Origin of the sequence: Pseudomonas sp. R11F, from assembly GCF_050312575.1 — a bacterium.
Taxonomy (GTDB): domain Bacteria; phylum Pseudomonadota; class Gammaproteobacteria; order Pseudomonadales; family Pseudomonadaceae; genus Aquipseudomonas; species Aquipseudomonas palleroniana.
In genome coordinates, this window is record NZ_JBNPJU010000057.1 from 1 (window position 1) to 113,791 (window position 113,791).

105 protein-coding genes and 1 riboswitch (1 of these 106 cut by a window edge) are annotated in these 113,791 nt (G+C 60.6%); of the genes, 66 read left to right on the top strand and 39 right to left on the bottom strand.

Translation table 11 applies throughout. The features are described 5' to 3' along the window. Positions 1–90: 90 nt before the first annotated feature. Both ACQRBV_RS15595 and ACQRBV_RS15600 read right to left on the bottom strand, forming a co-directional pair. Positions 91–975, bottom strand: coding sequence for a DMT family transporter (locus tag ACQRBV_RS15595; protein ID WP_411985185.1), 885 nt, complete (start codon positions 973–975; stop codon positions 91–93). A 52-nt stretch (positions 976–1,027) separates the two neighbouring features. Continuing rightward, the gene (locus ACQRBV_RS15600; RefSeq protein WP_427877924.1) at positions 1,028–2,653 is read right to left on the bottom strand and encodes a methyl-accepting chemotaxis protein; all 1,626 of its coding nucleotides are present in this window, start codon (positions 2,651–2,653) and stop codon (positions 1,028–1,030) included. Between the two features lie 391 nt (positions 2,654–3,044). On the opposite strand from ACQRBV_RS15600, the gene aceK reads away from it, so the two are divergent. The 5 genes from aceK to ACQRBV_RS15625 all read left to right on the top strand — a co-directional run bounded on the left by aceK (position 3,045) and on the right by ACQRBV_RS15625 (position 10,970). After that, positions 3,045–4,760 (top strand): bifunctional isocitrate dehydrogenase kinase/phosphatase, encoded by a 1,716-nt coding sequence (gene aceK / locus ACQRBV_RS15605; protein ID WP_411985184.1) that lies wholly within the window; start codon positions 3,045–3,047, stop codon positions 4,758–4,760. Positions 4,761–4,830: 70 nt separating this feature from the next. Next, the gene (gene hrpA, locus ACQRBV_RS15610; RefSeq protein ID WP_411985183.1) at positions 4,831–8,742 is read left to right on the top strand and encodes an ATP-dependent RNA helicase HrpA; all 3,912 of its coding nucleotides are present in this window, start codon (positions 4,831–4,833) and stop codon (positions 8,740–8,742) included. A gap of 240 nt (positions 8,743–8,982) precedes the next feature. Continuing rightward, entirely contained in the window at positions 8,983–10,104 is a 1,122-nt protein-coding gene (locus tag ACQRBV_RS15615) for a beta-ketoacyl-ACP synthase III (RefSeq protein ID WP_060756140.1), read from the top strand. Between the two features lie 15 nt (positions 10,105–10,119). Then, a complete protein-coding gene (locus ACQRBV_RS15620) occupies positions 10,120–10,734 on the top strand; it encodes an RNA polymerase sigma factor (RefSeq protein WP_060756139.1) in 615 nt (204 codons plus the stop codon). Then, complete coding sequence (locus ACQRBV_RS15625; RefSeq protein WP_060756138.1) at positions 10,728–10,970, top strand: anti-sigma factor family protein; 243 nt, start codon at positions 10,728–10,730, stop codon at positions 10,968–10,970. The genes ACQRBV_RS15620 and ACQRBV_RS15625 overlap by 7 nt, the downstream gene beginning before the upstream one ends. A gap of 146 nt (positions 10,971–11,116) precedes the next feature. Here ACQRBV_RS15625 and ACQRBV_RS15630 read toward each other — a convergent pair whose 3' ends face one another. Beyond that, entirely contained in the window at positions 11,117–12,439 is a 1,323-nt protein-coding gene (locus ACQRBV_RS15630) for a putative porin (RefSeq protein WP_060756137.1), read from the bottom strand. Positions 12,440–12,723: 284 nt separating this feature from the next. Here ACQRBV_RS15630 and ACQRBV_RS15635 point away from each other — a divergent pair, with 284 nt between their 5' ends. Next, positions 12,724–13,848 carry a GNAT family N-acetyltransferase gene (locus tag ACQRBV_RS15635; protein ID WP_411985182.1) on the top strand — a complete coding sequence of 375 codons (1,125 nt, stop codon included), beginning with the start codon at positions 12,724–12,726 and terminating at the stop codon, positions 13,846–13,848. Between the two features lie 236 nt (positions 13,849–14,084). On the opposite strand, the gene aqpZ is transcribed toward ACQRBV_RS15635, so the two are convergent. From aqpZ to ACQRBV_RS15660, 5 genes are all read right to left on the bottom strand, one after another. After that, positions 14,085–14,789 (bottom strand): aquaporin Z, encoded by a 705-nt coding sequence (gene aqpZ, locus ACQRBV_RS15640; protein ID WP_411985181.1) that lies wholly within the window; start codon positions 14,787–14,789, stop codon positions 14,085–14,087. A 182-nt stretch (positions 14,790–14,971) separates the two neighbouring features. Next, a complete protein-coding gene (locus tag ACQRBV_RS15645; protein ID WP_060756132.1) occupies positions 14,972–16,804 on the bottom strand; it encodes an ABC transporter ATP-binding protein in 1,833 nt (610 codons plus the stop codon). Positions 16,805–16,886: 82 nt separating this feature from the next. Beyond that, positions 16,887–17,450, bottom strand: a complete 564-nt coding sequence (locus ACQRBV_RS15650; protein ID WP_411985180.1) for a peptidylprolyl isomerase — start codon at positions 17,448–17,450, stop codon at positions 16,887–16,889. Positions 17,451–17,453: 3 nt separating this feature from the next. Next, the gene (locus ACQRBV_RS15655) at positions 17,454–18,257 is read right to left on the bottom strand and encodes an alpha/beta fold hydrolase (RefSeq protein ID WP_244385324.1); all 804 of its coding nucleotides are present in this window, start codon (positions 18,255–18,257) and stop codon (positions 17,454–17,456) included. 14 nt (positions 18,258–18,271) lie between these two features. Continuing rightward, positions 18,272–19,195 (bottom strand): LysR family transcriptional regulator, encoded by a 924-nt coding sequence (locus ACQRBV_RS15660; RefSeq protein WP_060756129.1) that lies wholly within the window; start codon positions 19,193–19,195, stop codon positions 18,272–18,274. A 48-nt stretch (positions 19,196–19,243) separates the two neighbouring features. On the opposite strand from ACQRBV_RS15660, the gene ACQRBV_RS15665 reads away from it, so the two are divergent. The 3 genes from ACQRBV_RS15665 to ACQRBV_RS15675 all read left to right on the top strand — a co-directional run bounded on the left by ACQRBV_RS15665 (position 19,244) and on the right by ACQRBV_RS15675 (position 21,383). After that, positions 19,244–19,558 carry a hypothetical protein gene (locus ACQRBV_RS15665; RefSeq protein ID WP_060756128.1) on the top strand — a complete coding sequence of 105 codons (315 nt, stop codon included), beginning with the start codon at positions 19,244–19,246 and terminating at the stop codon, positions 19,556–19,558. Positions 19,559–19,709: 151 nt separating this feature from the next. Continuing rightward, on the top strand, positions 19,710–20,309 hold the full coding sequence (locus tag ACQRBV_RS15670; RefSeq protein ID WP_060756127.1) for an FMN-dependent NADH-azoreductase: 600 nt from the start codon (positions 19,710–19,712) through the stop codon (positions 20,307–20,309). Between the two features lie 204 nt (positions 20,310–20,513). Beyond that, positions 20,514–21,383 carry a carboxylate/amino acid/amine transporter gene (locus ACQRBV_RS15675; RefSeq protein ID WP_090369408.1) on the top strand — a complete coding sequence of 290 codons (870 nt, stop codon included), beginning with the start codon at positions 20,514–20,516 and terminating at the stop codon, positions 21,381–21,383. Here ACQRBV_RS15675 and ACQRBV_RS15680 read toward each other — a convergent pair. Next, positions 21,380–22,678 (bottom strand): mechanosensitive ion channel family protein, encoded by a 1,299-nt coding sequence (locus tag ACQRBV_RS15680; protein WP_411985179.1) that lies wholly within the window; start codon positions 22,676–22,678, stop codon positions 21,380–21,382. The genes ACQRBV_RS15675 and ACQRBV_RS15680 overlap by 4 nt on opposite strands. A gap of 193 nt (positions 22,679–22,871) precedes the next feature. Between ACQRBV_RS15680 and ACQRBV_RS15685 the strand changes: the two genes are divergently transcribed. Further along, positions 22,872–24,218, top strand: a complete 1,347-nt coding sequence (locus ACQRBV_RS15685; RefSeq protein WP_411985178.1) for a DEAD/DEAH box helicase — start codon at positions 22,872–22,874, stop codon at positions 24,216–24,218. Between the two features lie 49 nt (positions 24,219–24,267). Here the strand turns inward: ACQRBV_RS15685 and ACQRBV_RS15690 are convergent, their stop codons facing one another. After that, entirely contained in the window at positions 24,268–24,543 is a 276-nt protein-coding gene (locus tag ACQRBV_RS15690; RefSeq protein ID WP_060756123.1) for a hypothetical protein, read from the bottom strand. A gap of 154 nt (positions 24,544–24,697) precedes the next feature. On the opposite strand from ACQRBV_RS15690, the gene ACQRBV_RS15695 reads away from it, so the two are divergent. The 5 genes from ACQRBV_RS15695 (at position 24,698) to copD (ending at position 29,030) form a co-directional block, all read left to right on the top strand. After that, entirely contained in the window at positions 24,698–25,087 is a 390-nt protein-coding gene (locus ACQRBV_RS15695) for a transcriptional regulator (protein WP_411985177.1), read from the top strand. A 123-nt stretch (positions 25,088–25,210) separates the two neighbouring features. Further along, complete coding sequence (locus tag ACQRBV_RS15700; RefSeq protein ID WP_104994470.1) at positions 25,211–26,917, top strand: copper resistance system multicopper oxidase; 1,707 nt, start codon at positions 25,211–25,213, stop codon at positions 26,915–26,917. Between the two features lie 85 nt (positions 26,918–27,002). Then, positions 27,003–27,743 carry a copper resistance protein B gene (locus ACQRBV_RS15705; RefSeq protein WP_411985206.1) on the top strand — a complete coding sequence of 247 codons (741 nt, stop codon included), beginning with the start codon at positions 27,003–27,005 and terminating at the stop codon, positions 27,741–27,743. Between the two features lie 49 nt (positions 27,744–27,792). Next, positions 27,793–28,179: a copper homeostasis periplasmic binding protein CopC gene (copC, locus tag ACQRBV_RS15710; protein ID WP_411985176.1), complete on the top strand. Its 387-nt coding sequence runs from the start codon at positions 27,793–27,795 to the stop codon at positions 28,177–28,179. After that, entirely contained in the window at positions 28,176–29,030 is an 855-nt protein-coding gene (gene copD, locus ACQRBV_RS15715) for a copper homeostasis membrane protein CopD (RefSeq protein ID WP_411985175.1), read from the top strand. Before copC ends, copD begins: the two co-directional genes overlap by 4 nt. On the opposite strand, the gene ACQRBV_RS15720 is transcribed toward copD, so the two are convergent. The 3 genes from ACQRBV_RS15720 to ACQRBV_RS15730 form a co-directional block, all read right to left on the bottom strand. Next, the gene (locus ACQRBV_RS15720) at positions 29,027–29,893 is read right to left on the bottom strand and encodes a DUF6279 family lipoprotein (protein WP_411985174.1); all 867 of its coding nucleotides are present in this window, start codon (positions 29,891–29,893) and stop codon (positions 29,027–29,029) included. The two genes, copD and ACQRBV_RS15720, sit on opposite strands and share 4 nt — an antisense overlap. A 65-nt stretch (positions 29,894–29,958) precedes the next feature. After that, positions 29,959–30,681: a TorF family putative porin gene (locus tag ACQRBV_RS15725; protein ID WP_126870729.1), complete on the bottom strand. Its 723-nt coding sequence runs from the start codon at positions 30,679–30,681 to the stop codon at positions 29,959–29,961. Between the two features lie 197 nt (positions 30,682–30,878). Continuing rightward, entirely contained in the window at positions 30,879–31,058 is a 180-nt protein-coding gene (locus ACQRBV_RS15730) for a hypothetical protein (RefSeq protein WP_003193095.1), read from the bottom strand. Between the two features lie 323 nt (positions 31,059–31,381). Between ACQRBV_RS15730 and ACQRBV_RS15735 the strand changes: the two genes are divergently transcribed. The 3 genes from ACQRBV_RS15735 to ACQRBV_RS15745 all read left to right on the top strand — a co-directional run bounded on the left by ACQRBV_RS15735 (position 31,382) and on the right by ACQRBV_RS15745 (position 34,310). Next, the gene (locus tag ACQRBV_RS15735) at positions 31,382–32,218 is read left to right on the top strand and encodes a CvfB family protein (protein WP_060756116.1); all 837 of its coding nucleotides are present in this window, start codon (positions 31,382–31,384) and stop codon (positions 32,216–32,218) included. A 52-nt stretch (positions 32,219–32,270) separates the two neighbouring features. Then, the gene (locus ACQRBV_RS15740) at positions 32,271–32,669 is read left to right on the top strand and encodes a DUF2177 family protein (protein WP_060756115.1); all 399 of its coding nucleotides are present in this window, start codon (positions 32,271–32,273) and stop codon (positions 32,667–32,669) included. Positions 32,670–32,867: 198 nt separating this feature from the next. Next, on the top strand, positions 32,868–34,310 hold the full coding sequence (locus ACQRBV_RS15745) for an NCS1 family nucleobase:cation symporter-1 (RefSeq protein WP_104994464.1): 1,443 nt from the start codon (positions 32,868–32,870) through the stop codon (positions 34,308–34,310). Here ACQRBV_RS15745 and ACQRBV_RS15750 read toward each other — a convergent pair. Beyond that, on the bottom strand, positions 34,222–35,421 hold the full coding sequence (locus tag ACQRBV_RS15750) for an MFS transporter (protein WP_411985173.1): 1,200 nt from the start codon (positions 35,419–35,421) through the stop codon (positions 34,222–34,224). The two genes, ACQRBV_RS15745 and ACQRBV_RS15750, sit on opposite strands and share 89 nt — an antisense overlap. Positions 35,422–35,525: 104 nt before the next feature. Between ACQRBV_RS15750 and ptrR the strand changes: the two genes are divergently transcribed. Then, the gene (ptrR, locus tag ACQRBV_RS15755) at positions 35,526–36,419 is read left to right on the top strand and encodes a putrescine utilization regulator PtrR (RefSeq protein ID WP_411985172.1); all 894 of its coding nucleotides are present in this window, start codon (positions 35,526–35,528) and stop codon (positions 36,417–36,419) included. A gap of 143 nt (positions 36,420–36,562) precedes the next feature. Beyond that, entirely contained in the window at positions 36,563–36,685 is a 123-nt protein-coding gene (locus tag ACQRBV_RS15760; protein WP_003193089.1) for a PA1414 family protein, read from the top strand. Between the two features lie 237 nt (positions 36,686–36,922). Here ACQRBV_RS15760 and ACQRBV_RS15765 read toward each other — a convergent pair whose 3' ends face one another. Genes ACQRBV_RS15765 through speB form a run of 4 tightly spaced genes read right to left on the bottom strand, consistent with a single transcriptional unit; the run spans position 36,923 to position 41,246 of the window. Continuing rightward, on the bottom strand, positions 36,923–38,305 hold the full coding sequence (locus ACQRBV_RS15765; RefSeq protein ID WP_060756111.1) for a sodium:solute symporter: 1,383 nt from the start codon (positions 38,303–38,305) through the stop codon (positions 36,923–36,925). A 23-nt stretch (positions 38,306–38,328) separates the two neighbouring features. Continuing rightward, positions 38,329–39,852 carry a purine-cytosine permease family protein gene (locus tag ACQRBV_RS15770; protein ID WP_411985171.1) on the bottom strand — a complete coding sequence of 508 codons (1,524 nt, stop codon included), beginning with the start codon at positions 39,850–39,852 and terminating at the stop codon, positions 38,329–38,331. A gap of 21 nt (positions 39,853–39,873) precedes the next feature. Next, positions 39,874–40,296, bottom strand: a complete 423-nt coding sequence (locus ACQRBV_RS15775; RefSeq protein WP_411985170.1) for a YybH family protein — start codon at positions 40,294–40,296, stop codon at positions 39,874–39,876. Beyond that, positions 40,296–41,246: an agmatinase gene (gene speB, locus ACQRBV_RS15780; protein WP_104994461.1), complete on the bottom strand. Its 951-nt coding sequence runs from the start codon at positions 41,244–41,246 to the stop codon at positions 40,296–40,298. The genes ACQRBV_RS15775 and speB overlap by 1 nt, the downstream gene beginning before the upstream one ends. A 187-nt stretch (positions 41,247–41,433) precedes the next feature. On the opposite strand from speB, the gene ACQRBV_RS15785 reads away from it, so the two are divergent. The 7 genes from ACQRBV_RS15785 (at position 41,434) to ACQRBV_RS15815 (ending at position 49,335) form a co-directional block, all read left to right on the top strand. Continuing rightward, on the top strand, positions 41,434–42,327 hold the full coding sequence (locus ACQRBV_RS15785; protein WP_017134867.1) for a LysR family transcriptional regulator: 894 nt from the start codon (positions 41,434–41,436) through the stop codon (positions 42,325–42,327). A 6-nt stretch (positions 42,328–42,333) separates the two neighbouring features. Beyond that, entirely contained in the window at positions 42,334–42,939 is a 606-nt protein-coding gene (locus tag ACQRBV_RS15790) for a tRNA-uridine aminocarboxypropyltransferase (protein WP_198762162.1), read from the top strand. 232 nt (positions 42,940–43,171) lie between these two features. After that, complete coding sequence (cysM, locus tag ACQRBV_RS15795) at positions 43,172–44,074, top strand: cysteine synthase CysM (RefSeq protein ID WP_411985205.1); 903 nt, start codon at positions 43,172–43,174, stop codon at positions 44,072–44,074. Next, on the top strand, positions 44,074–45,426 hold the full coding sequence (rlmD, locus tag ACQRBV_RS15800) for a 23S rRNA (uracil(1939)-C(5))-methyltransferase RlmD (protein ID WP_090369441.1): 1,353 nt from the start codon (positions 44,074–44,076) through the stop codon (positions 45,424–45,426). Before cysM ends, rlmD begins: the two co-directional genes overlap by 1 nt. A 124-nt stretch (positions 45,427–45,550) precedes the next feature. Further along, positions 45,551–47,794, top strand: a complete 2,244-nt coding sequence (gene relA, locus ACQRBV_RS15805) for a GTP diphosphokinase (protein WP_161549104.1) — start codon at positions 45,551–45,553, stop codon at positions 47,792–47,794. Positions 47,795–47,930: 136 nt separating this feature from the next. Then, positions 47,931–48,764: a nucleoside triphosphate pyrophosphohydrolase gene (mazG, locus tag ACQRBV_RS15810; protein WP_411985169.1), complete on the top strand. Its 834-nt coding sequence runs from the start codon at positions 47,931–47,933 to the stop codon at positions 48,762–48,764. 25 nt (positions 48,765–48,789) lie between these two features. Continuing rightward, complete coding sequence (locus ACQRBV_RS15815) at positions 48,790–49,335, top strand: DUF2058 domain-containing protein (RefSeq protein WP_060756101.1); 546 nt, start codon at positions 48,790–48,792, stop codon at positions 49,333–49,335. 59 nt (positions 49,336–49,394) lie between these two features. Here the strand turns inward: ACQRBV_RS15815 and ACQRBV_RS15820 are convergent, their stop codons facing one another. The 7 genes from ACQRBV_RS15820 to purM all read right to left on the bottom strand — a co-directional run bounded on the left by ACQRBV_RS15820 (position 49,395) and on the right by purM (position 57,738). Beyond that, positions 49,395–51,506 (bottom strand): TonB-dependent receptor, encoded by a 2,112-nt coding sequence (locus tag ACQRBV_RS15820; protein ID WP_411985168.1) that lies wholly within the window; start codon positions 51,504–51,506, stop codon positions 49,395–49,397. 11 nt (positions 51,507–51,517) lie between these two features. Next, a complete protein-coding gene (locus tag ACQRBV_RS15825) occupies positions 51,518–52,729 on the bottom strand; it encodes an MFS transporter (protein WP_411985167.1) in 1,212 nt (403 codons plus the stop codon). Further along, entirely contained in the window at positions 52,719–54,647 is a 1,929-nt protein-coding gene (locus tag ACQRBV_RS15830; RefSeq protein ID WP_411985166.1) for an IucA/IucC family protein, read from the bottom strand. The genes ACQRBV_RS15825 and ACQRBV_RS15830 overlap by 11 nt, the downstream gene beginning before the upstream one ends. 207 nt (positions 54,648–54,854) lie before the next feature. Further along, positions 54,855–55,043 carry a hypothetical protein gene (locus ACQRBV_RS15835; RefSeq protein WP_060756097.1) on the bottom strand — a complete coding sequence of 63 codons (189 nt, stop codon included), beginning with the start codon at positions 55,041–55,043 and terminating at the stop codon, positions 54,855–54,857. Positions 55,044–55,307: 264 nt separating this feature from the next. Continuing rightward, positions 55,308–56,021 (bottom strand): DUF3108 domain-containing protein, encoded by a 714-nt coding sequence (locus ACQRBV_RS15840; RefSeq protein WP_060756096.1) that lies wholly within the window; start codon positions 56,019–56,021, stop codon positions 55,308–55,310. 8 nt (positions 56,022–56,029) lie between these two features. Then, positions 56,030–56,680, bottom strand: a complete 651-nt coding sequence (purN, locus tag ACQRBV_RS15845; protein ID WP_060756095.1) for a phosphoribosylglycinamide formyltransferase — start codon at positions 56,678–56,680, stop codon at positions 56,030–56,032. Further along, on the bottom strand, positions 56,680–57,738 hold the full coding sequence (gene purM, locus ACQRBV_RS15850; RefSeq protein ID WP_060756094.1) for a phosphoribosylformylglycinamidine cyclo-ligase: 1,059 nt from the start codon (positions 57,736–57,738) through the stop codon (positions 56,680–56,682). Before purM ends, purN begins: the two co-directional genes overlap by 1 nt. Before the next feature lie 353 nt (positions 57,739–58,091). Here purM and ACQRBV_RS15855 point away from each other — a divergent pair, with 353 nt between their 5' ends. The 18 genes from ACQRBV_RS15855 to ACQRBV_RS15940 all read left to right on the top strand — a co-directional run bounded on the left by ACQRBV_RS15855 (position 58,092) and on the right by ACQRBV_RS15940 (position 74,304). Further along, positions 58,092–59,132 (top strand): DUF2066 domain-containing protein, encoded by a 1,041-nt coding sequence (locus ACQRBV_RS15855; RefSeq protein WP_060756093.1) that lies wholly within the window; start codon positions 58,092–58,094, stop codon positions 59,130–59,132. Between the two features lie 55 nt (positions 59,133–59,187). Continuing rightward, positions 59,188–60,261, top strand: a complete 1,074-nt coding sequence (locus ACQRBV_RS15860; protein ID WP_060756092.1) for an AI-2E family transporter — start codon at positions 59,188–59,190, stop codon at positions 60,259–60,261. Positions 60,262–60,466: 205 nt separating this feature from the next. Further along, positions 60,467–61,171, top strand: coding sequence for a DnaA regulatory inactivator Hda (gene hda / locus ACQRBV_RS15865; RefSeq protein WP_017134884.1), 705 nt, complete (start codon positions 60,467–60,469; stop codon positions 61,169–61,171). Positions 61,172–61,384: 213 nt separating this feature from the next. After that, positions 61,385–62,014: a C40 family peptidase gene (locus tag ACQRBV_RS15870; protein ID WP_090369459.1), complete on the top strand. Its 630-nt coding sequence runs from the start codon at positions 61,385–61,387 to the stop codon at positions 62,012–62,014. 145 nt (positions 62,015–62,159) lie between these two features. Next, positions 62,160–62,696 carry a C40 family peptidase gene (locus tag ACQRBV_RS15875; RefSeq protein WP_060756090.1) on the top strand — a complete coding sequence of 179 codons (537 nt, stop codon included), beginning with the start codon at positions 62,160–62,162 and terminating at the stop codon, positions 62,694–62,696. 96 nt (positions 62,697–62,792) lie between these two features. Beyond that, a riboswitch (cobalamin riboswitch) is annotated at positions 62,793–63,040 on the top strand. Positions 63,041–63,119: 79 nt separating this feature from the next. Then, positions 63,120–63,731, top strand: a complete 612-nt coding sequence (cobO, locus tag ACQRBV_RS15880) for a cob(I)yrinic acid a,c-diamide adenosyltransferase (protein ID WP_060756089.1) — start codon at positions 63,120–63,122, stop codon at positions 63,729–63,731. After that, the gene (locus tag ACQRBV_RS15885; RefSeq protein ID WP_060756088.1) at positions 63,728–65,047 is read left to right on the top strand and encodes a cobyrinate a,c-diamide synthase; all 1,320 of its coding nucleotides are present in this window, start codon (positions 63,728–63,730) and stop codon (positions 65,045–65,047) included. The genes cobO and ACQRBV_RS15885 overlap by 4 nt, the downstream gene beginning before the upstream one ends. Continuing rightward, the gene (gene bluB, locus ACQRBV_RS15890) at positions 65,044–65,694 is read left to right on the top strand and encodes a 5,6-dimethylbenzimidazole synthase (RefSeq protein ID WP_411985165.1); all 651 of its coding nucleotides are present in this window, start codon (positions 65,044–65,046) and stop codon (positions 65,692–65,694) included. The genes ACQRBV_RS15885 and bluB overlap by 4 nt, the downstream gene beginning before the upstream one ends. After that, positions 65,691–66,599 carry an adenosylcobinamide-phosphate synthase CbiB gene (gene cbiB, locus ACQRBV_RS15895; RefSeq protein ID WP_411985164.1) on the top strand — a complete coding sequence of 303 codons (909 nt, stop codon included), beginning with the start codon at positions 65,691–65,693 and terminating at the stop codon, positions 66,597–66,599. The genes bluB and cbiB overlap by 4 nt, the downstream gene beginning before the upstream one ends. Continuing rightward, positions 66,592–67,581, top strand: coding sequence for a threonine-phosphate decarboxylase CobD (gene cobD / locus ACQRBV_RS15900; protein ID WP_104994453.1), 990 nt, complete (start codon positions 66,592–66,594; stop codon positions 67,579–67,581). Before cbiB ends, cobD begins: the two co-directional genes overlap by 8 nt. Continuing rightward, on the top strand, positions 67,578–69,044 hold the full coding sequence (locus ACQRBV_RS15905; protein WP_411985163.1) for a cobyric acid synthase: 1,467 nt from the start codon (positions 67,578–67,580) through the stop codon (positions 69,042–69,044). Before cobD ends, ACQRBV_RS15905 begins: the two co-directional genes overlap by 4 nt. Beyond that, on the top strand, positions 69,032–69,553 hold the full coding sequence (gene cobU, locus ACQRBV_RS15910; RefSeq protein WP_411985162.1) for a bifunctional adenosylcobinamide kinase/adenosylcobinamide-phosphate guanylyltransferase: 522 nt from the start codon (positions 69,032–69,034) through the stop codon (positions 69,551–69,553). Before ACQRBV_RS15905 ends, cobU begins: the two co-directional genes overlap by 13 nt. Next, positions 69,550–70,605 carry a nicotinate-nucleotide--dimethylbenzimidazole phosphoribosyltransferase gene (gene cobT, locus ACQRBV_RS15915; RefSeq protein WP_411985161.1) on the top strand — a complete coding sequence of 352 codons (1,056 nt, stop codon included), beginning with the start codon at positions 69,550–69,552 and terminating at the stop codon, positions 70,603–70,605. Before cobU ends, cobT begins: the two co-directional genes overlap by 4 nt. Further along, positions 70,602–71,177 carry an alpha-ribazole phosphatase family protein gene (cobC, locus tag ACQRBV_RS15920; protein WP_244385347.1) on the top strand — a complete coding sequence of 192 codons (576 nt, stop codon included), beginning with the start codon at positions 70,602–70,604 and terminating at the stop codon, positions 71,175–71,177. Before cobT ends, cobC begins: the two co-directional genes overlap by 4 nt. A 2-nt stretch (positions 71,178–71,179) precedes the next feature. After that, positions 71,180–71,908, top strand: a complete 729-nt coding sequence (locus ACQRBV_RS15925) for an adenosylcobinamide-GDP ribazoletransferase (protein ID WP_411985160.1) — start codon at positions 71,180–71,182, stop codon at positions 71,906–71,908. Positions 71,909–71,950: 42 nt separating this feature from the next. Next, on the top strand, positions 71,951–72,355 hold the full coding sequence (locus tag ACQRBV_RS15930; protein ID WP_060756079.1) for a MarR family winged helix-turn-helix transcriptional regulator: 405 nt from the start codon (positions 71,951–71,953) through the stop codon (positions 72,353–72,355). 54 nt (positions 72,356–72,409) lie between these two features. Further along, positions 72,410–73,618 (top strand): MFS transporter, encoded by a 1,209-nt coding sequence (locus ACQRBV_RS15935; protein ID WP_060756078.1) that lies wholly within the window; start codon positions 72,410–72,412, stop codon positions 73,616–73,618. Between the two features lie 137 nt (positions 73,619–73,755). Further along, a complete protein-coding gene (locus ACQRBV_RS15940) occupies positions 73,756–74,304 on the top strand; it encodes a glutathione peroxidase (protein ID WP_411985159.1) in 549 nt (182 codons plus the stop codon). 87 nt (positions 74,305–74,391) lie between these two features. On the opposite strand, the gene ACQRBV_RS15945 is transcribed toward ACQRBV_RS15940, so the two are convergent. The 4 genes from ACQRBV_RS15945 to ACQRBV_RS15960 form a co-directional block, all read right to left on the bottom strand. After that, positions 74,392–75,666: an OmpP1/FadL family transporter gene (locus ACQRBV_RS15945; RefSeq protein WP_411985158.1), complete on the bottom strand. Its 1,275-nt coding sequence runs from the start codon at positions 75,664–75,666 to the stop codon at positions 74,392–74,394. A 146-nt stretch (positions 75,667–75,812) separates the two neighbouring features. Next, positions 75,813–76,295: a hypothetical protein gene (locus ACQRBV_RS15950; protein WP_060756075.1), complete on the bottom strand. Its 483-nt coding sequence runs from the start codon at positions 76,293–76,295 to the stop codon at positions 75,813–75,815. 278 nt (positions 76,296–76,573) lie between these two features. Further along, positions 76,574–76,798, bottom strand: a complete 225-nt coding sequence (locus ACQRBV_RS15955) for a hypothetical protein (RefSeq protein WP_003193022.1) — start codon at positions 76,796–76,798, stop codon at positions 76,574–76,576. Between the two features lie 442 nt (positions 76,799–77,240). Then, positions 77,241–77,546 carry a hypothetical protein gene (locus ACQRBV_RS15960; protein WP_104994444.1) on the bottom strand — a complete coding sequence of 102 codons (306 nt, stop codon included), beginning with the start codon at positions 77,544–77,546 and terminating at the stop codon, positions 77,241–77,243. A gap of 457 nt (positions 77,547–78,003) precedes the next feature. On the opposite strand from ACQRBV_RS15960, the gene ACQRBV_RS15965 reads away from it, so the two are divergent. Continuing rightward, a complete protein-coding gene (locus ACQRBV_RS15965) occupies positions 78,004–78,327 on the top strand; it encodes a hypothetical protein (RefSeq protein ID WP_060756072.1) in 324 nt (107 codons plus the stop codon). A gap of 61 nt (positions 78,328–78,388) precedes the next feature. Continuing rightward, complete coding sequence (rmuC, locus tag ACQRBV_RS15970; protein ID WP_411985204.1) at positions 78,389–79,867, top strand: DNA recombination protein RmuC; 1,479 nt, start codon at positions 78,389–78,391, stop codon at positions 79,865–79,867. Between the two features lie 22 nt (positions 79,868–79,889). On the opposite strand, the gene ACQRBV_RS15975 is transcribed toward rmuC, so the two are convergent. From ACQRBV_RS15975 to ACQRBV_RS15985, 3 genes are all read right to left on the bottom strand, one after another. After that, a complete protein-coding gene (locus tag ACQRBV_RS15975) occupies positions 79,890–83,360 on the bottom strand; it encodes a hybrid sensor histidine kinase/response regulator (protein WP_411985157.1) in 3,471 nt (1,156 codons plus the stop codon). 73 nt (positions 83,361–83,433) lie between these two features. Then, a complete protein-coding gene (locus ACQRBV_RS15980) occupies positions 83,434–83,859 on the bottom strand; it encodes a YbaN family protein (RefSeq protein WP_174554033.1) in 426 nt (141 codons plus the stop codon). Positions 83,860–83,870: 11 nt separating this feature from the next. Then, the gene (locus tag ACQRBV_RS15985; RefSeq protein ID WP_090369491.1) at positions 83,871–84,458 is read right to left on the bottom strand and encodes a YecA family protein; all 588 of its coding nucleotides are present in this window, start codon (positions 84,456–84,458) and stop codon (positions 83,871–83,873) included. A 287-nt stretch (positions 84,459–84,745) separates the two neighbouring features. On the opposite strand from ACQRBV_RS15985, the gene recQ reads away from it, so the two are divergent. Both recQ and ACQRBV_RS15995 read left to right on the top strand, forming a co-directional pair. After that, positions 84,746–86,872, top strand: a complete 2,127-nt coding sequence (gene recQ / locus ACQRBV_RS15990) for a DNA helicase RecQ (RefSeq protein WP_090369493.1) — start codon at positions 84,746–84,748, stop codon at positions 86,870–86,872. A 121-nt stretch (positions 86,873–86,993) separates the two neighbouring features. Beyond that, complete coding sequence (locus ACQRBV_RS15995) at positions 86,994–87,428, top strand: MarR family transcriptional regulator (protein ID WP_060756066.1); 435 nt, start codon at positions 86,994–86,996, stop codon at positions 87,426–87,428. A 316-nt stretch (positions 87,429–87,744) separates the two neighbouring features. Here ACQRBV_RS15995 and ACQRBV_RS16000 read toward each other — a convergent pair whose 3' ends face one another. Further along, positions 87,745–89,934 carry a patatin-like phospholipase family protein gene (locus tag ACQRBV_RS16000; protein WP_090369495.1) on the bottom strand — a complete coding sequence of 730 codons (2,190 nt, stop codon included), beginning with the start codon at positions 89,932–89,934 and terminating at the stop codon, positions 87,745–87,747. 84 nt (positions 89,935–90,018) lie between these two features. Between ACQRBV_RS16000 and ACQRBV_RS16005 the strand changes: the two genes are divergently transcribed. Beyond that, positions 90,019–90,306, top strand: a complete 288-nt coding sequence (locus ACQRBV_RS16005) for a SelT/SelW/SelH family protein (RefSeq protein WP_060756064.1) — start codon at positions 90,019–90,021, stop codon at positions 90,304–90,306. Between the two features lie 47 nt (positions 90,307–90,353). Here the strand turns inward: ACQRBV_RS16005 and ACQRBV_RS16010 are convergent, their stop codons facing one another. From ACQRBV_RS16010 to ACQRBV_RS16020, 3 genes are all read right to left on the bottom strand, one after another. Continuing rightward, the gene (locus ACQRBV_RS16010) at positions 90,354–90,638 is read right to left on the bottom strand and encodes a hypothetical protein (RefSeq protein WP_060756063.1); all 285 of its coding nucleotides are present in this window, start codon (positions 90,636–90,638) and stop codon (positions 90,354–90,356) included. A gap of 132 nt (positions 90,639–90,770) precedes the next feature. Then, positions 90,771–91,655, bottom strand: a complete 885-nt coding sequence (locus ACQRBV_RS16015) for a DMT family transporter (protein ID WP_411985156.1) — start codon at positions 91,653–91,655, stop codon at positions 90,771–90,773. Positions 91,656–91,755: 100 nt separating this feature from the next. Beyond that, positions 91,756–92,505, bottom strand: coding sequence for a helix-turn-helix transcriptional regulator (locus tag ACQRBV_RS16020; RefSeq protein WP_104994440.1), 750 nt, complete (start codon positions 92,503–92,505; stop codon positions 91,756–91,758). Positions 92,506–92,642: 137 nt separating this feature from the next. On the opposite strand from ACQRBV_RS16020, the gene ACQRBV_RS16025 reads away from it, so the two are divergent. Continuing rightward, positions 92,643–93,452 carry a UDP-2,3-diacylglucosamine diphosphatase gene (locus ACQRBV_RS16025; RefSeq protein WP_060756060.1) on the top strand — a complete coding sequence of 270 codons (810 nt, stop codon included), beginning with the start codon at positions 92,643–92,645 and terminating at the stop codon, positions 93,450–93,452. Between the two features lie 125 nt (positions 93,453–93,577). Here ACQRBV_RS16025 and ACQRBV_RS16030 read toward each other — a convergent pair whose 3' ends face one another. From ACQRBV_RS16030 to phhA, 3 genes are all read right to left on the bottom strand, one after another. Further along, entirely contained in the window at positions 93,578–94,771 is a 1,194-nt protein-coding gene (locus ACQRBV_RS16030; protein ID WP_411985155.1) for an amino acid aminotransferase, read from the bottom strand. Beyond that, complete coding sequence (locus tag ACQRBV_RS16035) at positions 94,771–95,127, bottom strand: 4a-hydroxytetrahydrobiopterin dehydratase (RefSeq protein ID WP_060756058.1); 357 nt, start codon at positions 95,125–95,127, stop codon at positions 94,771–94,773. Before ACQRBV_RS16035 ends, ACQRBV_RS16030 begins: the two co-directional genes overlap by 1 nt. 97 nt (positions 95,128–95,224) lie before the next feature. After that, positions 95,225–96,016, bottom strand: coding sequence for a phenylalanine 4-monooxygenase (phhA, locus tag ACQRBV_RS16040; protein ID WP_060756057.1), 792 nt, complete (start codon positions 96,014–96,016; stop codon positions 95,225–95,227). Between the two features lie 256 nt (positions 96,017–96,272). Here phhA and ACQRBV_RS16045 point away from each other — a divergent pair, with 256 nt between their 5' ends. The 15 genes from ACQRBV_RS16045 to ACQRBV_RS16115 all read left to right on the top strand — a co-directional run. Beyond that, the gene (locus tag ACQRBV_RS16045) at positions 96,273–97,835 is read left to right on the top strand and encodes a sigma-54-dependent transcriptional regulator (protein ID WP_244385352.1); all 1,563 of its coding nucleotides are present in this window, start codon (positions 96,273–96,275) and stop codon (positions 97,833–97,835) included. Positions 97,836–98,163: 328 nt separating this feature from the next. Further along, the gene (locus ACQRBV_RS16050; RefSeq protein WP_060756055.1) at positions 98,164–98,904 is read left to right on the top strand and encodes a flagellar basal body rod protein FlgF; all 741 of its coding nucleotides are present in this window, start codon (positions 98,164–98,166) and stop codon (positions 98,902–98,904) included. A 68-nt stretch (positions 98,905–98,972) separates the two neighbouring features. Then, on the top strand, positions 98,973–99,758 hold the full coding sequence (gene flgG / locus ACQRBV_RS16055; protein ID WP_060756054.1) for a flagellar basal-body rod protein FlgG: 786 nt from the start codon (positions 98,973–98,975) through the stop codon (positions 99,756–99,758). A gap of 53 nt (positions 99,759–99,811) precedes the next feature. Next, positions 99,812–100,507, top strand: a complete 696-nt coding sequence (flgH, locus tag ACQRBV_RS16060) for a flagellar basal body L-ring protein FlgH (RefSeq protein WP_060756053.1) — start codon at positions 99,812–99,814, stop codon at positions 100,505–100,507. Between the two features lie 6 nt (positions 100,508–100,513). Next, positions 100,514–101,623: a flagellar basal body P-ring protein FlgI gene (locus tag ACQRBV_RS16065; protein ID WP_161549168.1), complete on the top strand. Its 1,110-nt coding sequence runs from the start codon at positions 100,514–100,516 to the stop codon at positions 101,621–101,623. Between the two features lie 4 nt (positions 101,624–101,627). Beyond that, positions 101,628–102,890 carry a flagellar assembly peptidoglycan hydrolase FlgJ gene (gene flgJ, locus ACQRBV_RS16070; RefSeq protein WP_060756052.1) on the top strand — a complete coding sequence of 421 codons (1,263 nt, stop codon included), beginning with the start codon at positions 101,628–101,630 and terminating at the stop codon, positions 102,888–102,890. 10 nt (positions 102,891–102,900) lie between these two features. Continuing rightward, positions 102,901–104,937, top strand: a complete 2,037-nt coding sequence (gene flgK / locus ACQRBV_RS16075) for a flagellar hook-associated protein FlgK (RefSeq protein ID WP_090369507.1) — start codon at positions 102,901–102,903, stop codon at positions 104,935–104,937. 14 nt (positions 104,938–104,951) lie between these two features. After that, a complete protein-coding gene (locus tag ACQRBV_RS16080) occupies positions 104,952–106,535 on the top strand; it encodes a flagellar hook-associated protein 3 (RefSeq protein ID WP_090369509.1) in 1,584 nt (527 codons plus the stop codon). Between the two features lie 277 nt (positions 106,536–106,812). After that, entirely contained in the window at positions 106,813–107,742 is a 930-nt protein-coding gene (locus ACQRBV_RS16085) for a ketoacyl-ACP synthase III (protein ID WP_161549122.1), read from the top strand. Between the two features lie 267 nt (positions 107,743–108,009). Continuing rightward, positions 108,010–109,452, top strand: a complete 1,443-nt coding sequence (locus ACQRBV_RS16090) for a flagellin (RefSeq protein ID WP_161549123.1) — start codon at positions 108,010–108,012, stop codon at positions 109,450–109,452. 75 nt (positions 109,453–109,527) lie between these two features. Continuing rightward, positions 109,528–109,887 (top strand): flagellar protein FlaG, encoded by a 360-nt coding sequence (locus tag ACQRBV_RS16095; RefSeq protein ID WP_060756047.1) that lies wholly within the window; start codon positions 109,528–109,530, stop codon positions 109,885–109,887. An 81-nt stretch (positions 109,888–109,968) separates the two neighbouring features. After that, positions 109,969–111,369 (top strand): flagellar filament capping protein FliD, encoded by a 1,401-nt coding sequence (gene fliD, locus ACQRBV_RS16100; protein WP_198762716.1) that lies wholly within the window; start codon positions 109,969–109,971, stop codon positions 111,367–111,369. Between the two features lie 143 nt (positions 111,370–111,512). Next, on the top strand, positions 111,513–111,902 hold the full coding sequence (fliS, locus tag ACQRBV_RS16105) for a flagellar export chaperone FliS (protein WP_205343408.1): 390 nt from the start codon (positions 111,513–111,515) through the stop codon (positions 111,900–111,902). Positions 111,903–111,926: 24 nt separating this feature from the next. Then, positions 111,927–112,223 (top strand): hypothetical protein, encoded by a 297-nt coding sequence (locus ACQRBV_RS16110; RefSeq protein ID WP_060756044.1) that lies wholly within the window; start codon positions 111,927–111,929, stop codon positions 112,221–112,223. A gap of 169 nt (positions 112,224–112,392) precedes the next feature. Continuing rightward, a protein-coding gene (locus tag ACQRBV_RS16115) for a sigma-54 dependent transcriptional regulator (RefSeq protein WP_060756043.1) crosses the window boundary here: on the top strand, positions 112,393–113,791 show its 5' portion. It continues 77 nt past the right edge of the window; the window shows 1,399 of its 1,476 coding nt (coding positions 1–1,399); the start codon lies at positions 112,393–112,395; its stop codon lies beyond the right edge, outside the window.

The window sequence follows — 113,791 nt, forward strand, 5'->3', positions numbered from 1 at the left end:
CACCGCGTTCTTCCAGGAAGAGCTCAGGCGCCTGGTTTTGGGGCGGCTGCGCCACCCAGCGCGGGGCAAGCCCGCTCACTACAGAGGTGTTCAAGGTTTTTTCGGGCGCAGTACCAGCCACAACGCCCCGGCGATCAATATTCCACCATACAGATGCGCCATCGACAGCGGCTCATCCAGCAACAATGCGCCCCACAAAACCCCGAACGGCGGAATCATGAAGGTCACGGTCATCGACTTCACCGGCCCGATGGACGACAGCAGGCGGAAGTACAGGATGTAGGCGAACGCCGTACACACCAACCCCAACCCGAGTAGCGACAACCACACCTGCCAACCACCCCAACTGGCCGGGGGATGGCTGATTGCGCTGTAGGCGAATAGGGGCAGCAGAAACAGCGTAGCCCCCAGCATGCTGCCCAATGCGGCGAGCCGGCTGTCCAACCCGCCACGCTGATCCAGCCAGCGCCGCGCCAGGAAACCGGCAAAACCATAGCAAGTCGTCGCCAGCAGGCAGGCCAGCGCGCCCATCAACAATTGCAGGTCAAACGCCACCGGCCCGGCGCGTGTCAGCACGCCCACGCCCAGCAGACCCAGGCTGACACCGGCGATTTTTGCCGACGTCAGCCGTTCGCTGAAGAACAGCCCGCCGATCAGCACGCCCATCAGCGGCGTGGTGGCATTGAAGATCGCCGAGTAGCCCGCCGGTAAGACCTGGGCCGCCACCGAGTACATCGTCGCGGGAATCCCCGAGTTGATCACACCCAGCAGCAGCACGGTTTTGAACTTGCCCTGGAAGTCCCAGTTGACGCGCATGATCATCAGGATCACCAGCAAGCCGGCGGCGGCGATCGACACGCGAAAGAACGCGGTCGGCACGGTGCCGATTTCCGGCGCGATGATGCGCATGAACAGGAAGCTGGCCCCCCAGATGGCAGCCAGCCCCAATAGGTACAAGGTGTCGAGGGGTCTCACGGAACACTCCTACATCAATAAGGCGGCGAGTGTTGCATGACCCGGTGACGGATTACACGACAAACCGCGTGACCAGACCATTGAGGTCCACAGCCAGGCGAGACAGCTCATGGCTGGCCGCCGAGGTCTGGGTGGCACCGGCGGCGGTCTGGGTGGACAGGTCGCGAATGTTGACCAGGCTGCGGTCCACATCGCGGGCAACCAGCGCCTGCTGCTCGGCGGCACTGGCGATCACCAGGTTGCGCTGGCTGATCTGTGAAATGGCGGCGGTGATTTTCTCCAGCGCGCTGCCGGCACTGTTGGCCCGCTGCAAGGTCTGGCCCGCATGTTCGGCGCTGCTGTTGAGGGCGTCGACGGTGTTCTGGGTGCCTTGCTGGATGCCGTTGATCATCTGTTCGATTTCTTCGGTGGAGTCCTGGGTGCGCTGCGCCAGGGAGCGTACTTCATCGGCCACCACGGCGAACCCGCGCCCGGCCTCACCGGCACGCGCCGCTTCGATGGCGGCATTGAGCGCCAGCAGGTTGGTCTGCGCGGCGATACCGCGGATGACTTCCAGCACCTTGCTGATGTCTTGCGCCTGTACCGCGAGGCCCTCGGCTTTGGTCGAGGCCCCGAGCACTTCGTCGACCAGGTTCTGGATCGAGCTGATGGTTTCGCTGATCTGGTAATGACCGTGCTTGCTGTCTTCGTCCGACGCCTTGGAGGCCTCGGCGCTGGATACCGCATTGCCGGCCACTTCGTCCACGGCAGTGCTCATTTCAGTGACGGCGGTGGCGGCCTGTTCGATCTCGTCGTTCTGCGCCTGCAGGCCACGCGTGCTCTGTTCCATCACCGAGCTCATTTCTTCGGCCGCGGAGGCCAGTTGTTGCGCCGATTCACTGATGCCACGGATAGTGCCCTGCAACTGCGCCTGCATGGTGGCCAGGGCCGCCAGCAGTTGGGCGGGCTCGTCCTTGCCGCTGACGCTGATCGGTTGGCTCAAGTTGCCGCCGGCGATTCTGCGTGCCACGGTCAGCGCCTGGGCGAGCGGGGCGGTGATGCTGCGGGTCAGCAGCCACGCCAGCAGCAAGGTGGCGATCAATGCGCACAGGATGATCAGGCCGACAATCCACTGCGCGCTGAAATAGGTCTGCGCGGAGGCGTTCACTGCGGCTTCCACGCCGTTCTGGTTGAAGGTAATCATGTCCTCCAGGCTCTTGCCGAGGATCAGGCCCTGTGGTGCGAGACGACTGTTGAGCAGGTCAATGGCATCCTGTTGCTGATCCTTGTCGACCAGGGCGACGATCTGTGCGACGAGCGTCAGATAAGTATTTACGTTGTCTTCGAGCTGCTTGAGCATGCCGCGCTCTTCGTCGTCGCTGAGCAGGGCCTTGTGATGGTCCAGCAGGGTTTGCAGCTCGGCGCGCTGGCGCGTGATCAGGGCTTTGCTGTTGTCACGGATGCGTGATTCGTCGGTGGTCGCCAGGCGCAGGGCCTCCAGGCGAATACTGGCCACCAGGGCCGCGCTGTCGTGAATGTTCTCGATGCTGGGCATCCACGACGCTTCGATGACCTGCGCGCTTTGTCGCAACTTGGCCATCTGGCCCAGGCCGAACATCCCGACAATCACCAGCAAGCCGGCCAGCACCCCAAAACTCAGACTGGCACGTAGACCGATCCGCATATTCCTCAATGACATCTCAACGCTCCTTGGGTGATTAGTACCTGTTCCCGGATCGGTCTTCTGACCTTGTTAGGGTGGGAGAAGGGGGCGCTATATATCAAAGTGCCATCAATGTAGTAATCAGGGTTTCCCTTACGCTGTATCACCACCCTTGCCGAGACTTTCATCTGCGAAGCCGGGTTGTTTTTGCAGCGCACAAACCTCAGGCACCGCCGTTGCTGGCTCACAGCGCGGAGGGCACGGCTGCGCCAAGTGCATTTATTGACTGCTTGGTCGAGTTATAAAAATTGAAAATAAATGTACAAAACCACTAAGGCTGTACAGCGAGGCTGGAAAAATCATCCTTCTCCTGCCACGGTTCACTGGCTAAGCTCAGGTTTCCCTGACGCCGCTTGAGGTTTTCCGCATGTCGCAGCACGCCCTCGCAATTGCCCGGATGATCCTGGATGGCTTCGACGATTACCGTGAGCACTTCCGCCGTATCACCGATGGTGCCCGCGAGCGTTTCGAAAAGGCTCAATGGCAGCAAGGCCAGGCGGCGTCGGCGGCGCGTATCAACCTGTATGAAGAGAAAGTCGGCGAAGTCACGGCGCGCCTGCGGGCCGGTTTCCCGGCGGCGGTGCTGCTGGAGGTCGATCAGTGGCCCTTGGTCAAGAGCGCGTATATCGGCCTGATCGACCTGCGCTTCGATGATGAGCTGTCGGAGACCTGGTACAACTCGATCTTCTGCGGCCTGTTCAGTCATGACCTGATCAGCGACGGCTGTATGTTCATTCACACCACGCGGCCGAGCCTGCGCCGGGCGCGTGCGGCGCAAACGCGGTTGTACACGCCGGATGGCAAGGTGGCCGAGATGCTGGCGCAGATCTTTGCCGACTACAGCTTCAGCGAACCTTACGCCGACCTGCCCGCCGACCTGCGCCGCCTGGAAGCCCAACTGCGGGAAAACCTGCCGGACTGGGTGTGCAAAGACCCGGGCCTGAGCGTCGAGCTGTTTTCCTCGGTGCTCTACCGCAATAAAGGCGCTTATCTGGTCGGCCGTCTCTACACGCACGACGAGCAGTGGCCGCTGGTGATTCCATTGCTGCACCGCGAAGGGCGCGGTATTCAGATCGATGCGCTGATCACCGACGAGGCCGAAGTCTCGATCATCTTCTCGTTCACCCGTTCCTACTTCATGGTTGATGTGCCGGTGCCCGCCGAGTTCATCGGCTTTCTCAAGCGCATCCTGCCCGGCAAACATATCGCCGAGCTGTACACGTCGATCGGCTTCTACAAACACGGCAAGTCGGAGTTCTATCGTGCGCTGATCAACCATCTGGCCAGCACCGATGACCGCTTCATCATGGCTCCCGGCGTGCGCGGCATGGTCATGAGTGTGTTTACCCTGCCGGGCTTCAACACCGTGTTCAAGATTATCAAGGACCGTTTTTCGCCCTCGAAAAACGTCAACCGCGCCACGGTGATCGAGAAGTACCGCCTGGTCAAAAGCGTCGACCGGGTCGGGCGCATGGCCGATACCCAGGAGTTTGCCGACTTCCGGTTCCCCCTGAGCAAGTTCGAGCCCGACTGCCTGGCCGAGCTGCTGGAAGTCGCGGCCGGCACTGTCGAAGTGGAAGGCGACACGGTGCTCATCCGCCACTGCTGGACCGAGCGACGCATGACCCCGCTCAACCTCTACCTTGACAATGCCAACCCGGCGCAGGTGCGTGAAGCCCTGGAAGACTACGGCCTGGCGATCAAACAACTGGCGGCGGCGAATATCTTTCCCGGCGACATGCTGCTGAAGAACTTCGGCGTCACCCGCCACGGTCGCGTGGTGTTCTACGACTACGATGAAATCTGTTTTCTCACCGAAGCCAACTTCCGCCACATCCCGCCGCCGCGTACCCCCGAGGATGAAATGGCCTCGGAGCCCTGGTATTCGATCGGCCCGCTGGATGTCTTCCCCGAAGAGTTTCCGCCGTTCCTGTTTGCCGACACCGCCCAGCGCAAGCTGTTCGATGAGTTGCACGGCGAGCTGTACAACGCCGATTACTGGAAGGGGCTGCAGGAAGCGATTCGAGCCGGCAAGGTCATTGATGTATTCCCGTATCGCCGCAAAGAGCGCGAGAACGAATGAGGGGCGCGCGCGTGGGTGGTTTTCTGCGACAATCCGCCCCCTGCATAAATAGATGACCCAAACGCACCTGATGACTGACCAAGCACCCACGATCGATCAACTGCTCAAGACCCTCGACCACGCCATGCTCGCCGACCGCCACCGCTTGCGGCGGCAGTTGCTTGAATTGCGCAAGAAGCCTGACGAGGAAAAGCTGGCGCAGTGGGTGGCGCGGATGCAGGCGTCCTGTGCCCAGGTCACGGCGCGGCGGGCCAGCCTGCCGGTGATTCGCTATGACGACAGCCTGCCGATTGCCGCCAAGCGCGATGAGATCAAAGCTGCACTGAACAAGCATCAGGTGCTGATCATTGCCGGTGAAACCGGCTCGGGTAAAACCACCCAGCTACCGAAGATCTGCCTGGAAATCGGTCGTGGCCAATTCGGCCTGATCGGTCATACCCAGCCGCGTCGCATCGCCGCGCGCAGCGTGGCCACCCGCGTCGCCGAAGAGTTGGGCACGCCATTGGGGGCATTGGTCGGCTATCAAGTACGCTTTGAAGACCAGAGCGATTCCAACACCCTGATCAAACTGATGACCGACGGCATCCTGCTGGCGGAAACCCAGAACGACCGCTACCTCGAACGCTACGACACGATCATCGTCGATGAAGCCCACGAGCGCAGCCTGAACATCGACTTCCTGCTCGGCTACCTGAAAACCCTGCTGCCGCGCCGCCCCGACCTCAAGGTGATCATCACCTCGGCGACCATCGACCTGGAGCGCTTTTCCAAGCACTTCGACGATGCGCCGATTGTCGAGGTTTCGGGCCGTACCTTCCCGGTGGAAACCTGGTATCGCCCGCTGACCCTGGAACAGGACGAGGAGGGCAACCGCGTCGAGGACGACCTGACCGTCGACCAGGCGATCCTCGCCACCCTCGATGAAATCGCCGCCTATGAACGCAGCGAGCGGCGCAGCCCAGGCGACGTCCTGGTGTTCCTGCCGGGTGAACGCGAGATTCGCGATGCCGCCGAGATGCTGCGCAAGGCCCAGCTCAAGCACACCGAAATCCTGCCGTTGTATGCGCGCCTGTCACCGGCCGAGCAGCAGCGGATTTTCCAGTCGCACCCAGGGCGGCGCGTGGTGCTGGCGACCAACGTTGCGGAAACCTCGCTGACGGTGCCGGGCATTCGTTATGTGATCGACAGCGGCACTGCGCGCATCAGCCGTTACAGCTACCGCGCCAAGGTACAGCGCCTGCCGATCGAAGCGATTTCCCAAGCCAGCGCTAACCAGCGTAAAGGCCGTTGCGGCCGGGTCGAGCCGGGCATTTGCGTACGCTTGTACAGCGAAGAAGACTTTATGGGGCGTCCGGAATTTACCGACCCGGAAATCCTGCGCACGAACCTCGCCGCCGTGATCCTGCAGATGCTGCACCTGCGCCTGGGCGAGATCACCGACTTCCCGTTTATCGAACCGCCGGACGGCAAGGCCATCAGCGACGGTTTCAATCTGCTGCAAGAGCTTTCGGCGGTAGACCGCAATAGCCAGCTCACGCCGTTGGGCCGCCAGTTGGCGCGTTTGCCGGTGGACCCACGCATGGGGCGCATGCTGCTTGAAGCCGCCAAGCTTGGCAGCTTGCAGGAAGTGCTGATCGTCGCCAGCGCAATGTCGATCCAGGACCCGCGCGAACGCCCACCGGAGCGCCAACAGGCGGCCGACCAGGCGCACGCACAGTGGAAGGATGCCGATTCCGACTTCGCCGGGTTGGTCAATCTGTGGCGCGGCTTCGAAGAGCAGCGCCAGGCGCTGACCGCCAGCCCGCTGCGCAACTGGTGTCGCAAGAACTTCCTCAATTACCTGCGCCTGCGTGAATGGCGCGATTCCCATCGCCAGTTGAGCCTGATCTGCCGCGACATGCAGCTGGCCATCAACCAGGCCCCGGCGGACTACCCGAAGCTGCACAAGGCGGTGCTGTCCGGCCTGCTCAGCCAGATTGGCCAGAAGACCGAAGACGGCGACTACCTCGGTGCGCGTCAGCGGCGTTTCTGGATTCACCCGTCCTCGGGCATCGGCAAAAAGCGCCCGCAATGGTTGATGACCGCCGAACTGGTGGAAACCACCAAGCTGTATGCACGCATGGTGGCGAAGATCGACGCCGACTGGATCGAGCCGCTGGCCGGGCATTTGATCAAGAAAAACCACTTTGAGCCGCATTGGGAGAAGAAGCGTGGCCAGGTAGTGGCATTTGAGCAGATCACCCTGTTCGGGTTGATCGTGGTCGGACGCCGGCCGGTGCATTACGGGCCGATCGACCCCGTGGTGTCGCGCGAGCTGTTTATCCGCGAAGGCCTGGTGCGTGGGGAAATCCAGTCCCGTGCCAAGTGCCTGGCGGCCAACCAGCAGTTGCTGGAGCAGCTCGACGAACTGGAAGCCAAGGCCCGCCGCCGCGATATCCTGGCCGATGAAGAAACCCTCTACGCCTTCTATGACGCACGCCTGCCGGCGGAGATCCACCAGACCGCGACCTTCGACAGCTGGTACAAGGTCAACAGCCAGAAAAACCCGCAACTGCTGATCATGCGCGAAGAAGACGTGCTGGCACGCGAAGCCAGTGAAGTCACCGCCGCGCATTACCCGGATACCCTGCACCTGGGCGACCTGGCCCTGACGTTGAGTTACCACTTCGAGCCCAACCATCCGCGTGACGGCGTGACCCTACGCGTGCCAGCACCGCTGCTGCCGGCCCTGCCGCCGGAGCGTCTGGAGTGGCTGGTGCCGGGGCTGATCGAAGCCAAATGCGTTGCCCTGGTGCGTAATTTGCCCAAGGCACTGCGCAAGAACTTCGTGCCGGTGCCGGATTTCGTCAAGGCGGCGCTGCAGCGCATCGAATTTGGTCAGGGTTCATTGCCCCAGGCGCTGGGGCACGAATTGCTGCGCATGACCGGCGCACGGGTCAGCGATGAGGCTTGGGCGCAGGCGGCTCAGCAGGTGGAAAACCACTTGAAGATGAACCTCGAAGTGGTCGATGGCCAGGGCAAGTTCCTGGGTGAAGGCCGCGATCTGGCGGAGTTGACCGCACGCTTTGCACAAGCCAGCCAAGCCGCCTTGGCCGTGCCGCAAACTGCAAAAAGCCAGCAACCGGTGCAGGCCAAGGTGTTTGCGGCGGTGGCCGAGAAAACCCAGCAAAACATCGCCGGCCTGTCGATGACCGTTTACCCGGCGCTGGTGGAGGACAATGGCACCGTCAAGGAAGGGCGTTTCTCCACCGCTGCCGAGGCCGAGTTCCAGCACCGCCGTGCTTTGCAGCGCCTGCTGATGCAGCAATTGGCGGAGCCGGCGAAATTCCTGCGCGCAAAATTACCCGGGCTGACCGAGCTGGGTTTGATGTACCGCGAATTGGGGCGCGTTGACGCGTTGGTGGAAGACATTCTGCTGGCCAGCCTCGATGCCTGCGTGCTGGAAGGTGAAGCCAGCCTGCCCCGTGATGGCGCGGGTTTGGCCGCCTTGGCCGAGCGCAAGCGCGGCCATTGGACCGAACACGCCGAACGCCTAGCGCGCCTGACCCTGGAAGTGCTCAAGCTCTGGCACGGTTTGCAGAAGCGCTTCAAAGGCAAGATCGACCTGGCCCAGGCCGTGGCGTTGAACGATATCAAGCAGCAACTGAGCCAATTGGTGTATCCCGGTTTTGTGCGGGAAACCCCGGCGCAGTGGTTCAAGGAATTGCCGCGTTTTCTCAAGGCCATCGAGTTGCGCCTGGAGAAATTGCCGAGCCAGGTACAAAAGGACCGGGTGTGGAGCGGCGAGTTGGCAGGCTTGTGGACCCAGTACGAAAACCGCCTGAAAAAACACGCCCAGGAAGGTAAGCGCGACCCGCAACTGGAGCTTTATCGTTGGTGGTTGGAAGAGTACAGGGTGTCGTTGTTTGCCCAGCAGTTGGGCACTAAAGTGCCAATTTCCGACAAGCGCCTGAGCAAGCAGTGGAGCCAGGTGGAGCCCTGATTCTGACGTGGGTCGGGCTGGCTCACTTGCACATTAAAACGGTGCTTGTCTGGGACGTGGCGCCAAATCCCGGCATTTGTGGCAAACTTCGCCGCTATAAATGCCGGGATCGTCGCACAGAGCTGCGGCGCGATGGAATAAAGCGTTGCCAGTCTGATGTCCGCCGCGCGGAATCGGACTACTTACAGTTTGGTACGACGGTACCAATATCTTCTGCCTGACAGATTTAGAGGAACGACCGTGCATAACGTCGTCATCAGCGGCACTGGCCTTTACACCCCGGCCAACAGCATCTCCAACGAAGAGCTGGTGCAGTCTTTCAATGCCTACGTGCAACAGTTCAACAGCGACAATGCCGCTGCTATCGAGCGCGGTGAAGTGCAGGCGTTGACCGAGTCCAGCGCGGCGTTCATTGAAAAGGCGTCGGGCATCAAGAGCCGCTTCGTGATGGACAAGGAGGGCATCCTTGATCCGCAGCGCATGGCCCCGCGCCTGCCCGAGCGCAGCAATGACGAGTGGTCGGTGCTCTGCCAGATGGCGGTCGGCGCCGCCGAGCAGGCCCTCAAGCGTGCAGGCAAGACTGCCGCCGACATCGACGGTGTGATCGTTGCCTGTTCCAATCTGCAGCGTGCCTACCCGGCCATCGCCATCGAAGTCCAGAGCGCACTGGGCATCGAAGGTTTTGGTTTCGACATGAACGTGGCGTGTTCCTCGGCCACCTTCGGCATCCAGAACGCCGCCAACAGCATCCAATTGGGCCAGGCGCGGGCGATCCTGATGGTCAACCCGGAAGTGTGCACCGGCCACCTGAACTTCCGTGACCGTGACAGCCACTTCATTTTTGGTGATGCGGCCACTGCCGTCGTGCTTGAGCGCGCTGACCTTGCGACCTCCGAGCATCAGTTCGAGGTGGTGAGCACCAAGCTGTTGACCCAGTTCTCCAATAATATTCGCAACAACTTCGGCTTTCTCAACCGCGCGGCGGAAGAGGGCATCGGCGCGCCCGACAAGCTTTTCGTGCAGGAAGGTCGCAAGGTGTTCCGCGATGTCTGCCCGATGGTTGCCGAATTGATCAGCACCCACCTGGCGCAGAACCAGTTGAATGTCACCGACGTGAAGCGCTTCTGGCTGCATCAGGCCAACCTGAGCATGAACCACCTGATCGTGAAGAAACTGTTGGGCCGCGAAGCCACGGTGGAAGAGGCCCCGGTCATTCTCGATACCTACGCCAACACCAGTTCGGCGGGTTCGGTGATTGCGTTCCATACTTACCAGGACGACCTGCCCAAGGGCTCCGTGGCGGTGCTCAGCTCGTTTGGCGCTGGGTATTCCATCGGCAGCGTGATCCTGCGCAAGCGATAAACATCGAGGTCTTGAATGGCGGCAGCGGACGACGCGCACCTGCTTGAACGACTGCTCAAGGGCGAGCAGCGGGCCTACAAGGACATGGTCACCACCTACCAGAGCGCGATGCGGGCGGTGGCCTATGCCATCGTCGGCCAGCGCCACGCCGACGAGGTGGTGCAGGACGCCTGGTTGTCGGTGGTGCGCAACCTGGCCAAGTTCGAAGGGCGCTCCAGCCTCAAGACCTGGTTGCTGACCATCACCGCCAACGCCGCCAAAGGCCGCTACAAACAGAACCGTCGTGAAGTCTTGCTCGACGATTTGCCTTCGCCCCACGGCACCATCGGTGATGATCGCTTCGTACCCGACGACGGCCATTGGGCTGTCGCCCCCTACGCCTGGCACCAGGACACCCCGGAAGCCTTGCTGACCGAGGATGAGCTGCGTGAATGCCTGGAACATACGATTCTGAGTTTATCGGAGTTACAAAGTAGCGTGCTGGTGCTGCGTGAACGCCAGGGCCTGGAGCTGGAAGAAATCTGTAATCTTCTGACGCTCTCGCTCTCCAATGTCCGTGTGCTGTTGCATCGAGCGCGGCTTAAAGTCTTCGCCACGGTGGAGCATTTTGAGGAAACGGGCGAATGTTGACGTGTAAAGAACAAGTGGCGCGGTCCAGTGACTACCTCGATGGGCAATTGACCTTTCGCGAGCGTTTGCTGGTGCGTCATCACCTGATGTTCTGCCCCAACTGCCGGCGATTTATCCGTCAGATGCGTTTGTTGCAGGCGACGTTGAAGATCATGCCGCAAGCCCCGGTCAAGGATGCCGATGCGTTGGCTGAGCGACTGGCTGCCGAGCGGCGCCAGATCATTAAAGGCGGGTAAAGACAGGCTTGCGTGGGGCGTCGAACGGATGAGGGGCGACCCACCCACGCAAGGCTGTTGTAGAAGCAGCTTCAAGCGGCAGACTTGAAGCGGCAGATGAAGCGCTCTTCCTTGAAGCTTGTAGCTTGAAACTTACCGCTGCTTTTCTAGAACTTGGCTTCAGCATCCAACTGCAGGGTGTTGGTGTTGGCATCACGCTGGGTGCGGCTGGCGTAGTCGGCCTTGGTCAGGAAATACGTAGCGCCGAGGGCGAAGTTCTTGTCGATGTCGTAGCTGACCTTGAACTTGTGACCGCGTGAACCGGTGGTACCGTTGGCGAAGTCCGAGTCGGTGAAAGCGCCAACGACCGCGTCACGTTGGGTATCGCGGTAGTTGTAGTCCAGGTTGAAACCGAACACTTTGGACTTGGCACCCAGCAACCAGGCGGTGTCCTGATCGGTTACGGCATCGTTGTTTTTCACGTACTGACCATAAAACGCCAGAGGCACGGCCAGGCCGCCGATATCGGCTTGGGCAAAGCCTTCATACAGGCGGAACTGGTTGTCGGGCGAGTTGCCGTTGACCGCCAGTGCGCAAGGCGTGGTGGTTGTGGTGCAGCGGCTGTCTTTATCGTTCTGGTAGGCGTAAACGCTGCCGCCCAGGGTCATTTTCAGGTTGTCGGTGACCGAGAAGCGCGTGCCCAGCTGGCCGGATGTCAGGCGCAGGTCGTGGCGGAACTGCACGCCGTCGCCGTCGACGTTGTCCTTGAGGTTGTAGTTGCCAATGCTGCCGAACAGTTCGGCGCTGCTACCCAGTGGGTATTTGTAGGTCAGGGCCAGACCTTCCGGGTTGATGTCGCTATCCCAGATCACGTCGCCCATGTTCACCCAGGGTTGGAGCATCTTGCCGCCGATCACGTGCAGGTTCTTGATCTGGTCCGGGTGGTAGTCGATGTAGCCGAGGTCCAGCCAGATCGACTTCTTGTCGAAGTAGTTGTCCTGGTCCTGGTTGGTGGAGCGGGCATCGTCGTTGCTGCCGGTGGCGATTCGGATGCCGGTGTCCACTTGCGAGTTGATTTCGGTGTAGGCGCCCAGGCGTGCGCGGATACGTTGGCGGTCTTTGTCACGGCCGCCGTTGTTGGATTCGCCTTGGATCTTCACGGTTTCCTGACGGAAACGCACGTCACCCTTGAGTTGGGTGCGCGCGGCCCAGGCCAGCTTCTGGTCGAAAACGCTGAGGTCGTTGGTTTTTTTCGCGGTGGCCGCGATCTGCTCGTTGGTCTCTTGTTGAGCTTGCTGTGCGATCTGCTTTTCTTTCTGGTCTTTGGCCAATTCCGCTTGCAGTTCAGTGTACTGCGCTGCAGTGATCTGGCCGTTGGCCTTGAGCATGTCGAGCAATTTAGCGTCGACTGCAGCGCTGGCTGGAATGCTCAGGGCCATCAGCAGGCCGCCGCACAGGACCGCCGCAGTTTTAGTGGAAGCAAGACGCATATCAATCTCCGAAAGTGAGGAGGGATGGCAAACCATCCAGGACACAACCGACCGATGACGGACGGAAAATAGCCGCCTTATAGAACCAGGCGCTCTAAAAAACAGGCGTCAGTATTGCGATCGTTTATGACGAGGTAGTGGCGAAGTGATTTCATCTGCATGACAAATTATTTAAGAATGGAACTAATTGTTTCGAGGTTTGTCCTTGCGGTTTCGAGGTGTGCCCCGCGCTGTGATAGGCGATACTCGCCAGGCTTTTACGCCCAACACCCGCGAGGACGCCGATGCCGCTGCAACGTCTGGACAGCTTGTCCGAAATTGCCCCAAATGCCTGGGACGCCTTGGTGCCGCATGCTCAGCCCTTCGTGCGGCATGCATTTCTAAGTGCGTTGGAGGACAGCGCCAGCCTGGGCGCGCAGTCGGGTTGGCAGCCTGAGCACTTGCTGCATTGGGAAGGTGATCGCTTGGTGGCGGCCTTGCCCAGTTACCGCAAATGGCACTCCTACGGCGAGTACGTATTCGATCATGGCTGGGCGGACGCCTGTGAGCGTGCCGGTATCGACTATTACCCCAAGCTGTTGACGGCGGTGCCGTTCAGCCCGGTGAGCGGGCCAAGGTTGTTGGCAGCGAATGCCGACGACGGTTTTGAATTGCTCAAAAGCCTGCCGGGCTACCTGGAAGTTGAAGGGCTTTCCAGTGCGCATATCAACTTCACCGACCCACTGGCCGACAGCGCACTGGCCCGGCAAGAGGGCTGGTTGCAGCGTCTGGGCTGTCAGTTCCATTGGCAGAACCGGGGTTATCGCGACTTTCAGGACTTCCTCGATGCCCTCAGTTCGCGCAAGCGCAAACAGATGCGAAAAGAGCGTGAGCAAGTGGCGGGGCAGGGGATCGATTTCGAATGGCTGCAAGGCCACGAACTGAGCGAAGCCCAGTGGGACTTTGTCTACGCCTGTTACGCCAATACCTACGCGGTGCGCCGTCAATCCCCCTATTTGACCCGCGCCTTTTTCAGCCTGCTGGCCGAGCGCATGCCCGAGGCGATCCGCGTGGTGTTGGCCAGGCAAGGGGCGCGTCCGGTGGCCATGGCTTTCAGCTTGATCGGTGGCGATAGCTTCTATGGTCGCTATTGGGGTTGCCTGGCGGAGTTCGATCGTCTGCATTTCGAGACATGTTTCTACCAGGGCATGGACTACGCGATCGCCAACGGCTTGCAGCGTTTCGACGCCGGTGCCCAGGGCGAGCACAAGTTGATACGCGGGTTCGAACCGGTGATAACCCGTTCATGGCACTACCTGCGCCATCCGGGTTTGAAGCACGCCGTGGAGGATTTCCTGGCGCGTGAGCGGGTGGGAGTGCTGGCGTATGCCGAAGAGGCGAGGGCAGCTTTGCCTTATCGGCAGGTATAAGGTGCCTCATGTCTCACAAGCTGAACAGGAGCGCTGAAGTCTGTAGTGAGCGGGCTTGTCCCGCGCTGGGCGGCGAAGCCGCCCCAATACGACCGTCGCGTTGTGTCAGGCAGAACACGGTGGCAGGTTTCAGGGCGGCTGCGCCACCCAGCGCGGGGCAAGCCCGCTCACTACAAGTAACCTGATCATCCTTGACGAAAAACCCTGCCTTAACGGCAGGGTTGAACTCGTTTAGGTTAGACCGTCTCTTCTTTGCCCAGCCAGCGATAAACCACACCGCCGACGATTGCACCGAGGATCGGCGCGAGCCAGAACATCCACAGCTGCTGGATCGCCCACCCGCCGACAATCAATGCCGGGCCGGTACTGCGGGCCGGGTTGACCGAGGTGTTGGTGACGGGGATCGAGATCAGGTGGATCACGGTCAAGGCCAGGCCAATGGCTATGGGGGCCAGGCCCGCAGGGGCACGGCGGTCGGTGGCGCCGAGGATGATCAGCACAAACATCGCCGTCATCACCAGTTCGGTGACAAAGCCTGCCGCCATCGAGTATCCACCGGGTGAATGCTCGCCATAACCATTGGAAGCCAGGCCGCCGGCCAGTTCAAAACCCGGTTTGCCACTGGCAATGAAGTACAGCAGTGCCGCGGCGACGATGCCGCCGATGACTTGGGCCACGATGTACGCCGGTAATTCCCTGGCCGGAAACCTTCCGCCCACGACCAGCCCCACCGATACTGCCGGGTTGAGGTGACAACCGCTGATATGACCGATAGCAAAGGCCATGGTCAGCACCGTGAGCCCGAATGCCAGGGCCACACCGAGCAGACCGATCCCGACGTTGGGGAACGCTGCGGCCAACACCGCACTCCCGCAGCCACCCAGTACCAGCCAAAACGTGCCCAATCCTTCCGTAACGGAACGTTTTAACAAAGTAGACATGAACACTTCCTTAGTAGATTGCTCTATCTAGTTAACGGGTAGGTGATGCTTCCTTGCCGTGTTACGTCAGGGCCATCCTGGTTCCTGCTTGTAGTACAGCAGGATTGTGGCCCATCGCCCGTTCGATAGAGAAAACTGTCAGAATTGTTCGGATTTGGTGGCGCAGTCATGACCCTCCGAGGTCAGTCGATGCCTACAAAACCCCCTGTCTGGTGCTGCCACAAACGTGCATACAATCCGCCATGGGCCAGCAATTGGGCATGGCTGCCACTTTCGGCAATCCGGCCTTTCTCCAGCACCACCAACCTGTCCATTCGCGCAATAGTCGACAGCCGGTGCGCAATCGCAATCACCGTCTTGCCCTGCATCAGGGTTTCCAGGCTTTCCTGAATCGCCGCCTCGACTTCCGAGTCCAGTGCCGAAGTCGCTTCATCCATGATCAGAATCGGCGCGTCTTTAAGCAGCACGCGGGCAATCGCAATGCGTTGACGCTGCCCGCCGGACAGCTTCACGCCGCGTTCCCCCACATGCGCGTCCAGCCCGGTGCGGCCTTCGGCATCCGACAGCAATGGGATGAACTCATCGGCGCGGGCCTTGTGCACGGCGGCCCAGAGCTCTTCATCGGTAGCATCCGGCTTGCCATACAGCAGGTTGTCGCGGATCGAGCGGTGCAGCAGCGAGGTGTCCTGGGTGATCATGCCGATCTGTTCGCGCAGGGTCTCCTGGGCCACCTCGGCTATGTTCTGGCCATCGATCAGGATGCGCCCGCCTTGCAGGTCGTAAAGGCGCAGCAGCAAGTTGACCAGGGTCGACTTGCCGGCGCCCGAGGGGCCGATCAAGCCGATTTTTTCCCCGGCCTGGATGTTCAGGTCCAGGCCGCCAATGATCCCGCTCTTTTTGCCGTAGTGAAAATCCACCTGCTCAAAGCGCACTTCACCACGGGGCACGCTCAGGCGTGGAGCGTTGTCGCGGTCGGTCACCGCCAGCGGTTGGGCGATGGTTTTCAGGCCGTCCTGCACCATGCCGATGTTTTCGAAAATGCCATTGACCACCCACATGATCCAGCCGGACATGTTGACGATGCGAATCACCAGGCCGGTCGCCAACGCAATTGCGCCCACGGAAATCAGCGACTGGGTCCACAACCACAGGGCCAGGCCGGTGGTGGTGACGATCAACAGGCCGTTCATGGTGGTGATCACCACGTCCATGCTGGTCACCACACGGCTGGCCAGCTGGGTCTTTTCGGTCTGCTCGATGATCGCTTCCTTGGCATATTCCTGTTCGAAATGGGTGTGCGCAAACAGCTTCAAGGTGGTGATGTTGGTGTAGCCGTCGACGATACGGCCCATCAGTTTGGAGCGCGCCTCGGAGGAAATCACCGAACGTTCCTTCACCCGTGGCACGAAATAGCGCAGTGCCAGGCTGTAGCAGACGATCCAGGTCACAAGCGGAATCATCAGGCGCCAATCAGCCTCGGCAAACAGCACCAGGGAGCTGATGGCGTAGATCGCTACGTGCCAGATCGCATCCACCGCCGCCACGGCGGAGTCGCGCAGGGAGTTGCCGGTTTGCATGATGCGCTGGGCGATGCGCCCCGCGAAGTCGTTCTGAAAGAAGTTCAAGCTCTGCTTGAGCACGTAGCTGTGGTTCTGCCAACGGATCAGGCTGGTCATGCCCGGGCTGATGGTCTGGTGTACCAGCAGGTCATGCAAGGCGCCGAAAATCGGGCGCAGCAGCAGCGCGACCACGGCCATCCAGATCAGCTCGGCGCTGTGAATCTGGAAGAAGTCGGCGGGCGGGGTGCCTTGGGCCAGGTCGATGATGCGGCTCAGGTAGCTGAACAGCGCGACTTCAATCAGCGCACCGATCAGGCCCACCACCAGCAAGGCGACGAAATGCGGCCACACCTGGCGCAGGTAGTAGAGGTAGAAGGGCAGGACTTTATCGGGAGGGGCCGCGCTGGGTGCGTCGCGGAAGATATCGATCAGTTGTTCAAAGCGACGATAGAGCATTAAGTTTGACGCCCGCCGTGCGGGCTCTCCTTTCAAAGGTGCGCGCGGCCTTGTGGGCCGCGCGCGAAGCGGCCTGCCGGCCTCAGTCGATGCGCTTGGCCGACTTGATCACGACAGGATCGATTGGCACGTTCTGCATGCCTTGCTTGGTGGTGGTCTGGGAGTTGACGATGATGTCGACGACGTCCATGCCCTTGACGACTTTGGCGAACACGGCATAACCGGCGTCACGACCCGGGTCGAGGAAGGCATTGTCGGCCACGTTGATGAAGAATTGGCTGGTGGCCGAGTTCGGGTCATTGGTACGCGCCATGGACAAGGTGCCGCGTACGTTATGCAGGCCATTGCTGGCTTCGTTCTTGATCGGTGCGTCGGTGGGCTTCTGCGACATCTGCGCGGTGAACCCGCCGCCCTGGACCATGAAGCCCGGGATCACACGGTGGAAAATCGTGTTGGTGTAGAAACCTTTATCGACGTAGGCCAGGAAATTCTTGGTGCTGATCGGCGCCTTGACCGGGTCCAGTTCGATCTCGATCTGGCCGTTGGTGGTATCGATCAGCACGTGAGGCGCCTTGGCGGGTTCGGCGGCCATCAGGTTGGCTGCGAACAGAACGGAGCCGCTAAAGAAGGCGATTTTTTTCAACATGGGTCAGTGATCCTGGGTAGTGGTTTCGACAGTCTTCAGAAAATCGAGCAAGGTCGCGTTAAAGACTTCGGGTTGGTCCAACGGCGTGGCATGGCGGGAATCCTCGATCACCACCAGACGCGCATCGGGCAGCAGTTTTACATAGTTTTCTTTATGCGCCACGGGGGTGTAGTCGTGGTCGGCGCTGATGACCAAGGTTGGACAGGTAATCCTGGAAAGTTGTTCCTGTACGCCCCAGCCCACAATCGCGTCGAAGCTGGCGAGATAAGCACGTTTGTCATTTTTTGCCCAGCGCTCGGCCATCTTGCGGCGCAGGTCGGCCTGGTGCGGTTTGGGAAACAGCCGGTCGCCGAGCGCCTTGCCGATGGTCGCGAGGCTGAGCAGGCGCGCCAGGCTCCAGCGCTTGGCCCATTGCCAATAATCATCGACACTGCGCACCTTGACCTCCGGTGCGCTGTTGACGATGCACAGGCTCCTGACCCGGCCGGGTTCGTCCACTGCCAGCTGGAAGGCAATCATACCGCCCATGGACAAGCCGACCACATGAGCGGGTGGCAGGTCCAGGTGTTCGATCAGGGCGATCAGGTCGAAGGTGAAGCCTGCGATGCTATAGCGCCCACGGGGTTTGTCGGAACGCCCGTGACCGCGTACATCCACCACGATCAGGCGGTAATGCCTGGCCAGCACCGGGACTTGCAATTCCCAGTCCTGGCTGCTGGAGCCCAGGCCGTGGATCAGGATCAGCGGTGCGCCGTGACCATATTCCTCGTAGTGCAGGCTGCAGCCTTCGTGGTCGAACCAGGGCATGCATAAACTCCGTTTCAGGCTTGTCGTGGGGCGGCGAAAGGCGCATCCAGAGGGGCCGTGTCAAAGGTGCGCAGCAGTTCCACGAGGATCTGCGTGGCCGGCCCCAGGGGTTTGTCCTTGTTTGAGTAAAGGTAGAACGTGGGGTTGCGGCTGCCGCCTTTTTCCAAGGGAAGCTGCTTGAGCAGGCCGTCCCTGAGTTCACGTTCGATCAGGTGTCGGGGCAGCCAGGCGAAGCCCAGGCCGCTGCTGACGAACGTGGCGGCAGTGGACAGGCTGCCGACGGTCCAGCGCTGTTCGGCACCGAGCCAGCCGACATCCCGCGGCTGCTGCCGTCCGGAATCGCGGATCACCACCTGCATCTGGCTTTCCAGGTCCTGGAAGCTCAGTTCGCGGTTCATGCGGTGCAGCGTGTGCTCGGGATGGGCCACGGCTACAAACTCCACATCGCTCATTTCCGTGCCCAGGTAACCGGGGATGCTGAAGCCGCAAATCGCCAGGTCGGCCACGCCTTCAATCAGCAGTTCTTCAACACCCGACAGCACCTCCTCGCGCAGGCGCACGCGGCAGCCGCGGCTTTGCGGCATAAAGGCGGAGAGGGCGCGCACCAGACGCGCATTGGGGTAAGCCGCATCGACCACCAAGCGCACTTCCGCTTCCCAGCCTTGTTCCATATGGTGGGCGAGGTCTTCCAGCTGGCTGGCGTTTTTCACCAGTTGCCGCGAGCGGCGCAACAGCACCTCACCGGCGTCGGTGAGCACTGCCTTGCGCCCGTCGATGCGCAGCAATGGCACCCCGAGTTGATCTTGCATACGCGCCACGGTGTAGCTCACCGAGGACTGCGAACGGTGCAGCGCTTCAGCCGCCTGGGCGAAGCCACCATGGTCGACCACGGCTTGCAGCGTGCGCCATTGATCGAGGGTAACGCGGGGCGCTTTCAAGATGAGCTCCTCTTGTCCTAAGCTGGCAGCCTTTATGGAGACTGCCGAATGAGAAAATTCTGTTGTGTGTGGCTGGCGCTGTTGCCGATGAGCGCGTTTGCCTACCCGATCGACGTGACTAAGAAGATCGACGGTGTGAGCGTGGATTACACCGCGTCCGACGTGGACGGCGACATCAGTTCGATCCAGTTGAATAACTACGGCACGAATGACGCCGTCTGTTCGGTAACCTTTACCAATGGCCCGGAATCTCCACGTCGTCGTACGGTTACGGTGCCGGCGGGTAAAAGCACCAACACGACGGTCAAGTTCAACCGCGCCATTATCAAAATGCGTATCGCCCTGGCCTGCGCTCCCAAATGAGGCGACAGCGGAGCCTGCGCTTAGCAATACTCCGCTTATTAACAAATTTCTAGATGGGTTATAGCAGTTTTTTGCGCTTTTTTATCGAATGGGCGTTGTTTAATCTTTTCTCCATCGACTTACAGCAAGTACAGATGGAGCCTACATAGCCATGTCCAATGTTCTGATCATCGAAAGCAGTGCCCGCCAGCAGGATTCGATTTCCCGCCAACTGACTCAGCAATTCATCAGCCAATGGCAAGCCGCGCATCCGGCGGATCAGATCAGCGTGCGAGACGTGGCGCTCAACCCGGTTCCGCACCTGGACGCCAATCTGCTGGGCGGCTGGATGAAACCGGTCGAGCAACGCAGCGCCATTGAACAGGCGTCCCTGGACCGTTCCAACGAATTGACCGACGAATTGCTCGCCGCCGATGTGCTGGTGATGGCCGCGCCGATGTACAACTTCGCTATCCCCAGTACGCTCAAAGCCTGGCTGGACCACGTGTTGCGCGCCGGTGTGACCTTCAAGTACACCGCCACCGGACCCCAGGGCTTGCTGACGGGAAAACGTGCCATCGTGCTCACTGCGCGGGGCGGCATTCATACCGGCGCGACGTCTGATCACCAGGAACCGTATTTGCGCCAGGTCATGGCTTTCATCGGGATTCACGACGTGACGTTCATTCACGCTGAAGGGGTGAACCTGAGCGGTGACTTCCAGGAAAAAGGCATCAACCACGCCAAGGCGTTGCTGGCCCAGGTCGCTTGATCCGTTAATCGTCAGATAATCGCGCGGTGTTTATCTAGCTCCACGCCAACCCTTCAAGTACGCGTATCGAACCTCCCTTTGCACTTTTTGCTCCTGAGTGCTCCTGCCCGACTGCCGCTATAGCGAGGTCGGGCTTTTTTTTGCCGTGAGTTTCGTGCCGCGCCGAAAACCTTTAATGTCCCGCCCATTCGAAACGAGGCGCGCATGGGTTATCTACTGGTTGTCACTCTGATTCAGGCATTTTCCTTCAGCTTGATCGGCGAATACCTCGCCGGCCACGTCGACAGTTACTTCGCCGTGCTGGTGCGCGTGCTGTTGGCCGGGCTGGTCTTCATCCCGCTGACCCGCTGGCGCTCGGTGGAACCCGCGTTCATGCGCGGCATGCTGGTCATCGGCGCATTGCAGTTCGGCGTCACGTACGTGTGCCTGTACCTGAGCTTTCGCGTGCTTACGGTGCCTGAGGTGCTGCTGTTCACCATCCTCACGCCGTTGCACGTGACCCTGATCGAAGACGCCCTCAACCGGCGCTTCAATCCCTGGGCGCTGATTGCCGCATTGGTGGCGGTGGGCGGCGCAGCGGTGATCCGTTTCGATCAGATCACACCGAACTTCTTCATGGGTTTCTTGCTGCTCCAGCTGGCCAACTTCACCTATGCCGCCGGGCAGGTGATGTACAAGCATCTGGTGGCGCGCTACCCGAGTGATCAGCCGCATTATCGGCGCTTCGGTTATTTCTACCTGGGTGCGCTGCTGGTGGTGCTGCCGGCGTTCTTGCTGTTCGGCAAGGCCAACTTCCTGCCTGAAGCGCCACTGCAGTGGGGTGTGCTGTTATTTCTCGGGTTGGTCAGCACCGCATTGGGCATGTACTGGTGGAACAAGGGCGCCTGCCTGGTCAATGGCGGCACCCTGGCGGTGGTGAATAACCTGCATGTGCCGGTGGGCCTGCTGCTCAACCTGCTGATCTGGAACCAGCACGAACCGCTGGGCCGTCTGGCCCTGGGCGGCTTGGTGATTCTGGGGGCGGTGTGGATCAGCCGGTTGGGCGCCAAGGCCCCCCATCGTCGCGTGGCTTAGCCGGCGCGACTCTCAGGGGCTGGTAAATGGCTGGCCCCCAACACCGCCGGCAACACCCCCGCCCGTAGATCATTACCACTCGGCTGCTGATACAGGCTCAGGCCGAACTCCGGCAATACCGCCAGCAAGTAATCGAAGATATCGCCCTGGATGCGCTCGTAATCCGCCCACGCCGTGGTGCGCGTGAAGCAGTAGATCTCCAGCGGCACGCCCTGGGCGGTGGTTTGCATCTGGCGCACCATGCAGGTCATGTTCGGCTGGATGTCGGGGTGGCTTTTCAGGTACGCCAGGGCGTAGGCACGGAAGGTGCCGAGGTTGGTCATGCGGCGGCGGTTGGCCGACAGCTGCGCACTGTGCCCCTGGGCTTCGTTCCAGGCTTTGAGTTCGGCCTGCTTGCGGCTGATGTAGTCGGTGAGCAGATGCACCTGGGTCATGCGCACTTCTTCATCGTCACGCAGGAAGCGCACACCGCTGGCGTCGATGTACAGGCTGCGCTTGATGCGACGCCCACCGGAGGCCTGCATGCCACGCCAGTTCTTGAACGACTCGGACATCAATCGCCAGGTGGGGATGGAGACGATGGTCTTGTCGAAATTCTGTACCTTGACCGTGTGCAGGGTGATATCCACCACATCACCATCGGCGCCTACTTGAGGCATTTCGATCCAGTCGCCGACCCTCAGCATGTCGTTGCTGGTCAGTTGCACGCTGGCGACGAACGACAGCAGGGTGTCCTTGTACACCAACAGAATCACCGCCGACATGGCGCCAAGCCCGGACAGCAGCAACAGCGGTGAACGGTCGATCAGTGTGGCGACGATGATGATCGCGGCAAATACGAACAGCACCATCTTCGCCAATTGCACATAACCCTTGATCGAGCGGGTGCGCGCATGTTCGGTACGGGCGTAGATGTCCAGCAGGGCGTTGAGCAGGGCGCTCACGGCCAGCGTCATGAACAGGATGGTGAACGCCAGCGCCACGTTGCCGATAAACAGGGCGGCGGTCTTGCTCAGGTCCGGCACCAGGTACAGGCCGAACTGGACCACCAGTGACGGCGTCATCTGTGCCAGGCGGTGGAAGACTTTGTTATGGCGAAAGTCGTTGAGCCAATGCAGTGCCGGCTGGCGCCCGAGCATTTTGACCGCATGCAGGATGAGGTAGCGCGCGACCCGCCCGACCAGCAAGGCTGCTACCAGCAGCACCAGCAGACCGAGGCCGGCGTGCAGCATCGGATGTTCGTCGAGGGTGCCCCAGAGGCCTTGGACGTTGAGCCAGAGCTGTTTGATATCCATGGGTAAAACCGATTCCTCTAAATGCAAGACGGGGCCGATTAGAGCATTTAACGGCGACAATGTTGGCTTTATGGACAAAAGCTCTAACAAAAAAGCAGCTGATTAGCACCGTTCGCGTAAAGAAACTCGGTTTGGGCGTCCGAAACCGTTACCCTATGCAGCTGATATTTTGTATTTCTTCGAGGTAGCACCCGTGTTTTCCCAATTCGCCCTGCACGAACGCCTGCTCAAAGCCGTGGCCGAGCTTAAATTTGTCGAGCCTACGCCGGTGCAAGCAGCGGCCATCCCGCTCGCGCTCGAAGGGCGTGACCTGCGGGTGACGGCTCAAACCGGCAGCGGCAAGACCGCCGCTTTCGTCCTGCCGGTACTGAACCGCCTGATCGGCCCGGCCAAAGTTCGCGTCAGTATCAAGACCCTGATCCTGCTGCCGACCCGTGAGCTGGCCCAGCAGACCTTGAAGGAAGTGGAACGTTTCTCGCAATTCACCTTCATCAAGTCCGGCATCATTACCGGCGGCGAAGACTTCAAGGTCCAGGCCGCCATGCTGCGCAAGGTGCCGGACATCCTGATCGGCACCCCAGGCCGCATGATCGAACAACTCAACGCCGGCAACCTCGACCTCAAGGAAGTCGAAGTGCTGGTGCTCGACGAAGCCGACCGCATGCTCGACATGGGCTTTGCCGATGATGTGCAGCGCCTGGTGGGCGAGTGCGTCAATCGCCAGCAGACCATGCTGTTCTCCGCCACCACCGGTGGCTCGACCCTGCGCGACATGGTCGCCCAGGTGTTGAAAAACCCTGAGCACCTGCAGGTCAACAACGTCAGCGACCTGAACGCGACCACGCGTCAGCAGATCGTCACCGCCGACCACAATGTGCACAAAGAGCAGATCCTCAACTGGCTGCTGGCCAACGAGACCTATCAGAAGGCCATCGTGTTCACCAACACCCGTGCTGCCGCCGACCGTATCTATGGCCGCCTGGTGGCCCAGGAATACAAGGCGTTCGTGCTGCACGGCGAGAAAGACCAGAAGGACCGCAAACTGGCCATCGACCGTCTCAAGGCCGGCGGCGTGAAAATCCTCGTGGCCACCGACGTTGCCGCCCGTGGCCTGGATGTCGACGGCCTGGACCTGGTGATCAACTTCGACATGCCCCGCAGCGGCGACGAATACGTGCACCGTATCGGCCGTACCGGGCGTGCCGGTAACGATGGCTTGGCGATCTCGCTGATCTGCCACGGCGACTGGAACCTGATGTCGAGCATTGAACGCTACCTGAAGCAGTCGTTCGAGCGTCGTACCATCAAGGAATTCAAAGGCACCTACACCGGTCCGAAGAAGGTCAAGGCGTCGGGCAAGGCTGTCGGTGTGAAGAAGAAAAAAACCGACGCCAAGGGCGACAAGAAGAAGACTGGCGCCAAGTCGCCGACCAAACGCAGGATCGCCAACCGGCCGAAGACCGACAACCTGTCGCTCGTCAGCAAGGACGGCATGGCTCCGCTCAAGCGCCGCAAGCCAGAAGCGCCAGCTGCCGAGTAAGGCAGGGGTGAAATGAAAAAACCGGACATTGTCCGGTTTTTTTTTGGCCTCAGTTTTTGCTCTTGGCGGCGGCCTCTTCCAGATCCTTGAGGCGTTGATCGATCAGTTGGCACTTGTCGGGCAAGTCGGCCGCGGTGGTGTCCACGTCCATTTTCTTCAGCTCGGCGTTGATTTGCTCGGCCTTGGCCGGGTTTTGCTGTGTCAGCTGGGTGACTTCCCGGGCCAGTTGTTCGCGCTTGGCGGTGGCCTCTTCGGGAGTGCAGGCCCAGGCGGGCAGGGCGGACAGCAGCGTGGCGGCAATCGCCAGTTTTATCAGGGCATTCATGGTCGGACCTCCTTGGCAGTGATGTTCAGTGGAGGTGACGGGGGCGTGGAAAGTTCATAGAAATGACGCCTGTCTACTCAGCTGAACGGCCGCTGACGTGGCCTGTCACACCTTTTGACGGGCTACTTTCCATCGGCCTGCGGGAGGAATCAGGATGACGACTTACAACTGGGATCTGATCGAACGTCTGCTGCATGAAGTACAGAACGGCGAAGGTAGCTTCGCCCCACGCAAATACGCCGAGCAGGAGGCGGCCGAGAAGGCGACGGCGGGTGAGCCTACCGGCAATCTGGATGCGCTGAAAAAGACCGCCGCGGACTACGAGGCACTGCTGTTCAAGCGTGGTTTTATTGAGTCGCGCCCGGAGGAAGAGGGCGGCAATGGCGAAAACTTCATCCTGACCGCGCTCGGTGCGCAGTTGCTGGCGTTGATCGACAGTTCGATCCCGGGCAATGACCACCCGCGCCAGGTACTCGACGAGCAGCCTGATGCACTGGACCAGGCAACCTTTGCCACCGTTGCGTCCAAGGCCCAGATCGCCTGATGCCCAACGCCCCGCCGCTGTGGGGTGTCGGGCGAAACTGTCAGATCGGTAATCTGCCGCTAAGGTGGCTGACAGCCGTGCGTGCCTAATCTGCTGCCATTCAACGTATGGAATTGAATTGGCATGCACTCCAAAACCACCCGACGAACATTCGTCAAAGGCTTGGCCGCCAGCGGCTTGCTGGGCGGCCTCGGGCTCTGGCGCACCCCGGTCTGGGCGTTGGCCAGCCCCGGCCAGCCCAGCGTGCTCGCGGGCACGCAATTTGATCTGTTTATCGACCAGTCCCCGGTCAACCTCACAGGCCGCGACCGCACCGCGCTGACGATCAACGGCAGCCTGCCCGGCCCGCTGTTGCGCTGGCGCGAGGGCGACACCGTGACCCTGCGCGTGAAAAACCGCCTGGCTGAGCCGACGTCGATCCACTGGCACGGCATTCTCCTGCCGTCGAACATGGATGGTGTGCCGGGCCTGAGCTTCCAGGGCATCGAGCCGGGTGGCGTGTTTGTCTATCGGTTCACGGTCAGGCAGCACGGCACGTACTGGTACCACAGTCATTCCGGGTTCCAGGAGCAAAGGGGGGTGTATGGCCCGCTGGTGATCGATCCCAAGGTGCCCGAGACGTTCAGCTACCAGCGCGATTACGTGGTGATGCTGTCGGACTGGACCGATGAAGACCCCGTTGCGCTGATGAAAACCCTCAAGAAACAGTCGGATTACTACAACCGGCACAAGCCGACCGTGGGCGATTTTGTGCGGGATGTGGGCAAGCAGGGCTGGTCAGCGACCGTCGACGATCGCTTGATGTGGGCACAGATGAAGATGAACCCTACGGACCTGGCCGACGTCAGTGGCCAGACCTACACCTATCTGCTCAACGGCCAGCCTCCCGGACGCAATTGGACTGGCGTGTTTCAGGCGGGGGAAACGATTCGGCTGCGTTTTATCAACGGCTCGGCGATGAGCTATTTCGATGTGCGCATCCCGGGGCTGAAGATGACCGTGATTGCCGCTGATGGCCAGCCGGTGCAGCCGGTGAGTGTCGACGAGTTCCGCATTGCCGTGGCGGAGACTTTCGACGTGCTGGTCGAGCCGACGGCGCCAGCCTATACGCTGTTTGCCCAATCGATGGACCGCAGCGGCTACGCCCGCGGCACCCTGGCTTGTCAGCCTGGGGCGATTGCCTCAGTCCCGGAGTTGGATCCGCGCCCCTGGATCACCATGGGTGATATGGGCATGGGCGGTATGGATCACGGTGCCATGGCGGATATGCCGGGTATGGAAGGCATGGACCACAGTGCGATGCCGATGCAGGCCCACCCCGCCAGCGAGCAGGACAACCCGTTGGTGGATATGCAAGCCATGAACCCGGTTCCCAAGCTCGATGACCCCGGCATCGGCCTGCGCAACAACGGCCGGCGTGTTCTGACTTACGCTGACCTGCGCAGTACCTTCGAGGATCCTGACGGCCGCGACCCCAGCCGCACCCTTGAATTGCACCTCACCGGGCATATGGAGAAGTTCGCCTGGTCGTTCAATGGGGTGAAGTTTTCCGATGCCGAGCCTTTGCAATTGACTTATGGCGAGCGGGTCCGATTGGTGTTGGTCAACGACACCATGATGAGCCATCCCATTCACCTGCATGGCCTGTGGAGTGACCTGGAAGACGAAAACGGCCAGTTCCAGGTACGCAAACATACCGTCGACATGCCGCCGGGTTCCCGGCGCAGCTACCGCGTAACCGCTGATGCGCTGGGGCGATGGGCCTATCACTGCCACCTGCTGTATCACATGGAAATGGGCATGTTTCGCGAGGTGCGCGTGCATGAATGAGCAAGCGAGCATAAGCCGGCATGTTTTATGGGCGTTCATCGGGTTGGCGTTCAGCCCGCTGACCCTGGCGGATGAGTTTCAAGGCATGAGCCCGGCGATACCCGCGCTCAGCGAGAGCCGCACGCCGATCCCGACCTTGACCGACGCTGATCGCGCCGCGGTGTACAACGCTCCCGGTGGGCACAAGGTTCACGACAGTGCGATCAACTCACTATTGCTGATCAACCAGTTGGAATGGCAAGACGGCGACGGCGAGGGTGCGCTGAACTGGGATATCAAGGGTTGGGTCGGTGGCGACATCGACCGCCTGTGGTTGCGCAGTGAAGGCGAGCGCAGTGCCGGTCGTACTGAAAACGCCGAAGCCCAGGTGCTGTGGGGGCATGCCATCAGCCCATGGTGGGATCTGGTGGGCGGTGTGCGCCAGGACTTCAAGCCGGGGGACGGGCAAACCTGGGCAGCGTTTGGTACACAGGGCATGGCGCTGTACAACTTTGAAGCTGAAGCCACGGTGTTTGTCGGCGAGGCGGGGCGTACCGCAGCCCGATTGGAAGGCGACTACGACCTCCTGCTGACCAACCGGCTGATCCTGCAGCCCACCGCCGAACTCAATTTCTATGGCCGTAACGATCCGCAGCGCGGCATCGGTTCTGGCCTTGCGCAGAGTGAGCTGGGCTTGAGGCTGCGTTATGAAGTCCGCCGCGAATGGGCGCCCTACGTGGGTGTCACCTGGAGCCGCAGCTACGGCCAGACTGCGCAATACGCACGGGATGAAGGCGCAGACACCCGTCAAGTGCGCTGGGTGGTGGGCGTACGCCTGTGGTTCTGACGCTTTACTCTTTCTATAACTCGCCGCCACGAGCGGCCTGGAGCCTTGCATGTCAATGTTGAAAACCGCCCTGGCGGGCGCTGTGCTGTGGGCGGGACTGATCGCCAGCCTGGCGGCCTCGGCCCATCCGAAACTGTTGTCGTCGACCCCGGTTGAGGGGGCCAAGGGGGCGCCACCGGCCGTGATCGAGCTGCGTTTTTCGGAGAACCTGCTGACGCAGTTTTCCGGCGCCAAGCTGACCATGACCGATATGCCCGGTATGCCGAATTCGCCGATGCCGGTAAAATCCAGTGTCGCGGCCAGTGCCGACCCCAAAGTGATGCTGATCAAGCCGGCCTCTACACTGGCGACCGGTACCTATAGGGTCGACTGGCGTGCCGTGTCGGCCGACACCCACCCGATCCTCGGCAACGTGGTGTTCAGCGTCCAGCCATGAGTGAACTGCTTCCGGTTGTTCTGCGCTTTGCTCTTTATCTGGACCTGATGCTGGTGTTTGGCCTGGGGCTGTTTGGCCTGTATGCCGATAGCCGGCCGCTGGATCTGAAGTGGTTGCTGCGGGGGTTGGCGAGCCTGGGGGTGCTGCTTTCGGTGGCGTCGCTGTTGTCGATGACCCAGGCCATGAGCGGTGCCGAGGATTGGTCGACACTGTGGCCACACCTGCAGATGATGCTTTGGCAGACCGAACTGGGCTGGAGCTGGTGGCTACGGATTGTTGCGCTGTTCTGGTTGGTGCTCAGCAGTCGTTTGGTCACTTGGTTCGGGGGCCTGGCATTGGTGACTCTGGCGTGGACCGGGCATGGGGTGATGCATGAGGGCGCGCTTGGGGTATGGCATCTGCTCAGTGACAGTGCGCACCTGTTGGCGGCGGCGGGCTGGGTCGGGGCATTGGCGGCGTTCGGTTTATTACTGATGCGCAGGTCCGCGCCGGCGGTGCAGGTATTGGCACACACCTTGGCGGGCTTCGAGCGCGTGGGTGTGGCATTCGTCGCGGTGCTGATTGCCACGGGCGCGGCGAATTATCTGTTTGTGGTCGGGCCGAACCTGGATGGCATCACGGGTGGCGTCTACGCGATCCTGTTGTGTTTCAAGTTGGGATTGTTCGGCCTGATGCTGGGGCTGGCGGCGCTCAATCGTTCCCATCTGACACCGTTGCTCCAGCGTTCGCTGGCGCAGGGCGACCACGTCGCCGCGTGTACAGCCTTACGCCGCAGCATCGCCCTGGAATTTGCGACGGTGCTGGCGATCCTGGCCTTGGTGGCTTGGCTCGGGACGCTGGCGCCGACCTAGGACTGCGTGCTCTTCAGGCATTTGAGCGCTTGGAAATCGGCGCGCACCTTGTCGATTTTCTGGGTGAGCTTCTGACGTTGTTGCACGCTGCTTTCGGCCATCAAGTCGACGATCAGGCTGCGCGCTGCCGCTTCTGTTTGTGTATAGGCGGTGCGGTACTGCGGGGTCCAAAGGCTTTCGCGGTTCACCAGCAATTGCTCGATTTTCTGCGGGAAGTCGGCGTTGCGGCGTTGTTGCAGGGCCTCGATAAATTGCGCCTGCCAGCGCGCGCGGTTGTCGATCCAGGCTTGGTTCTGCGGGCCCAATGCGATGGACCAGGCTGTCACGCGGTTCTGCTGGCTGGTGCTCAACGGGCCGATCCAGGCGTCCAGGCGTTTGCTCATACGCTCGGCGCGCTCCTTGATCTGCCGCTCCAGCGGTGGCTTGAGGTATTCGTCCTGGCGTTTTTTCAGGTCCTTGGCAAAGGCGTCCTGCATGTCCTTGACTTGCTGATCATCCAGGCCTTGTAACAGCTCGACCGCTGACGGGGTGATTTGCCGGGCAATCTCGGCGATCGCCTGCTTGGCCTCCAGGGTACGCGATTGCAGAGCGGCGTCGCTGACCTTGTTTTCGTCGACCATCTGTTGCAGGCGGTCGAGCCAATCCAGGTAGCCGGGCAATTGCGTGGTGCAGTGCCAGGCCAGGTGTTGCTTGAGTGTGTCGTTGAACCAACTCTTCTGCCCGGCGTTCATTTCCAGGTAGTCACTGAGGGTCCAGGGGATGATCACATCGAGATTGCGGTAGGCCAGGCCTACGCGATTGCAGCCGGCCAGTATCAGGCTCAGGCTCAGCAGTATCACCAGAAATTTGAGCCGACGCAGCATGGGCAGGTCCTTGCGCAGTGGGGTTCATGCATGTGAACCCACGCCGGGCGCGACAGTTCAGCCGATTAATAAAACGACCGCGCAGCCTTCAAGGTCAACAGGCCATCGCATTGTGAGTTGTGTCCGGAATATGCCGAGCAGTCGCTGCCACTGAGGCTGGAGCCGCTGTAGATCAGGTCCAGGTCGATGCCTTTCCATTCGCGCGAGAACTGTACCGACCAATCGTTGAAGCTGCTGATCGAGCCTCCCTCCACTGAGACCGGGCTGCCCAACTGATGCGTGGTGTACTTCATGCTGACGCCGATGCCGAAGGGCTGCGTGCCGCCGAGGTCGGCGAACAGGGTGCTGTCCTGTCGGTCCGGGTCGTTGCTCAAGGACACGCCGAAGCGGTTGCCCAGCAGGTTCAGGCCGCCATACAACTCCTGGCTGTCGAGCGGGCTGAGCTTGGGATGGCTGTAGTGGATCAATCCGACTTCGTAGCCCAGGGTCTGGTCGAAGGGGCGTTTGAAGCCCATGTAGGAATCGACTTCGAAGTTTTTGCTGGAGGACAAGCCCATGCTGGGGGAGAACTGGCCGAAATACAGGCCGCTGTCATGGCTCAGGTCCAGGCCACCGTGGAACGAGTCACTGCCTGGCGAGGTGGGTTTGACCAGGCCTTGGGCCATGCTGCGGCTGGGGGTGGTGCCTAATTTCAGATCGAAGTCGCCCAGTTCGCGCTGGAAAATCTGCGCCTCGGCCAGTGGGCTCGCCACCAGGATGCTGATCAATACAATGCAGGGTTTGAGCACGCTTCACTCCATAAAAAGCGAGGAGCCGTAACGGAAAAATCGGGCAAGTGCCCGTGCTAGACGTGTGCAAGCATACCGGCGAATGCCAGGCGGTGAGCCCCGTTCGTCGATTGGCACAAATATGGAGAAGGTGTTTCGGGCTCCAGTCCTAGCGCCTTGAAGGCAAGACGCTTAGGGACCAGATGGGTAGACAGGTGTTATTTCTTGCCCAGGCTGATCTGCTTGGACGGGCCGAAAGTCTGGCCGCTTACGCCCTTGGCAATTTGCTGGATTTCGCCACCGGACTTGAGAAACGCTGCAATCTGGCTGTTGATCGATTCGCTGGTTTCAACGGCGGGAGCTGGCTTTGCTTTGCTGTTGGATGCTTTTACGCGCATGGCGGCCACTAACCTGTAGAAAATTAACTTGGCCAGGCATCGTACAGGAAATACTTGACAATTGCTTGGCAAATATCCCCTGGGAATAACTGGCGCGGCGGAAAATAGCCGAAGTCTATCTATCAAATAATCGCCTAACTTACTGTTTTAACTCGAAACCATGGGGTATACGGCGCTGCGCATCCCTGGAAAAACTCAGGCGTTTGATCAGACGAGCGGGGCGTCGCCGCTGGAAGCCCGTGCCAGCCCGCGATTTTTCAGGCGCACGCGCGTGGTAGGCGCAACTCGGGTAGAATGCCGCCGACGTAATGAGGGTATTGGACATGGCTTTAGTCGGGCGCTACAACAGTTTGCAAGTGGTTAAACATACTAACTTCGGTTTGTACCTGGATGGCGCGCAAGACGGTGAAATCCTCTTGCCGAATCGGTATATCCCCAAAGATATTCCCAGCGAAGATGAAGACTGGCTTAACGTTTTCATTTATCTGGACAGCGATGACAAACTTATTGCCACGACTGAAAAACCGAAAGTTCAAGTGGGCGAATTTGCCAGTTTGAAAGTGGTGGAAGTCAACAGCATTGGTGTATTCCTTGACTGGGGCTTACCCAAGGATCTGTTGCTCCCGTATTCGGAAGAAAAACGCCAGTTGAGTGCCGGCGATTACTGTGTGGTGCATGTCTACCTCGACAAGCACACCAAACGCATCACCGCCACTGCACGCCTAGATCGTTACCTGGACAAAACGCCGGCCAACTACCAGGTAGGCCAGGAAGTCGACCTGCTGGTGGCCGAAGCCACCGACATGGGTTTCAAGGCGATCATCAACAACAAGCACTGGGGCCTGATCCACAAGAACGAAGTGTTCAAGTTCCTGCGCCCCGGCAAGCAGGAAAAAGGCTTTATCAAAGAGATCCGTGCCGATGGCAACATCAGCCTGAGCCTGCAGCCGGTTGGCCAGGAAGCAGCGTCCAGCCTCAATTCGAAGATCCTTGCCAAGTTGCGCGAAAACAACGGCACCTTGCCGGTCAGCGACAAAAGCGACCCGGCGCTGATCAGCAACTTGTTCGGCGTCAGCAAGGGCAACTTCAAGAAGGCCATTGGTGCGCTCTACAAGCAAGGCCAGATTGTGATTCATGCCGATCGCATTGAACTAAGCTGAGCCCGGCTTGCTCTTCTGTAGGCGCCCATCGGCGCCTACAGAGGCTACATAAATGATGCGCAAAACACTCTTCGCTTACCTCGGCACCTTGCTCGCCTTTCTGCTGCTCGACGGCCTCTGGCTCGGCGTCCTGATGGGCCCTACCTACAAGTCCCTGCTCGGCTCGTTGATGCTCGATCAACCCCGCCTATTGCCGGCGGTGCTGTTCTATCTCCTGTATGCCGCCGGTTGTGTGGTGTTAGTTGTGCTGCCGAGCGCCAGCTGGCAACGCGCCGCACGCCTGGGGGCGCTGCTCGGCCTGGTGGCCTACGGCACTTATGACTTGAGCAACTGGGCCACGCTGCAAGGCTGGTCTGCCGGTTTGGCGGTGATGGACATGGCCTGGGGCACCTTTCTCACGGCGGTCTGTTGTGCTGCCGGGTACCTGTGTGCACATCGGGTGCAACACTGATTGTGTACAGGATTTTAATGCACCGTTGCTGAGCGCCCATCCTGCTTGTAAAGCCTTTGTAGTCCCTGTGGAACGCTGATTCAAAGGGATTGTGTGCCATTGGCACGTATTCTGCTGAATGCCTCGTATACAAACCGCGCCGCCTAACGTATGCACGCTGCGACGACAGCGCTGGCCGGTATTTCGAGGAGCCCAGCGATGACCGAACAACACCCCAAAGGCTATAGCCCGCGCCTGTACAACCAGGACCTGGGGCCTTTGCCGCAAAAGTGGACCTGGTACAACATCTTCGCCTTCTGGATGAGTGATGTGCACAGCGTGGGCGGCTATGTCTTCGCCGCCAGCCTGTTCGCGCTCGGCCTGGCCAGTTGGCAGGTGTTGATCGCCTTGCTGGCCGGGATCTGCATCGTGCAGTTGATCGCCAACTTGGTGGCCAAGCCGAGCCAGCAGGCTGCCGTGCCGTATCCGGTGATCTGTCGGCTGGCGTTTGGTGTGTTCGGAGCGAATATTCCGGCGGTGATTCGTGGGTTGATCGCTGTAGCGTGGTACGGCATTCAGACGTACTTGGCGTCGAGTGCCTTGATCATCGTGGTGCTGCGCTTTTTCCCACAGATGGCGGTGTATGCAGAGCCGCATTTTGCAGGGTTGTCCTATCTGGGCTGGTTTGGCTTTCTCAGCTTATGGGTATTGCAGGCAGCGGTGTTCTGGGCCGGCATGGAGTCGATCCGCCGCTTTATTGACTGGGCTGGGCCGGTGGTGTACGCGGTGATGTTTGCCTTGGCCGGTTGGATCGTATGGAAGGCCGGCTGGGCGAATATCAGTTTCACCCTGGCGGAAAAATCCCTGTCGGGCTGGCAAGCCTTCGGTCAGGTGATCGTGGCGACGGCGCTGGTGGTGTCGTACTTCTCCGGCCCCACACTGAATTTTGGTGATTTCAGCCGCTATTGCCGCAGCATGCGCGACGTACGGCGCGGTAACTTCTGGGGGCTGCCGGTGAATTTCCTGGCATTTTCCCTGGTCACCGTGGTGATCGTTTCGGGCACGCTGCCGGTATTTGGCGAAATGCTTCACGACCCGATCGCCACCGTCTCGCGCATCGACAACAGCCTGGCTGTGTTGCTGGGAGCCTTTGCTTTCGTCACCGCGACCATCGGCATCAATATCGTGGCCAATTTCGTGTCGCCGGCGTTTGATTTTGCCAATGTGGCACCGAGCAAAATCAGCTGGCGGGCCGGGGGGATGATCGCCGCCGTGGCATCGATCTTCATCACCCCGTGGAACCTGTTCAATAACCCACTGATGATCCACTACACCCTGGACATCCTTGCAGCGTTCATTGGCCCGTTGTTCGGGATTCTGCTGGTGGACTTCTACCTGGTCAAAAAGCAGAAGATCGATGTGGATGCGCTGTTCGATGACAGCCCGAGCGGGCGCTACTACTTCGACGGCGGGGTGAATTGGACGGCGGTCAAAGCCCTGGTGCCCGCGACGCTGGTGGGGGTTGCAATCACCTTCACGCCGGCGCTGCAGGGCATGGCCAACTTTGCCTGGTTTACCGGCTGTTTCCTGGGAGGGCTGTTTTTCCTGGTGCTTGCCCGGCGCGAGCAGGTTCGCTCGCCGACGCCGCTGGTTGCCGGTTGATCAGTATTACGCCCGCCAATACCAGGCCGCCGCCGGCAATCACCAAGGCCGGTTGCAGGCCGCCGCTCCAGTGACTGCTTAGCGACGCCAGCAACGGGCCGCTCAATTGCCCGACGGCAAAGCTGGCGGTCAACAGCCCGGTGCTGCGCTGGTAGCCGTGGGGGGCGACTTCCCGCAAGCGGGCCATCACCAACTGCATGCAAGCCAGGAACGGTGCACCGCACAGCAATACGCCCAGCGCCAAGCCCCAGCCATTGCCCAGCAAGCAGGCGAACACCCCGGCTGCTTGTAGCCATAACGTGCTCATCAGCCAGCGGCGGGTGGTGTGCGGGTCTTTGCGGCGCAGGCTGGCGATCACCACGCCCATCGCGGCAGCCAGGCCAAAGCATGGCCAGAACAGATCGGCTTGCCAGGCGCCGTTGAATTGCGCGCTGGCCATTTGTGACAGGAAGGTTGCCGGAATGATGTAGCCCAGGCCATACAGGAAGTAAATCCAGCACAGATGCGCGATGCTGGCGTTGCCACCCGCGTGATGGACGTGGGCAACTGGCGCGATCGGTTGAGGCAGGAACGGCAGGGTCGCCAGCAGCATTACCAGCGCCACCACGCCATACACCAGCCACAGCGTTGCCGAGCTTTGCCCCAGGCGGTTCGAGCCCAATGCCAGCAGCCCGGTCAGCAGAATGCCCAGCCCCGGGCCGGCAAACACCAAGGCGCCCAGGCGTGCTCGCCCGGCGGCAATCGCCAGGGGCTGGCTCAAGCTGGTGATCATCACCAACGCCCAGGCACTGGCGACGCCGGTGCCAAAGCGCAGCAACAGGTGCGGCCAGAAGCCCTGTGCCCAATACGACGCCAGGGTCAGCAGCACGCAAAGCCACAGCCCGCCGTACATCCGACCTCGTACGTGGTGATGGCTGCGGGCGAAGATCGAATCCACTGCACCCACGAAGTAGCCCAGGTAATTGGCCGCCGCGATCAGCCCTGCGCCGGTCAGGTCGACCTGGCCTTCACTGAGCAGGTGGGGCATCTGCGGGGTCAGCGCGAAGCGGCCAATGCCCATGGCCATCATCAAGGCGATAAAGCTGGCGAGTAAGCGGATCAGGGGGGACATGTTCAGGTTTCCTGCAAGGCAGCGATTGACCTTCAGGCTAAATCGAGTTTACTTTCTGTAAAAATGAATAATATTGAGTAACTTGTTCAGTTTTGGAGAAAATCGTGGAGTTCAGTCAGTTGCGTATTTTCCAGGCCGTGGCGGAGGAGGGTTCCATCACCCGTGCGGCCGAACGCTTGCACCGAGTGCCGTCGAACCTGTCGACACGGCTCAAGCAGATGGAAGAGCAGCTCGGTGTTGAGTTGTTCGTGCGCGAGCGCCAGCGTTTGCAGCTTTCTCCAGCGGGCAAAGTGTTACTGGACTACAGCATCCGTCTGCTGGCGCTGCACGACGAAGCCCACGGCGCTGTGCAAGGCGGGCAACCGGCCGGCGATTTTGTGCTGGGCAGTATGTACAGCACTGCGGCGATTCATTTGCCGAAGTTGTTGGCGCGTTACCACAAGGCCTACCCGATGGTGAACCTGCAGGTGCAATCGGCGCCCAGCGGCGAGCTTTTGGAGGGCCTGATCGCCGGTCGCCTGGACGCGGCGCTGGTGGACGGCCCCATCACCATCGCTACCCTTGATGGTGTGCCCTTGTGCGAAGAACGGCTGGTGTTGATCTGCGAAGCCGATCACCCACCCGTGCGCGGCCCCCAGGATGTGGCGGGCCGCTCGGTATTCACCTTCCGCCGCAGTTGTGCTTACCGCGCACGCCTTGAAACCTGGTTTTCCCACGACCGTGTGGCCATGGGCCGGGCGATCGAGATCGAGTCTTATCAAGGCATGCTCGCCTGCGTGATTGCCGGTTCCGGTGTGGCATTGATGTCTGAATCCATGCTCGACAGCCTGCCGGGCAAGGACGGTGTGTCCGTTCATCCCCTGACCGGGCCTTTTGCCACTGCGACTACCTGGCTCATGTGGCGAAAGGGGATGCTCGGCGCTAACCTCAATGCATGGATTGACCTGCAGCAGGCAGGCAGAGCCGAGATCCTGCAAGACACGCGCGCGATCGCTTGAGCGATCCGTCAGGATTTAGATGAATTCAGTAATAGTTCGTTGTGTTTTCGTACAAGCAATACGTAAGACTTAAGGCTACTATCTGTAGGAAGCGGCGACAGAATTAGCGCCGACCCGCATTACCCTCAAAGGGGGGCACCACCATGAAAGAGAAAATTCAGAACTGGCTCCATGACCTCGGCGTGGCACTCGGCTTGATCGAGCCGCCGCTGCAACCGGTGCCTATTCGTACGGATGATGAGCAACGCCGTCCCCGTCGCAGGTAAGCCCTGAGGCGCTCATGTGATCGTGGCCGTGATCATGCGGGCGTTGAGGGCGTGGGTCTTCTTCGGAGTGCCTTCCGTGCTCCTTATGCCTTAAGCGGCCGCGTTTTTTATTATCGTGTTCCGAATGCAAGACCTGCGGCGATCTGTTTGAGAAGGCTTGGCAGCAGCCCCCAAAAAAACGGGCGCGACACCCGACGTCGCACCCGCTGAAGCAACCGCTTTAAATCCTGTTGCGCCTCAAACCGCCCGGGCTACCGATGCCTGGGGGCTGCGCGACAACATACTCACCACCACGAAGCTCACCAGCCCAATCGCCAGGCTGTAGTAGATCGGCGTATTCGCGTCCAACCCATCCTTGATCATGAATACCAGCGCCGTCACAAAGCCCAGGGTCATGGAGGTGATCGCGCCTGAGGTGGTTGCCCGCTTCCAGAAGATCGCACCGATCAGTGGGATCAGCATGCCACCCACCAACAGGTTGTAGGCCAGGGTCAACGCGCTGATCACATCGTTGACCACCAGTGCGATGCCCAGTACGGCAATGCCGGTGAGCATGGTGAACAGGCGGTTGACCGCCAGGCTCGACGGTTTGCCGCCACGCAAGCGCGGCAGCAGGTCTTCGGTCAATACCGTGGAGGCCGCCAGTAAGCCGGCGCTGGCGGTGGACATCATCGCGGCCAGGGCCGCAGCAATTACCAGGCCGCGGATGCCATCCGGCAGCGAGGCTTTGACGATGGCGGCGAAGGCGTTGTTGACGTTGTCCAGGTTGGGGAGCAGTACATGCGCCGCCATGCCAATCAGCGCGCAGGCCAGGCCGTAGAGGATGCAGTAGAAACCGGCGAAAGTGCCTGCGTACTTGGCGACCTTTTCATCGCGGGCGGTGAACACTCGCTGCCAGATGTCCTGGCCAATCAGGATGCCGAAAAAGTAGATCATGAAGTAGGTGATGATCGTGTCCCAGCCGATTTCGGTGAAGCTGAAGTTCGATGCCGGCAGCTTGGCGACCAGCTCATCCCAACCGCCGACGCGGTACAGGCAGATGGGGAGCAGGATGAACATCAGGCCGACGGTCTTGATCACGAACTGCACGATATCGGTGAGGGTCAGCGACCACATGCCGCCGATGGTCGAGTACACCACCACCACGCCACCGCCCAGCAGCACCGAGACCCAGAACGGCAGGCCGAACAGCACTTGCAGTACGGTGCCAATGGCCAGGATCGAGGTCACGCCGATCATCAAGGCATAGGCCAGCATGATCACCGCACTCGCTTGACGGGCCATGGGGTTGTAGCGTTTTTCCAGAACCTGGGTGACGGTGAAGATTTTCAGCTTCAGCAGCGGCTTGGCCAGGAACAGGTTCAGCGCGATGATCCCGGCGCCCAGCGCGGCGCACAGCCAGAAACCGGAAATACCATGCACATAACCCAGGCGCACGGTGCCGACCGTAGATGCACCGCCCAGTACGGTGGCGGCCATGGTGCCCATGTACAGCGACGGCCCCAGGTTGCGGCCAGCCACCAGATAGTCCTCGTGGGTCTTGGCGCGGCGCATGCCGTAGTAGCCGAGCACGAGCATGCCGGCGGCGTAGATGAGTACGACGAATAAATCCAAAGCCATGACGGCGGTTCTCCGATTATTTTTTATTGTGCTGAAGGCGCTTGCTGTGGCGAGGGAACATGCGGTGGTGAGGGTGAACGCTCCCTCGCCACGACAGCCGGCCCATAAACCGAGGCCGGCTCGGGAAACAGCCGCAGCAAGGTCAGGTACACCACCGAGGCCAGCCCCAAGGTCACCGGCAGGCTGATGTCGATGCCATCCGCCAGGTTGCCCAGCGGCCCGACAAACTGCCCCGGCAGGTTGACGAAGCACAGGCCCACCAGTGCACTCGGGATCCAGGCCCCGAGCCCGCGCCAGTTCCAGCCATGGTTGAACCAGTAGTGACCGCCGGTCTCACCACGGGTAAACACTTGCAGATCGTCCGGGCAGTAGAAGCCCCGGCGTACGATCAGGCCGATGATCATCATCACCATCCACGGCGTGGTGCAGGTGATGATCAGCACGGCGAAGGTCGAGACGCTTTGCACCAGGTTGGCGGCGAAACGTCCGATAAAGATGAAGGCTATCGACATCACCCCAATCAGCAATGTGGCCTTGACCCGCGACAGCAGGCGTGGGAACACGCTGGACATGTCCAGCCCGGTGCCATACAGCGAGGTGGTGCCGGTGGACATGCCGCCGATCACTGCGATCAGGCACACCGGCAGGAAGAACCAGCTCGGCGCCACCGCCAGCAGGCCGCCGACATAATTGTTGGCCGCGATGTAGTCCGGCGCCTTGATCGCCACGATGGTCGCGGTGACCAGGCCGAACAGGAACGGGATCAAAGTGGCGATTTGCGCCAGGACCACCGCCAGCATGATTCGACCTTTCGGTGTTTCACGCGGGATATAGCGCGACCAGTCACCCAGGAACGCCCCGAAGGAAATCGGATTGCTCATGGCCACTAATGCGGCGCCGATAAACGCCGCCCAGAAACCCGGCTGACCCAGCGCTACAGTGCCGGCGAACTGGCTGTCGAAGGCCGGCGCAAACGCGAAGATCCCCAGCAGGAACAACAGGCTCGCCGCCCATACGGCGATACGGTTGACCCACAACATGAAGCGAAAGCCGTAGATGCACACCGTGAGCACCAAGAGGGCGAACAGGCCATAGGCCAAACCCAGGGTCAGGTCGGTTTCCGGCAGGCCAATCAGACGTTTCGCACCACCGACCAAGGCATCACCTGAACTCCACACCGAGAGTGAGAAGAAGGCAATCGCGGTCAGCAGCGACAGAAATGAGCCGACAATCCGCCCGTGCACGCCGAAGTGCGCACCGGAAGACACCGCGTTGTTGGTGCCATTGATCGGCCCGAACAGGCCCATGGGGGCCAGGATCAACGCGCCCACCAGCACGCCCAGTACGATCGCCCAGGCGCCGGCCTGGAACGACAGGCCGAACAGCACGGGAAATGAGCCCAGCACGGCGGTGGCAAAGGTATTGGCACCGCCGAAGATCAGGCGGAACAGATCCTTGGGGCTGGCGGTACGTTCGTGGTCCGGGATCTGTTCGACCCCGTTGGTTTCTATTTTTCGAATACTTTTATCGTTGTTTTTATTATTCATGATCAGCTCCGATCACATTGGCTAATGGGGCGGCAGCCCTTCCGGCATAGCGGATAAATGTTCGTGACAGGCCAGCCACAGGCCCTCTTGTTGTTCTGCGCGCAACCGTTGCCGTCTGAAGACAATGGTTTCGCGTTCCTGGCTATTGAATTGCTCCCCGTTCATGCGCAGCTCGGTGGCCACGTCATGAATCAATATCGCCACGTCACCTTGCAGGCTGACGGTGGCGTTGCTTGAGGTGCAGGACAGCACCTCAAACCCCTCATCCTGGCGCCAGCTGTCCCACAACGCCTGGTAGGCGTCGCGGCTGAGCAGCGGCTCGGGGAGGGTGTAGAACACAAAGGTGGCATCGGCCGTGAACGCGTCGAAATAAGCGGCGCGGTCATTGCGGGCAAACGCCGACACCAGGTCGGCGGCAGCTTTCAGCACGGCTTGCGCGCTCATCAGCGATGCGCCACGCCAGGCAGTACGCAGAGCATCTCGTACAGCAAGTTGGCGCCCAGCAGCGAGGTGTTGCCGGTGGTGTCGTACGGTGGCGAAACTTCCACCAGGTCGCAACCAATCAGGTCCAGGCCCTGGCAGCCGCGGATGATCTCGATCGCCTGGATGGTGGTCAGCCCGCCGATTTCCGGGGTGCCGGTGCCCGGCGCCCAGGCCGGGTCGATGCCGTCGATATCAAAGCTCAGGTACACCGGGCCACCGCCGACTTTTTCACGCACTTCGGCCATCAAGGGGGCGAGGGAGTGGTGCCAGCATTCTTCGGCCTGGACCACGCGAAAGCCCTGTTTGCGGCTCCAGTTAAAGTCTTCGGCGGTGTAGCCCTGGGCGCGCAGGCCGATCTGCACCACACGGTCGCAATCGAGCAAGCCTTCTTCGACGGCGCGGCGGAAGGTGGTGCCGTGGGCGATTTTCTCACCGAACATGTGGTCGTTGACGTCAGCATGGGCATCGATGTGCACCAGGCCGACCTTGCCGTGTTTTTTGTGGATCGCGCGCAGGATCGGCAAGGTGATGGTGTGGTCACCGCCCAGGGTCAGCGGGATCACGTCGTGGTCAAGAATCTCGTCGTAGGCTTCTTCGATGATGCGCACGGCGTCGAGCAGGTTGAACGTGTTGATCGCCACGTCGCCGATATCGGCCACCGACAGCGAGTCGAAAGGGGCGGCACCGGTGGCCATGTTGTAGGGGCGGATCATCACCGATTCGGCGCGGATTTCACGCGGCCCGAAGCGTGTGCCGGCACGCAGTGAAGTGCCGATATCCAAGGGCACGCCGATAAAGGCGGCGTCCAGGCCCTGGGCCGTTTGCAGGTGGGGCAGGCGCATCATGGTGGCGATGCCGGCGAAGCGCGGCATTTCGTTGCCGCCCAGTGGTTGGTGGAAAATCTTGTCCACGGGAGTGCCTCATCGTTGTTTTGTTTATTAGCGGCCGATTTTGCGAAAAGCCCGTGGCGGGAAGAATCGGCAGGGGCAAATACTTAGTTCAGGTTTTTCTAAACTAATCCCCAGGGGTAAACTCTCTGGGTTGTAGTGAGCGGGCAAGCCCGCTCACTACAAGCCAACTGAACACTGTGGAGAGCCCATGGCCAACGCCTTGCCCGACTTGAAACTGCTGCGCATCTTCGTCAGCGTGGTGCGCCACCAGGGCTTCGCCAATGCTCAGCACGAACTCAACCTGTCGACGTCAGCCATCAGCACCTACATGAGCCAACTGGAGTCGGCGTTGGGCCTGGTGCTGTGCCATCGCGGGCGGGGCGGGTTCAGCCTGACCAGCAAGGGCGAGTTGTTCCATCAGGAAACCCTGCGCCTGCTCGGTGAACTCGAAGGTTTCGAGCAATACGCCGCCGCGTTGAAAGGCGAGTTGCGCGGCACCCTCAAGCTGGGCGTGCTCGATTCCACTGTCAGCGACAAGGCGTTGCCATTTGCCGAAGTGATCGGCGCCTACAGCCTGGAACACCCGGCGGTGCATTTGCATCTGTCGGTGATGAGCCCGTACGAATTGCAACTGGGGGTGCAGGACAATCGCCTGGACCTGGCCATCGGCGCTTTTTCCAACCGCATGAGCGGGTTGATCTACATGCCGCTGTATCGCGAGCAGCACTGGTTGTATTGCAGCACGCGGCACCCGCTGTTCAACGAGCGGCGCATCCCCGAACAAGTGATCACCCAGCAACGCATGGTCGGCCGCGGCTACTGGAGCCAGGCGGAACTGGCGCGCCATGGCTTCAAGCACAGCGCCGCCACGGTGGAAAGTATGGAGGCGCAACTGATCCTGGTGCTGTCCGGTGCTTACATCGGCTACCTGCCCGAGCACTATGCCCAGGCGTGGGCCGACAAGGGCGACCTGCGCGTGTTGCTGCCGGCGACTTTCGGCTACCAGGCGCCGTTCTCCATGATCATGCGTCGGGGCCGCAGCCGCGAGCCGTTGATCCAGACGTTCCGCGACTTGCTCAAAGCCCAGCTCAACCAGGCCTGAAAAATCATGTCCAGACCCCAATGTTCCCGTTGCCTCAGGCCCGTCACCCATTGCCTGTGCCCGTTGATCCCCTGCCTCGACAGTCGCACGCGAGTGTTGCTGTTGCAGCACCCGAGCGAGGTCAACCATGCGCTGAATACCGCACGCTTGGCGGCGTTGGGGTTGAACAATGCGCAGTTGGTAGTGGGCGAGGTGTTTGCAGATTTGCCGACTTTACTGAACCCGCCCGGTTATCGGGCGCGGTTGTTGTTCCCGGCGGATGATGCCCAGCCTTTGCAGGCCTATGCGCCGGACGAGCAGCCCTTGTTGTTGGTAGTGCCCGATGGCACCTGGCGCAAGGCGCGTAAACTGTTGCACCTCAATCCGTTGTTGGCGGCGTTGCCGAGGGTGACGCTGGCCGAGGGCGGTGTTTCGCGTTACCGGCTGCGCAAGGCACCGGGGCCGGGAGCGCTGTCGACGCTGGAGGCGATTGTGCAAGCGCTGCAGGTGCTGGAAGCACCGGTATCGTTCGAACCGTTGCTCAAACCCTTTGAAGCGCTGATCGAGGGGCAGATTGCGGCGATGGGTGAGGAGGTGTTTCAGAGAAATCATGGTGATGGGCAGTCGGGTTAGCCCGGAGATCGAGGTGCGGCTATCGGGAGCAAGCCCCCTCCCACAGAGAAACGAGTGACACCATGGGAATGCGGTCATCTGTGGGAGGGGGCTTGCTCCCGATAGCGGTAGTACAGGCGCCCATTGATCCACATATTCCAATAAGTAATAAACACCACACTTTGCGTGATATGGCCCGCCGACCTTTCCCGGTATGATGTTCGCCCCCGGCAGTCTGGATTGCGAATACGCCATGACCTTGCAGTACCCAACAATCGCCGATTGCGTCGGCAACACGCCCCTGGTCCGCTTGCAACGCATGGCGGGTGAAACCAGCAATACCCTGTTGCTCAAGCTCGAAGGGAACAACCCGGCGGGCTCGGTCAAAGACCGCCCGGCGCTGTCGATGATCACCCGCGCCGAGTTGCGCGGGCAGATCAAGCCTGGCGACACCCTGATCGAAGCCACCTCCGGCAACACCGGGATCGCCCTGGCCATGGCTGCCGCGATCAAGGGCTACAAGATGATCCTGATCATGCCCGACAACGGCAGCGCCGAACGCAAGGCGGCGATGACCGCCTATGGCGCCCAGTTGATCCTGGTCACCCAGGAAGAAGGCATGGAAGGCGCGCGTGACCTCGCCGAGCGCATGGCCGCCGAAGGTCGTGGCCTGGTACTGGACCAGTTCGCCAATGGCGATAACCCAGAGGCGCACTACACCAGCACCGGCCCGGAAATCTGGCGCCAGACCCAGGGCACCATCACTCATTTCGTCAGCTCCATGGGCACCACCGGCACCATCATGGGCAACTCGCGTTATCTCAAGGAGCAGAACCAGGCGATCCAGATCGTCGGCCTGCAACCGATGGAGGGCGCGTCGATCCCGGGTATCCGCCGTTGGCCCGAAGAGTACTTGCCGAAGATCTACAGCGCGACGCGCGTAGACCGCATCATCGACATGGCCCAGCGTGAAGCCGAAGACACCACCCGCCGTCTGGCCCGTGAAGAAGGCATCTTCTGCGGCGTGTCCTCGGGTGGCGCGGTGGCGGGCATGCTGCGCTTGTCCCGGGAAGTGGAAAACGCGGTGATCGTCGCGATCATCTGTGACCGAGGCGACCGTTACCTGTCGACCGGCATTTTCGACGAACCCAACTGATGGCCAAGCACGAAAGAGGCCTGCGCTTCCAACCGACGGGCGGTAGCCGGGCCCCGCAGATTCCGGTGGGCAAGAAACAACGCCTGACCATCGAGCGCCTGGCCAATGACGGCCGTGGCATTGTGTACTTTGAAGGCCGTACCTGGTTCGTCAATGGCGCCCTGGCCGGTGAGGACGTGGAAGCGCGGGTGTTGGGCGCTCATGGCAAGATCGTCGAGGCGCGCACCGAGCGCGTATTCACCGCCAGCGAACTGCGGCGCCCGGCACCCTGTGCCCACGTGGGGCGTTGTGGTGGCTGCAGCGTGCAGCACTTGCCCCATGCCGAACAACTTGCCCTGAAACAGCGCATGCTCGCCGAGCAATTGTCGCGTGTGGCCGGTGTTGAGCCGCAGGAATGGGCGGCGCCCTTGAGCGGCCCGGAATTTGGCTACCGTCGCCGCGCCCGCGTGGCCGTGCGCTGGGATGCCAAGGCGAAAAAACTTGAAGTGGGTTTTCGCGCCGTGGCCAGCCAGGACATCGTCGCCATCGATGATTGCCCGGTGCTGGTACAGGCCTTGCAGCCGATCATGCAGCGCTTGCCGAACCTGTTGCGCCGGCTGAGCAAACCGCAGGCCCTGGGGCATGTCGAGTTGTTCAGTGGTACCTCCATCGCCGTGTTGCTGCGGCATATGGCGCCGTTGTCGGAAGCGGACCTGCAGCTCTTGAAAGAATTTTGTGCCTTCCATGAAGCCCAGCTGTGGCTGCATGGCGAAGGACAGCCGGAGCCGGTCGAAGCCGATGCCGTCTTGGGGTTTCGATTGGAACAGTGGGATCTGGAGCTGGCTTACCGGCCTGGCGATTTTGTCCAGGTCAACGCCGCAGTCAACGCGGCGATGGTCGCCCAGGCCCTGGAATGGCTGGCGCCACAACCCGACGAGCGGGTGCTGGACTTGTTTTGCGGGCTTGGCAACTTCGCTCTGCCACTGGCGCGTCAGGTGCGTGAAGTGGTGGCGGTGGAAGGTGTGCAGGCCATGGTGGACCGGGCGGCCGCCAATGCCGTCAGCAATAATTTGCATAACGCACAGTTTTTTCAGGCCGATTTGTCCCAGCCTTTGACTGACACAGAATGGGCCAAACAAGGCTTTTCTGCGGTACTCTTGGACCCACCCCGTGACGGTGCCCTGGAAGTTGTGCGCAAGCTTGCGACCTTCAAGGCCAGGCGTCTGGTGTATGTGTCCTGCAACCCGGCCACGCTGGCGCGGGACACCGTTGAGTTGGTCAAGCAAGGCTACCGGCTAAAGCGTGCCGGGATCCTCGACATGTTTCCGCAAACCGCGCATGTCGAGGCCATGGCGTTATTTGAAGCGGGCTAGGATGCCCGTTTAATCCGACCGGCCTTGTAGTCTCCAGGGCCTGTGACCTGCCGGGGAGAGTGCAGTACAAGGTCGGCGATGATTTTTGACGCATCGAAGGTGCGTCGTAGGGAAGGTAAGCAAGATGGTACAGGTGAGAGCACACCAGCCGATCAACACCGACGGCAGTATCAATCTCGAGGCATGGCTGGATCATGCCGTCAGTGTCGACCCGGCACTGGACCGTGAAGCCTTGAAGGCCGCTTGCGAGTTCGCTCGTGAGTCCGAGCAGCAAAACAATGCGGCCAAGAACCTGTGGGCCGAGGGCACTTCGAGCTTTCGTACCGGGCTTGAGATCGCCGAGATCCTCGCCGATCTCAAGCTCGACCAGGATTCGCTGATCGCCGCCGTGCTCTATCGCGGCGTGCGTGAAGGGCATATCCAACTGGCCACCGTCAGCCAGCGCTTTGGCGCCTTGGTCGCCAAGCTCATCGATGGCGTGGCACGCATGGCCGCCATCAGTGCCAGCCTCAGCCCGCGCCAATCGATGGTGATGGGCACCCAGGGCCAGGTGGAAAACCTGCGCAAGATGCTGGTGGCGATGGTCGACGACGTGCGCGTCGCCCTGATCAAGCTGGCTGAGCGTACCTGCGCGATCCGGGCGGTGAAGACGGCCGATGATGAAAAGCGCAACCGCGTTGCGCGCGAAGTCTTTGATATCTATGCGCCGCTGGCGCATCGCCTGGGTATCGGCCATATCAAGTGGGAGCTGGAGGACTTGTCCTTCCGCTACCTTGAGCCCGAACAATACAAGCAGATCGCTACGCTGCTGCATGAGCGGCGGCTCGACCGCGAGCGCTTTATCTCCGACGTGATGAATCAGCTGCGCTCGGAGTTGCAGGCCACCGGCGTCGAAGCCGATATCAGCGGCCGCGCCAAGCACATCTATTCGATCTGGCGCAAAATGCAGCGCAAGGGCCTGGCCTTCAGCCAGATCTACGATGTGCGCGCCGTGCGCGTGCTGGTGCCGGAAATGCGCGACTGCTACACCGCGCTGGGCATTGTCCACACCTTGTGGCGGCACATTCCCAAGGAGTTCGACGACTACATCGCCAACCCCAAGGAAAACGGCTACCGCTCGCTGCACACTGCGGTAATCGGCCCCGAGGGCAAGGTGCTGGAAGTGCAGATCCGCACCCACGCCATGCACGAAGAGGCGGAGCTGGGCGTGTGCGCGCACTGGCGCTACAAGGGCACCGACGTCAAGGCCGGGTCCAACCAGTACGAAGAGAAGATCTCCTGGCTGCGCCAAGTGCTGGAGTGGCACGAAGAACTGGGCGACATCGGCGGCCTGGCCGAACAGCTGCGCGTGGATATCGAACCGGACCGGGTCTATATCTTCACCCCCGACGGCCATGCCATCGACTTGCCCAAGGGCGCCACGCCGTTGGACTTCGCCTACCGCGTACACACTGAAATCGGCCACAACTGCCGCGGCGCCAAGATCAATGGGCGGATCGTGCCGCTCAACTACACCCTGCAGACCGGTGAACAGGTCGAGATCATCACCAGCAAGCATGGTACGCCGAGCCGTGACTGGCTGAACCCGAACCTGGGCTACATCACCACGTCGCGGGCGCGGGCGAAGATCGTGCATTGGTTCAAATTGCAGGCACGCGACCAGAACGTCGCGGCCGGTAAAACCTTGCTTGAACGCGAACTGGCGCGCCTGGGCTTGCCGCAGGTGGACTTCGACAAGCTGGCTGAAAAGGCCAACATGAAGATTGCCGAAGACATGTTCGCCGCCCTGGGCGCTGGCGACCTGCGTCTGGCGCAACTGGTCAACCTGGCCCAGCAGTTGGTCGAGCCGGAGCGCGGCAGCGAACAGCTGGAACTCATTCCACGCAAAGCCGCCGGCTACAAGCCCGGCAAGCGTGGCGATATCCAGATCCAGGGCGTGGGCAACCTGATGACGCAAATGGCCGGCTGCTGCCAGCCGTTGCCGGGGGACGCCATCGTCGGCTACATCACCCAGGGCCGTGGTGTCAGCATTCACCGGCAGGACTGTGCCTCGGTGCTGCAGTTGGCCGGGCGCGAGCCTGAACGGATCATCCAGGTCAGTTGGGGGCCGGTGCCGGTGCTCACCTATCCGGTGGACATCGTGATTCGTGCGTACGACCGTTCCGGCCTGCTGCGTGACGTATCCCAGGTGCTGCTCAACGAGCGGATCAACGTGTTGGCGGTCAACACCCGTTCGAACAAGGAGGACAACACTGCGTTGATGTCCCTGACGATCGAGATCCCGGGCCTGGATGCGCTGGGGCGGTTGTTGGGGCGTATTTCCCAGTTGCCGAACATCATCGAGACCCGGCGCAACCGCACACCATGAATGGATCAGCACCATCTGAAATGTGGGAGGGGGCTTGCCCCCGATGAGGACAGGTCAGTCGGCATCTATGTTGGCTGACCCACCGCTATCGGGGGCAAGCCCCCTCCCACATTTGATCTTCAGCGGATAGAGATCAATGTATTCACTAGACGACTTGCTGTACCTGATGAACCGCCTGCGGGACCCGCAATACGGGTGCCCGTGGGACATCAGGCAAACCTTCGCGACCATTGTCCCGCACACTTTGGAGGAGGCTTATGAAGTCGCCGACGCCATCGAGCGCGGCGACTTCGACCATCTGCAAGGTGAGCTGGGCGACCTGTTGTTCCAGGTGGTGTATTACAGCCAGTTGGCACGGGAGGAGGGGCGTTTCGAATTTGCCGGCGTGATCGACGGCATCACGCGCAAATTGATTCGCCGCCATCCTCACGTGTTCCCGACGGGCGATCTGTATGCGCCGTTGGATGTTCCCCGATTGAGCGAAGAGCAGGTCAAGGAGCGTTGGGAGCAGATCAAGGCCGAGGAGCGCGCAGAAAAGTCCGATACACCGCTGCAGCTTTCCCTGCTGGACGATGTGCCCACGGCACTGCCTTCGTTGTCCCGTGCCGCCAAATTGCAAAAGCGCGCCAGCCAGGTCGGATTCGACTGGCCCGCCGCTTTGCCGGTGGTGGATAACGTGCGCGAAGAGCTGGATGAAGTGCTTGAAGCCATGGCTGATAACGACTCGGCCGCGATCGCGGATGAAGTCGGCGACCTGCTGTTTGCAGCGGTCAACCTCGCCCGGCATCTCAAGGTTGACCCGGAAACCGCGCTGCGCAGCGCCAATGCCAAGTTTGAACGACGTTTCCGATTTATCGAACAGGCATTGCGCGATACCCAGCGTCCCATAGAAGATTGCACCCTCGAAGAGTTGGACGCCCTGTGGGGCGAAGCCAAACGTCAGGAAAAGAACGTGTCCAACTGCGGTTGAGCAGTTGCCTAAGTGAGTAAGCACCATGAGCCTTTCCCTTCGCGACCAGTTGCTCAAAGCAGGTCTGGTCAACCAAAAGCAGGCCAAGCAGGTCGGCAAAGAGAAACAGAAGCAGCAGCGCCTGGTCCACAAAGGCCAGGCCGAGGCCGATGACACCCAGGCCCGCCTGGCTGCCGAGGCGAAAGCCGAGAAGGTCAAGCGCGACCAGGAATTGAACCGCCAGCAGCAGGAAAAAGCCGAGGCCAAGGCCCGCACCGCGCAGGTCAAGCAGTTGATCGAGACGTCGCGCCTGCCGAAGCTGACCACCGAGGATTACTACAACTTCGTGGATGACAAGAAGGTCAAGCGCCTGTCGGTCAACACCTTGATGCGCAACAAGCTGAGCAACGGTTCCCTGGCGATCGTCCACCACGGTGGCGGTTATGAGGTAATCCCGCGTGAAGCGGCGCTGAAGATCCAGGAGCGCGCGCCGGAGCGTATCGTGCAGCTCAACATCCTGACTGAAAGCCAGGTGCCGGATGAGGATGACCCGTACGCCGCCTACCAGATCCCGGATGATCTGATGTGGTAAGGCTGTAGAAACAACAAACCCCGCTCAAAAGGCGGGGTTTGTGCTTTCAGCCAAGCGTATTACCAATCCACGGCGTAACTCACGCTGAAGGTACGACCCTCGGCATTCGGGTACGGCGCACGCGCGTTGGCCTGGGCGAACATGTTCTGGTAGTTGCGGTTGCTGAGGTTATAGATGGCCCCTTCCAGGCGACCCACCGGCAGCCTGACCGAGCCCAGCAGGTCGACCAGGGTGTAACCCTGGATATCGCGACCGTTGTTGTCCTTGAACGCGGCATCGTAGTCGTCCAGGCGCATGGCTTGCAGGCGCAGGCTGTAATCGTCGTGGTTATAGCCGACAAAGGCGGTGGTCTTGGCCGGGGAGATGCGTGTGGCAGGCAGGTCGATCCATTTACCGTTCTGCTGGGTCTCGCCTTTTGCATAGGCGTACGTGCCGCCGACGGACCACTGATCAGTGACGTTGTAGGTCAGGCTGGTTTCGATACCGCGTACACGTTCTTTCTGGTTGATCAGGCGCAATACGCGGTCATTCGCGTCATAGAACTGGGTGACGTCCGAGGTGTTTTCGTATGCCGTGACGCTGGCCAGCCACTTGTCCCAGTTGCCGCGCCAGCCCAGTTCATAGCTGTCGACCTTGAGCGCTTGGGCATTGAGTTTCTGGATGTCGTACTTGCTGTTGACGTCCCGCAGGAAACGCTGGATATCCGGCAGGGAAAAGCCCTGGCTGAAGTTGACGAACACATCCTGGTTTTCGCTCAGGTGGTACACCGCACCGAGGTTGTAGAGGGTATCGTCATATTTCAGGGTGCCGCCCGGCAAGGTTGCCCGGTTGCCGGTCTGAACGATTTCTCCATAGGCGATGCTGTCGGCAACGTTACTTTCGATCCACTCGCGCCGGACGCCGCCGCGCAGGGTCCAGTCGTCGATGTCGTAGGACAGCTGACCAAAAATCGCCTTGGTGGTGGTCGTGATGTCCGGCCCCAGCTCGAAGGTGGTGCCGGTCTTGGTGTAGGTCAGGCCATTGACCCGGTATTGATCGCCACGCTGGCGTGAGGTTTCGTGGTCATAGTCAGCGCCCCAGACCAGGTTGCCGGTCGCTGGGCCGATGTCGGGCATCTGTGTGTCGATGGCTGCACGCAAGCCGTAGACGTCCTGCACGCTGTTGTTATCGGAAACACCGGCGCGGCCCCGCGACAGGTCCGGGAAGAACAGCGCGTCGGCACGGCGCCAGTAACTTTCGACTTGCAGGCCCTGGCCGTAGAAATCCTTGTCGGTGTAATTGAGGTTGACCGCCTGGTTGTGGGTGAACGGTTGGTCGTCCAGGTCCAGGCCTTTTACTGCAACGGCGGTGTTGCTGTTGCGTGGGTCCTTGGTGTAACGGGTGTCCTGTTCATCTTTATAGTCTTGCAGCGACAGGCTGATCTTCTTGTCGTCATCCAGCTCGTAGCCGAAGCGGCCTTGAAGGTCGTAGGTATCGGTGTCCATGTTGCTGCCCTGGGACGTGTCCTGGGGGATGCGCTTGCCGTTGCCATCGAACTGGTCGTTGCGTTGTACGCCGTTGGCCGACACGTACCAGTCCACGGGACCCTTGCGCCCCGTGGCACTTTGGAACGCCTCGTAGGCGAACCCCTTGTGGCTTAGATTGTTACCGGCGGTCATGCCGATCTTGCTGCTGAACGCGAGGTCTTCACCTTGGTTGCGCTTGGTGATGATATTGATGATGCCGCCCGAAGCTCCGGCCCCGTAGACGCTGCTCGCGCCGGAGATCACTTCGATGCGCTCGATGCTTTCCGGTGCCACGCTGTTGAGTTGGCGGAAGTTGTCGCGCGTCGCGTTCTGGGATACGCCGTCGATCAGGATCAGCGTGTTACGCCCGCGCAGGGTCTGGCCGAAGTTGCTCATACCGCCGCTGGACGGCGAAATGCCGGGTACCAGTTGCCCGAGGATATCCGCAACCCGTCGCCCTGCGCCCGCTTGCTGGCGGATCTGGGCTTCATCGATCACCTGCACCGAGCCTGGGATCGCGGCAATGCTGGTTTCACTGCGCGTGGCCGAGACGACGGTGGCCTGTAATTGCAGGTTAGTGGGCGCAGCTTCGGATGAGTCGGCCCAAGCGGGTGTACTGATGGAGCCGATCAGAGGCAACAGTGCTGCCCATTGCGATTTTTTCATTACCATGCCTTTCAATTATTAGAAGTATTGACAGAAAAAACGGATATCACGGGTGTGCGGGTGTACGAGCGGATGGCGCGGATACCCAGGGCAGCCAGGGCGTAGGTGAGCGCGACCAGCCAGAAGCTGTGGGCCAGGCCGACCATTCCCATGCCGATGCCGCCCAGCAAGGCGCCGCACAGGGCACCCGCCTTGGCGGCGCTGTTACCCAGGCCCAGGGCAAAACCTTGTTGCGCGGGCGCGACGGTGTTGGCGATCAATGTGTAGGCAACCGGCAACAGCGCGCCTTGCCACAGGCCCCAGAGCAACCGGCTGGCGAGGAAGCCGAACCATTCGCTGGCGATTGCGGTGCACGCGAGGGTCAAGGCACAGGCCCATGTGACCCATTCGATAATGCGCAGCGTGTATGCCGGTGGGTGCCGGTCAAACAGGCGGCCCCACAGGGGCGCCGACAGCGCCAGGGTCAATGCGCTGGCGGCATAGCTGGCACCAATCAACCAGGCCGGTGCGTGCAAGACATCGGCGACGTACAAGGCATAAAACGGCTGGGGCATCATCTTGGCGGCCTGGATCAGCACGATGATCCCCAGCATCGCCCCAAGCCAGCCTTTGGGCAGGGCGGTGGGCGTGGACTTGTGTTTCGAGCGCACGCGCCGGGTATCGCCGGGCAAGAACAGGCTGACCACCGCACACGACAGGCAGACGGCCGTGGCGCTGTAGCAGAGCAGGGCGAACCCCGAGACATCCATCAGCCAGCCGCCCAATACAGGACCGGCCAATGAACCCACGGCGGTCGCCGACTGCAGGCGCGCCATGATGTGACCGCGCCCGCTGTCGCCACAGCAGGCCAATGCGTAGGCTTGAGCCGCCGCGATAAAGCCGGCCAGCGCGCCCTGCGCCACGCGGATGGCCACCAACAGCCAGGGATCGAAGATGATGGCGGCCAGCGCCTGGCAGGCCGCCAGTGCGAGCAGGGCCCGAATGATCATGGGCTTGTGGCCGGTACGGTCACCCAGGCGCCCCCACAGGGGCGTCAGGATCATCGCCGCCATCATTGGCCCGGCATACACCAGCGACGAAAGCAGGCCGGTGTAGTGGGCATTGGCGTCGCCGAGCAACTTCTGGATCTGCAGGGGCCAGAAGGGGCCACTCATTTCCATCGCCCCCATCGATACCAGCTGGATCACTACCAGCAGCCGCAGCGCTGTGCTGTTAGTGGGCATGTGTGTCGGCACTCAGCGGGTTCGGCAGGCGCCCGACGATATCCGCGTGGCTCTCCAGCAAACGCATGCGCATGAAGGACTTGGCCGGCCATGCCTGCTCCAGCAGCGCTTTGCGTTCGGTTTCCCAGCGTTGGGGGGCGACGACGTCGCGCAATTGGTCAAAGCACTGGCTGACTTGGGCCGCCAGTTCGTTCCAGAGCAGCGCCTGGGGCATATCGAAATAACGTGCGCTGAGCAGCACCAGTTCGCCCAAGTGGCACATGAAGACGGTGTGCAACAGTTTGTCGCGTACAAAGCCCGCATCGTCGTACAGGGTCATCTTGGGATCATGCAGCTCGATGTCCAGGCCTTGGGCGTGCAAGGTCTGGCGGTCGATGCGGATATCGCCGAAATCACGCAGTAGCAGACGGCTCAACTGCCCGTCCGCAGCCATGACCATGAAGGAGTTCTGCTGGTGGGCCTCGAATGCGACGCCATAGCGCAGGTACATGCCGAGCAGGGCTGGCACGGCGATTGAGGCGTAGTCGCGAAAGAACCCGAGCATGGCGTCGGCGTCGTCCCGGCCTTTGCTCAGGCATACCCACTGCCTCAGCAGTGGCTGCCCGTGTTGGTCGATGGCAAACAGGCTGCCTACCGGAATGGCCAGCTCCCCCGGTTGAAGCTGACTCAGGGGGTTGTCACGGTAGAGCACGGCCAGATGGCGGGAATGTTCGTCATTGGCTGGTTGAGGCTTGAAATGCACACCGATCCGCTCGGGCACGATGCTCAGCACTTTTTGAATCGCGGGCTCGCGTGCCAGGATCGTCAGCAGCAACTGGCTGATGCGCGGGCCCATGCGCGCCGAACGCGGCGACACCGTGCGCTGTACGCTGGTCAGGCGCAGCGAAACAGGAAGCTTGACCATAGGGGCGTCAGCCCGGCCTTCAGGCAAGACCGTCCGGAATGACATGGTGGGGTGGGCGGTGAACGCGACGATATTGGTCAGCACCAGCAGACGGTCACCTATCTCGTTGGCGAACAATTGGGGAAGCTCCTGGCGAGCTTGCCAAGGGTGGGCGGGCAGCGGCAGATAGTCGCTGGCTTCAAGGCCCTGGGCGGTGAGTTCGGCCACCAGTTGTTGCGCCGCGTGGGGAAACTGGGTTTGCCACCACTGCCAGTAATCCGCGGTACCCGCCAGCGTTTCGACGTGGGCGTACTGGCGGTGCAACGCACAGAGGATGACCGGGAAACGCGCTTCGAACTCGGGTGAGAAATCAATCACTTGATCGGTGCCCAGGCCCAGTTTGGTTTTGTAGTTGGGGTGCCAGGGGTGACCCAGCGTGCCCCACTGTTCAAGCACGGAAGTCGGGTTGGTAGCGCTGGGCTCGTCCTTGAGGTAGCGCAGCAGGTTGGCCTGATGGGCCGCGCTCATCGCGGCGTGCAGCCTGAGGCTCCATTGCTCGTGAAACGCCAGGCACAGCGTGTCGTTGACGAAACTGTCGTCGATCTCGGTATTGAGGCGGTTCAGAACCTGCGGGTCGGCAGGCGTCTCGAGGGCGTCGTTAAGCAGCGTCAGCAACTGCGAGGGGAATTGGATCTTCTGGTCCGCCAGATTGACTTGGCAAAGCGTGATCGGGCCACGCAGGTCCCAACTGGCCATGCGACCTGGGCGCAGGTGCTCGAAATGCAGATGGGCGTTATCGGACAGTGGTAGCCGGCAGTGACCTTGCTGGTCATAGGTGAGTGCGTTGGAGTCCAGCAGCCCTTCACGAAACAGGGCCTGGATCAGGCGTTGAAAGCTGCGTTGTGCTGCGGGTACGAGGGTGTCGATCAGTGTGTCGAGAGTTATACGATGAGCCAGAAATTGCGGAGTAGACAGGGCTTCCCCCCAGCGTTTAAGCAATGATTGCTCCGGTGCAATGCTGTATTCATTCGACATGATGAACTCCCTTTGGTCATGTGGCGGCTGAAAAGTGCGCGAATATTATCGAGAATCATTACCAGTTGTCTATTTGTTGCTGCATACAACTGAATCGTTTATGCGCGATGCCGATGACCAAAACGAAAAACCCCGCTCGAGGGCGGGGTTTTTGGGCGGTAGGGGCCTCAGCTGCGTGGGCTGGGGGCCTACTCGAATTTCAGAGTTTCAGGAGCTTTGTGCCTGGCGTTTCATTTCGAGAATTTCGAGCTCGTTTTTATAATTGTTGGCATCGCTCTCGTTGTGAAACATACCGACCAATACGTCTTGCTGATGGACATCCCAGATGTGAATCCCGTGAGCTACCGCTTCGTGGGACATATGTTCGTCGTCGCGTTCAGTTACTTTTACAGTCATCTGCTTGCTCCAATCTCTGGTTGATCTGCGGCAAGTCGTCGCAGGCCTTTGTTATATGTTTTGTTAGCTTGCTAAGTAAACTGATTTTGCGCGCAACAATTACTTGCAGAAACGGCAACAGTCCTGCAGGCCGCGCAAATAGCGACATTGCGTCGCAGAGGCTGGAGTTTTATGACAGAAGTTTCATGTTGGCATCCGCCGATTGGCTAATGGACAGGCGAAAAAAAGCCCCGCATTCGCGAGGCTCTTCGTCTTGTCGTTCGGTCAGTTGCCTTTGACAGGCTTGCCGTCAACGGTGCCGTCCAACAGCATGATGTTGTATTCCTTGCCGTCGGTTTCGACCTGGCGCAGGGCAACCAGGATGCCGCCCCAGTCCTTGGCGAACCACATTTGGGTGATGCGTTTGGTCTGCGACGGATCGCGCACGCGCTCAACCTTGATTGCATCAATCGAGCCGGCCTTGGTCTGGACTTTTTCCGGGCCAATCACGCGGAAGTCGTAGGTGTCGGTGTCGGTGCCCTCAGCCACGCGGTAGCTCATGCTTTTTTTGCCGGCAGCCACATCGCGTTGCAAGGCCAACTGATAGGTCGACTTGTCGAGCATGCCGCTTTCGAGGGTGACGTTGACCGGGTCTTTGTTTTCGAAGCCGGTGATCTTGTTGGTCGAGTAGTCGAAGTCCAGGTTGATCTTCTTCGCCTTGCCCAGGCCGCCGCGTTCGAAGGTGTAGCTCTTGGGTTGCAGAGCGTCCTTCTCAACCTTGATCACGCTGGTTTCGGTGAGGCTGGCGATCATCATGGACGCCTTGAAGTTCAAGGTCCACGTGCCATCGCTGTTGTGGGTCAGGCTGCGTTCAGCCGAACCACTCATGGGCAACTGTTTCCAGTCGGCGGTGTAGCTGGCGGAGAAAGGGTGTAAATCTGCTGCTTGCACGGCTGGCAAAGCAAACAGCGCAAAAGCGAAGAGCAAGGCGCGACGCATAAAATCTCCTAGGTTCGAATCAAGTGGCCGCTGGCCGCGAGTAACTGGCCGTCCAATAATGCACCCTGCGCACCAAGAATCAACCGACCCTCGGCAAACCAGCGAACTGCCAGCGGGTAAATCTTGTGTTCCTGGGCGTGAACCCGTTGCGCAAGCGTCTGCGCTGAGTCTGTCGACTCTACCGGAACCACTGCCTGTACGACCAGAGGTCCGCCATCGAGTTCCTCGGTAACGAAGTGCACGCTGCAGCCATGCTCGGTGTCGCCGGCGTCGAGCGCACGCTGATGGGTGTGCATGCCTTTGTACTTGGGCAGCAGGGAAGGGTGGATATTGAGCAGGCGCCCTTCATAGTGGCGCACGAAGCCAGCGCTGAGAATGCGCATGAAGCCGGCAAGGACCACGAGTTTGGGGTTGAAGGCGTCGATGAGTTCGATCAAGGCGCTGTCGAAGGCTTCGCGGCCGTCGAAAGCCTTGTGATCCAGGTCTCGGGTTTCAATGCCCGCGTCCCTGGCGCGTTGCAGGCCGTAGGCGTCGCTGCGGTTGGAAATCACCGCAGCGATGCGCACCGGGCTGTCGCCGGTGCGCGTGCTGTCGATCAGGGCCTGCAAGTTACTGCCGGTGCCGGAAAGCAGCACCACGACATCACAGGTCTGAGACATCAATGGGCCTTGAGGTTCTTCAGTTCAACCTGAGCCGCGCCTTCCGGGGCGGTTGCGATCTGGCCGATGACCCAAGGCTGCTCGCCGGCTTCGCGCAGTACGTTCAGCGCGGTTTCAACCTGGTCCTGCGCCACGCAGATGACCATGCCGACGCCGCAGTTCAGCACGCGGTGCATCTCGGTTTCGTCGACGTTGCCCTTTTCTTGCAGCCAGTCGAATACCGCAGGACGCTGCCAGCTGGCCACGTCGACGATCGCCTGAGCGCCTTTTGGCAGAACGCGTGGAATGTTGTCCAGCAGGCCGCCGCCGGTGATGTGCGCCATGGCCTTGACGGCGCCGGTGTCCTTGATCAGTTTGAGCAGTGGCTTGACGTAGATGCGCGTCGGGGCCATCAGCAGATCGGTCAGTGGCTTGCCGTCGAGCTGGGTGTTTTCGATGTCGGCGCCGGACACTTCGATGATCTTGCGGATCAGCGAGTAACCGTTGGAGTGCGGGCCGGACGATGGCAGTGCCAGCAGGGCGTCACCGGCGGCGACTTTGGAGCCGTCGATGATCTCGGCTTTTTCCACGACGCCAACGCAGAAGCCGGCCAGGTCGTAGTCTTCGCCTTCGTACATGCCTGGCATTTCAGCGGTTTCGCCGCCGACCAGGGAGCAACCCGACAGTTCGCAACCGGCGCCGATACCGGTGACCACTTGCGCAGCGGTGTCCACGTTCAGCTTGCCGGTGGCGTAGTAGTCGAGGAAGAACAGGGGCTCGGCACCGCAGACCACCAGGTCGTTGACGCACATGGCAACCAGGTCGATGCCGATGCTGTCGTGCTTGTTCAGGTTCAGTGCCAGGCGCAGCTTGGTGCCCACGCCGTCGGTGCCGGAGACCAGCACAGGCTGCTTGTAGCCGGCCGGGATTTCGCAGAGGGCACCAAAACCGCCCAGGCCGCCCATGACTTCAGGGCGCGCAGTGCGCTTGGCGACGCTCTTGATGCGTTCGACCAATGCTTCACCGGCGTCGATGTCTACACCGGCGTCCTTGTAGCTCAGGGAGGGTTGCTTGCTCATGATCCAGGCCTTTAGGGGGGATTCAGGGGTAACGACCGAGCGGCCAGGGGCTTTTGGTAAAAGGCCCAGCCATTGACGGTCTGCGAAGGCGCGCGATTTTATCAGGCTTGAGGGGCAGCGGCCATCCTCGCGCCGACGGGCAGGGCTATAAAGGTTAAAAAACGCGGTTAAAAATGCTAATCGCCGCTCTCGTCGTGTGTATTAAGGTATAGCCTTAACCCGCTATCGTTATGACAGTACGAAAACTTGCCGGGCTCCTGTGAATGTTTTGTCGGTCGGTGTGGTCACAGCCTTGCCGAGCCGAGTTCAGGCGGCCCGTTCTACCCGTTAATTTTGTCGTTCGGGAATCTTCCATGCGTTTGTGTAAATTCTTTTTTGCAGGCTGTTTGTCGTTGGTCAGCCTGGCGAGTCATGCCGAAACCCTCAATGGCCTCTATCAAGTACTTGAACCTGTCAGCAGCCAGTCGCCCCAAGAGCGTGACCAGGCGACCCAGCGCGCCGTGCAGACCCTGGTGATCCGCCTGACCGGCGACGCCAAGGCCGCCGATGGCCCGGGCCTGGCGGCGATTCGCAAAGACCCGCAGCAGATCATTACCCAGTACGGCTACGACGCCGGCCCGCCGGAAAGCCTGCAGGTGGATTTCGACCCGGTCAGCACCGATCGCGCGTTGCGACAGGCGGGCCTGGCAATCTGGGGCAGCAACCGGCCGTCGATTCTCGGCTGGTGGCTCAATGATTCCACGGACGGCAGCAGTCTGGTCGGCGATGGTCAAGCCGTTGCCCAGGCCCTGCGCCGGGCCGCGCAGCATCGTGGCTTGCCGTTGCGTCTGCCGCTGGGCGACCTGGATGAGCAGGTGGTCGCCACCGCTCCCAATCTTGAAAGCGCGGATGCCACGCCACTGCGCGCAGCCTCCGAGCGTTACGGCGCCGATGCATTGCTGGCGGTGCACGCCCGCCAGGATGGCAATCAGTGGCAGGCCAAATGGCGCCTGTGGCTGGGTGACAAAAGCGAGCAGGGCACCGCCCAGGGGGCCGATACCGGAGCGGTAGCCGATGCCGTCATGTTGGCCGTCAGCGAAAAGCTGGCGCCACGGTTTGCCGTCAAGCCCGGTGTCAGTACCGAGCAGTTGCTGGAAGTGCAGGGCATGAACCTGGAGCGCTACGCAGCCCTGGGCCATCTTCTGGAGCCCTTTGGGGGCCAGCCGCTGCTCGTGGATGGCAGCCGTATTGTGTATCGAGTCAATGGCAGTGCCGATCAACTGCGTACTCAGTTGAGCCTGGCCAAGTTGCAGGAAGTGCCTGCCGGTCAGGCGCCGGCCCAGCAGCCGGTGGCAGATGGCTCCCAGGCGCCCGCAACTCCCGAGCCGCAGGCGCAACTACGTTTTCATTGGTAAATAATCGTCCTTCTTCTATATAGAGGAAGGCAGTCACTGACAGATGGAGTGGTGTATGGCGGATACGCGTCGTTGGGTGTGGCTTGGCGGGATTGTCCTGCTATGCGTTTTTGTATTCCTGCTGCATTCGATCCTGACGCCGTTCCTGGTCGCGTTGCTGCTCGCTTACCTGTTCGATCCCGTGGTGGATCGCCTGGAGAAAGTCGGCATGTCACGCACTTGGGGTGTGGTGACGGTGTTTGTCCTGTTTACCTTGATCATCACCACACTGGTGCTGGTGCTGGTGCCGATGCTGGCCAAGCAGTTGTTTCGCTTGTATGAACTGGCGCCGCAAATGCTCGACTGGTTGCAGCACACGGCGATGCCGTGGGCCCAGGCCAAGTTGGGGCTGGCGGATGGCTTCTGGAAGTTCGACAAGGTCAAGGCGGCAATCAGTGAGCATATGGGGCAGACCACCGATATTGTCGGTGCGGTGCTCAGCCAGGCCACGGCCTCCAGCCTTGCTCTGATTGGTTGGCTGACCAACCTGGTGCTGATCCCGGTGGTGGCGTTTTACTTGCTGCGCGACTGGGACATCATGATGGCCAAGATCCGCAGCCTGCTGCCGCGTGATCGTGAGGAACGCATTGTATCCCTGGCGAACGAGTGCCATGAGGTGCTTGGCGCGTTCGTGCGCGGTCAGTTGTTGGTGATGCTCGCGCTCGGAATCATCTACGCGGCAGGTTTGATGGCGATTGGTCTGGAGCTCGGCCTGTTGATCGGCTTGATCGCCGGGTTGGCGGCTATCGTGCCGTACATGGGGTTTGTGATCGGGATTGGTTCGGCGCTGGTGGCAGGGCTGTTCCAGTTTGGCGGTGACTTGTACCCGATGCTGGGGATTGTCGCGGTGTTCATGGTGGGTCAGGCGTTGGAAGGCATGGTGTTGACGCCATTGCTGGTAGGCGACCGGATCGGCCTGCATCCGGTGGCGGTGATCTTCGCGATCCTGGCGGGCGGTGAGCTGTTCGGCTTCACCGGCATCCTGCTGGCGCTGCCGGTGGCGGCGGTGATCATGGTGCTGGTGCGTCATGTGCACGATCTATACAAGGATTCCGATGTGTACACGGGGGTCGAAGATCCTGAGCTGTAACCTCTACATGACAAACCCGGCCTTGGCCGGGTTTGTCATTTCTGGGAGGCAGGGTGTCAAACAATTTGCGCAAACAGCCCCAGGCTGACGCAAACCTTTGATTTTGCTTGTTGTCTGCTGCATTGTGCGCCTGGCGTCACGGGTATAAACTTTGCAAACTTTACACAGAGGCCACTCACGGTTCGTTTGGAGCCGTTCAGTCAGCATGAAACCGATTCAGCTGCCCCTAGGGGTGCGTCTGCGTGATGACGCCACCTTTATCAACTACTACCCAGGCGCCAATGCCGCTGCACTCGGCTATGTCGAGCGGCTCTGCGAAGCCGACGCCGGGTGGACTGAAAGCCTGATCTATCTGTGGGGCAAGCACGGCGTGGGGCGTACTCACCTGTTGCAGGCCGCGTGCCTGCGTTTCGAGCAGATGGGGGAGCCGGCGGTGTACCTGCCGTTGGCTGAGTTGATGGACCGTGGTATCGGGATCTTCGACCATCTTGAGCAGTACGAGCTGGTGTGTCTGGATGATCTGCAAGCGATCGCCGGCAAGGCGGACTGGGAAGAGGCGTTGTTTCACCTGTTCAACCGCTTGCGCGACAGTGGTCGGCGCTTGTTGATTGCCGCCTCTACATCGCCGCGTGAATTGCCGGTCAAGCTGGCCGACCTTAAATCACGCCTGACCCTGGCGCTGATTTTCCAGATGCGCCCCTTGTCCGACGAAGACAAGCTGCGGGCCTTGCAACTGCGTGCATCCCGTCGCGGCCTGCACCTCACCGACGAAGTCGGGCACTTCATCCTCACTCGTGGCACCCGCAGCATGAGCGCGTTGTTCGATTTGCTCGAACAGCTCGATCAAGCCTCTTTGCAAGCCCAGCGCAAGCTGACCATCCCCTTCCTCAAAGAAACCCTTGGCTGGTAGCCAGCCCAGTCATTTCGGTGCTTTCGGCATATTTCAGGCGCCAGAAAACCTGCGTCTTGGCCACTTTGGCCGCGCAAAAGGCAGGTATGGGGTGTTAAGGGCTTAGATGTCATGGTCAAAACAAGAAGTCACATAGAGCACGATTGAATTTGCAAATCGATGTGATAGAAGGCATAGTCTCGACTTCTTTACACATCAGCCACGGTCGTGCCCATGCTAAATCGCTTCGCACCCCTCGTGCCCCTCGCACTTGTTACCCTGTTGTTTGGTTGCGCCTCCCACCCTCAACAAGTGGCTGAGCAGCACAAAACCCAACAGCAGTCCCAGGCAAAATTCGTTGCTTCCCAGTCTTCGACTGTCTATGAAGAAGAAGTGGCAACCGAAAAGGAACTGGCCGACTTCGCCGGCAACAAGCCTTACCAGCTCCCAGTTCTGGCCGACAGCATTCTTGAACGCGGCATGTCCCTGATCGGTACCCGTTACCGTTTCGGTGGTACCTCTGAAGCCGGTTTCGATTGCAGCGGCTTCATCGGCTATCTGTTTCGTGAAGAAGCCGGCATGAACCTGCCACGCTCGACGCGCGAAATGATCAACGTGAATGCACCGTTGGTCGCACGCAACAACCTCAAGCCGGGTGATCTGCTTTTCTTTAGCACAGCGGGTCGTGGTCGTGTCAGCCACGCCGGTATCTACTTGGGCGATAACCAGTTTATTCACTCCAGCAGCCGTCGCAGCGGTGGTGTTCGCGTCGACAGCCTGGGTGACAGCTACTGGAGCAAAACCTTCATCGAAGCCAAGCGCGCACTCGCGATGGCCCCGACTACGGTTACCGCTAGCAAGTAAAGTTAAAGTGATACTTGAAGTTTGACGTGTAAGCGCTAGAATCCCTGGATATTGTTGGAATCCGTTCGCGCAAGCTTTGCTTGCGCGTTCTGGTTTTCAGCGTTCGGCAGCGAAAAGCCGCATCCAGACCAGGATTGTTCTGCCCATGTCGACCTCAGCCCGCCTCATTCTGCTTGTTTGTGCCGCGCTCCTCAGCGCCTGCGCAAGCCGCCCACCACCCGCTCCAGTGGCCGTCAAGCCCAAGCCGGTGTTCAATTACTCCACGCAGAGTTTCTCGCCAGCTGCCGAAGACGTGCTCTTCCGTGCGCTGGGCCTGGTCGGCACGCCTTATCGTTGGGGTGGCAATACGCCGGATTCCGGGTTTGATTGCAGTGGCCTGATCGGTTTTGTCTACCGTGATGCGGCGGGCATCTCGTTGCCGCGTACCACCCGCGAATTGATCGTGATGCGTGCGCAGAATGTCAGTGAGGAAAACCTGCAAACCGGTGACTTGCTGTTTTTCGCCACGGGCGGCGGTTCGCAGGTCAGCCATGCCGGTATCTACGTGGGTGAGGGGCGTTTTGTACACGCCCCACAGACTGGCGGTACAGTGAAGCTGGATACGTTGGCCAAAGCGTATTGGCAAAATGCTTACTTGAGTGCCAAGCGCGTGCTGCCGGCAAACCTGGCTCGTAATCCATAAACACCGCCCAACGCTGCAACAAGCGGGTGCAATGCCCGCTTGCCGCTTTGGCTTGTCCGGCCAGCTTTAATTGACGCTCCACCCCCAACCCACTAACCTTCGCGGCTTGTTTCAGGTGCTCTGTGACCTAGGGGTCGACAGGGTGAAACAGGGAAGCCGGTGAGTGAGCGCGCTTGTACACAGTGCTGCCGCGATCCCGGCGCTGCCCCCGCAACGGTAAATGAGTCAAGACGCTGCCTTTTGCCACTGTATCGCCCCGCGATATGGGAAGGCGCAACGTCGGCTTGCTCTTTTGTAGAGCGCCACTCATGAGCCCGGAGACCGGCCTGAAACATCCAACAGCATCACGGTGGGCGATGCTTGGCTGTCTGTTTGGTCTTTTTTCTGCCCGCCGTTTTTGTTCAGCCCCAACGGAGAGCTGCCATGACTGATTCCCCTGACCGCGATGAACGCCACCTGGCGCGCATGTTGCGCAAAAAAGCCGTCATCGATGAGCGGATTGCCAACTCCCCCAACGAATGCGGATTGCTGCTGGTGCTGACCGGCAACGGCAAAGGCAAAAGCAGTTCGGCGTTCGGCATGCTCGCTCGCGCCATGGGCCACGGCATGCAATGCGGTGTGGTGCAGTTCATCAAGGGGCGTAACAGCACTGGTGAGGAATTGTTCTTCCGCCGCTTCCCCGAACAAGTGCGTTTTCATGTGATGGGCGAAGGCTTTACCTGGGAAACCCAGGACCGTCAGCGCGACATCGCCGCTGCCGAGGCTGCCTGGGCGGTTTCCCGCGCAATGCTGCAAGACCCGAGCATTGGCCTGGTGGTGCTGGATGAGTTGAACATTGCCCTCAAGCACGGCTACCTCGACCTGGATCAGGTACTGAGCGACCTGCAAGCCCGCCCGCCGATGCAGCACGTGGTCGTGACGGGGCGCGGTGCCAAGCCTGAACTGATCGAAATGGGCGACACCGTCACCGAAATGGGCATGCTCAAGCACGCGTTCCAGGCCGGTATCAAGGCACAGAAGGGCGTCGAACTTTGAACCAGCCCCGTCATTGCCCAGCCGTGTTGATTGCCGCACCGGCGTCCGGCCAGGGCAAAACCACCGTCACCGCCGCGCTCGCCCGTTTGCACCGCAACCTGGGGCGCAAGGTACGCGTGTTCAAGTGCGGGCCGGACTTTCTCGACCCGATGATCCACGAGCGTGCCAGCGGTGCGCCGGTCTATCAGTTGGACATGTGGATGGTCGGCGAGCAGGAAAGTCGTCGTCTACTGTGGGAAGCTGCGGGGGAGGCCGACCTGATCCTGATCGAAGGCGTGATGGGCCTGTTCGACGGCACCCCGTCCAGCGCCGACCTGGCCCGTCACTTCGGCGTGCCTGTCCTGGGCGTGATCGACGGCACCGCCATGGCTCAGACCTTTGGTGCCCTGGCCTTGGGCCTAGCGCGTTACCAGCCGGACTTGCCGTTCGCCGGCGTGCTGGCCAACCGCGTGGGAACCCTGCGCCATGCGCAACTGCTTGAAGGAAGTCTCACTGAGGGCCTGCGCTGGTACGGCGCACTCTCCCGGGAAACCGGGATCGAGTTGCCCAGCCGTCACCTGGGGCTGGTGCAAGCCAGCGAATTGAATGACCTGGATGTACGCCTGGATGCTGCCGCCCAGGCCCTGGGCAGCAGCTGCGAGGTGGCTCTGCCGCCGCCGGTGAGCTTTGCCGCCCCGGAGCTGATCGAGGCCGAACCGCTGCTCGCCGGCGTACGTATTGCCGTGGCGCGCGACGAAGCGTTCGCCTTCACCTATGGCGCCAGCCTTGACGTGCTGCGGGCGATGGGCGCCGAGCTACGCTTCTTTTCGCCGATTCACGATCGTGAATTGCCTGACGTCGACAGCCTCTACTTGCCCGGCGGTTACCCGGAGCTGCACCACCGCGCGCTGTCGGACAACACACCGATGCTCGACGCCATCCGCGCCCACCACGCTGCCGGCAAGCCTTTGCTCGCCGAATGCGGCGGGATGCTCTACCTGCTGGACTCGCTCACGGACGTTGAGGGCACCCGCGCCGAACTGGTCGGCCTGCTGCAGGGTGACGCAGTGATGCAAAAGAAACTCGCCGCCCTGGCCCTGCAAAGTGTCGACTTGCCGGAGGGGGTGCTGCGCGGCCACACCTATCACCATTCCCTGACCAGCACCCAGTGGCAGCCGATTGCCCGAGGCTTGAGCCCCAATGGTGGGCGCGGCGCCGAAGCGGTTTATCGTCAGGGGCGGATGACCGCTTCGTACGTACACTTCTACTTTCCGTCCAACCCCCAAGCCGTTGCCGCGCTGTTTGCGCCCGATGTCGAGGTCGCAACCACACCATGAGTGACAACGCTTTCCCCCAGGCCGATCGCGACGCGGTCTACCGCGTTATCGCCGAACGTCGCGACATGCGTCACTTCAGCGGCGGCACGGTCGCCCCTGAGTTGTTGCACCGCTTGCTCCAGGCCGCGCACCAGGCGCCCAGTGTCGGGCTGATGCAACCTTGGCGGTTTATCCGCATCAGCGACCGCTCCCTGCGTGGGCAGATTCAACAACTGGTGGAGGACGAACGCGTGCGCACCGCCGAGGCCCTCGGTGAGCGCTCCGACGAATTCATGAAGCTCAAGGTCGAAGGCATCCACGACTGCGCCGAAGTCTTGGTGGCAGCGTTGATGGATGACCGCGAGCGGCATATTTTCGGGCGGCGCACCTTGCCGGAAATGGACATGGCGTCGCTGTCCTGCGCGATCCAGAACCTGTGGCTGGCGGCCCGCGTCGAAGGTTTGGGCATGGGTTGGGTCTCGCTGTTCGAGCCCCGAGCCCTGGCCGAACTGCTGGGCCTGCCGCCCGGTGCGAAACCCTTGGCGGTGCTGTGCCTGGGGCCGGTGACCGAGTTCTACCCGGCGCCGATGTTGCAGCTCGAAGGCTGGACCGAACCACGGCCGCTGAGTGACATGCTGTATGAAAATGTGTGGGGAGTGAGTCAATGAGTGTGGCCTTGCTGTGTGTCGCCGCGGTGGCGCTGGATGCGTTGCTGGGCGAGCCCAGGCGTTGGCATCCGCTGGTGGCGTTCGGCAATTTCGCCGGGCGCATCGAGCAGCGCTTCAATACCGGTGGCCGTGGCTGGCGCAGCCATGGCGTGACCGCGTGGTGTCTCGCAGTGGTGCCGCTGACCGTGCTGGCCACGGCGTTGTCCTGGGCGCCCTACATGGGTTGGGTGCTGGAGATTCTCGCGTTGTACTGTGCACTGGGCATGCGCAGCCTTGGCGAGCATGTGATGCCGGTGGCCCAGGCGTTGCGCAGTGATGACCTGGAACAGGCGCGTACACGTGTGAGTTACCTAGTGAGCCGTCAGACCAGTGAGCTGGACTCCACCGCAGTCGCCCGCGCCGCCACCGAGTCGGTGCTGGAAAACGGCAGTGACGCGGTGTTCGCCGCGTTGTTCTGGTTCGTGGTGGCCGGTGTGCCGGGCGTGGTGCTCTACCGTTTGAGCAATACCCTGGATGCCATGTGGGGCTATCGCAACGAACGCTTCGAGCGCTTCGGCTGGGCGGCCGCCAAGATCGATGATGTACTCAACTATATTCCTGCACGCCTGGTGGCGTTGACTTACGCCGTGCTGGGCAAGACCCGCCTGGCGCTGAAATGCTGGCGCACCCAGGGCCGAACCTGGGACAGCCCCAATGCGGGGCCCGTGATGGCGGCCGGTGCGGGGGCATTGGGTGTCGAGTTGGGCGGCGCGGCGATTTATCACGGCGAGTTGCACCAGCGTCCACCGTTGGGCGAAGGCCCGGCGGCCGATGCCGATTCCATCGAGCGTGCCTGGCAACTGGTGCAGCGCGGCGTATGGTTATGGCTGCTGATTCTCTGCGCGGGGGCGCAATTCTATGCTTGAGCACGGTGGTCGGCTGCGTAAGGCAGCGATTCAGTACGGAATTGCCGAAGCCGATTGGCTCGACCTGTCCAGTGGCCTGGCGCCCTGGCCGTGGCCGATCCCGGAGATCCCGTTGCGGGCCTGGGCGCGGTTGCCGGAAACCGATGATGGCCTGGAAGCGGCGGCCAGTGAGTACTACGGCACCACGCATGTCCTGCCGGTGGCGGGTTCCCAGGCGGCAATCCAATTGCTGCCGCGCCTGCGTCGTACCGGTAAGGTCGGCGTGCTGTCGCCGTGTTATGCCGAGCACGCCGAAGCCTGGCGCCGCGCCGGGTATGTGGTGCGCGAGGTGCAGGAGCAGGAAGTCGACTTTTTCCTGGATGCCCTCGACGTGTTGGTGGTGGTCAATCCGAACAATCCCACCGGCCTGAGCCTGGCCCCGCAACGCCTGCTGGACTGGCATTCACGCCTGGCCCAGCGCGGCGGTTGGCTAGTGGTGGACGAAGCGTTCATGGACGTTACCCCGCAACTGAGCCTGGCGGGGCAGGCCGATCAGGTTGGCCTGATTGTGTTGCGCTCGTTCGGCAAGTTCTTTGGCCTGGCCGGTGTGCGCCTGGGCTTCGTACTGGCCGAACGCAAGTTGCTCAAGTTGTTGGCCGAGCAACTTGGCCCCTGGACGGTCAGCGGGCCGACACGCGTGCTGGGCCAGGTGTGCCTGCGTGACAGCGCCGGGCACGCGCGTCAGCGTCAACGGTGCATCGACGCCGGCCGACGTTTGTATGAGCTGCTTGAGCGTCATGGTTTTCAGCCGCACGGCGGCTGCGCGTTGTTCCAGTGGTTGATCACACCGCACGCCGAACGCCTGCATGCGTTCATGGCTCATCGCGGTATCTTGTTGCGCCTGTTTGTCCACGACAGCAGCCTGCGTTTCGGCCTGCCTGACACCGAGGCGGATTGGCTGCGACTCGATGCTGCCCTGACGGCCTACAAGGAAGCCGCATGAGTACGCTGATGGTGCAAGGCACCACCTCCGATGCCGGGAAAAGTACGCTGGTGACCGCGCTATGCCGCTGGCTGGTACGCCAGGGCGTGGCGGTGGCACCCTTCAAACCACAGAACATGGCGCTCAACAGCGCGGTGACGGCCGAAGGCGGCGAGATCGGTCGTGCCCAGGCAGTGCAGGCCCAGGCCGCCCACCTGGCACCGCACACGGACATGAACCCGGTGCTGCTCAAACCCAATAGCGACACCGGCTCCCAAGTGATCATCCAGGGTCGCGCCGTGACCAGCATGAATGCAGTGGCCTATCACGACTACAAAGCCATCGCGATGCAAGCGGTGCTGGCCTCTCACGCACGGTTGAGCGCCGCCTACCCGGTGGTGATGGTGGAAGGCGCCGGCTCCCCGGCGGAGATCAACCTGCGGGCGAATGACATCGCCAACATGGGCTTTGCCGAAGCTGTGGATTGCCCGGTGCTGTTGATCGCCGACATCAACCGCGGCGGTGTGTTCGCCCATCTGGTCGGCACCCTGGAACTGCTGTCGCCCACCGAGCAGGCCCGGGTCAAGGGTTTTGTCATCAACCGTTTTCGCGGCGACATCGCGTTGTTGCAGCCCGGGCTGGATTGGCTGGAAGCGCGCACCGGCAAGCCGGTCGTGGGCGTGCTGCCCTACGTGATGGACCTGCACCTGGAAGCCGAGGATGGCATTGATTCGCGCCAGATCGACAAGGCGGCCCAAGTGCTCAAGGTGGTGGTGCCGGTATTGCCGCGCATCAGCAACCATACGGATTTCGACCCCCTGCGCCTGCACCCTCAGGTGGACTTGCAATTTGTCGGGCCGGGCCAGCCGATCCCGGCGGCCGACCTGATCATCCTGCCGGGCTCCAAAAGCGTGCGTAGCGACCTGGCGTATCTGCGCGCCAATGGCTGGGACACTGCCGTGGCCCGGCATCTGCGCTACGGCGGCAAGGTGTTGGGGATTTGCGGCGGTCTGCAGATGCTCGGCGAGCAGGTGCATGACCCGCTCGGGCTGGAAGGGCCGTCCGGGTCCAGCGAGGGCTTGGGGCTGTTGGCGTTCAGCACGACGCTGGCAGCCGAGAAGCAATTGCGCAACGTGCGTGGGCGCTTGTTGCTGGAAGATGTCGAGGTCAGTGGTTATGAAATTCATGCGGGGGTGACGTCCGGCGATGCGCTGTCGAAAGCGGCCGTGTTGCTGGACGATGGTCGTCATGACGGTGCCCAGAGTGCGGACGGGCAGATTCTCGGCACCTATCTGCATGGCCTGTTCGAGACGCCCGCCGCGTGCAGTGCCTTGCTGCGCTGGGCCGGTCTGGTCGACGTGCAAGCCGTGGATTACCACGCCCTGCGCGAGCGCGATATCGAGCGTCTGGCGGATCTGGTGGAGCAGCACCTGGATACCGATTTATTGCGCACTTTATGTGGAGTGGCAGCATGCACCAACTGATTATCGGCGGTGCCCGTTCCGGCAAAAGCCGCCTTGCTGAAAAGCTCGCCACCGACAGCCGATTGTCCGTCATCTATATCGCCACCAGCCAGCCGCTGGATGGTGAAATGAGCGAGCGCGTCGCCCAGCATCGCCAGCGGCGGCCCGTGCACTGGGGTTTGATCGAGGAGCCTGTCGAACTGGCGCGGGTGTTGCGCGAAAACGCCGCGCCCGGGCGCTGCCTGTTGGTGGATTGCCTGACGCTGTGGCTCACCAACCTGTTGATGCTCGAAGATGCCGAGCGCCTGGTGCATGAGCGCGAACAGTTGCTGGAAACCCTGGCGTCTCTGCCGGGGGAAATCATTTTTGTCAGCAACGAGACCGGTCTGGGTGTCGTGCCGCTGGGCGAATTGACTCGCCGCTATGTGGATGAAGCCGGTTGGCTGCATCAAGCCTTGGCCGAGCGGTGTCAGCGCGTTGTCCTGACGGTTGCCGGCTTGCCCCTGACGTTGAAAGGTACTGCGTTATGACTGACACCTGGTGGCTCAACCCCTGCAAGGCCGTCGATGCCTCTGCGCATGAACAAGCGCTGGCACGCCAGCAGCAATTGACCAAGCCGGCCGGTTCCCTCGGCCAATTGGAGGCTGTGGCGGTGCAGTTGGCCGGCCTGCAAGGCCAGCTCAAACCCTCGGTGGATCACGTGTGGATCGCGATCTTCGCCGGTGACCATGGCGTGGTAGCCGAAGGCGTGTCGGCGTTCCCGCAGGCAGTGACCGGGCAGATGTTGCATAACTTCGTCACCGGCGGCGCGGCAATCAGCGTGCTGGCGCGGCAGTTGGATGCGCAGCTGGAAGTGATCGACCTCGGCACCGTGACGCCCTCGCTGAATTTGCCCGGCGTGCGCCACCTGAACATTGGTGCGGGCACGGCCAATTTCGTCAGCGGCCCGGCGATGACTCAAGCGCAAGGGCGCCTGGCCCTGCAAGCGGGTCGTGACAGCGCCCGGCGTGCCTTGGAAGGCGGTGCACAATTGTTTATCGGCGGCGAAATGGGCATCGGCAATACCACCGCCGCCAGCGCTTTGGCGTGTGCCTTGCTCGATTGCCGGGTGAGTGACCTGACAGGCCCGGGCACCGGTCTGAATGCCCAGGGGGTCAGCCATAAAGTCGCCGTCATCGAGCGTGCACTCGCATTGCATGCCGATCAGCGTGACGATTCATTGCAGACCCTGTTCAACCTCGGCGGGTTTGAAATTGCAGCGTTGGTCGGTGCCTATCTGGCCTGTGCCCAGGAGGGCGTGGCGGTGCTGGTGGATGGGTTTATCTGCACGGTTGCCGCATTGGTCGCCACGCGCCTGAACCCGGCGTGCCGGGAGTGGCTGGTGTTCGGCCATGGGGGGGCGGAGCCGGGCCATCGGCCGGTGCTGCAAAGCCTCGCGGCACAACCGTTGCTGGCGCTGGGTCTGCGCTTGGGCGAAGGCAGCGGCGCGGCGCTGGCGGTGCCGTTGTTGCGACTGGCTTGCGCGCTGCATGGGCAGATGGCGACCTTCGCCGAAGCGGCTGTGGCAGACCGCCCGGCATGACCTTGTACCTGGACCTGCTGCGCCACGGCGAAACCGAGTTGGGCGGTGGCCTGCGCGGTAGCCTGGACGACGCGCTGACCGCCAAGGGCTGGGAGCAGATGCGCTGCGCCGTGGTGGAGCGGGGGCCGTGGGATCGGTTGATCAGCTCACCGCTGCAGCGTTGCGCGCTGTTCGCTCAGGAGCTGGGCGCACGCCTCAATCTGCCGGTGAGTCTGGAAAAGGATCTGCAAGAGTTGCACTTCGGCGCCTGGGAAGGGCAGAGCGCGGCGGCGCTGATGCAAACCGATGCCGAAGGGCTGGGCCTGTTCTGGGCCGACCCGTACCGCTTCACGCCGCCTGAGGGCGAGCCGGTCAGCGACTTTTCCAAGCGGGTGCTCGGCGCCGTCTCACGCTTGCATCAGGCGTATGCCGGCGAGCGCGTATTGCTGATCAGCCATGGTGGTGTGATGCGCCTGCTGCTGGCGCAGGCGCGCGGTTTGCCTCGGGAACAGTTGCTGAACGTCGAAGTCGGCCACGCTGGATTGTTCAGCCTGCACGTGGCGGCCGATGGCGTGTTGACGGAAGGAGCCTGACGATGCTGCCGTTCTGGATCGCTTTGCAATTTCTGAGCAGCCTGCCGATTCGTTTGCCAGGCATGCCGCAGCCTCAGGAGCTGGGGCGTTCGCTGCTGTTTTATCCATTGGTGGGCTTACTGTTCGGGTTGCTGTTGTGGGGCCTGAATATCGCGCTGATGGGCGCGCCGCTGTTATTGCACGCCGCGCTTTTGCTGACGGCCTGGGTGTTGCTCAGTGGCGGCTTGCATCTGGACGGCCTGGCCGACAGCGCAGATGCCTGGCTCGGTGGCTTCGGCGACCGCGAGCGCACGCTGGCCATCATGAAAGATCCACGCAGCGGCCCGATTGCCGTGGTGACGCTGGGTCTGGTGCTGATGCTCAAGTTCACCGCCTTGGTGGCCTTGATTGAGCAGCGCAATGGCGTGGCGCTGATTCTCGCGCCGTTGATCGGGCGGGCTTCGATGCTGGCGTTGTTCCTGACCACGCGTTATGTGCGTGCCGGCGGTCTGGGGCAGGCGCTGGCGGATCATTTACCGCGGATCGTCGGCCAGCAAGTACTTATCCTGAGTGGCTTGGCCTGCCTGCTGATCGGCGGCTTCAGCGGCGGCGTAGCCGTTTTAATCGCTGCGCTGAGCTTTTTCGGCTTGCGCCAATTGATGGTCAACCGGCTGGGCGGCACCACTGGCGACACCGCCGGGGCGCTGCTGGAGCTACTGGAAATGACCGTTCTGATCGCGCTGGTGCTGTAACACTTTCTTGCATTTTCTTAATCCCGGGTATATACACGCTCTATGCTTGCCTCCCAGTGTTTATGCACCAACCTGCGACGTGCCGCCCGTGGCGTCAGCAGGCATTACGACGGCGCTCTCGACGGCTTCGGGATCAACGTCGCCCAGTATTCTCTGCTGTGTAACCTGCAACGTCTCGACCAGCCGAGTATTTCCAGCCTGGCCGAGGCCATGGGGCTGGATCGCAGCACCTTGGGGCGCAATCTCCGAGTGCTGGAAGGGGAAGGGCTGGTGCAGTTGGTCGAGGGCGATGACCTGCGCAACCGCCTGGTGCTGCTGACTGCGGCGGGTGAGGAACGACTGGCCGCCGCCTTGCCGGCCTGGGAGGCGGCGCAGCAGAAACTGATCGATCGACTGGGTGCGCAAAAACGCGAAACCTTGTTGGCCTTGCTGGACGAACTCGCTTGAAAGCGAGTTTGTTCGAATACAAGCGGGTATATACCCGCGAGCGGAGAATAAGAAATGACCACGATGTGGCGCACTAGTGGCTGGGTTTTGTTGGGGAGTGCGCTGATCCTGGCGTTGTCCCTGGGCGTACGGCATGGCTTCGGCCTGTTCCTGGGGCCGATGAGCACCGAATTCGGCTGGGGGCGTGAGACGTTCGCCTTCGCTATCGCCCTGCAAAACCTGATCTGGGGCATTGCGCAACCCTTTACCGGGGCCTTGGCCGACCGTTTTGGCGCGACGAAGGCGGTGTTTGTCGGTGGCGTGTTATACGCCGTCGGCCTGGTACTGATGGGCATGTCCGATTCGGCGTGGTCGTTGTCCCTGAGTGCGGGGTTGTTGATCGGTATCGGGCTGTCGGGCACTTCGTTCTCGGTGATTCTGGGGGTGGTGGGACGCGCCGTGCCACCGGAAAAACGCAGTATGGCCATGGGCATTGCGAGCGCCGCAGGTTCCTTTGGCCAATTCGCCATGGTGCCGGGCACCTTGGGTTTGATCGGCTGGCTGGGCTGGTCGGCCGCCTTGCTGACGCTGGGCATGATGGTGGCGTTGATCCTGCCGCTGGTCGCGATGCTCAAGGACAAACCGCTGCCCACCCTGGCCGGCCAGCAAACGATGCGCGAAGCCTTGAGTGAAGCCTGCTCCCATTCCGGCTTCTGGCTGCTGGCCTTCGGCTTCTTTGTCTGTGGGTTCCAGGTGGTCTTTATCGGCGTGCACCTGCCGGCCTATCTGGTGGATCAGCACTTGCCGGCGACCGTAGGCACCACGGTGCTGGCGCTGATTGGCCTGTTCAACGTGTTTGGCACCTACACCGCCGGTTGGCTCGGTGGGCGCATGTCCAAGCCGCGCTTGCTCACTGGGTTGTATTTGCTGCGTGCGGTGGTCATCGTGCTGTTCCTGTGGGCGCCGGTGACTCAGGTCACGGCTTACCTGTTTGGCATGGCCATGGGCTTCCTGTGGTTGTCGACCGTGCCGCTGACCAATGGCACGGTAGCGACGCTATTTGGTGTGCGAAATCTGTCGATGCTCGGCGGGATTGTGTTCCTGTTCCATCAGCTCGGTTCGTTCCTCGGTGGCTGGTTGGGCGGCGTGGTCTATGATCGGACGGGCAACTACGATTTGATCTGGCAGGTGGCTATCCTGTTGAGCCTGCTCGCTGCGGCCCTGAACTGGCCGGTCCGTGAACGGCCGGTGGCGCGGCTGGAAGCACAAATGGGGACAGCATGAGTGTAACGGCGCGGTGTTTGGCAGTGGCGGCAGGTGTATTCCTGCTGTTGCTGGCCTGGTGGGGCTGGCAGAACGGCGGCTTGGCGTTGATGCAGTTAGGCATGGCGATCTGTTAAGTCTGAACAAGGACCTTCGACATGTTGATGCGCTGGCTCGCTATACCCGTCCTGATGGCTGTTGGCAGTGTGACCATGGCTGCCGATTGCCCGGCGCTGCTTGAGGGGCAATTGCCCAAGTTGCGGGCCAAGGAGTCCATCGATTTGTGCCAGCGCTTTGCTGGTAAACCCCTGGTGATCGTCAATACCGCCAGCTTCTGCGGGTTCGCCCCGCAATTCAAAGGGCTCGAAGCCTTGTACCAACGCTATAAGGGCCAAGGGCTGGAAGTGATTGGCGTGCCTTCCGACGACTTCAAGCAGGAAGCCAAGACCGGCGAAGAGACCGCCAATGTCTGCTACGTGAACTACGGCGTGACCTTTACCATGACCGAACCGCAAACAGTCAAAGGCCCGGATGCGGTGCACCTGTTCAAGATCCTGGCGCAACAGAGCAGCGCGCCGAAGTGGAATTTCTATAAGTACGTAGTCGACCGACAAGGCAAGGTAATCGGCAATTTTTCCAGTTTGACCAAGCCGGACAACCCGGATCTGATCAAGGCGGTTGAGCAGGCGCTGGCGTCCAAACCCTGATCTTCGGCCACGAAAAAGCCCCGCCTCCTTTACGGGAGAGCGGGGCTTTTTTGTATTCAACTGGCGAGCCTGTGAGCTCGCAGTGAATCAGAACTTGTAGGTTGCACCCAAGCCGTAACCCCAAGCGCTGTTTTTATACTCGGAGTTATAGGCGTTGCCTTTACCGGTACGGTTGACGTTGACTTCTTCTTCCCACAAGTAGGAAAGAGCTGCGTCGATAGTCCAATCTTCGTTAGGGCTGAAGCCCGCACCGAAACTGACGGCCTTACGGTCGCCAGTTGGGATGCGCACCGAGCGGTCAGTATTGTTGGTCGGCGATTGGTCAACCGAGAAGCCGGTACGCAGGACCCACTGTTTGTTGATCTGGAACGAAGCGCCAATGGCCGAAGCCCAGGTGTCATGCCAGTTTTGTGGCTCGTTGATTCGACCAATTGGACCGGCCGCTCCTCCGAGGGCTGGCGAAACACCCTGGTTGTTGACGGTGATTTCTTTTAGGCGGCTCCACCGAGTCCATGTGGTACCAGCATACAAGGTCCACTGGTCATCCAGCTTATGTGTGACCGAAAGGTCGTACGATTCTGGCGTGGTGATGTTCAACGATGCATCAAAGCGGCCACCGTTGAAAGGACCGAACCCTACGCCGGAAATATCGGTGTGGCCTGTGAGGTTATAAGAAACTTTGGAAGTATAGGTCAGGCCGATGTTCGTGCTCGCCCATGGCGTCACCAATATGCCTACCTTATAACCCCACGCAGTGTCATCACCCTTGATGTCGACCAGTCCGTCATTGCGGCCGAAGGTTGGAGCAAAAGGGGTGGCCGAGGTCAGATTGCCGCTGATCTTGTTGAAGGTTGGGCCAACACCTACCGACACGTACTCGTTGAAGGCGTAGCTGACAGTGGGCTGGATGGTGACGACCTTCACATCACTCTTCTTGCCGTAATAGCGGCTGGCAGAGGTGTTTTCGTAGTTGGTGATCAGGCCGAAGGGAGCGTATACACCCAAGCCGAAGGCCAGATCATCGGTCGCTTTTTTCACGGCAAACAGCATCGGGACTTTGGTAAATGGAACCATATCGCCGTCGCTGGTGCCGCCAGGTGGGCCACCGCTGGTATTTTTGATATCGGTTTTGGCGTCGATCGCTGCGACACCGGCAGTGATTTGATCGCGCTTCAAGCGCGACATGCCAGCAGGGTTGCCGGCGACAGTACTTGCATCATCGGCAGATGAGGAGCGCCCCGCAAAACCTGTGCCCATCCCACTGATGCTTTGCTCGTTCAAGGCAAAGCCGCTTGCGAACAGTTGGGAAGATGCCATGGTAACGGCGAGGCTAAGTGTGGTCTTGAGCATTACTTTTTTCATTATTAGAACTCCGTGGTGATCACCGCTGCGGAAAGTAGCAATAAATTTGAGTTAGCGCTATAGGCCGTAAATCAGGAGATAGAGCGGTTTTGTAGGACAATCCGACCAGATTCGCCGTTTTTAGCCGAATCTTGCAAAACGCCTGATCAACAAGTCACCTGATTCATGGGTGAAACACAGGTTTGCCACGCACGGGTGAAATCCCGCAGCCGGCCTTGAGGGTGAAATATTTCTTTCCAGATACGCGCCATCGCCAATACATCACCTGGCGGGGGTAGGGCTGGGCTGTGTTGTTCCACCAGTAACCAGGCGATTGCCGTGGCGTAGCGCAAGTTCACCGTCAGCTCCAGCTGCGGGGCGCTCAGGAATGCATGTTGGCTGGCCAGCCCACGCACGAGGCTGGCACGTTCGGGGTCGAGTGCCAGGTAGTCGTCCCAGAGGGCGCGGTGCCGAGGTTCGGTGATGCTGTACAGGCCATGGCCGCGCCGATCATGCAGGGCGGAACCCAGTTCCGATTGGCTGGCGGCGATGCCCAGCAGCAGGGATTCGGCTGTCGGATCATGGCGGCCGAGGTACATCAACGTCGGCCGGATCACATAACGACACAATTCGCTGGCGGCGATACCCATACAAGCCTCAATCCATGAAAGTGGATGACGAGGCCTGAGACAGGAGGGCTTGGCAGCGGTGAATTGGATCTCAGGCCCGTCGGAAGCGGATCATGCCGCTTGACTTGAAGTGTAGTGTCATATTTGCGATGTAAAGGACTGTTTTTAAAATATTTCCTTCATTTAGTTATAACGTTTATATCTATTTGAACTTAGTACAAAAGCTCAACTACCGAATTTCAGGCAATAAAAAACCCTGCCGTCAGACAGGGTTTTTGTATTTCAGCGACCTGGGTCGATCAGGCAGTCAATGCCTGACGGGTGCGATCGATCACAGCCTGCAGCGGTTCCGCGCTGGAGTATTGATCGGGGTACAGGCGTTCGCTGTGACGCGCGATGCCGTGTTCGTTGACCAGAGTGAAGCTGAAGCAGCCTTTGCGAGCAGCCATGATCAGGCAGTTCATTGGGGCAAAAGCGTTAGTGAGGGTGCGAATGGCATCCTGAGTGTGGATTTGAGCGTTCATATTATTGGTGTTCCTACAAATGACACGGATAAGAACCGTGCAACGTTAAAACGTTCCAGTAACGCTGATCACCATTGATCAAGCGAAGAACCCGACTGGAACAAAGCAGCCAGTTGAAGCGCTGATAAGTTTGGCGCGCTTGGGCTGGCAGGTAGGTACTTAGGAGGGCAGGCGACACAACAAGGGCAAAGGTTCTGGGCCCGGGGTGAAGATCCTGATCAATTTGCAGGTTGGTTCGGTCAGAGTATTGAAACTTGGCGGCACCCTTTGCTTGTTCAAAGGCAGTGTCGTCGCAAGTGATACCTGGAAACCATCGAGGTGGTCGATCCCGTGCTTTTCAGGGGACTTGTTCGACCAGAATTGACTTTCAGCTTGGTACTAACGCCGTGGATAGTAACGGATTGAAACAAGGAAGGGAAGTGTGCTAGCTGAAAAACTTCAATCAGGCACCGAGCAGGCCACGATAGACCAGTACGGTCAGGGATGCGGCCAGCGCGCAGCCCAGGCCGTAAGCCGCGATTGTCAGGCGTAGGGACTGGCCGGCTTCGATCACCTTCATCACGTCGCGCATGTCACTGATCCTGCCTTCGCCCAGTTCGATGCACAGGCTGGTCGCGGTAAAGGCGGCCGATAGCAGGATGGCGCCGGCAAACAGTGCGCCGTCGGGTGAAGGCAATACTGCGTTGATTCCCAAAGAGGTCGCGCATACCGCCAGCAACAGCACGGCGAATAACAGAATGCCTTTCATGGATGCTTTCACGGTTGCGTTGTCGGTGGGCAGTGTGGCGAGGCGGGACGGATTTGAAAAGTCCCTGGCTCTGCCTTGTCGGTAACATTTTCAGGCGGTGTGGGACCAAAAAGCTCCCTTGATATAACCATTGGAAGGGGACTTGTGCACATTAGTTGCGGAGTATGTAACCGGTTTGTCAACCGTCCGCAAGGGGCTTCGTTAGCCTGTATTGGAAATTTAAGTCAATGAAAAATCTCGCTTTTTTTTATTGGTGAAAAAATCGTCAGTTTGACTGCGGCCCCCATTCCATGGGCCTTTGGGAGAGTTAAAGAGAGGTTGTCCACTGAGTTATCCACAGCTTCTGTGGATTGTCCCAAGCGCTTGCTCTAGAACGGGCCGGCAGGTTTTTTTCAGCTTTACCTGTACGAAAAAAAGAGTAGAGTGGCGCGCCCTCCGTTCTGTCCCACAGTGCTTTATGAAGTTTCGCTCAGTATCACCCACTGTTACCGATACCCCTCAAACTGTTACCGCACCCAAGCGCTTCTCCTTGAAGGTCGCTTTGTGGCTGCTCGATAGCCCGCGCCTGGGGCAGAGCACCAACATCAAGCACTTCGCTGGGCGCTTGCTCAAGCAGCCGGCCCGTGAAGGCGTGGTCGCCGCACAAAGCCGCCTGGGGCAATTGATGTGCCGTGAATGCGGCAACGCCCGCGACCGCCGCATCGGCCACGACCTGTTGCGCCTGGCGGCGCGTGCCGGTGACCGGCGTGCTCAACGCGAACTGGGTCAAGTCGAAGACTGAGCTGTCTTCCTGCCCTGTGCTTGGTTAACCTTGCTCTATTTCGGTGAAGGCAGAAATGGCTATGGTTTTAGACTGGACCAGTATTGCCTTGGGTCTTGCTGGTGCAGCAGTGCCGTTATTGGCGCTGTGCTGGCAGATTCAGCGGCGGCTGACGGCGCGCATGGCCGGCTGGGAATTGCTCGAAGAGCGCTTGGCGAACGCACAATTGGCCCAAGAAGGAATTGCCGCCCAGCTGGATGCCAGCCGTGATGAGGTCAGTGACCTGAGCCAGGCGAATGCCGCCAAGCAAGCCGAGCTCGCCGCCGTGCGCCGCGAAGTCGAGCTGTTGCAGATCGACCGTGATAATGCCCGCGACGCCGCTCACGCGTGGAACCTCGACCGCAATGCCAAGGACACCGAACTGCGTCGTCTCGACGCACTTTCGGCGGCGCTGCGTGCCGAGCTGCGTGAGCAACAGGACAGCCATCAACAACGCCTCGCGGATCTGCAAGGTTCGCGCGATGAACTGCGCGCGCAATTCGCTGAACTTGCCGGCAAGATTTTCGACGAGCGTGAACAGCGCTTTGCCGAAACCAGCCAGGAGCGCCTGGGTCAATTACTCGACCCCCTCAAGGAGCGCATCCAATCCTTTGAAAAGCGCGTGGAAGAAAGCTACCAGAACGAAGCACGCGAACGCTTTTCCCTGGCTAAAGAGCTGGAGCGCCTGCAGCAACTGAACCTGCGCCTGTCGGATGAAGCCACCAACCTGACCCGTGCGCTCAAGGGCCAGAAAACCCAGGGCAACTGGGGCGAACTGATCCTGGAGCGCGTACTGGAACATGCAGGGCTGGAGAAGGGCCGCGAATACCAGACCCAGGTCAGCCTCAAAGGCCCGGATGGCGAGCGTTTCCAGCCGGATGTGCTGATCATGTTGCCTGGCGACAAACAGGTGGTGGTGGATTCCAAGGTCAGTCTGACCGCCTATCAACAGTATGTGGCGGCAGATGACGAGGTGATCCGCCAAGCGGCGTTGAAGCAGCATGTACTGTCCCTGCGCAATCACGTAAAAGGCTTGGCCGACAAGGACTACAAGCGCCTGGAAGGCTTGCACAGCCTGGATTTCGTGTTGCTGTTCGTGCCCATCGAGGCGGCATTTTCCGCCGCATTGCAGGCCGAACCGAACCTGTTCCAGGAGGCCTTCGACCGTCATATCGTAATTGTCAGCCCAACGACGCTCTTGGCCACCTTGCGTGTGATCGACAGCCTCTGGAAGCAGGAGCGCCAAAGCCAGAACGCGCGGGAGATTGCCGAGCGTGCCGGTTGGCTCTACGACAAGTTCGTGCTGTTTATCCAGGACCTGGATGAAGTGGGCAACCGTCTGCAACAGTTGGATAAAGCTTACAGTGCGGCACGAAACAAGCTGACGGATGGACGAGGAAATCTGGTCAGCCGTACCGAGCAATTAAAACTGCTCGGTGCGCGTGCGAGTAAAAGCCTGCCGGCGGATTTGCTCGAGAGGGCGATGACCGATGCCGATGGTGTGGTGCATTTACCTGAGTAAGCGCACGGCCTCTGCCGCCTGATTACAGCGGCAGATGCCGGCTCAGCAGCGCCCGCAATGCCGCCGGCTTGACCGGCTTGGCCAGGTAATCCAAGCCTGCTGCATGCACCTCGGCCACCGTTTCTGGCCGCCCGTCGGCGCTGATCACGACTCCGGGGATGGGCTCTGCCATTTGTGCGCGCAGCCATCTCATCAGTTCGGTGCCGGTTTCGCCGCGGTCCAAGTGGTAATCCACCAGCGCCAGTTGCGGGCGCACACCGTCAGCCAGAAGGGCCGCGCATTGCGCCTGGTCGGTGGCAGTCCACACCTCGCAACCCCATCGCGTCAGCAGGCTGCGCATGCCGATCAGGATGCTTTCTTCGTTGTCCACACACAGGACCTGCGCGCCGCTTAACGGTTGCCCATTGTCTTGCGTGGCCTTGAGCTGCGGGCTGGCCTGGTTGCGCGCCAATGGCACGCGCACGCTGAATACACTGCCTTTGCCCGGCCACGAACGCACACTCAGGGTATGGCCCAGCACACGGCACAAGCCATCGGCAATCGCCAGGCCCAGGCCCAGCCCCTTTTCGGCACGTGTCTGATGGCTGTCGAGGCGCTTGAACTCTTCGAAGATCACCTTTTGCTTGTCCTGTGGAATGCCGGGGCCGCGGTCCCAGACTTCCAGGCACAGCTCGCCCTGGCGTCTGCGTACGCCAAGCAGCACTGGGCCGTCGGCGTAGCGGAACGCGTTGGTGAGAAAATTCTGCAGAATCCGCCGTAGCAGCTTGATGTCGCTGTCGACCCGCAACCGGCTGCCGCGCAGCCGGAAACGCAGGCCTTGTTCCTGGGCCAGCGCCTTGAATTCAGCGCCCAGGGTGTCGAAGAGTTCGTTGAGGACAAAGGGCTGGCGCTGCGGATTGATCTTGCCGTTTTCCAGGCGTGAGATATCCAGCAGGTCGCTGATCAAGTCCTCGGCGGAACGTAGCGAACTGTCCAGGTGTTGCACCAATTGCCGGGCTTCGGTGGACAGGCCCTCGTGCTGGTGGGAGAGGGCGGCGGAGAACAGTCGTGCCGCGTTCAGCGGCTGCATCAGGTCATGGCTCACCGCAGCCAGGAAGCGGGTCTTCGACTGGCTGGCGGATTCCGCCACACCCTTGGCATCCGTAAGCGCGACATTGAGCTGCGATAGCTCATGGGTGCGCTCGGTCACCCGTTGCTCCAGGCCCTCGTTGGCTTCGGTCAAGGCTTGTTCGGCTTCGCGGAATGCAGTGATGTCGGTGAAACTCATGACAAACCCACCGCCGGGCATCGGGTTGCCGATCAGCTCGATCACCCGACCATTGGGGAACAGGCGTTCGGACGTATGCGCGCGGCCCTGGCGCATCCAGTGCAGGCGTCGAGCCACATGCACTTCCGCTTCGCCGGGGCCGCACAGGCCACGTTCGGCGTTGTAGCGAATGATGTCGGCAATGGGCCGGCCGACGCTGATCAAGCCCTCGGGGTAGTTGAACAGCTCCAGGTAACGGCGGTTCCAGGCCACCAGCTTCAGCGACTGGTCGACCACGCTGATGCCCTGGGTGATGTTTTCAATCGCGCCTTGCAGCAATGCCCGGTTGAATTGCAGGACCTCGGAGGCTTCGTCAGCGATGCGTACGACGTCTTCCAGCTGCATTTCTCGGCCTTCAATCGCAGCCTTTACTACGGCGCGCGTCGAAGAGGCGCCGAGCACACCCGCCAACAGGCGTTCGGTATGAGCGATCCAGTCATTGTCGGCGTTCTGGTTAGGGTTGAAGCCTTTGCCCTGACGATAGGCAAAGCGAATAAAACTTTGCTGGGCACGTTCTTCACCGACAAAACGTGCAGCGAGGCTGAGCAGGTCGCTGATCTGCACCGACAACATGGAGCGAGCGCTGGCGCGCTGGTGGATTTCCTGGCCAACAAATCGCCCGGCCTGCCAATGCTCGGAAACCCGTGTACGCGACAGCATCGAGACCCATACGAACAGCGTGAAGTTACCTGCCAGGGAAAACACGGTGCCCAGGGTCAGCGACGTGACGGACAAACCGAGCGGGTGAGAATGCATCCACGTCAGCCCTGGGAAAAGGCTGAGCGACCACCCCAGGCTCTTGGCGGTAACCGGTAGGACCAAGGTGTAAAACCACAGGAAAGTGCCCGCTGCCAACCCGGCAAACACGCCACGACGGTTGGCCTGCTTCCAGTACAGCGCGCCGAGCATCGCCGGGGCCAGTTGGGTGACGGCCGCAAAAGCGATCTGGCCGATGGTGGCCAGGCTTGCGGTGGAGCCGAGCAGGCGATAACTCACATAGGCCAGCAACAGGATCAGCACAATACTGACCCGACGTACCGACAGCATCCAATGACGGAACACTTCGAATGGCCGTTCGGCACTGGAGCGTCGCAGCAGCCATGGCAGCAGCATGTCGTTGGAGACCATGGTCGACAAGGCGATGCTGGCGACGATCACCATGCCGGTGGCGGCCGATGCACCGCCGATAAACGCCAGTACCGCGAGGGCCGGATGGGCTTCGGCCATGGGCAGGCTGATCACGTAGGAGTCTGGCAATACCGAGCCGGGCAACAGCATTTTGCCGCCCAGGGCGATGGGAATCACGAACAGTGCGGCGAGGATCAAGTAAGCCGGAAACACCCACTTGGCCAGGCGCAGATCCTGGGGGTCGATGTTCTCCACTACCGTGACATGGAACTGCCGGGGCAGGCAGATAATCGCCATCATGGCTACGCCGGTCTGCACCACCATCGACGGCCAGTTGATCGTCTCTTTCCAGTACTCCTCCAGGCGCGGGGCGAGTACCGCCTGGGTGAACAGGTCGCCGAAACCGTCGTACAGGCCGTAGGTTACAAACGCGCCAACCGCGAGAAACGCGAAGAGCTTGACCAGGGATTCAAAGGCAATCGCCAGCACCATGCCACGGTGGTGCTCGGTGGCATCGAGGTTGCGCGTGCCAAACACAATGGTGAACAGCGCCAGCACCAGCGATACGACCAAGGCCGTGTCCTGGGCGCGAGTGCCCGTGGTGTCAGGGCCGGAACCGATCAACAGGTTCACGCCCAGCACAATGCCTTTGAGCTGCAGGGCGATATAGGGCAGTACCCCGACCAGGCAAATCAGTGCGACAACCACGGCCAGGGATTGGGACTTGCCGTAGCGCGCGGCGATAAAGTCGGCAATGGAGGTGATGTTTTCCTGCTTGCTGATCAGAATCATCTTCTGCAGCACCCAGGGTGCCAGCACCAGCAATAGCACTGGCCCCAGATAAATCGGTAAAAACGCCCACAATTGTTCGGCGGCCTGGCCTACGGCGCCGAAGAAGGTCCAGCTGGTGCAGTAAACGGCCAGCGACAGGCTGTACACCCAGGCACGCATGCGCGGCGGCAAAGGCGCGTGGCGGCGATCGCCGTAAAAAGCGATGGCAAACATAATGGCCATATAGGCCATGGCAACGGCGGCGATTAGCCCGCTGGACAGCGTCATGGTAACTCCGAAACTGAGAACACCCGGGCATTCCAGGCCCGGCTGGACAGTCTCGCATGATGTTTGGGGTTAGTCAGTGTCGACCAAGGTCTGAGCGCGACTTGGTGTCGCGGGGTGGCAGGGTCTTCTGGCGCAGAATATAGATCGTTACCAGCACCGCGCTGGTCAGCATGAATCCACGTGCCCAGGGCAAAGGGACGAGGTAGCAGGAAAAACCGATGCTCAGCCACATCAAGCCGATGGCGTAGACCTTGCCCTTGAGCGGAATGCCATTGCCGTCCAGGTAGTCACGAATCCATGGGCCCAGGCGCGGGTGTTCCACCAGCCACTGATAGAAACGCGGGGAGCTTCGGGCGAAGCAGGCGGCGGCGAGGAGCAGGAAGGGGGTGGTCGGCAACACCGGCAGGAAGATACCGATCACTCCCAGCGCTACGCTGAGCCAGCCGATGGCCAGCAGTGCGTAGCGCAGGAGCAGCGAGCGATTGCCCATGGGGGGCATGGGCAAACGACTCAGTGATGACGTGGCTTGAGGATCGCCGGTTTTTCGTCAGGCGCGTTGCACAGCAGGTACAGGGCGGTCAGGGCTTCCGGGATCTGTACGATCATGTCGTCCATCAGGTTGGCGTCGGCGGCGATATCGGAAAACTCGGCTTCTTCTTCAAACAGCCCGGAACCGACCATGATCGGCAGCAGCATTTCGCTGACTTCTTCCTCGGCGGTCTCGAACCATGCGGCTTCGCGCAGGAACACGCCTTCCATGAACCCGATGCACCAGCCGCGCAGGTCGGAGTCATCCGGCTCATCGCCCAGGTCGAGGTCGCATGGCAGCTCGAACTCTTCGTCGGAGGCCAGTTGGCGGCTGATGTGGGCCTTGAGGGCGATCAGCGTGGATTCGATTTCCTCGCGTTGGGCGGCATCCTTGTAGTGCGGCTCTTCGGCGAACAGCGCGTCGATCCATTCACGGTCAGGCACGACATCGGCGCAGATCGACAGGGCGGTCAGGTAACCGTGGGCGGCCACGTAGTCCAGCGCCTCGTCATGCAGCTCATCGGCGTCGAGGAAGGCTTGCAGGCGGGTTAGTTGCTCAGCGAAGGACATTGAAGGACTACCTTGGGAATAAACGATGCTGAATTCTAGGCCTTCTTGAGCGCCCAGGCCAGCCGCAACGCCACATTTACCGGGTTTGGCTGCCGGGGTAGAGCGACGGGACTATTCGTCAGACGCCCCCTTTGCCGGATAACGCTCGGGTATACTGCCGCGTTTTGTGATGCCCCGCAGGCCAAGCGCCCCTCCGAGAAAACTTCGCTTACGGATTATTTTCCGTGAAATCGTCTTTTCTCGGCCAGCCTGTACAGAGGGATTTCGGCACTATTTTGGAGTTTTACATGCTCGAGCAGGCTCAACGCGTCCTCAAGGACATCTTCGGCTACGAAAGTTTTCGTGGCCGCCAGGGTGCGATCATTGAGCGCGTGGCCAGTGGCGGCGACGCCCTGGTGCTGATGCCTACCGGTGGCGGCAAATCATTGTGCTTCCAGGTGCCGGCCTTGTTGCGCAACGGCCTGGCGGTGGTGGTGTCGCCGTTGATCGCCTTGATGGATGACCAGGTCGCCACGCTCGAAGAACTCGGCGTCGCCGCCGCGTCCTTGAACTCCACCCTCAGCGCCGAACAGCAGCGCGACCTGGCGGCTCGTATCCGGCGTGGCGAAGTGAAGATGCTCTACCTGGCTCCCGAGCGGCTAGTGCAGCCGCGCATGCTGGCCTTCCTGCAGAGCCTGGAAATTGCCCTGTTCGCCATCGATGAAGCTCACTGCGTGTCGCAATGGGGTCATGATTTTCGCCGTGAATATTTGCAGTTGGGCCAATTGGCCGAGCTGTTCCCCGACGTGCCGCGTATCGCCCTGACCGCCACCGCCGATAAACGTACCCGCGAAGAAATCGTCGAGCGTCTGCACCTGCAGAACGCCGAGCGTTTCCTGTCGAGTTTCGATCGGCCGAATATTTTCTACCGCATCGTGCCCAAGGAGCAGCCGCGCAAGCAACTGCTGGCATTCCTGTCCGAGCGGCGCAGCGATGCGGGCATTGTCTACTGCCTGTCGCGCAAAAAAGTCGATGAGGTGGCGGCGTTCCTGTGTGAGCAAGGCTACCCGGCGCTGCCGTACCACGCCGGCCTGCCCAACGATTTGCGGGCTTACCACCAGAAGCGCTTCCTCAACGAGGAAGGCCTGATCATGGTGGCAACCATCGCGTTCGGCATGGGCATCGACAAATCCAACGTGCGCTTCGTGGCTCATATGGACCTGCCCAAATCCCTCGAGGCGTATTACCAGGAAACCGGTCGTGCCGGCCGTGATGGCCTGCCGGCGGATGCCTGGATGGCCTACGGTCTGCAAGATGTGGTGATGCTCAAGCAGATGCTGCAGAACTCCGAAGGCGATGAGCGCCACAAGCGCCTGGAGCAGCACAAGCTCGACGCCATGCTGTCGCTGTGTGAAGAGACCCGCTGCCGCCGCCAGACGCTGCTCGCCTATTTCGACGAAGACATGCCGCAGCCGTGCGGCCATTGCGACAATTGCGTGGATGGGGTGCAGACCTGGGATGCTACCGAGCCGGCGCGTCAGGGCCTGTCCGCCATCTACCGAACCGGCCAGCGTTATGGCGTGGGCCATCTGGTGGATGTATTGCTGGGCAAGGACAACGAAAAGATACGCAGCTTCGGGCACGAGAAACTTTCGGTCTACGGTGTCGGCAAGGCGCGTGCCGAAGGCGAGTGGCGTTCGTTGTTTCGTCAGATGGTTGCGCGTGGCCTGGTGGATATCGACATTGAGGGTTTCGGCGGCCTGCGTTTGAACGACAGCTGCCGGCCGTTGCTCAAGGGCGAAGTGAGCCTTGAGCTGCGCCGCGACCTCAAGCCGCAGGCCACCGCCAAGAGCAGTACCAGCCAGGCCAGCCAACTGGTGCGTGGCGAGGAGCGCGAGCAATGGGAAGCCTTGCGTACCCTGCGCCGCAAACTGGCGCAGGAACACAGCGTGCCGCCTTATGTCATTTTCCCCGACTCCACGTTGCTGGAAATGCTGCGTGAGCAACCCACCACCCTGGCCGAAATGGCGAGGGTCAGCGGCGTCGGTGCGCGCAAGCTGGAGCGTTATGGCCAGGCTTTCCTGGAAGTGCTCGGTGGCGAGGCCGAAGCGCCGAAGGAAGTCACCGATATTCGCCATGAGCTGATCAGCCTGGCCCGTGCCGGGATGACCCCGATTCAGATCGCCGGGCAGTTGCAGTGTTCGGAAAAGAACGTCTATACCTTGCTCGCCGAGTCCATCGGCAAGCAGCAATTGTCGTTGGAGCAGGCCCTTGATTTGCCGGAAGATTTGCTCGGTGAAATCCAGGATGCGTTCCTGGACGGTGAAGGCGAGTTGCCATCGGTTGCTGAAATTGCGCCGCTGTTTATCGGGCGTGTACCGGAGGGTGTTCTGTACTGTGTGCGTGCCGCTTTGCAGTCTGAATTCGAGATTTAGTGTGCCAATTGCGACAATGTAACGAATCAGTACATAGCGAGGCTTGCCTACTGGCATGGCTCATGCTTAGCTGACTAATAATTAGCCACACTTTATTTTCAGTCTAAATCATGAGTTTTTTATGCCGTTAACCGATCAACACCGTTTTGGCATGCAGTTGGCGCAAATGTCCCGAGGTTGGCGCGCCGAACTGGACCGTCGCCTGGCGGGGCTGGGCTTGTCCCAGGCGCGTTGGCTGGTGCTGTTGCACCTGGCCCGTTTTGAAGAAGCTCCCACCCAGCGTGAGCTGGCACAAAGCGTCGGGGTAGAAGGGCCGACCCTGGCGCGCCTGCTCGACAGCCTGGAAAGCCAGGGCTTGGTCCAGCGCCAGGCGGTGCTGGAAGACCGCCGCGCCAAGCGCATCTTGCTGTGCGATAGCGCCCGGCCGCTGATCGATCAGATCGAAACCATCGCCACGGCCTTGCGCCATGAACTGTTTGTGGGCGTGGATGAAGAGGACATGCGCGTATGCATGCGTGTACATGGGCACATCCTGGCGAACCTGGAAAAGTCCTGACCCGGCTGTAGTGAGCGGGCTTGCTCTATGCCAGTCAGTTAAGCGATAGAATGGACGATGAATAACTTGTGGGAGGGGGCTTGCTCCCGATGAGGGTGTGCCAGTCAGCAGTTTATCGACTGACCCACCGCTATCGGGAGCAAGCCCCCTCCCACAGTGACAGCGTTAAGCCTTAACTGACTGGCATTAGGGCAAGCCCCGCGCTGGGTGGCGCAGCCGCCCCAACAAGACCGCTGCGGTGTTGCAGTGAGGCCGAGGTGCCTGGGTTTGGGGCGGCTTCGCCACCCAGCGCGGGGCAAGCCCGCTCACTACACAGCTAGAAGGTTTGCCCAAGGTTCAGGTATACCGCCTGCTGCTTGTCATCATTGAACCCATAGCTGAAATTCAGCGGCCCCAGCGGTGTATCAAACCCGAGGAAAACGCTCGCGGCGTTGATGTACCCGCTGTCGAACTGGTTGTCGTTGTTCCACGCCCGCCCGCGTTCCACTGACGCGCCGAGGTACAGCGGGAAGTCCAGCGGCAGGTATGAACGCGGCGTCAGGCGGCGGAAGTACACTGCCCGCATCAGGGCGATGTTCTGGCCCGAGATAGCATCCTCGCGAAAGCCCGACAGTTGTCGTGCGCCACCGAGCAGGAAGCTGGAAATCACTACATCGGATTTATCCAGGGTGCGTCCATAACGCCCACCCAGTATCAGCGTGTCCGGGCCGTGGCTCATGGCTTTGTCCAGCTTGAATTCCCATTGACGGTAGCGTTGGTCCGAACCCAGGCCGGGCTCGAATTCGCGGATGGCCAGGCCGATGTCTTCGCCGGAGTGGGGGAAGTACACGTTATCCAGGGAGTCGAACGAGTACTTCAGTTCATAGAAGCCTTCGCTGAAACTTACGCTCGGCAGGTCCCGGTCACCGATGCGCACGTCCGCCTTGCCCCAGGCTTCCCCGACGCCGAAGCGGATCTCGCCGCTGTTGCCGATCTGCCGCCCTACGTTCAGGCCGAAACCGTAACGCTCCAGGCGATATTCGGAGATGGGGTCGTTGTCCAGAATCAGTTCAACGTTCTGCGCCTGGGCCCTGACATAAGGCGCGATGAAATACCGTGAGCCGGTGTCCATTGGCTGGTAGAACTCGCTGTACAACTCTTGGCGATCGCCGATCTGTAGCCGTGTCAGCCATTCGGCGCCAAGCCGGTTGATGCCATTCATGCGGTAGCTGGCGCCGAGGTTGAAGGCACTGTCACCGCGCAGGTCATCCGACAGGTTCAAGCCCAGGCGCAGGTAGTCGGTGCCGCTGCGCTTGCCCCGTGCGCTGATCACCAGGGTGTTGTCGTGACCTTTCTTGACCACGCGGTACTGCACCTGCTCGAAGTAGTCCAGGCCGTACAAAGTGCCCATGTCCGCTTGCAGGCGACCCAGGTTCAGCGGTTCACCCAAGGCTTGGCGGATGTAGTAGCGAATCACGTCATCGCTGATTTTCGAGTCGTTCTCCACTTGGATCGCGGTGATGATCGGCGTGCGTTCGCCCGGTGTGCGGGCACTCACCAGTTGCGGGTCCACGGGCGCTGCGGGGCGCAGGTGGGCCAGACGGACGTCGAGGGCACGAGTGGCGCGGTAGCCGGCATCGATCATGTCCCTGGCGCGACCGAAATCCGTCACCCCGTAGGCCGCCAGCGGCGGCTGGATCAGTACATCCTTGGGATGCAGGGCCTTGAGTTGCTCTTCGGAGTTTCGCCGAGTCATCAGCGTGATGGATTGGTTGAGTACATCTACCACCGTCGCCAGTTGCTTGCGTGAGCGTAGCGGGGTGCCAATGTCCACCACGATGGCAATGTCGACGCCCATTTCTCGCGCCACATCCAGCGGGATGTTGTCGGTCATGCCGCCGTCCACCAGCAGCCGGCCGTCCAGTTCCACGGGGGCGAACACCGCAGGGATCGACATGCTGGCGCGTATCACCTGAGGCAGGTGGCCTTTGTTGAACACCACTTTCTCGCCGGTGGTGATGTCGGTGGCCACGGCACGGAAAGGAATGGGCAGTTTGTCGAAATTGCGGATGTTGCTGGTGTGGGCAAACATGCTTTCCAGCAACAACGCCAGGTTCTGGCCCTGGATCACGCCCAGTGGCAGGCCAAGGCTGCCGTCGTCGCGAAAACTGAGCTTCTGCTTGACCAGGAAGTCGCGATCATCCTGTTTACGGCGAAACGGCACATCTTCCCGTGGGGGTGCATCGGACAGTGCCTGTTGCCAATCGATATCGAGCGCGAGCTTTTCCAGCTCATCGATTTTATAGCCTGATGCGTAAAGCCCACCAATCACTGCGCCCATGCTGGTGCCGGCAATCGCATCGATCTGGATCCCTTGTTCCTCCAGTGCCTTGAGCACGCCGATATGCGCCAGGCCACGGGCGGCACCGCCGGACAACACCAGGCCGATCTTGGGGCGGGGCGTCTCAACGGCGTTGGCGAGGAGGGGGAGCAGACATAGAAACAGACAAGACAGCAGGCGGCGCATCATGAATCTCAAGGCTGGGCGATAAAGGTCGGTATTATAGCCACTCGATCTTCCGAGCCCGTTACGTCAGGAACCTCTCAAATTATGTCTGCAAGCAAACCCGAGATCGTCATCACCTATTGCACCCAGTGTCAGTGGCTGTTGCGCGCGGCATGGCTGGCCCAGGAGTTGTTGAGCACCTTCGCCGACGACCTGGGGCGTGTGGTGCTGGAGCCGGCCACCGGCGGCGTTTTTCGCATCACCTGTGAGGGCGTGCAGATCTGGGAGCGCAAGGTGGATGGGGGCTTCCCGGAGGCCAAGGTACTCAAGCAGCGCGTACGCGACCAGATCGACCCACAACGCGACCTGGGCCATAACGATCGGGCATCCTGAATACCGAGGCCACCGCCACCTACGAACGGTGACCCCGCGTGGCGCTGCTATTTGGCAGCCATTTTGTTCTTGATGAAACCGATGATAAACGTCAGCACCAGGCCGCCGAAGCCACTCCCGACGATGTTGCTGCCGAGCGCCGCAACGTTCAGCGCGTCGCCTGCCGGTGCGCCAAGCAGCCAGGAGAGCAACTGGCCGAGTACCAGCCCGCCCAAGCCGCCAACCATTGAGTTGAGCCCGGTACTGCCGAGGCTCTGGTGGGTCATGCCGGCCAGGTTGCCGCCGATGGCACCGCTGATGATCTGAACCAATAAACTGATGAACATTTCCATGGTGAAACCCCTGCATCGCGTAAAGGGAGTGACCACTCGCGTGCAGCAACTTCAGAAACGGCCATGGCTGTCGTCGAGGTGTCTTTTATCCGTTGAACGACTACCGACTGTTGCGGATGTTTGAAGTATAGATCAGGCCGTAGCCGCGGGCTGCTTGGCCTGGCTGGCGCTGCCCATCAAGCCGGAGAGCACGATGGCGGCGATGATCAGCGCACCGCCCAGCAGCATGCGCAGCGTTGGGGTCTCGGCAAACAGCAACCAGGCCACGGTGATGCCGTAGACCGGCTCCATGGCGAATACCACCGAGGCGGTGCGCGCCTTGATGACGGCGAGGCTGGCGACGAACAGGCTGTGGGCCACGCCGGTACAGAACACGCCCAGCAGTCCGATCCAGAGCCAGTCGATGGCGCGCACATCCGCCAGTCCTGGCGCGGCCACGGGCAACAGGCAGGCGGCTACCACCATGTTTTGGCACAGCGCCGCCTGTACCGCAGGAATCCGCCCGGAACTGGCGCGGTTGTTCAGTGACAACAGGGAAAACAGCAGGCCGGAGGCAATGCCCCACAGCAACCCGCCCGTGGCTTCGCTGGCGAGGTTGAAGTCCGGCGTCACCAGCACCAGGCCAACGCTGACCAGCGCGACCAGCAGCCATTCACTGGGGCGAATGCGCTCGCGGAAGATCAACCCTTCGAGGATCACTGTAAACGCCGGGAATGCGGTAAACCCCAAGGTCGCCACGGCGACCCCCGCCACCTTGACCGCCATGAAAAAGGTCACCCAATGCGCCGCCAGCAGCACGCCGCTGACCAGCAAGCGACGCCAGTCGCGCAGCTCCAGGCTTTTCCAGGCTGTGTTGCTGGCAAGCCGCGCGAAGAGGGCCAGGGCGATCACGGCAAACACGGCACGGCCAAACACGATGATGGCCGGCGAGGCGGCCGCCAGTTTGCCGAAAACACCGGTGAGGCCAAACATCAATGCGCCAATATGCAGGGCGCCGAGGGCTGAGCGGGGAGTCATTGCGATCCTTTGAACCGACGGGTAACAGAAACGCAGTCTAGAGGGTTGCCGAGGGGGGCGTCTGTCGTGCGGCTCGCGATTTTTATCGCAAGGCTCTTCCTTAGGATGAGCGACGCAACCTGCCGGGCGATGCGCCGAACTCCCGCAACATCGCGGCGGCAAACGCACTTTGTGAGCTGTAGCCGACGCAATCAGCGATTTCTCCGATAGGCAGCACGGTCTCGCGCAGCAGCTTCAACGCCTTCTGCAGGCGGCGGGTGCGAATGTAGTCCATCGGCGTCTGCCCGCATTCGGCCATGAAGCGTGCATGCAGGCGCGCCACCGACAGCTCGGCAATTCGCGCAAGGTCCGCCACTTGCAGGGGATGCGCGACGTGCCGCTCGATATGCGCATTGAACGCTGCATACGGCAGGCGCCGGCCAGGCAAGGGCTGGGCCTGCGGATGATTGAGGCTGGCGAGCAGCAACACGGCGCCTTGCTGGACAATCAACGGGTCTTCCACCGGGCTGTGGGCCAGCCATTGCACCAACTGGTTTTGCCGGGCATCCAGCGCCAGGCGCGTCGGTTGATCCAGCAGGCGGCGGCTGGCATCGGCGTGTTCGCCCAGAGATTGCAGCAGCCAGTGCTCAGTCGGCACATCCAGCACCAGGCAGCGGCTGCCGTCGCGACTGCCGCAGGCATGATGGGCGTTGAAGGGCAGCACCATCACGCTGCTTTCGTGCACCTGGCTGCCACGGCCATCCACCTCCAGGTCCAAATGCCCGGACAGGCCGAACACCAATTGCGCATGGTCATGGCTGTGGGCGAGGGGGGCTTCGACGTAGTGGCGCAGCGTGAGGGACGGTCTCATCGCGGTCTCCAGAGCAACAAGTGCGCAGTCTACAACGCTTCGCAGGTGCCCGGCGCTGTCATCGCACTGACGCAAAGCTGTCATGGGCTATTAATCGCGAGGGCGCAAGCTCGCGAAAACACCGTCGAGGGATGCCCATGACCAGTGCCGAGTTCGCCAGACCCAGCCGCAAACAACGGGTTCGTACCCTATGGATTTCCGACGTGCACCTGGGCACCCGGGATTGCCAGGCCGAACACCTGTCGCAGTTCCTCAAGGGGTACCACGCCGATAAGGTGTACCTGGTCGGCGACATCATCGACGGCTGGAAGATGCGCGGCGGCATGTATTGGCCCCAGGCCCATACCAATGTGATCCGGCGCCTGCTGACCATGGCCAAGCGCGGCACCGAGGTGATTTACGTCACCGGCAACCACGACGAATTCCTGCGCCGCTATTCCAAGCTGATCCTGGGCAATATCCAACTGGTGGATGAAGCGGTGCATGTGACCGCTGATGGTCGCCATTTGCTGGTGATCCACGGCGATCAGTTTGACGTGATCACCCGTTACCACCGCTGGCTGGCGTTCCTCGGCGACTCGGCCTACGAATTTACCCTGACCCTGAACCGCTGGCTCAACCACTGGCGCGCGCGGTATGGCTATGGCTACTGGTCGCTGTCGGCGTACCTCAAGCATAAGGTCAAGACGGCGGTGAGTTTTATCAGCGATTTCGAAGAAGCGATTGCCCACGAAGTGACCCGGCGCGAGCTGCATGGCGTGGTGTGCGGGCATATTCATCATGCCGAAATTCGCAAGGTGGGCGAGGTGGACTACCTCAACTGCGGGGACTGGGTAGAGTCGTGTACGGCGTTGATCGAGCACTGGGATGGGAGTATCGAGTTGTACCGCTTGGCGGATGCGCAGGCGAAAGAGGCGCAGCTCAAAGCCGAGATGGTTGCCGGCTAGTGTTCGACCCAGTCCGAATGTGGGAGGGGGCTTGCCCCCGATAGCTCTGTGTCAGTCAGCACTTCAGTTGCTGAAAGACCGCCATCGGGAGCAAGCCCCCTCCCACATTTTCAGTCAAGGTTTCTTCAGTTGGAAACGTCGGCGATGGCCTGGGCCAACAGGGTCAGCCGCTTGGCATCAATCCCTGCAACGCTGGCACGCCCCGAACTCACCATGTACACGCTGTGCTTCTCGCGCAGTTGTTTCACCTGTTCGGCATTCAAGCCGGTATAGGAAAACATCCCGCGCTGCGCGCCGATATGCGCAAACCGCTCGGCCAAGCCATGGGGCGCCAATGCCTCGACCAAGCCCGCGCGCAAATGGGCAATCCGCGAGCGCATGGCTTCGACTTCGTCGCTCCACACCTTTTTAAGTTCAGCGTCACCCAGGATGGTCGCGACCACTGCCGCACCATGATCCGGCGGCGTCGACCATAGGTTGCGTGCGATATTCGCCAGTTGGCTGCGCACATCCGTGAGTTTCTCGGCGTCTGCCGTGCACACGATCAAGGCGCCGACACGGTCGCGATACAGGCCGAAGTTCTTCGAGCAGGAACTGGTGATCAGTACCTCAGGCAGCTCGGCGGTAAACAGCCGCACTGCCCAGGCGTCCTGCTCCAGGCCGTCGCCGAAGCCCTGGTAGGCGAAGTCGATCAGTGGCAGCAAGTGGCGCTCGCGCACGATCTGCAGCACCTGGCGCCAATCCTCCTGGGACAGGTCGAACCCGGTCGGGTTATGGCAGCAGGCGTGCAGCAGCACGACGTCGCCTTTGGGCACAGTCGACAGGGTGGCGAGCATCGCCTGCACATCCAGGCGATTGTCAGTGCCCACATAGGGGTAATGGCTGACCTTGATCCCGGCCTTGGCGAAGATCGTTTCGTGGATCGGCCAGGTCGGGTTGCTCAGCCACACGCCGCGACCGGGCAGGCTGTGGGCGATAAAGTCGGCGCTCAAGCGCAGGGCACCGGTGCCACCTGGGGTCTGGGTGGCGCCGGCGCGGCGTTCGCGGATCAGCGGGGAATCGGCGCCCAGCACCAGCTCGCTGATCAGGCTGCCGAACGCAGGGTTGCCGTGCCCGCCGATGTAGGTCTTGGTGGTCTGCGTGTCCACCAGGCGTTGCTCGGCCAGCTTGACCGAATGAGGGATCGGCGTCAGGCCCTGGTCGTCCTTATAGACGCCCACGCCCAAGTCGAACTTGTTCGGGTGGGTGTCCTGGGCGTACAGGTCCATCAGTCCGAGGATCGGGTCGCCGGGCACGCGGCCAATGGCATCGAAGTGCATTACTTGCGGCCCTCGGCAGTCTTGGCCACTTCGTCAGTGCGTGCGGCCATGATGAAGTCGTTGCGGTGCAGGCCCTTGATGGAGTGGCTCCACCAGGTCACGGTGACTTTGCCCCACTCGGTAAGCAAGCCTGGGTGATGGCCTTCGGCTTCGGAGATTTCACCCATGGCATTGGTGAAGGCGAGGGCGAACTTGAAGTTCTTGAACAGGAAAACCTTTTCCAGCTGCATCACACCGTCGCGGACTTCGATGTTCCAGTCGGGGATCTGCTTGATCAGTACCGGCAGCTCTTCATCGCTGACTTGCGGGGCGTCGGCGCGGCAGGCTTCGCAGTGGGCTTGGTTCAAGTTGGTCATGGGGGTGTCCTGAATTCGAATGTTTGAAGGTCAGTAGCGTCACCCTAAAGCAACGCGGGGCCAGGGAACAGACTCACCTGGCCTTAATCGATGAGGTTCACGCAGCCTTGGGCTTGGGCGGGAATTTCGGCGCATGCAGTCCCAACTGCATCCCGCGCTCGACCATGGCCATGATGTCTTCCTGCGCCACTTCGAACAGGCGCTTGAGCTCAGGCAGTACGAAATACAGCGGTTGCAGGATGTCGATACGGTAGGGGGTGCGCATGGCCTCCAGCGGGTCGAAGGCTTGATGCTCGGGCTCGTCCGACAGGCTGTACACCGTCTCCTTGGGCGAAGACAGAATGCCACCCCCGTAGATACGTCGGCCTTGCGGCGTGTCTACCAGGCCGAACTCGATGGTCATCCAGTACAGGCGCGCCAGGTATACCCGTTGCTCTTTGGTGGCCGCCAGGCCGAGCTTGCCGTAGGTGTGGGTGAATTCGGCGAACCAGGGGTTGGTCAGCAGCGGGCAGTGGCCGAAGATCTCGTGGAAGATATCCGGCTCTTGCAGGTAGTCCAGTTCTTCACGGGTACGAATAAAGGTCGCCACTGGAAACTGCTTGCTGGCGAGCAGTTCGAAGAAGGTCTGGAAGGGGATCAATGCCGGTACGCGGGCGACTTGCCAGCCGGTGGTTGCGGCCAGCACTTGGTTGATCTCACCCAGTTGCGGGATGCGATCCAGCGGTAGACCGAGCTTGTCGATGCCGTCCAGGTATTCCTGGCAGGCGCGGCCCTCGATCACTTTCAACTGGCGCGTGATCAGGGTGTTCCACACCGCGTGTTCTTCCGGCGGGTAGTGGATAAAACCTTGCGCATCGGGCTCGCGGGCCACGTATTGCGTCTGCTTCATACGGCTCTCCTGCTAGGCATTCGTTCTTGTTATGTCCTGCGATGAGCTATTGATAACCCGCTGGGCGTTGGATTCCACCTACCTTCAGCGGTGATGCGTAGGAAAATATACCGGTTTTCGTAAAGTATTCGTTACGGCTGTAGGGCTAATCTTTGCGCTGGGCTGTGAAACGTGCGCAAGGTGTCACATAATCTTGACGACAATCTGCGCCCAGTGACAAAAAGACGCGGCGCCTTCCCACTTTTCGAGCCCTTTCATGCGTATCAAAGTGCACTGCCAGAACCGTATCGGCATCCTGCGGGACATTCTCAACCTGCTGGTAGAGTACGGCGTCAACGTCGCCAAGGGCGAAGTCGGCGGTGAGCATGGCAACGCGATCTATCTGTTTTGCCCCAACCTTGTGAACATGCAATTCCAGGCGCTGCGTCCGCAATTCGAGGCGATAGCCGGGGTGTTCGGGGTCAAGCGCGTCGGGCTGATGCCCAGCGAACGGCGGCACATGGAACTCAACGCGCTGCTCGGCGCCCTGGAGTTTCCGGTGTTGTCGATCGACATGGGCGGTTCCATCGTTGCCGCCAACCGCGCCGCCGCGCAGTTGCTCGGGGTGCGGGTGGACGAGGTGCCGGGGATTCCGTTGTCGCGTTATGCCGAAGACTTCGATCTGCCGGAGTTGGTGCGCGCCAGCAAGTCGCGGATCAACGGCCTGCGGGTCAAGGTCAAGGGTGACGTGTTTCTGGCGGACATCGCACCGCTGCAATCGTCCGAGCACGATGACAGCGAGGCCATGGCCGGTGCGGTGTTGACTCTGCACCGTGCCGACCGCGTCGGTGAACGCATCTACAACGTGCGCAAGCAGGAACTGCGCGGCTTCGACAGTATTTTCCAGAGCTCCAAGGTCATGGCTGCGGTGGTGCGTGAAGCCCGGCGCATGGCGCCGTTGGATGCACCGCTATTAATAGAAGGGGAAACCGGCACCGGTAAAGAACTGCTGGCCCGTGCTTGCCACCTGGCGAGCCCGCGTGGGCAGTCGCCGTTGATGGCGCTTAATTGCGCAGGCCTGCCGGAGTCGATGGCCGAGACCGAGCTGTTCGGCTACGGGCCTGGTGCGTTTGAAGGCGCACGGGCCGAGGGTAAGTTGGGGCTGTTGGAGTTGACGGCCGGCGGTACGCTGTTTCTCGACGGGGTGGGGGAAATGAGTGCGCGCTTGCAGGTGAAGTTGCTGCGGTTTTTGCAGGACGGTTGCTTCCGCCGTGTAGGCAGTGATGAGGAGGTGTACCTGGATGTGCGTGTGATCTGCGCCACCCAGGTGGACTTGTCCGAGTTATGCGCGCGCGGCGAGTTCCGCCAGGACCTTTACCACCGTCTCAACGTGCTGTCCCTGCACATCCCGCCCTTGCGCGAATGCCTTGATGGCCTGGCGCCGTTGGTCGAGCACTTCCTCGATCAGGCCAGCCGGCAAATCGGCTGTGCATTGCCTAAGTTGGCGCCGGCAGCCATGGATCGCCTCAGTCACTACCATTGGCCGGGTAACGTGCGGCAGCTGGAAAACGTGTTGTTCCAGGCGGTGTCGTTGTGTGATGGCGGCACGGTCAAGGCCGAGCACATTCGTTTGCCGGACTACGGCGTGCGTCAGCCGCTTGGCGATTTTTCCCTGGACGGCGGCCTGGAAGAGATCGTCGGGCGGTTCGAGAAGGCGGTGCTGGAAAGCCTGTACGCCGAGCACCCCAGCAGCCGGCAATTGGGCAAGCGTCTGGGGGTGTCTCACACCACCATCGCCAATAAGCTGCGTGATTACGAAATCCTCAAGTCCGACAAATAACTCACTGACAAAACCCCGTCAGAAATGTGGGAGCGGGCTTGCTCGCGAATGCGGAGTGTCAGTCAGTACATGTGTGACAGGTCTACTGCATTCGCGAGCAAGCCCGCTCCCACATTTGATCTCTATCGCCGATAAGACCGGCGCTTGCCGCAGGCGGCATAAGTCCGCCGTTTTTCCGACTATTCCCTGATCCTGAATTTTAAAGACACCCCCGAAAACCCCCGCCCCGCCTGGACTTCAGGTTCTTTTTAAAAGTTGGTTCGCAAATTGCTTAAGCCTCGTCAGTACAGCGGTGGGCGGCAAGCGTCCGTCAGAAAGAGGAAAGAGCGTGGACAAGTACCTTTATGTGGCAATGACCGGCGCCAGCCAGAATGCACTGGCGCAGAAGGCCCATGCCAACAACCTGGCGAACATTTCCACCAATGGTTTCCAACGTGACCTGGAGCAGGCGCGTTCGATGCCGGTGTTCGGTGACAGCTTTCCCGCACGGGCATTTGCGATGACCGAGCGGCCTGCCACCGACTTTTCCCCGGGCGCCATGATCGAAACCGGCCGCGACTTGGATGTGGCCGTCAGCGGCGACGGCTGGATGGCCGTGCAAACCCCGGATGGCGGCGAAGCCTACGTGCGCAGCGCCAGCATGAATGTGGATGCGCTGGGCGTGCTGCGGGCCGGCAACGGTATGCCGATCATGGGCAACGGTGGCCCGATTGCCGTGCCGCCCCAACAGAAAATCGAAGTGGGCGCCGATGGCACCATCAGTATCCGCGCCATGGGCGAAGGCCCACGGGTGATGGCGGAAGTAGACCGTATCAAGATGGTTCAGCCCGACCTCAAGAACATGACCAAGGCCCTCGATGGCACCATCCACACCAAGGACGGCAAGCCGGCCCAGGCTGACGCGAACGTCAGGCTGACCTCGGGTTTCCTGCAGGCGAGCAACGTCAATGCGGTGGAAGAGATGACCTCGGTGCTGGCGCTTTCCAAACAATTCGAGCTGCACATCAAGATGATGAACAGCGCCAAGGAAGACGACCAGGCCATGACTCGCGTTCTATCGATGAGCTGAAGCCGGCGACGACTGACGACTAATTTTGCAACGCGGCGCCAACAAACAGGCGCACGAAGGAGAACAACATGCTTCCGGCTCTATGGGTTGCCAAAACAGGCCTGTCTGCCCAGGACACCAACCTGACCACCATTTCCAACAACCTGGCCAACGTGTCGACCACGGGTTTCAAGCGTGATCGCGCCGAGTTCCAGGACTTGCTCTACCAGATCAAGCGCCAGCCAGGTGCTCAATCGACCCAGGACAGCGAGCTGCCGTCGGGCCTGCAATTGGGTACCGGTGTGCAGATCGTCGGCACCCAGAAGAACTTCAATGCCGGTAACCTGCAACAAACCGGTCAGCCACTGGATATGGCCATCAATGGCCGTGGGTTCTTCCAGATCCTGCAGCCGGACGGCACTACGTCGTACACCCGTGATGGTACGTTCCACCTCGATTCCAACGGCCAGATCGTCACCGCCAACGGTTTCGCGCTGGAGCCGGCCGTGGTGGTTCCCGCCAACGCCAAGACCTTCACCGTGGGCAATGACGGCACCGTGTCCATCACCGTGGCCGGTAACCCGGCGTCGCAAGTGATCGGCAACCTGCAAACCGCGGACTTCATCAACCCCGCCGGCTTGCAAGCCATGGGTAACAACCTGTTCCTGGAAACCGCTTCCAGCGGCGCGCCGCAAATCGGCACCCCGGGCCTGAACGGTTTTGGTACCACCCTGCAAAGCACTCTGGAAACCTCCAACGTCAGCACGGTTGAGGAGATGGTCAACATGATCACCACCCAGCGCGCCTACGAGATGAACTCCAAGGTGATTTCCACTGCCGACCAGATGCTCTCGTTCGTCACGCAGAATCTGTAATCAAGTCTATGGGGCGCTCTTGAGGGCGCCTGCAACACCGTGAGGTAAGGGTCATGAATCGCTATGTTTCTGTTCTGGCATTGAGTGGGATCGCCGTGCTCGCGGGCTGTGTCGCCCCGACGCCGAAACCCAATGACCCGTACTACGCGCCGGTGTTGCCTCGTACACCGTTGCCGGCGGCGGCCAACAATGGCTCGATCTACCAGGCCGGTTTTGAACAGAACCTGTACAGCGACCGCAAGGCATTCCGGGTGGGGGACATCATCACCATCACCCTGAACGAGAAGACCCAGGCCAGCAAGAACGCCAACTCGCAGGTCGGCAAGACCAGCAAGACCAGCATCGGCCTGACCTCGTTGTTCGGGGGTGTGCCCAATACCAACAACCCACTGGGCAGCGGTGACCTGAGCCTGAACGCCGGTTATTCCGGTGACCGCGCCACCAACGGCAAGAGTGCGGCGGGGCAGGGCAACAGCTTGACCGGTTCGATCACTGTGACCGTGGCCGACGTATTGCCCAACGGCATCATCGCCATACGCGGCGAGAAATGGATGACCCTCAACACCGGTGACGAGCTGGTGCGTATTGCGGGCATGGTGCGGGCCGATGATATTTCCACCGACAACACCGTGTCGTCGACGCGGATTGCCGATGCGCGCATTACCTACTCGGGCACGGGTTCGTTTGCCGATGCGAGTCAGCCGGGCTGGTTCGACCGTTTCTTCCTTAGCCCGCTGTTCCCTTTCTAGGTGGTCATTGTGAAACTCAAACAGCTGATGGCGGCGGCACTGTTGCTGTCCCTGAGCGCAGTCGCCCAGGCCGAGCGCCTGAAAGACATCGCCAGTATCTCCGGCGTGCGCTCCAACCAGTTGATCGGTTACGGCCTGGTGGTCGGGCTTAATGGCACGGGTGACCAGACCACCCAGACGCCGTTCACCCTGCAGACCTTCAACAACATGCTCTCGCAGTTCGGCATCAAGGTGCCGCCGGGCTCGGGCAACGTGCAATTGAAGAACGTGGCGGCGGTGTCCATCAGCGCCGACCTGCCGGCGTTTTCCAAGCCGGGGCAGGTGGTCGACATTACCGTATCGTCCATCGGTAACTCGAAAAGCCTGCGCGGCGGCACTTTGCTGATGACGCCGCTCAAGGGTATCGATGGCAACGTCTACGCCATCGCCCAGGGTAACCTGGTGGTGGGCGGCTTTGACGCCGAGGGCCGCGACGGCTCCAAGATCACCGTCAACGTGCCGTCGGCCGGGCGCATTCCTGGCGGCGCCACGGTGGAACGTACCGTGCCGAGCGGCTTCAACCAGGGCAACAGCCTGACCCTGAACCTCAACCGCTCCGACTTCACCACGGCCAAGCGCGTGGTCGACAAGATCAACGACATGCTCGGCCCTGGCGTGGCCCAGGCCATCGACGGTGGTTCGATCCGTGTGACCGCGCCGCTGGACCCGAGCCAGCGCGTGGATTACCTGTCGATCCTGGAAAACCTGGAAGTCGACCCGGGCCAGGCGGTGGCCAAAGTCATCATCAACTCGCGTACCGGCACCATCGTGATCGGTCAGAACGTCAAGGTGTCGCCGGCGGCGGTGACCCATGGCAGCCTGACCGTGACCATCACCGAAGACCCGATCGTCAGCCAGCCTGGGCCATTGTCCAATGGCCAGACGGCGGTGGTGCCCCGTTCTCGGGTCAATGCCCAGCAAGAGGCCAAGCCGATGTTCAAATTCGGCCCCGGCACCACCCTGGACGAGATTGTCCGTGCGGTGAACCAGGTGGGCGCAGCGCCCGGCGACTTGATGGCAATCCTTGAAGCTCTGAAACAGGCCGGCGCCTTGCAAGCCGACCTGATCGTGATCTGAGGCCATGGCCATGGATATGCGCAAGAGTGGGATCAGCAGCACGGCGGATTCGGGGGCTTACTCCGACCTGAACCGGCTTAACCAGCTTAAGGTGGGTGATAAGAACAGCGACGGCAACATGCGCAAAGTCGCGCAGGAGTTCGAGTCGCTGTTCTTGAACGAGATGCTCAAGTCCATGCGCTCGGCCACCGACGCCCTGGGCAAGGACAACCCGATGAACACCCCGGCCGCCAAGCAGTATCAGGAAATGTACGACCAGCAACTGGCGGTCTCGCTGTCGCGCGAGGGGGGCGGTATCGGCCTGGCCGACGTGCTCATGCGCCAGATGCAGAAGAACAAACCGGTGGACGCCCAGGCGGCCACCTTGCAAGGCCCGGCAGCGGATGCGCCGGTCAAGAAAGTCGATGTGCCGACTGAAATTGCCGCAGGCACGCAAGCCGAAGGCCCATTGGGGCGTTCCAATGGCCAGCGTCCTTTGTGGGCTTACCGTGTGGCGGTGCCGGAAGGCAGCAATGCCCACGCCAATGATATGGAGCTGATGAACCAGCGCCGTATTGCCTTGCCGAGCAAGCTGACCGATCGCTTGCTGGCGGGCATCGTGCCGAGTACGGAGGTCGCCGCCGTCGCCAAGACTGCGCCGCTGCGCAACAGCGCTGCCGATGACAACGTGGTCAACAGTGCCGCCCGCAGCTTCGCCGTACCGAGCGGGCGCATGCAGGTGTATGGCCGTGCCATCGCCCAGCCGCCACTGGCGCCGGCGAAGAAAGCCTTCAGTTCGCAGGATGAGTTCGTCGCCACCATGTTGCCGATGGCCAAGGCGGCGGCGGCGCGTATCGGTATCGATCCGAAGTACCTGGTGGCGCAGGCCGCCCTGGAAACCGGTTGGGGTAAATCGGTGATGCGCGCCGAAGACGGCAGCAGCAGCCATAACCTGTTCGGTATCAAGGCCGGCCAGAGTTGGCAGGGTGGCCAGGCACGCGCGATCACCAGCGAGTTTCGCAATGGCGCGATGGTCAAGGAAACGGCGCAATTCCGTTCCTATAACTCCTACCAGGACAGCTTCCATGACCTCGTGACATTGCTGCAAAGCAATGATCGCTATAAAGAAGTTGTGAAATCAGCCGACAACCCGGAGCGGTTTGTACGCGAGTTGCAAAAAGCCGGATATGCAACCGACCCGGACTACGCCAGCAAGATTTCGCAGATCGCTAAAACGATGAACAGTTACCAGAATTACGCTGCCGCGGGCGCGACCACACATTTATAAGGTCTGAATCATGAGTTTGCTCAGTATCGGGATGTCAGGGCTTAACGCCTCTCAAGGATCGTTGTCGGTCCTGAGTAACAACATTGCCAACGTCAATACTCCGGGATACTCGCGCCAGCAGACCACCCAGAACGCCAGCGCCAACAACCAGTACGGTGGGGTGTTCATCGGCAGCGGTACGACCCTGGCGGACGTGCGCCGCATTTATAACGATTTTCTGGGAGCCGCCTACCAGAGCAGTACCGCGCTCAACAGCGATGCCACCGCGTACGCGGGCCAGGCCGCGGCGATCGATAAAACCCTGTCGGACAAATCCACGGGTATGTCCGCCGCGCTCAGCGCATTCTTTTCATCCCTGCAAACCGCCGCCGCCACGCCGAGCGATGTTTCCGCGCGGCAACTGCTGGTGACCAGCGCGCAGACCTTGAGCAACCGCTTCAACTCGATTTCCACACAGTTGACCCAGCAGAAAGAAGGCATCAACAGCCAACTGGGTACGCTGAGTGATCAGGTCAACAAGCTGACGTCGTCGATCGCGTCGCTCAACAACCAGATCACAACCGCCCAGGGATCATCGACCAGCGCGCCGGCCAACCTGCTGGATGCGCGTAACGAGGCGGTGCGTTCGCTCAATGAGCTGATTGGCGTCACTGCCACCGAGAAGAACGGCCAGTTCAGTATCACCACTGGCACCGGGCAGTCGCTGGTGGAGGGCAATATTGCCAATACCATTTCAGCGGTACCGAGCAAGACCGATAACAGCCAGTACACCATCCAGCTCAACATGGGCGATACGAAGATGGACATCGGCTCGGTGATTTCCGGCGGCAGTATCGGCGGCCTGTTGCGCTATCGCAGTGATGTGCTGATGCCGGCCATCAACGATTTGGGGCGCATCGCCATTGCTACCGCCGACAGCGTCAACACCCAGTTGGGGCAGGGCCTGGACCTGAACAGTGATTTCGGCTCCTCGCTGTTCAGTGATATCAACACTGCGGCCACCATTGCCCAGCGCAGCCAGGCGGCTGCGGGTAACAGTGCAGGCTCCGGCAATCTGAATGTGACGATTACCGACACCAGCAAGCTGTCGACCTTCGACTACAAGGTCACCTTCACCAGCGGCAACCTGTACAACGTGGTGCGTTCGGACGGCAAGGCGATGGGCTCGTTCGACACCACGACCACGCCGCCGCCGGTGATTGATGGTTTTACCCTGGCGTTGAACGGCGCCGGTCCCGTAGCGGCCGGTGACAGTTTCAAAGTCAGCCCGACGGCCACGGGTGCCAGTAATATCGGCGTCCAACTCAAGGATCCGAACAAGCTCGCATTTGCGGCACCCTTGGCTGGTAATGCCAGCAAGACCAACACTGGCGCCGGCACGTTCACACCGCCTACCTTGACCGTGCCCATTGATATCAACGGTGGTGCCGCGACCGCGCAATTGCGCACCGGGATCGAAAACTCGATGCCGGTGAAGATGGTCTTCGGCAAGCCGGCGGCGGACGGTACCCAGCCATATACCGTCAGCGATGCACAAGGCAACCCGATCGGCACCGGCAGCATCATCCCGGGCCAGGGCAACAAGATCAGCATCAATGTGCCCATGCGCGATGCCACCGGGGCGCTGATTCCGGGCAAGAGCTTCAACTTCGATACCACGGTGGCCGGCACGCCGGCCAATGGCGACAGCACGACCTTTTCTTTCAACAGCGGCGCCACCTCCGATGGTCGCAACGCCCAGCAGTTGTTGGGTTTGCAGACCAAGGCGACGGTGGGTGCGGTGGATGGCAACGCGGGCGTGAGCCTGGTCAGCGCCAATAGCCGGCTGGTGTCCCAGGTGGGCTCCAAGGCCGCCCAGGCCAACACCGACACCACCGCCACCGGCGCCTTGCTGGCGGCGAACAAGGCGGCCAGCAACTCGGTGTCCCAGGTCAACCTGGACGAGGAGGCGGGCGACATGATCAAGTTCCAGCAGTACTACACCGCGTCGTCGCAGATCATCAAGGCCGCGCAAGAAACCTTCAGCACGCTGATCAACGCCCTTTAAAGGAGTCTGGAACGATGCGTATCTCTACACAGCAGTATTTCGACACCAGCTCCAGCAAGTACCAGGATAACTATTCGGGCGTGGTGAAGGCTCAGGACCAGGCCAGTTCCGGCATTCGCGTGCAAACTGCCTCGGATGACCCGGTGGCGGCCGCCCAATTGCTGATGCTGCAGCAGCAAAAGGACATGCTGGGCCAGTTCAACGGCAACATCACCACCTTGCAGAACTCGCTCGGTAACGAAGAAACGGTGCTGCAGAGCATCAACCTTGCGTTGCAGTCGGCCAGTGAGCTGGCGTTGCAGGCCGGTAACCAGCGCCTCAGTGATGACGACCGCAAGGCGCTGGCCAGCAAGGTTGGTGCGCTTGAAGATCATGTGTTGGGCCTGCTTAACAGCAAGGACTCCAGTGGCAACTACATGTTCTCCGGGTCCAAGACCGACACGCCGCCCTATATACGCAACAACGACGGCACCTACACCTACCAGGGTGATGAGACGCCGCTGAGCCTGCAGGTATCGAGCAACCTGTCGATCGCCATGGGCGATACCGGCAAGGCACTGCTCGAAAGTTCGTCCAACACCGGTCGTACCCAGACCACGTTGTTGCCGCCGGCGGTCAATGACGGCAAGGTGGCGATTTCGGCAGGCCTGGTCACCTCCAGCACCAATTACATCAAGAACTTTGCCGACGGCCAGCCTTATAAGCTGACCTTCGCCAGCAGCACCCAATACAGCGTGACTGACAAAGACGGCAATGACGTGACGTCCGAGATCCCCGGTAACGGCACGTTTGACGCCACCAAGGAGGGCGCTTCCAGCGTCAACCTGCGTGGGGTCAAGTTCGACATCTCGCTGAACCTGGGGGCGAGTGTCGCGCCCGGTGCCGCTTCGGATGCGCTGGTAGCGGGCAAGGTGTTCACCCTGGAAAGCAAGCCGGATACGTTCAGTGTCTCGCGCACGGCCAGCAACCCGTCCACGGCGCAGCTGACCGGCGGCAGTGTGACGGACCAGGCGGCGTATGCCAGCACCTTTCCCAACTCGGGTGCGGTGATCAAGTTCACCAGTGGTACCGATTACCAGGTGTTCGCCCAGCCTTACAGCACTGACAGCAAGGCGATTGCCAGTGGCACCATCGCCGCCGGTGCCACTTCGGTCACTACGGCAGGGGTGACCTTTGGTATCAGCGGCACGCCGGGTGCCGGCGACCAGTTTTCGGTCGGCGCTACCAGTAACAAGAACATGAATGCCCTGGATACCCTGGGCCAGTTACGCAAGGCCCTGGAAACGCCGTCGGATGGCAGCCAGGTGGCGATGAATCAGCTCAAGGACGTGGTCAATACCAGCATCGCCAACCTGGCGAATGCGACCGCGCAGATCGACCAGGTACGTGGCTCCATCGGTGCGCGTAACAATGCCCTGGATATCCAGAGCCAGGAAAACACCAGCCTGGGCCTGGCCAATACCACCACCATGTCGTCGCTCGCGAACGTGGACATGGGGCAGGCGGCCATTGACCTGACCTTGCAGCAGACCATGTTGCAAGCCTCGCAGCTGGCCTTCGTGAAAATCTCCCAGTTGAGCCTGTTCAGCCGCATGTAATCGGCGTCCAGACCAACGGCCCACCCTGGCAACAGGGTGGGCCGTTGTCGTTTCGGGTGTCAGGAACGTTGCGCGGTTTTGCACAAAGCGAACAAAATTGAGTGACCTGTGAGTCATTAAGCGCATCTTCACTGTATCGTGTGAAAAGGATAAGTCGTCACAGGGTCCTTGCGAGGCGGCTTTCAGCGAGTTTTTTACGGGGGTTTCCCCTTTATTTTCAGCACTCCAGGCGCAGTCCCAGGGGTGTTCTCCAGCTATTTAGTATTGGGAAGCCACAATGATTGGCATAAAAAGCATCGCCAGTTACGTGCCGGCAGACGGGGTGGATAACTACGCCCAGGGCGCCAAATTCGCCAAGGATGAAGATTTCATCATTGGCAAGATCGGTTCGGCGTTCCTGCCGCGCAAGGATGTTGCGCAGGAAACCTCCGACCTGTGCGTCGAGGCGGTCAACGCTCTGTTTGCCAACAACCCGCAGTTGAAGCGCGAATCCATCGACGCGCTGATCGTCGTGACCCAGAACGGCGACGAGGAAGGCTTGCCGCACACGGCTGCCATCGTCCAGGACAAATTGGGCCTGCCGACCCACGTGGCCGCGTTCGATATCTCCCTGGGCTGCTCCGGCTACGTCTACGGCATCTATGCGATGAAGGGCTTCATGGAAGCCACTGGCCTGAAAAACGGCCTGCTGATCACCGCCGACCCGTATTCGAAGATCGTCGACCCGGAAGACCGCAACACCACCATGCTCTTTGGTGATGCCGCCACCGCCACCTGGATGGGCGAGGACGCACCGTGGTTACTGGGCAAGTCGAAGTTCGGCACCGATGGCTCCGGTGCGCCACACCTGAAGGTCAGCGACGGCGTGTTCTTCATGAATGGTCGCCAGGTGTTCAACTTCGCCTTGCTCAAAGTGCCGGCGCATTTGCACGAGTTGCTCGACGAGTCGAACCTTGCGCCTGACCAGATCGATGCCTTCTGCATTCACCAGGGCAGTGCGGCGATTGTCGACGCGGTGGCCCGGCGTTTCGAAGATGCACCGGTTGAGAAGTTCATCAAGGACATGGTCGAGACCGGTAACACTGTGTCGTCGAGTATTCCGCTGTTGCTGGAAAAGCACATGCTGGACGGTAGCTGGAAACGTGTTGCCATCAGCGGCTTTGGAGTGGGGTTGTCGTGGGGTTCGGCGATTCTCTATCGTTCGTGATGCCCTGATAGCACCGCACACAAAAACGCCCAGGCTTGAAAAAAGCCTGGGCGTTTTTTATTTGACGTCAGAAAACCTGGTAATTACGGGCGATTGGGCTAGCGTAAATGCTTGAATTACAAGGGGTGGCATCGTGCTAGTAAAAAAAATCAAAAAAGTCCTCAAGCAACCTGACTTCACGACGATAACTATTACGAAGGTTCTCTAGGCACACCCGGCGGTTGCCAGGGCCGGAAGCCGCAGTACACCACCCACGAGGATTTCGTCATGGCATTAACAGTAAACACCAACCTTGCGTCGCTGACTGTTCAGAAGAACCTGAACAACGCCTCCACTTCTCTGCAAACCTCCATGCAGCGCCTGTCCTCCGGCCTGCGTATCAACAGCGCCAAAGACGATGCGGCCGGCCTGCAGATCTCCAACCGTCTGACCAGCCAGATCAACGGCCTGGGCGTTGCGATCAAGAACGCCAACGATGGTAGCTCGATTGCCCAGACCGCTGAAGGCGCGATGCAGCAGTCCACCAACATCCTGCAAAGCATGCGTACCCTGGCTCTGCAATCCGCCAACGGCTCGCCAAGCGCTGAAGACCGTAAGTCGAACCAGGCTCAATACGCGGCTCTGACTGCTGAATTGACCCGTATTGCAACCACCACCACCTTCGGTGGCAAGAACCTGCTGGACGGTTCTTTCGGTACTACTTCGTTCCAGGTCGGCGCTAACGCCAACCAGACTATCGACATGACCATCGGTAACGTAGCGGCCAACAACATTGGTTCGCAACAGCTGAAAACCCAGGCCCTGACGCCATCCGCAACCGGCGTCGCTGGTGGTGCTATCACCGTTACCGGTGGTGGCCAGACTGCTAACGTGACCATCGCTGCCGGTGCTTCCGCCAAGCAGATCGCTGCTCAAATGAACGGCGCTGTCGGCGGCCTGAGCGCTACCGCCAGCACTGAAGCCCAGTTCACTGTGAACGCGGCTACCATTGCTGCTGCTACTCCTCCGAACGCCAACTTCACTCTGCAAGTGGGCAGCGGTACCGCAGTTCAGTTCACTGGCGTGACCAGCACTTCGGACCTGGCTGACCAACTGAAGTCCAACGCTGCCAAGCTGGGCATCAGCGTTAACTACGATTCGTCGACCAACGCCCTGTCGGTCAAGTCCGACACCGGTGAGAACCTGACCTTCAACGCTGGTGACGGCGGTGCTGCTGGTATCTCGGTCGCTACCAAAGGTGGTAACGGCACATTCGGTACTGCTACAGCCTTGGCCGCTACCGCGATCATCGCAACTGGCCAGGTTTCGCTGAACTCCTCCAACAGCTACGCCCTGAACGGCGCTGGTGTAACGGGCGTGTTCGCCGCAGCCGGTACTGCTGCCAACTCCGCGAAAACCACCGTCAACAACACTGACGTAACCACCTCTACCAACGCACAAAACGCGATTGACGTGATCACCCAGGCGATCTCCGACATCGACTCCCAGCGTGCAGGTCTCGGTGCTGTACAAAACCGTTTCGACAACACCGTGGCCAACCTGACCAGCATCGCCGACAACTCCACTGCCGCTCGCGGTCAGATCCAGGACGTTGACTACGCTGCTGAAACCGCTCAGCTGACCAAGCAACAAACCCTGCAACAGGCTTCCACTGCGATCCTGTCCCAGGCCAACCAACTGCCTTCCGCTGTACTGAAGCTGCTTCAGTAATAGCCATGGGTAGATGACTGACGGAAGGGCGCGTTTACGTGCCCTTTTGTCTTTTGCGTGATGAGGTGACTGGACATGGACATGAGCGTCAAGTTGAACCTGTCTTATCCTGCGGCGCCGCCGCAGAGCGCGCCTGCCCCTGTGAGCAACGACTCGCAGACAACCAAGGTCAAGCCTGCGGTTGCCGCGGTCGAAACCCAGCAGGACTCGAAACCGTCCGACCTTAAACAGGCGGTGGCGGATATTCGCAAATTTGTTCAGGATGCCCAGCGCAACCTGGAATTTTCAATCGACGACTCTACCCATCAAGTGGTGGTCAAAGTCATTGCGACCGACAGCGGTGAAGTGATCCGACAGATCCCTTCGGAAGCCGCATTGAAGCTTGCGCAGAGCCTACACGACGCCAGTAGCGTGCTGTTTGACGCGAAAGTCTGAGCTGGCATGAATTTTGTTGCTGTCGCTACTTGAGGCGTCGTCCGTCAAGAAAGCGCCAGCCCCCGGATCAGGAGAACAGTCATGGGTGATATATCGGTTAGCGGCCCAGTTACGAACATCGATACCCAAGCTATCGTGACGGCATTGGTGAACGCGGAACAGGCACCCAAGCAGTCGCAGATCAATAAGCAGACGCAGACGTCGACTGCCCAGTTGTCCTCGATCGGCAAAATTCAAGCGGCGCTCGACGCTTTTCGTGGTGCCATGGACAACATGGCCAAGGACGCCAGTATTGGCGGCCTGACGGCAACCACATCGGATGCCACTGTTTCCAGCGTTACCTTGGGTGCGGGTGCCTCTGCGGGTAGTTATCAGTTGGTGGTCAACCAATTGGCGACGGCCTCGAAGATTGCGACCCAGACTTACGCTGGCGGTGCGAACACGGTCGTCAATAAAGGCACCACAGCCACGTCGCTGACGATTTCGCAGTCGGGCCAGAACTACGCTGTCAGCGTGCCACCGGGCGCCACCTTGCAGCAGGTGCGGGACTCGATCAACGCACAGCTGAGCAGTTCGGGCTTGAGTGCCAACATCCTGACTGACTCCACCGGCTCTCGTATGGTGCTGACGTCGACCAATACAGGCGTCGGTACTGACATTACAGTGGGGGGCAACTCTGGCCTGGAAGCCGGTACGTCGGTCGTCGGTAGCGCTCCACAGAACGCGAAGTACACCATTGACGGTACGGCTCAGGAGTCAAAGAGTAATACTCTGACCGATGCGATCAGTGGTGTGAGCATCAAGTTGACGGCAGTGTCGCCGTTGCCGACCGGGGTTACCGATCCAACGGCTCAACGCGTCGCTTCGACCATCACAGTGGCAAGAAGCAACGATACCCTCAAGAGTTCGGTCAAGGGCTTTGTCGACACCTACAACGCGTTGATGACAGCAATCAACACTGAAACCGCCGTGACCACCAATGCCGACGGATCCACAACGTCTTCTGCGTTGACGGGTGATGCCACCATGCGCACTTTGCAGTCGGCCATCCGTACTGAGCTGAACGCAATGGGCGGGACAGGGGCGTTGAAATCCCTGGCCCAGTTCGGTGTGAACACGGATCAGAAAACCGGCAAGCTGAGTATTGATGACAAGATCTTCAACGCGGCAGTGCTGACCAACCCTACCGACATCGGCGGTATCTTCAACGGTGACAAGGGTTTGCTTGCGCGCATGAAGACCGCAACCGACAGCTATGCGCTGAGTGGTACCGGGATTCTGGCTACGCGTTCGACGACGTTGTCGAGCAACATCAAGGATCTGCAGACCCAGCAGGATACTTTGACCGCGCGTATGGCTGCCCTGAAAAAGACCCTGACCGACAAATACACCACCATGAACAACCTGGTGGCTCAGCTTACCAGTCAGCGCTCCAGTGTCATGACCACACTTAACGCACTGAATAATCCGAAGACCAGTTGATCCTCACTGAGGTCGCCCGGCAAGGGATCACCTTGTTCGGGCGTGCCCTTCGCCAGACCGTCGGCTTAAAGTTTTTTGCAACGCCGTCGACATAATAATCAGAGCCCATTCTTTTTAGCTGTTGCCTGTCACGAGGTAGAAACATGAATCCCATGAGAGCCCTTCGCCAATACCAGAAGGTCAATTCCCATGCCCAAATCTCCGAAGCCAGCCCGCATCGCTTGGTGCAGATGCTGATGGAAGGCGCGTTGGATCGCATGGCTCAGGCCAAAGGCGCCATGGCTCGTGGTGACATCGCGCAAAAGGGCCTGCTGCTGGGTAAGGCGATCGACATTCTGATCGGTTTGCGTGACGGCCTGAACCCGGAGAAAACCGACGATCCGGCCGCGTTGCAGCAACTTGATAATCTGTACGCCTATATGACTACGCGCCTGCTGGAAGCCAACAGCAAGAGCGATGTCACCATGATCGACGAAGTAGCCGGCCTGATGATTACGCTCAAGGAAGGCTGGGACGGTATTGCAACACTGTAGGCCCTTGGGCCTGAGGATGATGTCATGAGCCACGCCCTGCAACGGATTGACGAGACCCGCGACGCTTTGGTCGATGCCCTGGCCGAGCGCAACTGGGATGCCATTGGTGAGCTGGATCTGGGTTGCCGTGCGGTGATCGATGAGGCGCTCAACAATGTGCCGGTTGACGAAGATGCCTTGCGGGAAAAGCTGGAAAGCCTGCTGGCGGTTTATCAGCAGTTGCTTGAGGTGACGACTGGCGAACGCCAGGCGATTTTCGAAGAGATGTCGCAGATCAATCGAGCGGAAAGTGCGTCGAAGGTTTACCATCTGTTCGGCTGAACGGGCTCGGTTGGTCCGAACGGTGCGTCATATATTTGACTGTGCCAGCATTTTTGACTTAACTAGTGCTGTTTTCAGATTTCAGACGTCTATAGGGTAAGAAGTCTTACAGCCGTCTAGATTGCCCTCACTTTGGGGCAGGAAGTTTTACTAGGGAAGTTGCTATTGCATGTGGCGTGAAACCAAAATTCTGCTGATTGATGACGATAGCGTCCGTCGCCGCGATTTAGCGGTGATTTTAAATTTTCTTGGTGAAGAAAATTTGCCCTGCGGCAGCCATGATTGGCAGCAGGTGGTCAGCTCGCTGTCGTCGAGCCGTGAAGTCATTTGTGTGCTGATCGGGACGGTAAACGCTCCTGGCGCTGTTTTGGGCTTGTTAAAGACACTGTCAACCTGGGATGAGTTCCTTCCCGTGTTGCTGATGGGCGATATTTCTTCCGTGGACCTGCCGGAAGACCAGCGTCGTCGTGTGCTTTCCAACCTGGAAATGCCGCCCAGCTACAGCAAATTGCTCGATTCCCTGCACCGCGCCCAGGTCTATCGCGAGATGTACGACCAGGCCCGTGAGCGTGGCCGTCACCGCGAACCCAACCTGTTCCGCAGCCTGGTGGGCACCAGCCGTGCGATCCAGCACGTACGCCAGATGATGCAGCAAGTGGCTGACACCGACGCCAGCGTGCTGATCCTCGGTGAGTCCGGCACCGGCAAGGAAGTGGTCGCACGCAACCTGCACTACCATTCCAAGCGCCGCGACGGGCCCTTCGTGCCGGTCAACTGCGGGGCGATCCCGGCGGAGCTGCTTGAAAGCGAATTGTTCGGCCACGAGAAGGGCGCTTTCACCGGCGCAATCACCAGCCGTGCCGGGCGTTTCGAACTGGCCAATGGCGGCACCCTGTTCCTCGACGAAATCGGCGATATGCCGCTGCCGATGCAGGTCAAATTGCTGCGCGTGTTGCAGGAGCGCACCTTCGAGCGCGTGGGCAGCAACAAGACCCAGAGCGTCGATGTACGCATCATCGCGGCCACCCACAAGAACCTCGAAAGCATGATCGAGGTGGGCAGCTTCCGCGAAGACCTGTACTACCGCCTCAATGTTTTCCCGATCGAGATGGCCCCGCTGCGTGAGCGCGTCGAGGATATCCCGTTGCTGATGAACGAGCTGATCTCGCGCATGGAGCACGAAAAGCGCGGTTCGATTCGCTTCAACTCTGCCGCGATCATGTCCCTGTGTCGCCACGGCTGGCCGGGCAACGTGCGTGAACTGGCCAACCTGGTCGAGCGTATGGCGATCATGCACCCCTACGGTGTGATCGGCGTGGTCGAGTTGCCGAAAAAATTCCGCTACGTCGACGACGAAGACGAGCAGTTGGTGGACAGCCTGCGCAGCGACATGGAAGAGCGCGTGGCCATCAATGGCCATACCCCGGACTTCGGCGCCACAGCCATGCTGCCGCCGGAAGGCCTGGACCTGAAGGATTACCTCGGCAACCTGGAGCAAGGCTTGATCCAGCAAGCCCTGGACGACGCCAACGGCATCGTCGCGCGGGCCGCCGAGCGCCTGCGTATTC

Excerpts from the sequence above, each read along its gene's own strand:
- recQ (WP_090369493.1), top strand. The coding sequence starts at position 84,746 with ATGCTCGAGCAGGCTCAACGCGTCCTCAAGGACATCTTCGGCTACGAA.
- ACQRBV_RS15985 (WP_090369491.1), bottom strand. The coding sequence starts at position 84,458 with ATGTCCTTCGCTGAGCAACTAACCCGCCTGCAAGCCTTCCTCGACGCC.
- ACQRBV_RS15930 (WP_060756079.1), top strand. The coding sequence starts at position 71,951 with ATGCTTGCCTCCCAGTGTTTATGCACCAACCTGCGACGTGCCGCCCGT.
- ACQRBV_RS15765 (WP_060756111.1), bottom strand. The coding sequence starts at position 38,305 with ATGGCTTTGGATTTATTCGTCGTACTCATCTACGCCGCCGGCATGCTC.
- ACQRBV_RS15925 (WP_411985160.1), top strand. The coding sequence starts at position 71,180 with ATGCTGCCGTTCTGGATCGCTTTGCAATTTCTGAGCAGCCTGCCGATT.
- ACQRBV_RS15955 (WP_003193022.1), bottom strand. The coding sequence starts at position 76,798 with ATGAACGCTCAAATCCACACTCAGGATGCCATTCGCACCCTCACTAAC.
- flgJ (WP_060756052.1), top strand. The coding sequence starts at position 101,628 with ATGGCCATGGATATGCGCAAGAGTGGGATCAGCAGCACGGCGGATTCG.
- ACQRBV_RS15635 (WP_411985182.1), top strand. The coding sequence starts at position 12,724 with ATGCCGCTGCAACGTCTGGACAGCTTGTCCGAAATTGCCCCAAATGCC.
- ACQRBV_RS15645 (WP_060756132.1), bottom strand. The coding sequence starts at position 16,804 with ATGCTCTATCGTCGCTTTGAACAACTGATCGATATCTTCCGCGACGCA.
- ACQRBV_RS15820 (WP_411985168.1), bottom strand. The coding sequence starts at position 51,506 with ATGAAAAAATCGCAATGGGCAGCACTGTTGCCTCTGATCGGCTCCATC.
- ACQRBV_RS15975 (WP_411985157.1), bottom strand. The coding sequence starts at position 83,360 with ATGACGCTGTCCAGCGGGCTAATCGCCGCCGTTGCCATGGCCTATATG.
- cobO (WP_060756089.1), top strand. The coding sequence starts at position 63,120 with ATGACTGATTCCCCTGACCGCGATGAACGCCACCTGGCGCGCATGTTG.
- rlmD (WP_090369441.1), top strand. The coding sequence starts at position 44,074 with ATGGCCAAGCACGAAAGAGGCCTGCGCTTCCAACCGACGGGCGGTAGC.
- ACQRBV_RS16090 (WP_161549123.1), top strand. The coding sequence starts at position 108,010 with ATGGCATTAACAGTAAACACCAACCTTGCGTCGCTGACTGTTCAGAAG.
- ACQRBV_RS15750 (WP_411985173.1), bottom strand. The coding sequence starts at position 35,421 with ATGTCCCCCCTGATCCGCTTACTCGCCAGCTTTATCGCCTTGATGATG.
- ACQRBV_RS16005 (WP_060756064.1), top strand. The coding sequence starts at position 90,019 with ATGTCTGCAAGCAAACCCGAGATCGTCATCACCTATTGCACCCAGTGT.
- ACQRBV_RS15940 (WP_411985159.1), top strand. The coding sequence starts at position 73,756 with ATGTTGATGCGCTGGCTCGCTATACCCGTCCTGATGGCTGTTGGCAGT.
- ACQRBV_RS15770 (WP_411985171.1), bottom strand. The coding sequence starts at position 39,852 with ATGAATAATAAAAACAACGATAAAAGTATTCGAAAAATAGAAACCAAC.
- ACQRBV_RS15830 (WP_411985166.1), bottom strand. The coding sequence starts at position 54,647 with ATGTCGAATGAATACAGCATTGCACCGGAGCAATCATTGCTTAAACGC.
- ACQRBV_RS15840 (WP_060756096.1), bottom strand. The coding sequence starts at position 56,021 with ATGCGTCGCGCCTTGCTCTTCGCTTTTGCGCTGTTTGCTTTGCCAGCC.
- fliS (WP_205343408.1), top strand. The coding sequence starts at position 111,513 with ATGAATCCCATGAGAGCCCTTCGCCAATACCAGAAGGTCAATTCCCAT.
- ACQRBV_RS15720 (WP_411985174.1), bottom strand. The coding sequence starts at position 29,893 with ATGCTGCGTCGGCTCAAATTTCTGGTGATACTGCTGAGCCTGAGCCTG.
- ACQRBV_RS15705 (WP_411985206.1), top strand. The coding sequence starts at position 27,003 with ATGAGCCCGGCGATACCCGCGCTCAGCGAGAGCCGCACGCCGATCCCG.
- ACQRBV_RS15760 (WP_003193089.1), top strand. The coding sequence starts at position 36,563 with ATGAAAGAGAAAATTCAGAACTGGCTCCATGACCTCGGCGTGGCACTC.
- ACQRBV_RS16000 (WP_090369495.1), bottom strand. The coding sequence starts at position 89,934 with ATGCGCCGCCTGCTGTCTTGTCTGTTTCTATGTCTGCTCCCCCTCCTC.
- hrpA (WP_411985183.1), top strand. The coding sequence starts at position 4,831 with ATGACTGACCAAGCACCCACGATCGATCAACTGCTCAAGACCCTCGAC.
- ACQRBV_RS15835 (WP_060756097.1), bottom strand. The coding sequence starts at position 55,043 with ATGACTGTAAAAGTAACTGAACGCGACGACGAACATATGTCCCACGAA.
- ACQRBV_RS15655 (WP_244385324.1), bottom strand. The coding sequence starts at position 18,257 with ATGCCCTGGTTCGACCACGAAGGCTGCAGCCTGCACTACGAGGAATAT.
- ACQRBV_RS15745 (WP_104994464.1), top strand. The coding sequence starts at position 32,868 with ATGACCGAACAACACCCCAAAGGCTATAGCCCGCGCCTGTACAACCAG.
- ACQRBV_RS15625 (WP_060756138.1), top strand. The coding sequence starts at position 10,728 with ATGTTGACGTGTAAAGAACAAGTGGCGCGGTCCAGTGACTACCTCGAT.
- flgG (WP_060756054.1), top strand. The coding sequence starts at position 98,973 with ATGCTTCCGGCTCTATGGGTTGCCAAAACAGGCCTGTCTGCCCAGGAC.
- ACQRBV_RS16020 (WP_104994440.1), bottom strand. The coding sequence starts at position 92,505 with ATGAGACCGTCCCTCACGCTGCGCCACTACGTCGAAGCCCCCCTCGCC.
- ACQRBV_RS16015 (WP_411985156.1), bottom strand. The coding sequence starts at position 91,655 with ATGACTCCCCGCTCAGCCCTCGGCGCCCTGCATATTGGCGCATTGATG.
- cobD (WP_104994453.1), top strand. The coding sequence starts at position 66,592 with ATGCTTGAGCACGGTGGTCGGCTGCGTAAGGCAGCGATTCAGTACGGA.
- relA (WP_161549104.1), top strand. The coding sequence starts at position 45,551 with ATGGTACAGGTGAGAGCACACCAGCCGATCAACACCGACGGCAGTATC.
- aceK (WP_411985184.1), top strand. The coding sequence starts at position 3,045 with ATGTCGCAGCACGCCCTCGCAATTGCCCGGATGATCCTGGATGGCTTC.
- ACQRBV_RS15735 (WP_060756116.1), top strand. The coding sequence starts at position 31,382 with ATGGCTTTAGTCGGGCGCTACAACAGTTTGCAAGTGGTTAAACATACT.
- ACQRBV_RS15630 (WP_060756137.1), bottom strand. The coding sequence starts at position 12,439 with ATGCGTCTTGCTTCCACTAAAACTGCGGCGGTCCTGTGCGGCGGCCTG.
- purM (WP_060756094.1), bottom strand. The coding sequence starts at position 57,738 with ATGAGCAAGCAACCCTCCCTGAGCTACAAGGACGCCGGTGTAGACATC.
- ACQRBV_RS15690 (WP_060756123.1), bottom strand. The coding sequence starts at position 24,543 with ATGAATGCCCTGATAAAACTGGCGATTGCCGCCACGCTGCTGTCCGCC.
- bluB (WP_411985165.1), top strand. The coding sequence starts at position 65,044 with ATGAGTGACAACGCTTTCCCCCAGGCCGATCGCGACGCGGTCTACCGC.
- cobT (WP_411985161.1), top strand. The coding sequence starts at position 69,550 with ATGACTGACACCTGGTGGCTCAACCCCTGCAAGGCCGTCGATGCCTCT.
- ACQRBV_RS16035 (WP_060756058.1), bottom strand. The coding sequence starts at position 95,127 with ATGACCAACTTGAACCAAGCCCACTGCGAAGCCTGCCGCGCCGACGCC.
- ACQRBV_RS15730 (WP_003193095.1), bottom strand. The coding sequence starts at position 31,058 with ATGCGCGTAAAAGCATCCAACAGCAAAGCAAAGCCAGCTCCCGCCGTT.
- ACQRBV_RS15870 (WP_090369459.1), top strand. The coding sequence starts at position 61,385 with ATGCTAAATCGCTTCGCACCCCTCGTGCCCCTCGCACTTGTTACCCTG.
- ACQRBV_RS15695 (WP_411985177.1), top strand. The coding sequence starts at position 24,698 with ATGACGACTTACAACTGGGATCTGATCGAACGTCTGCTGCATGAAGTA.
- copD (WP_411985175.1), top strand. The coding sequence starts at position 28,176 with ATGAGTGAACTGCTTCCGGTTGTTCTGCGCTTTGCTCTTTATCTGGAC.
- purN (WP_060756095.1), bottom strand. The coding sequence starts at position 56,680 with ATGTCTCAGACCTGTGATGTCGTGGTGCTGCTTTCCGGCACCGGCAGT.
- mazG (WP_411985169.1), top strand. The coding sequence starts at position 47,931 with ATGTATTCACTAGACGACTTGCTGTACCTGATGAACCGCCTGCGGGAC.
- cbiB (WP_411985164.1), top strand. The coding sequence starts at position 65,691 with ATGAGTGTGGCCTTGCTGTGTGTCGCCGCGGTGGCGCTGGATGCGTTG.
- ACQRBV_RS15775 (WP_411985170.1), bottom strand. The coding sequence starts at position 40,296 with ATGAGCGCGCAAGCCGTGCTGAAAGCTGCCGCCGACCTGGTGTCGGCG.
- ACQRBV_RS16045 (WP_244385352.1), top strand. The coding sequence starts at position 96,273 with ATGCGTATCAAAGTGCACTGCCAGAACCGTATCGGCATCCTGCGGGAC.
- ACQRBV_RS15875 (WP_060756090.1), top strand. The coding sequence starts at position 62,160 with ATGTCGACCTCAGCCCGCCTCATTCTGCTTGTTTGTGCCGCGCTCCTC.
- phhA (WP_060756057.1), bottom strand. The coding sequence starts at position 96,016 with ATGAAGCAGACGCAATACGTGGCCCGCGAGCCCGATGCGCAAGGTTTT.
- ACQRBV_RS15825 (WP_411985167.1), bottom strand. The coding sequence starts at position 52,729 with ATGCCCACTAACAGCACAGCGCTGCGGCTGCTGGTAGTGATCCAGCTG.
- ACQRBV_RS15670 (WP_060756127.1), top strand. The coding sequence starts at position 19,710 with ATGTCCAATGTTCTGATCATCGAAAGCAGTGCCCGCCAGCAGGATTCG.
- aqpZ (WP_411985181.1), bottom strand. The coding sequence starts at position 14,789 with ATGTCTACTTTGTTAAAACGTTCCGTTACGGAAGGATTGGGCACGTTT.
- cobC (WP_244385347.1), top strand. The coding sequence starts at position 70,602 with ATGACCTTGTACCTGGACCTGCTGCGCCACGGCGAAACCGAGTTGGGC.
- flgK (WP_090369507.1), top strand. The coding sequence starts at position 102,901 with ATGAGTTTGCTCAGTATCGGGATGTCAGGGCTTAACGCCTCTCAAGGA.
- ACQRBV_RS15740 (WP_060756115.1), top strand. The coding sequence starts at position 32,271 with ATGATGCGCAAAACACTCTTCGCTTACCTCGGCACCTTGCTCGCCTTT.
- ACQRBV_RS16080 (WP_090369509.1), top strand. The coding sequence starts at position 104,952 with ATGCGTATCTCTACACAGCAGTATTTCGACACCAGCTCCAGCAAGTAC.
- ACQRBV_RS15980 (WP_174554033.1), bottom strand. The coding sequence starts at position 83,859 with ATGCCCCCCATGGGCAATCGCTCGCTGCTCCTGCGCTACGCACTGCTG.
- ACQRBV_RS15620 (WP_060756139.1), top strand. The coding sequence starts at position 10,120 with ATGGCGGCAGCGGACGACGCGCACCTGCTTGAACGACTGCTCAAGGGC.
- cobU (WP_411985162.1), top strand. The coding sequence starts at position 69,032 with ATGCACCAACTGATTATCGGCGGTGCCCGTTCCGGCAAAAGCCGCCTT.
- ACQRBV_RS15700 (WP_104994470.1), top strand. The coding sequence starts at position 25,211 with ATGCACTCCAAAACCACCCGACGAACATTCGTCAAAGGCTTGGCCGCC.
- ACQRBV_RS15650 (WP_411985180.1), bottom strand. The coding sequence starts at position 17,450 with ATGTTGAAAAAAATCGCCTTCTTTAGCGGCTCCGTTCTGTTCGCAGCC.
- ACQRBV_RS15675 (WP_090369408.1), top strand. The coding sequence starts at position 20,514 with ATGGGTTATCTACTGGTTGTCACTCTGATTCAGGCATTTTCCTTCAGC.
- ACQRBV_RS15680 (WP_411985179.1), bottom strand. The coding sequence starts at position 22,678 with ATGGATATCAAACAGCTCTGGCTCAACGTCCAAGGCCTCTGGGGCACC.
- ACQRBV_RS15785 (WP_017134867.1), top strand. The coding sequence starts at position 41,434 with ATGGCCAACGCCTTGCCCGACTTGAAACTGCTGCGCATCTTCGTCAGC.
- rmuC (WP_411985204.1), top strand. The coding sequence starts at position 78,389 with ATGGTTTTAGACTGGACCAGTATTGCCTTGGGTCTTGCTGGTGCAGCA.
- ACQRBV_RS15815 (WP_060756101.1), top strand. The coding sequence starts at position 48,790 with ATGAGCCTTTCCCTTCGCGACCAGTTGCTCAAAGCAGGTCTGGTCAAC.
- ACQRBV_RS15855 (WP_060756093.1), top strand. The coding sequence starts at position 58,092 with ATGCGTTTGTGTAAATTCTTTTTTGCAGGCTGTTTGTCGTTGGTCAGC.
- ACQRBV_RS15905 (WP_411985163.1), top strand. The coding sequence starts at position 67,578 with ATGAGTACGCTGATGGTGCAAGGCACCACCTCCGATGCCGGGAAAAGT.
- ACQRBV_RS15950 (WP_060756075.1), bottom strand. The coding sequence starts at position 76,295 with ATGGGTATCGCCGCCAGCGAATTGTGTCGTTATGTGATCCGGCCGACG.
- ACQRBV_RS16095 (WP_060756047.1), top strand. The coding sequence starts at position 109,528 with ATGGACATGAGCGTCAAGTTGAACCTGTCTTATCCTGCGGCGCCGCCG.
- ACQRBV_RS15935 (WP_060756078.1), top strand. The coding sequence starts at position 72,410 with ATGACCACGATGTGGCGCACTAGTGGCTGGGTTTTGTTGGGGAGTGCG.
- flgH (WP_060756053.1), top strand. The coding sequence starts at position 99,812 with ATGAATCGCTATGTTTCTGTTCTGGCATTGAGTGGGATCGCCGTGCTC.
- ACQRBV_RS15965 (WP_060756072.1), top strand. The coding sequence starts at position 78,004 with ATGAAGTTTCGCTCAGTATCACCCACTGTTACCGATACCCCTCAAACT.
- ACQRBV_RS16025 (WP_060756060.1), top strand. The coding sequence starts at position 92,643 with ATGACCAGTGCCGAGTTCGCCAGACCCAGCCGCAAACAACGGGTTCGT.
- ACQRBV_RS15960 (WP_104994444.1), bottom strand. The coding sequence starts at position 77,546 with ATGAAAGGCATTCTGTTATTCGCCGTGCTGTTGCTGGCGGTATGCGCG.
- ACQRBV_RS15945 (WP_411985158.1), bottom strand. The coding sequence starts at position 75,666 with ATGAAAAAAGTAATGCTCAAGACCACACTTAGCCTCGCCGTTACCATG.
- copC (WP_411985176.1), top strand. The coding sequence starts at position 27,793 with ATGTCAATGTTGAAAACCGCCCTGGCGGGCGCTGTGCTGTGGGCGGGA.
- ACQRBV_RS16110 (WP_060756044.1), top strand. The coding sequence starts at position 111,927 with ATGAGCCACGCCCTGCAACGGATTGACGAGACCCGCGACGCTTTGGTC.
- ACQRBV_RS15995 (WP_060756066.1), top strand. The coding sequence starts at position 86,994 with ATGCCGTTAACCGATCAACACCGTTTTGGCATGCAGTTGGCGCAAATG.
- cysM (WP_411985205.1), top strand. The coding sequence starts at position 43,172 with ATGACCTTGCAGTACCCAACAATCGCCGATTGCGTCGGCAACACGCCC.
- ACQRBV_RS15600 (WP_427877924.1), bottom strand. The coding sequence starts at position 2,653 with ATGTCATTGAGGAATATGCGGATCGGTCTACGTGCCAGTCTGAGTTTT.
- ACQRBV_RS15790 (WP_198762162.1), top strand. The coding sequence starts at position 42,334 with ATGTCCAGACCCCAATGTTCCCGTTGCCTCAGGCCCGTCACCCATTGC.
- fliD (WP_198762716.1), top strand. The coding sequence starts at position 109,969 with ATGGGTGATATATCGGTTAGCGGCCCAGTTACGAACATCGATACCCAA.
- ACQRBV_RS15665 (WP_060756128.1), top strand. The coding sequence starts at position 19,244 with ATGAGAAAATTCTGTTGTGTGTGGCTGGCGCTGTTGCCGATGAGCGCG.
- hda (WP_017134884.1), top strand. The coding sequence starts at position 60,467 with ATGAAACCGATTCAGCTGCCCCTAGGGGTGCGTCTGCGTGATGACGCC.
- ACQRBV_RS16030 (WP_411985155.1), bottom strand. The coding sequence starts at position 94,771 with ATGCACTTCGATGCCATTGGCCGCGTGCCCGGCGACCCGATCCTCGGA.
- ACQRBV_RS16010 (WP_060756063.1), bottom strand. The coding sequence starts at position 90,638 with ATGGAAATGTTCATCAGTTTATTGGTTCAGATCATCAGCGGTGCCATC.
- ACQRBV_RS16085 (WP_161549122.1), top strand. The coding sequence starts at position 106,813 with ATGATTGGCATAAAAAGCATCGCCAGTTACGTGCCGGCAGACGGGGTG.
- ACQRBV_RS15860 (WP_060756092.1), top strand. The coding sequence starts at position 59,188 with ATGGCGGATACGCGTCGTTGGGTGTGGCTTGGCGGGATTGTCCTGCTA.